The organism is Lentzea jiangxiensis (assembly GCF_900104175.1).
Taxonomy (GTDB): Bacteria; Actinomycetota; Actinomycetes; order Mycobacteriales; family Pseudonocardiaceae; genus Lentzea; species Lentzea jiangxiensis.
Genome location: NZ_FNIX01000007.1, coordinates 1 through 110,561 on the forward strand (window position 1 = coordinate 1; position 110,561 = coordinate 110,561).

At 70.6% G+C, this 110,561-nt stretch carries 110 protein-coding genes, 1 tRNA gene and 1 pseudogene (1 of these 112 running past the window's edge); 58 read left to right on the forward strand and 54 right to left on the reverse strand.

The window, feature by feature from the left end; genetic code table 11:
• On the reverse strand, window positions 1–1,261 hold a 1,261-nt coding region (gene qcrB / locus BLQ91_RS20455), incomplete at its 3' end, for a cytochrome bc1 complex cytochrome b subunit (protein WP_090098724.1).
• A gap of 210 nt (window positions 1,262–1,471) precedes the next feature.
• On the opposite strand from qcrB, the gene BLQ91_RS20460 reads away from it, so the two are divergent.
• Window positions 1,472–2,842: a cryptochrome/photolyase family protein gene (locus tag BLQ91_RS20460; protein ID WP_090099172.1), complete on the forward strand. Its 1,371-nt coding sequence runs from the start codon at window positions 1,472–1,474 to the stop codon at window positions 2,840–2,842.
• Here BLQ91_RS20460 and BLQ91_RS20465 read toward each other — a convergent pair.
• The 3 genes from BLQ91_RS20465 to BLQ91_RS41450 form a co-directional block, all read right to left on the reverse strand.
• Entirely contained in the window at window positions 2,823–3,677 is an 855-nt protein-coding gene (locus BLQ91_RS20465) for a MerR family transcriptional regulator (protein WP_090098726.1), read from the reverse strand. The two genes, BLQ91_RS20460 and BLQ91_RS20465, sit on opposite strands and share 20 nt — an antisense overlap.
• A complete protein-coding gene (locus tag BLQ91_RS20470; RefSeq protein WP_090098728.1) occupies window positions 3,677–3,964 on the reverse strand; it encodes a WhiB family transcriptional regulator in 288 nt (95 codons plus the stop codon). The genes BLQ91_RS20465 and BLQ91_RS20470 overlap by 1 nt, the downstream gene beginning before the upstream one ends.
• A 131-nt stretch (window positions 3,965–4,095) precedes the next feature.
• Window positions 4,096–4,266 (reverse strand): hypothetical protein, encoded by a 171-nt coding sequence (locus BLQ91_RS41450; protein WP_176959856.1) that lies wholly within the window; start codon window positions 4,264–4,266, stop codon window positions 4,096–4,098.
• A 98-nt stretch (window positions 4,267–4,364) separates the two neighbouring features.
• Here BLQ91_RS41450 and BLQ91_RS20475 point away from each other — a divergent pair, with 98 nt between their 5' ends.
• Together BLQ91_RS20475 and BLQ91_RS20480 are read left to right on the forward strand one after the other, a co-directional pair.
• A complete protein-coding gene (locus tag BLQ91_RS20475; protein WP_090098730.1) occupies window positions 4,365–4,676 on the forward strand; it encodes a DUF3099 domain-containing protein in 312 nt (103 codons plus the stop codon).
• A complete protein-coding gene (locus BLQ91_RS20480; RefSeq protein ID WP_090098732.1) occupies window positions 4,673–5,053 on the forward strand; it encodes an NAD(P)-binding protein in 381 nt (126 codons plus the stop codon). Before BLQ91_RS20475 ends, BLQ91_RS20480 begins: the two co-directional genes overlap by 4 nt.
• Here the strand turns inward: BLQ91_RS20480 and BLQ91_RS20485 are convergent.
• Window positions 5,045–6,793 (reverse strand): glycosyltransferase family 4 protein, encoded by a 1,749-nt coding sequence (locus tag BLQ91_RS20485; protein ID WP_090098734.1) that lies wholly within the window; start codon window positions 6,791–6,793, stop codon window positions 5,045–5,047. The genes BLQ91_RS20480 and BLQ91_RS20485 overlap by 9 nt on opposite strands.
• Window positions 6,794–6,863: 70 nt before the next feature.
• On the opposite strand from BLQ91_RS20485, the gene BLQ91_RS20490 reads away from it, so the two are divergent.
• From BLQ91_RS20490 to BLQ91_RS20505, 4 genes are all read left to right on the forward strand, one after another.
• Window positions 6,864–8,183 (forward strand): glycosyltransferase, encoded by a 1,320-nt coding sequence (locus BLQ91_RS20490; RefSeq protein ID WP_090098736.1) that lies wholly within the window; start codon window positions 6,864–6,866, stop codon window positions 8,181–8,183.
• A 224-nt stretch (window positions 8,184–8,407) separates the two neighbouring features.
• Window positions 8,408–8,626: a hypothetical protein gene (locus tag BLQ91_RS41455; protein WP_176959857.1), complete on the forward strand. Its 219-nt coding sequence runs from the start codon at window positions 8,408–8,410 to the stop codon at window positions 8,624–8,626.
• Window positions 8,627–8,972: 346 nt separating this feature from the next.
• Window positions 8,973–9,209, forward strand: a complete 237-nt coding sequence (locus BLQ91_RS20500; RefSeq protein ID WP_090098738.1) for a hypothetical protein — start codon at window positions 8,973–8,975, stop codon at window positions 9,207–9,209.
• 129 nt (window positions 9,210–9,338) lie between these two features.
• On the forward strand, window positions 9,339–9,698 hold the full coding sequence (locus tag BLQ91_RS20505; RefSeq protein ID WP_090098740.1) for a hypothetical protein: 360 nt from the start codon (window positions 9,339–9,341) through the stop codon (window positions 9,696–9,698).
• Window positions 9,699–10,004: 306 nt separating this feature from the next.
• Here BLQ91_RS20505 and BLQ91_RS20510 read toward each other — a convergent pair whose 3' ends face one another.
• Window positions 10,005–10,472, reverse strand: coding sequence for an SRPBCC family protein (locus tag BLQ91_RS20510; protein WP_090098742.1), 468 nt, complete (start codon window positions 10,470–10,472; stop codon window positions 10,005–10,007).
• A 56-nt stretch (window positions 10,473–10,528) separates the two neighbouring features.
• Window positions 10,529–10,906: a hypothetical protein gene (locus BLQ91_RS20515; protein ID WP_090098745.1), complete on the reverse strand. Its 378-nt coding sequence runs from the start codon at window positions 10,904–10,906 to the stop codon at window positions 10,529–10,531.
• A gap of 201 nt (window positions 10,907–11,107) precedes the next feature.
• Here BLQ91_RS20515 and BLQ91_RS20520 point away from each other — a divergent pair, with 201 nt between their 5' ends.
• The 4 genes from BLQ91_RS20520 to BLQ91_RS20540 all read left to right on the forward strand — a co-directional run bounded on the left by BLQ91_RS20520 (window position 11,108) and on the right by BLQ91_RS20540 (window position 15,168).
• Window positions 11,108–11,947 (forward strand): ATP-grasp domain-containing protein, encoded by an 840-nt coding sequence (locus BLQ91_RS20520; protein ID WP_090098749.1) that lies wholly within the window; start codon window positions 11,108–11,110, stop codon window positions 11,945–11,947.
• A gap of 117 nt (window positions 11,948–12,064) precedes the next feature.
• Entirely contained in the window at window positions 12,065–12,721 is a 657-nt protein-coding gene (locus BLQ91_RS20525; protein ID WP_090098750.1) for a hypothetical protein, read from the forward strand.
• Window positions 12,722–12,996: 275 nt separating this feature from the next.
• Window positions 12,997–13,779: a glycoside hydrolase family 16 protein gene (locus BLQ91_RS20535; RefSeq protein WP_143022737.1), complete on the forward strand. Its 783-nt coding sequence runs from the start codon at window positions 12,997–12,999 to the stop codon at window positions 13,777–13,779.
• A gap of 396 nt (window positions 13,780–14,175) precedes the next feature.
• On the forward strand, window positions 14,176–15,168 hold the full coding sequence (locus BLQ91_RS20540; protein WP_090099174.1) for a MerR family transcriptional regulator: 993 nt from the start codon (window positions 14,176–14,178) through the stop codon (window positions 15,166–15,168).
• A 471-nt stretch (window positions 15,169–15,639) separates the two neighbouring features.
• Here BLQ91_RS20540 and BLQ91_RS20545 read toward each other — a convergent pair whose 3' ends face one another.
• Window positions 15,640–17,739 (reverse strand): putative bifunctional diguanylate cyclase/phosphodiesterase, encoded by a 2,100-nt coding sequence (locus BLQ91_RS20545; RefSeq protein ID WP_090098754.1) that lies wholly within the window; start codon window positions 17,737–17,739, stop codon window positions 15,640–15,642.
• Window positions 17,740–18,005: 266 nt separating this feature from the next.
• On the opposite strand from BLQ91_RS20545, the gene BLQ91_RS20550 reads away from it, so the two are divergent.
• Both BLQ91_RS20550 and chvE read left to right on the forward strand, forming a co-directional pair.
• A complete protein-coding gene (locus BLQ91_RS20550; protein WP_143022738.1) occupies window positions 18,006–19,880 on the forward strand; it encodes a Stk1 family PASTA domain-containing Ser/Thr kinase in 1,875 nt (624 codons plus the stop codon).
• A 187-nt stretch (window positions 19,881–20,067) separates the two neighbouring features.
• Window positions 20,068–21,153 (forward strand): multiple monosaccharide ABC transporter substrate-binding protein, encoded by a 1,086-nt coding sequence (chvE, locus tag BLQ91_RS20555; protein ID WP_090098759.1) that lies wholly within the window; start codon window positions 20,068–20,070, stop codon window positions 21,151–21,153.
• Between the two features lie 32 nt (window positions 21,154–21,185).
• Here chvE and BLQ91_RS20560 read toward each other — a convergent pair whose 3' ends face one another.
• Window positions 21,186–21,683, reverse strand: coding sequence for a hypothetical protein (locus tag BLQ91_RS20560; protein ID WP_090098761.1), 498 nt, complete (start codon window positions 21,681–21,683; stop codon window positions 21,186–21,188).
• Between the two features lie 29 nt (window positions 21,684–21,712).
• Window positions 21,713–22,414: a GAF and ANTAR domain-containing protein gene (locus tag BLQ91_RS20565; RefSeq protein ID WP_090099176.1), complete on the reverse strand. Its 702-nt coding sequence runs from the start codon at window positions 22,412–22,414 to the stop codon at window positions 21,713–21,715.
• A gap of 334 nt (window positions 22,415–22,748) precedes the next feature.
• Between BLQ91_RS20565 and BLQ91_RS20570 the strand changes: the two genes are divergently transcribed.
• Window positions 22,749–23,270 (forward strand): hypothetical protein, encoded by a 522-nt coding sequence (locus BLQ91_RS20570; RefSeq protein WP_090098763.1) that lies wholly within the window; start codon window positions 22,749–22,751, stop codon window positions 23,268–23,270.
• Between the two features lie 242 nt (window positions 23,271–23,512).
• Window positions 23,513–24,868, forward strand: a complete 1,356-nt coding sequence (locus BLQ91_RS20575; RefSeq protein WP_176959858.1) for an AfsR/SARP family transcriptional regulator — start codon at window positions 23,513–23,515, stop codon at window positions 24,866–24,868.
• Window positions 24,869–24,995: 127 nt separating this feature from the next.
• Here the strand turns inward: BLQ91_RS20575 and BLQ91_RS20580 are convergent, their stop codons facing one another.
• Window positions 24,996–25,403, reverse strand: a complete 408-nt coding sequence (locus BLQ91_RS20580) for a peptidase inhibitor family I36 protein (RefSeq protein ID WP_090098767.1) — start codon at window positions 25,401–25,403, stop codon at window positions 24,996–24,998.
• A 133-nt stretch (window positions 25,404–25,536) separates the two neighbouring features.
• Window positions 25,537–25,839: a hypothetical protein gene (locus BLQ91_RS40390; RefSeq protein ID WP_143022739.1), complete on the reverse strand. Its 303-nt coding sequence runs from the start codon at window positions 25,837–25,839 to the stop codon at window positions 25,537–25,539.
• On the opposite strand from BLQ91_RS40390, the gene BLQ91_RS20585 reads away from it, so the two are divergent.
• From BLQ91_RS20585 to BLQ91_RS41460, 4 genes are read left to right on the forward strand one after another with little or no spacing between them, the layout of a single operon-like run.
• The gene (locus tag BLQ91_RS20585) at window positions 25,838–26,554 is read left to right on the forward strand and encodes a type VII secretion target (protein WP_090098769.1); all 717 of its coding nucleotides are present in this window, start codon (window positions 25,838–25,840) and stop codon (window positions 26,552–26,554) included. The genes BLQ91_RS40390 and BLQ91_RS20585 overlap by 2 nt on opposite strands.
• 1 nt (window position 26,555) lies before the next feature.
• Entirely contained in the window at window positions 26,556–27,575 is a 1,020-nt protein-coding gene (locus tag BLQ91_RS20590; RefSeq protein ID WP_090098771.1) for a CHAP domain-containing protein, read from the forward strand.
• A complete protein-coding gene (locus BLQ91_RS20595) occupies window positions 27,572–27,853 on the forward strand; it encodes a hypothetical protein (protein WP_090098773.1) in 282 nt (93 codons plus the stop codon). The genes BLQ91_RS20590 and BLQ91_RS20595 overlap by 4 nt, the downstream gene beginning before the upstream one ends.
• Window positions 27,850–28,158, forward strand: coding sequence for a hypothetical protein (locus BLQ91_RS41460; protein WP_090098775.1), 309 nt, complete (start codon window positions 27,850–27,852; stop codon window positions 28,156–28,158). Before BLQ91_RS20595 ends, BLQ91_RS41460 begins: the two co-directional genes overlap by 4 nt.
• Here the strand turns inward: BLQ91_RS41460 and BLQ91_RS20605 are convergent.
• Window positions 28,155–28,925 (reverse strand): ESX secretion-associated protein EspG, encoded by a 771-nt coding sequence (locus BLQ91_RS20605; protein WP_090098776.1) that lies wholly within the window; start codon window positions 28,923–28,925, stop codon window positions 28,155–28,157. The two genes, BLQ91_RS41460 and BLQ91_RS20605, sit on opposite strands and share 4 nt — an antisense overlap.
• 28 nt (window positions 28,926–28,953) lie before the next feature.
• On the opposite strand from BLQ91_RS20605, the gene BLQ91_RS20610 reads away from it, so the two are divergent.
• Window positions 28,954–29,724: a helix-turn-helix domain-containing protein gene (locus tag BLQ91_RS20610; protein ID WP_245733693.1), complete on the forward strand. Its 771-nt coding sequence runs from the start codon at window positions 28,954–28,956 to the stop codon at window positions 29,722–29,724.
• Here the strand turns inward: BLQ91_RS20610 and BLQ91_RS20615 are convergent.
• The 6 genes from BLQ91_RS20615 to BLQ91_RS20640 form a co-directional block, all read right to left on the reverse strand.
• A complete protein-coding gene (locus BLQ91_RS20615; RefSeq protein ID WP_090098779.1) occupies window positions 29,639–30,247 on the reverse strand; it encodes a hypothetical protein in 609 nt (202 codons plus the stop codon). The two genes, BLQ91_RS20610 and BLQ91_RS20615, sit on opposite strands and share 86 nt — an antisense overlap.
• Window positions 30,244–30,915, reverse strand: coding sequence for a hypothetical protein (locus BLQ91_RS20620; protein ID WP_090098781.1), 672 nt, complete (start codon window positions 30,913–30,915; stop codon window positions 30,244–30,246). Before BLQ91_RS20620 ends, BLQ91_RS20615 begins: the two co-directional genes overlap by 4 nt.
• A complete protein-coding gene (locus BLQ91_RS20625) occupies window positions 30,908–31,180 on the reverse strand; it encodes a hypothetical protein (RefSeq protein WP_090098783.1) in 273 nt (90 codons plus the stop codon). The genes BLQ91_RS20620 and BLQ91_RS20625 overlap by 8 nt, the downstream gene beginning before the upstream one ends.
• The gene (locus BLQ91_RS43370; RefSeq protein ID WP_090098785.1) at window positions 31,177–32,403 is read right to left on the reverse strand and encodes a PPE domain-containing protein; all 1,227 of its coding nucleotides are present in this window, start codon (window positions 32,401–32,403) and stop codon (window positions 31,177–31,179) included. Before BLQ91_RS43370 ends, BLQ91_RS20625 begins: the two co-directional genes overlap by 4 nt.
• Window positions 32,400–32,840, reverse strand: coding sequence for a hypothetical protein (locus BLQ91_RS20635; protein ID WP_090098788.1), 441 nt, complete (start codon window positions 32,838–32,840; stop codon window positions 32,400–32,402). The genes BLQ91_RS43370 and BLQ91_RS20635 overlap by 4 nt, the downstream gene beginning before the upstream one ends.
• Window positions 32,841–33,093: 253 nt before the next feature.
• A complete protein-coding gene (locus BLQ91_RS20640; protein ID WP_090098790.1) occupies window positions 33,094–33,465 on the reverse strand; it encodes an STAS domain-containing protein in 372 nt (123 codons plus the stop codon).
• 154 nt (window positions 33,466–33,619) lie between these two features.
• On the opposite strand from BLQ91_RS20640, the gene BLQ91_RS20645 reads away from it, so the two are divergent.
• Window positions 33,620–34,180: a redoxin domain-containing protein gene (locus tag BLQ91_RS20645; protein WP_218130342.1), complete on the forward strand. Its 561-nt coding sequence runs from the start codon at window positions 33,620–33,622 to the stop codon at window positions 34,178–34,180.
• The gene (locus BLQ91_RS20650; protein WP_090098794.1) at window positions 34,177–35,019 is read left to right on the forward strand and encodes a cytochrome c biogenesis CcdA family protein; all 843 of its coding nucleotides are present in this window, start codon (window positions 34,177–34,179) and stop codon (window positions 35,017–35,019) included. Before BLQ91_RS20645 ends, BLQ91_RS20650 begins: the two co-directional genes overlap by 4 nt.
• Before the next feature lie 96 nt (window positions 35,020–35,115).
• Here BLQ91_RS20650 and BLQ91_RS20655 read toward each other — a convergent pair whose 3' ends face one another.
• Window positions 35,116–36,504: a KamA family radical SAM protein gene (locus tag BLQ91_RS20655; protein ID WP_090098796.1), complete on the reverse strand. Its 1,389-nt coding sequence runs from the start codon at window positions 36,502–36,504 to the stop codon at window positions 35,116–35,118.
• Between the two features lie 130 nt (window positions 36,505–36,634).
• Between BLQ91_RS20655 and BLQ91_RS20660 the strand changes: the two genes are divergently transcribed.
• On the forward strand, window positions 36,635–37,099 hold the full coding sequence (locus BLQ91_RS20660) for an FxsA family protein (protein ID WP_090098799.1): 465 nt from the start codon (window positions 36,635–36,637) through the stop codon (window positions 37,097–37,099).
• Window positions 37,096–37,656 (forward strand): GNAT family N-acetyltransferase, encoded by a 561-nt coding sequence (locus tag BLQ91_RS20665; protein WP_090098801.1) that lies wholly within the window; start codon window positions 37,096–37,098, stop codon window positions 37,654–37,656. The genes BLQ91_RS20660 and BLQ91_RS20665 overlap by 4 nt, the downstream gene beginning before the upstream one ends.
• Here BLQ91_RS20665 and BLQ91_RS20670 read toward each other — a convergent pair.
• Window positions 37,653–38,048 (reverse strand): SsgA family sporulation/cell division regulator, encoded by a 396-nt coding sequence (locus BLQ91_RS20670; protein WP_090098803.1) that lies wholly within the window; start codon window positions 38,046–38,048, stop codon window positions 37,653–37,655. The two genes, BLQ91_RS20665 and BLQ91_RS20670, sit on opposite strands and share 4 nt — an antisense overlap.
• A gap of 100 nt (window positions 38,049–38,148) precedes the next feature.
• Between BLQ91_RS20670 and BLQ91_RS20675 the strand changes: the two genes are divergently transcribed.
• The 14 genes and pseudogenes from BLQ91_RS20675 to BLQ91_RS20740 all read left to right on the forward strand — a co-directional run bounded on the left by BLQ91_RS20675 (window position 38,149) and on the right by BLQ91_RS20740 (window position 53,965).
• Window positions 38,149–39,108, forward strand: a complete 960-nt coding sequence (locus tag BLQ91_RS20675) for a TIGR03885 family FMN-dependent LLM class oxidoreductase (RefSeq protein ID WP_090098805.1) — start codon at window positions 38,149–38,151, stop codon at window positions 39,106–39,108.
• Window positions 39,105–40,613, forward strand: coding sequence for an alpha-amylase family protein (locus tag BLQ91_RS20680; protein WP_090098807.1), 1,509 nt, complete (start codon window positions 39,105–39,107; stop codon window positions 40,611–40,613). The genes BLQ91_RS20675 and BLQ91_RS20680 overlap by 4 nt, the downstream gene beginning before the upstream one ends.
• Window positions 40,614–40,683: 70 nt before the next feature.
• Window positions 40,684–41,694, forward strand: coding sequence for an L-erythro-3,5-diaminohexanoate dehydrogenase (gene kdd / locus BLQ91_RS20685; RefSeq protein ID WP_090098809.1), 1,011 nt, complete (start codon window positions 40,684–40,686; stop codon window positions 41,692–41,694).
• Window positions 41,687–43,234: an amidohydrolase gene (locus BLQ91_RS20690; protein WP_218130356.1), complete on the forward strand. Its 1,548-nt coding sequence runs from the start codon at window positions 41,687–41,689 to the stop codon at window positions 43,232–43,234. Before kdd ends, BLQ91_RS20690 begins: the two co-directional genes overlap by 8 nt.
• A gap of 3 nt (window positions 43,235–43,237) precedes the next feature.
• Entirely contained in the window at window positions 43,238–44,806 is a 1,569-nt protein-coding gene (gene kamD / locus BLQ91_RS20695; protein WP_090098813.1) for a lysine 5,6-aminomutase subunit alpha, read from the forward strand.
• Window positions 44,803–45,555: a lysine 5,6-aminomutase subunit beta gene (kamE, locus tag BLQ91_RS20700; RefSeq protein WP_090098814.1), complete on the forward strand. Its 753-nt coding sequence runs from the start codon at window positions 44,803–44,805 to the stop codon at window positions 45,553–45,555. Before kamD ends, kamE begins: the two co-directional genes overlap by 4 nt.
• 26 nt (window positions 45,556–45,581) lie before the next feature.
• Complete coding sequence (kal, locus tag BLQ91_RS20705; protein WP_236224675.1) at window positions 45,582–45,950, forward strand: 3-aminobutyryl-CoA ammonia lyase; 369 nt, start codon at window positions 45,582–45,584, stop codon at window positions 45,948–45,950.
• A gap of 123 nt (window positions 45,951–46,073) precedes the next feature.
• Window positions 46,074–46,427, forward strand: a complete 354-nt coding sequence (locus BLQ91_RS20710) for a GntR family transcriptional regulator (RefSeq protein WP_245733694.1) — start codon at window positions 46,074–46,076, stop codon at window positions 46,425–46,427.
• Window positions 46,428–47,127: 700 nt separating this feature from the next.
• A complete protein-coding gene (locus BLQ91_RS20715; protein ID WP_090098819.1) occupies window positions 47,128–48,294 on the forward strand; it encodes an acyl-CoA dehydrogenase family protein in 1,167 nt (388 codons plus the stop codon).
• Window positions 48,291–50,507, forward strand: a complete 2,217-nt coding sequence (locus BLQ91_RS41465) for an acetate--CoA ligase family protein (protein ID WP_176959859.1) — start codon at window positions 48,291–48,293, stop codon at window positions 50,505–50,507. Before BLQ91_RS20715 ends, BLQ91_RS41465 begins: the two co-directional genes overlap by 4 nt.
• A gap of 31 nt (window positions 50,508–50,538) precedes the next feature.
• Window positions 50,539–51,096: a DUF4360 domain-containing protein gene (locus BLQ91_RS20725; RefSeq protein ID WP_090098821.1), complete on the forward strand. Its 558-nt coding sequence runs from the start codon at window positions 50,539–50,541 to the stop codon at window positions 51,094–51,096.
• A gap of 249 nt (window positions 51,097–51,345) precedes the next feature.
• A pseudogene (gene rho / locus BLQ91_RS20730) lies at window positions 51,346–52,362 on the forward strand (transcription termination factor Rho); the annotation flags it as partial.
• A gap of 21 nt (window positions 52,363–52,383) precedes the next feature.
• Window positions 52,384–53,517: a Glu/Leu/Phe/Val dehydrogenase dimerization domain-containing protein gene (locus tag BLQ91_RS20735; protein ID WP_090098825.1), complete on the forward strand. Its 1,134-nt coding sequence runs from the start codon at window positions 52,384–52,386 to the stop codon at window positions 53,515–53,517.
• A gap of 13 nt (window positions 53,518–53,530) precedes the next feature.
• Entirely contained in the window at window positions 53,531–53,965 is a 435-nt protein-coding gene (locus BLQ91_RS20740) for an SRPBCC family protein (RefSeq protein WP_090098827.1), read from the forward strand.
• Here the strand turns inward: BLQ91_RS20740 and BLQ91_RS20745 are convergent.
• From BLQ91_RS20745 to BLQ91_RS20765, 5 genes are read right to left on the reverse strand one after another with little or no spacing between them, the layout of a single operon-like run.
• Window positions 53,962–54,519, reverse strand: coding sequence for an EF-hand domain-containing protein (locus tag BLQ91_RS20745; protein ID WP_090098829.1), 558 nt, complete (start codon window positions 54,517–54,519; stop codon window positions 53,962–53,964). The genes BLQ91_RS20740 and BLQ91_RS20745 overlap by 4 nt on opposite strands.
• Before the next feature lie 16 nt (window positions 54,520–54,535).
• On the reverse strand, window positions 54,536–56,932 hold the full coding sequence (locus tag BLQ91_RS20750) for an ATP-binding cassette domain-containing protein (RefSeq protein WP_090098831.1): 2,397 nt from the start codon (window positions 56,930–56,932) through the stop codon (window positions 54,536–54,538).
• A complete protein-coding gene (locus tag BLQ91_RS20755; protein ID WP_090098833.1) occupies window positions 56,929–57,702 on the reverse strand; it encodes a GNAT family N-acetyltransferase in 774 nt (257 codons plus the stop codon). The genes BLQ91_RS20750 and BLQ91_RS20755 overlap by 4 nt, the downstream gene beginning before the upstream one ends.
• Before the next feature lies 1 nt (window position 57,703).
• Window positions 57,704–58,258 carry an EF-hand domain-containing protein gene (locus BLQ91_RS20760; RefSeq protein ID WP_090098835.1) on the reverse strand — a complete coding sequence of 185 codons (555 nt, stop codon included), beginning with the start codon at window positions 58,256–58,258 and terminating at the stop codon, window positions 57,704–57,706.
• Between the two features lie 21 nt (window positions 58,259–58,279).
• On the reverse strand, window positions 58,280–60,340 hold the full coding sequence (locus tag BLQ91_RS20765; protein WP_090098837.1) for a hypothetical protein: 2,061 nt from the start codon (window positions 60,338–60,340) through the stop codon (window positions 58,280–58,282).
• A gap of 296 nt (window positions 60,341–60,636) precedes the next feature.
• Between BLQ91_RS20765 and BLQ91_RS20770 the strand changes: the two genes are divergently transcribed.
• The gene (locus BLQ91_RS20770; RefSeq protein WP_218130343.1) at window positions 60,637–61,383 is read left to right on the forward strand and encodes a bestrophin-like domain; all 747 of its coding nucleotides are present in this window, start codon (window positions 60,637–60,639) and stop codon (window positions 61,381–61,383) included.
• Window positions 61,384–61,750: 367 nt separating this feature from the next.
• On the opposite strand, the gene BLQ91_RS20775 is transcribed toward BLQ91_RS20770, so the two are convergent.
• The 3 genes from BLQ91_RS20775 to BLQ91_RS20785 form a co-directional block, all read right to left on the reverse strand.
• Entirely contained in the window at window positions 61,751–61,945 is a 195-nt protein-coding gene (locus BLQ91_RS20775; RefSeq protein WP_090098842.1) for a PspC domain-containing protein, read from the reverse strand.
• A gap of 120 nt (window positions 61,946–62,065) precedes the next feature.
• A complete protein-coding gene (locus BLQ91_RS20780) occupies window positions 62,066–62,671 on the reverse strand; it encodes a TetR/AcrR family transcriptional regulator (RefSeq protein WP_090098844.1) in 606 nt (201 codons plus the stop codon).
• Between the two features lie 27 nt (window positions 62,672–62,698).
• On the reverse strand, window positions 62,699–62,902 hold the full coding sequence (locus BLQ91_RS20785) for a hypothetical protein (RefSeq protein ID WP_090098846.1): 204 nt from the start codon (window positions 62,900–62,902) through the stop codon (window positions 62,699–62,701).
• Window positions 62,903–63,329: 427 nt separating this feature from the next.
• Here BLQ91_RS20785 and lnt point away from each other — a divergent pair, with 427 nt between their 5' ends.
• The 3 genes from lnt to BLQ91_RS20800 all read left to right on the forward strand — a co-directional run bounded on the left by lnt (window position 63,330) and on the right by BLQ91_RS20800 (window position 66,228).
• Window positions 63,330–64,877, forward strand: coding sequence for an apolipoprotein N-acyltransferase (gene lnt / locus BLQ91_RS20790; RefSeq protein ID WP_245733695.1), 1,548 nt, complete (start codon window positions 63,330–63,332; stop codon window positions 64,875–64,877).
• Complete coding sequence (locus BLQ91_RS20795) at window positions 64,861–65,628, forward strand: polyprenol monophosphomannose synthase (protein WP_090098850.1); 768 nt, start codon at window positions 64,861–64,863, stop codon at window positions 65,626–65,628. The genes lnt and BLQ91_RS20795 overlap by 17 nt, the downstream gene beginning before the upstream one ends.
• Window positions 65,629–65,754: 126 nt before the next feature.
• A complete protein-coding gene (locus tag BLQ91_RS20800; protein ID WP_090099180.1) occupies window positions 65,755–66,228 on the forward strand; it encodes a TspO/MBR family protein in 474 nt (157 codons plus the stop codon).
• Window positions 66,229–66,234: 6 nt separating this feature from the next.
• On the opposite strand, the gene BLQ91_RS20805 is transcribed toward BLQ91_RS20800, so the two are convergent.
• A complete protein-coding gene (locus tag BLQ91_RS20805; protein ID WP_090098852.1) occupies window positions 66,235–66,663 on the reverse strand; it encodes a DUF4383 domain-containing protein in 429 nt (142 codons plus the stop codon).
• Here BLQ91_RS20805 and BLQ91_RS41470 point away from each other — a divergent pair.
• From BLQ91_RS41470 to BLQ91_RS20825, 6 genes are all read left to right on the forward strand, one after another.
• On the forward strand, window positions 66,662–66,802 hold the full coding sequence (locus tag BLQ91_RS41470; RefSeq protein ID WP_176959861.1) for a hypothetical protein: 141 nt from the start codon (window positions 66,662–66,664) through the stop codon (window positions 66,800–66,802). The genes BLQ91_RS20805 and BLQ91_RS41470 overlap by 2 nt on opposite strands.
• Window positions 66,803–67,016: 214 nt before the next feature.
• Window positions 67,017–67,101: transfer RNA gene (locus BLQ91_RS41475), tRNA-Tyr, on the forward strand.
• A 79-nt stretch (window positions 67,102–67,180) separates the two neighbouring features.
• A complete protein-coding gene (locus tag BLQ91_RS20810; RefSeq protein WP_090098854.1) occupies window positions 67,181–67,672 on the forward strand; it encodes a LysM peptidoglycan-binding domain-containing protein in 492 nt (163 codons plus the stop codon).
• A 217-nt stretch (window positions 67,673–67,889) separates the two neighbouring features.
• Entirely contained in the window at window positions 67,890–73,355 is a 5,466-nt protein-coding gene (locus BLQ91_RS20815; protein WP_090098856.1) for an ATP-binding protein, read from the forward strand.
• Window positions 73,356–73,742: 387 nt separating this feature from the next.
• Window positions 73,743–74,057, forward strand: a complete 315-nt coding sequence (locus BLQ91_RS20820) for a DMT family transporter (RefSeq protein ID WP_090098858.1) — start codon at window positions 73,743–73,745, stop codon at window positions 74,055–74,057.
• Entirely contained in the window at window positions 74,057–74,455 is a 399-nt protein-coding gene (locus BLQ91_RS20825) for a DMT family transporter (protein ID WP_090098859.1), read from the forward strand. Before BLQ91_RS20820 ends, BLQ91_RS20825 begins: the two co-directional genes overlap by 1 nt.
• Here the strand turns inward: BLQ91_RS20825 and BLQ91_RS42780 are convergent.
• The 3 genes from BLQ91_RS42780 to BLQ91_RS42155 all read right to left on the reverse strand — a co-directional run bounded on the left by BLQ91_RS42780 (window position 74,348) and on the right by BLQ91_RS42155 (window position 78,335).
• The gene (locus tag BLQ91_RS42780; protein ID WP_090098861.1) at window positions 74,348–75,682 is read right to left on the reverse strand and encodes a glycosyl hydrolase family 18 protein; all 1,335 of its coding nucleotides are present in this window, start codon (window positions 75,680–75,682) and stop codon (window positions 74,348–74,350) included. The two genes, BLQ91_RS20825 and BLQ91_RS42780, sit on opposite strands and share 108 nt — an antisense overlap.
• A gap of 114 nt (window positions 75,683–75,796) precedes the next feature.
• Window positions 75,797–76,534 (reverse strand): SDR family NAD(P)-dependent oxidoreductase, encoded by a 738-nt coding sequence (locus BLQ91_RS20835; protein WP_090098864.1) that lies wholly within the window; start codon window positions 76,532–76,534, stop codon window positions 75,797–75,799.
• Window positions 76,535–76,541: 7 nt separating this feature from the next.
• Entirely contained in the window at window positions 76,542–78,335 is a 1,794-nt protein-coding gene (locus BLQ91_RS42155) for a protein kinase domain-containing protein (RefSeq protein WP_218130344.1), read from the reverse strand.
• Window positions 78,336–78,428: 93 nt separating this feature from the next.
• Between BLQ91_RS42155 and BLQ91_RS20845 the strand changes: the two genes are divergently transcribed.
• Window positions 78,429–79,091: a Clp protease N-terminal domain-containing protein gene (locus BLQ91_RS20845; RefSeq protein ID WP_090098866.1), complete on the forward strand. Its 663-nt coding sequence runs from the start codon at window positions 78,429–78,431 to the stop codon at window positions 79,089–79,091.
• Here BLQ91_RS20845 and BLQ91_RS20850 read toward each other — a convergent pair.
• Window positions 79,045–80,010 (reverse strand): helix-turn-helix transcriptional regulator, encoded by a 966-nt coding sequence (locus BLQ91_RS20850; RefSeq protein WP_090098868.1) that lies wholly within the window; start codon window positions 80,008–80,010, stop codon window positions 79,045–79,047. The genes BLQ91_RS20845 and BLQ91_RS20850 overlap by 47 nt on opposite strands.
• 103 nt (window positions 80,011–80,113) lie before the next feature.
• On the opposite strand from BLQ91_RS20850, the gene BLQ91_RS20855 reads away from it, so the two are divergent.
• Window positions 80,114–80,515 carry a VOC family protein gene (locus BLQ91_RS20855; RefSeq protein ID WP_176959862.1) on the forward strand — a complete coding sequence of 134 codons (402 nt, stop codon included), beginning with the start codon at window positions 80,114–80,116 and terminating at the stop codon, window positions 80,513–80,515.
• Between the two features lie 24 nt (window positions 80,516–80,539).
• Window positions 80,540–81,022 carry a hypothetical protein gene (locus BLQ91_RS20860; RefSeq protein WP_090098871.1) on the forward strand — a complete coding sequence of 161 codons (483 nt, stop codon included), beginning with the start codon at window positions 80,540–80,542 and terminating at the stop codon, window positions 81,020–81,022.
• Between the two features lie 36 nt (window positions 81,023–81,058).
• Here BLQ91_RS20860 and BLQ91_RS20865 read toward each other — a convergent pair whose 3' ends face one another.
• The gene (locus BLQ91_RS20865; RefSeq protein WP_090098872.1) at window positions 81,059–82,045 is read right to left on the reverse strand and encodes a helix-turn-helix transcriptional regulator; all 987 of its coding nucleotides are present in this window, start codon (window positions 82,043–82,045) and stop codon (window positions 81,059–81,061) included.
• 89 nt (window positions 82,046–82,134) lie between these two features.
• Here BLQ91_RS20865 and BLQ91_RS20870 point away from each other — a divergent pair, with 89 nt between their 5' ends.
• Genes BLQ91_RS20870 through BLQ91_RS20880 form a run of 3 tightly spaced genes read left to right on the forward strand, consistent with a single transcriptional unit; the run spans window position 82,135 to window position 83,334 of the window.
• Window positions 82,135–82,524: a cupin domain-containing protein gene (locus tag BLQ91_RS20870; RefSeq protein WP_090098873.1), complete on the forward strand. Its 390-nt coding sequence runs from the start codon at window positions 82,135–82,137 to the stop codon at window positions 82,522–82,524.
• Window positions 82,521–82,910, forward strand: coding sequence for a DUF1304 family protein (locus BLQ91_RS20875; protein ID WP_090098874.1), 390 nt, complete (start codon window positions 82,521–82,523; stop codon window positions 82,908–82,910). Before BLQ91_RS20870 ends, BLQ91_RS20875 begins: the two co-directional genes overlap by 4 nt.
• A gap of 19 nt (window positions 82,911–82,929) precedes the next feature.
• Window positions 82,930–83,334, forward strand: a complete 405-nt coding sequence (locus BLQ91_RS20880) for a protein-tyrosine phosphatase family protein (protein WP_245733696.1) — start codon at window positions 82,930–82,932, stop codon at window positions 83,332–83,334.
• Between the two features lie 75 nt (window positions 83,335–83,409).
• Here the strand turns inward: BLQ91_RS20880 and BLQ91_RS20885 are convergent, their stop codons facing one another.
• The gene (locus BLQ91_RS20885; RefSeq protein ID WP_090098875.1) at window positions 83,410–84,078 is read right to left on the reverse strand and encodes an MOSC domain-containing protein; all 669 of its coding nucleotides are present in this window, start codon (window positions 84,076–84,078) and stop codon (window positions 83,410–83,412) included.
• A 9-nt stretch (window positions 84,079–84,087) separates the two neighbouring features.
• Window positions 84,088–84,477 (reverse strand): MerR family transcriptional regulator, encoded by a 390-nt coding sequence (locus BLQ91_RS20890; protein ID WP_218130345.1) that lies wholly within the window; start codon window positions 84,475–84,477, stop codon window positions 84,088–84,090.
• Between the two features lie 62 nt (window positions 84,478–84,539).
• On the opposite strand from BLQ91_RS20890, the gene BLQ91_RS20895 reads away from it, so the two are divergent.
• A complete protein-coding gene (locus BLQ91_RS20895) occupies window positions 84,540–85,574 on the forward strand; it encodes an aldo/keto reductase (protein WP_090098878.1) in 1,035 nt (344 codons plus the stop codon).
• Window positions 85,575–85,617: 43 nt separating this feature from the next.
• On the opposite strand, the gene BLQ91_RS20900 is transcribed toward BLQ91_RS20895, so the two are convergent.
• The 3 genes from BLQ91_RS20900 to BLQ91_RS20910 are packed head-to-tail and all read right to left on the reverse strand — an operon-like array spanning window position 85,618 to window position 88,807.
• Window positions 85,618–86,742, reverse strand: a complete 1,125-nt coding sequence (locus tag BLQ91_RS20900) for a hypothetical protein (protein ID WP_245733697.1) — start codon at window positions 86,740–86,742, stop codon at window positions 85,618–85,620.
• Window positions 86,739–88,253 carry an alkaline phosphatase D family protein gene (locus BLQ91_RS20905; protein WP_090099185.1) on the reverse strand — a complete coding sequence of 505 codons (1,515 nt, stop codon included), beginning with the start codon at window positions 88,251–88,253 and terminating at the stop codon, window positions 86,739–86,741. The genes BLQ91_RS20900 and BLQ91_RS20905 overlap by 4 nt, the downstream gene beginning before the upstream one ends.
• Before the next feature lie 11 nt (window positions 88,254–88,264).
• Window positions 88,265–88,807 carry an FAD-binding protein gene (locus BLQ91_RS20910; RefSeq protein ID WP_090098882.1) on the reverse strand — a complete coding sequence of 181 codons (543 nt, stop codon included), beginning with the start codon at window positions 88,805–88,807 and terminating at the stop codon, window positions 88,265–88,267.
• 66 nt (window positions 88,808–88,873) lie between these two features.
• On the opposite strand from BLQ91_RS20910, the gene BLQ91_RS20915 reads away from it, so the two are divergent.
• The gene (locus BLQ91_RS20915; protein ID WP_245733698.1) at window positions 88,874–89,341 is read left to right on the forward strand and encodes a GbsR/MarR family transcriptional regulator; all 468 of its coding nucleotides are present in this window, start codon (window positions 88,874–88,876) and stop codon (window positions 89,339–89,341) included.
• On the opposite strand, the gene BLQ91_RS43640 is transcribed toward BLQ91_RS20915, so the two are convergent.
• Window positions 89,298–89,777, reverse strand: a complete 480-nt coding sequence (locus tag BLQ91_RS43640; RefSeq protein WP_176959863.1) for a hypothetical protein — start codon at window positions 89,775–89,777, stop codon at window positions 89,298–89,300. The two genes, BLQ91_RS20915 and BLQ91_RS43640, sit on opposite strands and share 44 nt — an antisense overlap.
• Before the next feature lie 296 nt (window positions 89,778–90,073).
• On the opposite strand from BLQ91_RS43640, the gene BLQ91_RS20930 reads away from it, so the two are divergent.
• The gene (locus BLQ91_RS20930; RefSeq protein ID WP_090098886.1) at window positions 90,074–91,138 is read left to right on the forward strand and encodes a chitinase; all 1,065 of its coding nucleotides are present in this window, start codon (window positions 90,074–90,076) and stop codon (window positions 91,136–91,138) included.
• Between the two features lie 83 nt (window positions 91,139–91,221).
• Here the strand turns inward: BLQ91_RS20930 and BLQ91_RS41485 are convergent, their stop codons facing one another.
• The 9 genes from BLQ91_RS41485 to BLQ91_RS42805 all read right to left on the reverse strand — a co-directional run bounded on the left by BLQ91_RS41485 (window position 91,222) and on the right by BLQ91_RS42805 (window position 106,867).
• On the reverse strand, window positions 91,222–91,359 hold the full coding sequence (locus tag BLQ91_RS41485) for a nuclear transport factor 2 family protein (protein WP_176959864.1): 138 nt from the start codon (window positions 91,357–91,359) through the stop codon (window positions 91,222–91,224).
• Window positions 91,360–92,030: 671 nt separating this feature from the next.
• Entirely contained in the window at window positions 92,031–93,260 is a 1,230-nt protein-coding gene (locus tag BLQ91_RS20935) for a cytochrome P450 (RefSeq protein WP_090098888.1), read from the reverse strand.
• A gap of 191 nt (window positions 93,261–93,451) precedes the next feature.
• Entirely contained in the window at window positions 93,452–94,408 is a 957-nt protein-coding gene (locus BLQ91_RS20940) for an aldo/keto reductase (protein WP_342670654.1), read from the reverse strand.
• Window positions 94,409–94,897: 489 nt separating this feature from the next.
• A complete protein-coding gene (locus BLQ91_RS20950; RefSeq protein WP_176959865.1) occupies window positions 94,898–95,722 on the reverse strand; it encodes an SDR family NAD(P)-dependent oxidoreductase in 825 nt (274 codons plus the stop codon).
• 243 nt (window positions 95,723–95,965) lie between these two features.
• Window positions 95,966–100,684: an SDR family oxidoreductase gene (locus tag BLQ91_RS20955; RefSeq protein ID WP_090098897.1), complete on the reverse strand. Its 4,719-nt coding sequence runs from the start codon at window positions 100,682–100,684 to the stop codon at window positions 95,966–95,968.
• Window positions 100,681–103,584 (reverse strand): SDR family oxidoreductase, encoded by a 2,904-nt coding sequence (locus tag BLQ91_RS20960; RefSeq protein WP_090098899.1) that lies wholly within the window; start codon window positions 103,582–103,584, stop codon window positions 100,681–100,683. Before BLQ91_RS20960 ends, BLQ91_RS20955 begins: the two co-directional genes overlap by 4 nt.
• Window positions 103,581–104,879, reverse strand: a complete 1,299-nt coding sequence (locus BLQ91_RS20965) for an acyltransferase domain-containing protein (RefSeq protein ID WP_090098901.1) — start codon at window positions 104,877–104,879, stop codon at window positions 103,581–103,583. Before BLQ91_RS20965 ends, BLQ91_RS20960 begins: the two co-directional genes overlap by 4 nt.
• 224 nt (window positions 104,880–105,103) lie before the next feature.
• On the reverse strand, window positions 105,104–105,412 hold the full coding sequence (locus BLQ91_RS43790; protein WP_425412507.1) for a hypothetical protein: 309 nt from the start codon (window positions 105,410–105,412) through the stop codon (window positions 105,104–105,106).
• A 186-nt stretch (window positions 105,413–105,598) separates the two neighbouring features.
• On the reverse strand, window positions 105,599–106,867 hold the full coding sequence (locus BLQ91_RS42805) for an alpha/beta hydrolase (protein ID WP_245733699.1): 1,269 nt from the start codon (window positions 106,865–106,867) through the stop codon (window positions 105,599–105,601).
• A gap of 83 nt (window positions 106,868–106,950) precedes the next feature.
• On the opposite strand from BLQ91_RS42805, the gene BLQ91_RS20980 reads away from it, so the two are divergent.
• A complete protein-coding gene (locus tag BLQ91_RS20980) occupies window positions 106,951–107,532 on the forward strand; it encodes an acetoacetate decarboxylase family protein (RefSeq protein WP_245733700.1) in 582 nt (193 codons plus the stop codon).
• On the opposite strand, the gene BLQ91_RS20985 is transcribed toward BLQ91_RS20980, so the two are convergent.
• The 4 genes in view from BLQ91_RS20985 to exaC are tightly spaced (at most 9 nt apart) and all read right to left on the reverse strand, a layout consistent with a single transcriptional unit that may run on beyond the window.
• On the reverse strand, window positions 107,520–108,332 hold the full coding sequence (locus BLQ91_RS20985; protein WP_090098906.1) for a hypothetical protein: 813 nt from the start codon (window positions 108,330–108,332) through the stop codon (window positions 107,520–107,522). The two genes, BLQ91_RS20980 and BLQ91_RS20985, sit on opposite strands and share 13 nt — an antisense overlap.
• A complete protein-coding gene (locus BLQ91_RS20990; RefSeq protein ID WP_090098908.1) occupies window positions 108,329–109,183 on the reverse strand; it encodes a DUF2199 domain-containing protein in 855 nt (284 codons plus the stop codon). Before BLQ91_RS20990 ends, BLQ91_RS20985 begins: the two co-directional genes overlap by 4 nt.
• 9 nt (window positions 109,184–109,192) lie before the next feature.
• A complete protein-coding gene (locus tag BLQ91_RS20995) occupies window positions 109,193–109,561 on the reverse strand; it encodes a DUF779 domain-containing protein (RefSeq protein WP_090098910.1) in 369 nt (122 codons plus the stop codon).
• Window positions 109,561–110,561 carry the 3' portion of an acetaldehyde dehydrogenase ExaC gene (gene exaC / locus BLQ91_RS21000; protein WP_090098912.1) on the reverse strand. It continues 523 nt past the right edge of the window, so the window shows 1,001 of its 1,524 coding nt (coding positions 524–1,524); its start codon lies off the right edge, out of view; it ends in the stop codon at window positions 109,561–109,563. The genes BLQ91_RS20995 and exaC overlap by 1 nt, the downstream gene beginning before the upstream one ends.

Sequence of the window (110,561 nt, forward strand, 5' to 3'; positions counted from 1 at the left end):
GGCCCATCCACGTCGTCAAGTTCAACGAGATGTCGAACTGGTAGGCGAAAATGTCGTTCGCGCCCATCAGCAGCAACACCATGAAATACGTGATCGCCATCCACCCCAGCGACGTGCGCACCGGCACATCACGCGGACGCTGCAACAAGTTGTGATGCGCGTAGTCCTTGGTCATCCTGCGCTCGATCCACGGATACGCCGCCGCGATCCCCGTCAGCAGCGGCAACCCCAGGATGAACGGCAGGAACGGCGCCGGAATCGTGTAATTGCCCAGGTAGAACTCCCACGCCGGCCAGATCCGCACCAGACCGTCGGTCCAGCCCATGTACCAGTCCGGCTGCGAACCGGCCGACACCTGCGCGGGGTTGTACGGGCCGATGTTCCAGATCGGGTTGATCTGAAAGACGCCACCCATGATCGCGATGACACCGACCACGATGGCGAAGAACCCGCCACCCTTGGCCGCGAACACCGGCATGATCCGCACACCGACCACGTTGGTCTCCTTGCGGCCCACCCCCGGGAACTGCGTGTGCTTCTGGTACCAGACGAGAGCCAGGTGCGCCGCGATCAGACCCAGGATGATCGCCGGGATGATCAGGATGTGCGCGGTGTACAACATCGGGATGATGTCCGTACCCGGGAACTCCCCACCGAACATCAACCAGTTCAACCACGTACCGATCACCGGGAACGAGATCAGCAACGCCGCCATCACCCGCAGACCCGTACCCGAGAGCAAGTCATCAGGCAGCGAGTAACCCAGGAAACCCTCGATCGCGCCCAGCATGAACAACACGATGCCGATGACCCAGTTGATCTCACGCGGCTTGCGGAACGCACCGGTGAAGAAGATCCGGAACATGTGCACCACGATCGCCGCCATGAACAGCAACGCCGCCCAGTGGTGCACCTGACGCACGAACAACCCACCACGGGTCTCGAACGAGATGTCCAGCGTCGACGCGAACGCCCGCGACATCTCGATCCCGCGCAAGTTCTCGAACGCACCGTTGTAGGTGACCTCCGTCATCGACGGATCGAAGAACAGAGCGAGGTACGTACCCGACAACAACAACACGATGAAGCTGTACAACGCGATCTCACCGAGCAAAAACGACCAATGCGTCGGGAAGACCTTGTTCAACTGCTTGCGCAACCCCGAGGCCGCGTGGAACCGCTCGTCGGCAGCGTTGGCCGCCGCCCCTGCGACGCGCGCGGCCGCGTTGGCCGGCTTCGTCGGCGTGGTGATGGCACTCATGACTTCCGCTCCCAGAACGCCGGACCCACAGCCTCGACGTGGACGCCGCGGGCAACGAACCAACCGTTCTCCCGTTTCACCATAGGCACGGGCACGGCGGATCGCTCAATGGTGTGACGAAGCCAGGTGAGGGACACTGAGAGTGTTCGCGCATCGCGGGGAACCGTTCTCAGCGGGCGGAGTGGCGTGGCGCTGTGCGAGGGTGGGGAGATGGCTGTGTCCATCGCGCTGTTCACCCGCGATCTGCGGGTGCACGACAACCCCGTGCTCGTCGAGGCCTCGGCCGACGCGGACCGCGTGATTCCGTTGTACGTGCTCGACGAACGCCTCGTGGCCACGGGTTTCGCGAACCCGAACCGTGCGGCGTTCCTCGCCGACAGCTTGCACGACCTGCACGCGAGCCTGCAAGCGAGGGGAGCGGCGCTCGTCGTCCGGCGTGGTGCGCCGGAGGCCGTGGTGCCGGAGTTGCTGCGGCAGCACGAGGTAACACGTGTTCACGTCGCCGCCGATGCGAGTGCTTTCGCGCACGGCCGTGAGCAACGACTTCGCGATGTGGTGGGAGATCGGCTCGTCGTGCACCACGACGTCCACCGCGCCGTGGCGTCGTCCGCGCTGCAAAGCGATCCGGCTCACCACGACAAGGTGTTCACGCCGTACTTCCAGAAGTGGAGCCGGATTCCACCGCGACCACCCCTTCCCGCGCCGACGGGTCTGCGGCTGCCTCCGCTGGACGTGGGCGCGCTGCCGGAGGCGGAGGAGTTCTGCGCGGGAGAACCGGCAGAGAGGCTTCCGGCAGGCGGTGAGACCGCGGGACGGGAGCGGTTGCGGTCCTGGCTGGGCGAGGGGATCGTCGGCTTCGCGGAGCAAGCTGCCGGCCTGCTGACGCGGACCACCTCCCAGCTGTCGCCGTACCTGCACTTCGGGTGCCTGTCGGGGGCAGAGGTGCGGTGCGCGACGGGAGACGCCACCGAGGACGCTCGCCAGTTCGCCCGGCAACTGGCGTGGCGCGACTTCTACGACCAGGTGCTGGCCGCCCGCCCGGAGGTGGCGTGGGAGGACTACCGCGGGCAGGGAGACCGGTGGCGTGACGCGCCGGACGAGCTGCTCGCGTGGCAGGAGGGCCGGACGGGGTACCCGGTCGTCGACGCCGCTCAGCGCCAGCTCGTCGCCGAAGGCTGGTTGTCCAACCGGGCACGGCTGCTGTCCGCGAGCTTCCTGTGCAAGACCCTGTACCTCGACTGGCGCCCCGGAGCGCGGTTCTTCCTGCGGCACCTCGTCGACGGCGACCTGGCCGCCAACCAGCTCAACTGGCAGTGGATGGCCGGGACGGGCACCGACACCCGCCCCGACCGCGTCATGGACCCGTTGTGGCAGGCGGAGAACCACGATCCCAACGGCGACTACGTGCGCCGGTGCGTGCCGGAGCTGAGGTCCGTCGCGGGACCGGCGGTGCACCGGCCGTGGGACCTCGACCCGGTGGTGCGCGAAGGACTCGGCTATCCCGCGCCGGTCGTGGACCTGGAAGAGGCCCACGCCCGGTTCGCCGGCACCAGGAGGGAGCTCAGGTCCCGGCGCGGCTGAGCACGATCTGGACCGCCTCCGCCAGGTCGCCGGGCCTGCGCGCGAACGAGGGCACCGCGACGCCCGCCCACCCCGGTCCGGCCACGGCGAGCAGGGCCTCGGAACCGGTGTGGAGCTCCCACAACGGCACGAGCGCGGCCAGTTCGGCGCTGTGCGCCCAGATCACCACCACGGCCGGCCGCAGCCGTTCCACGGCATCGCACAGAGCCTCCGGCGGCACCCGGCCGCCCAGGTTGCGCCACCAGAAGCCCGCTTCGGACAACGCCGCTCCCAAAGCCTCCAACGCGAGCACGTGCTGCTCCTCCGGCGCGCACGACAGCAGCGCGGCGAGCACACCGGGCTTGCCGGGGCGTGGCACCGCGCGGAAGGTGCTCAGGATGCTGGAACTGGCCAGGTGCTCGATCTCCACGCCCCGGCCGGAGTCCGTCACGACCGTTCCGAGCTCCGTCAGGCACGGCACGAAGACCGAGTCCCACGACGGCACGACGCCGTGCTCGGTGACGAGCTTCGCGGCGAGGTCCGACATGAGCGGCTCGTCCAGCCGCCGTGCAGCGTTCAGGAAGCCCTTCCTCGCGGTGCTCGCCACGTCCTCGCTCAGCGTGGCGGGCGTCCGCGGCGCGGGGGCCTTCCGTGCCAGTTCGGCCGCGGCGGCCGGTGCCAGGCCCTGCCCGGTCAGTGCGATCATGCGGCGCAGCACGGTCACGTCGTTCTCGTCGTAGCGGCGGTGCCCGCCGTCCGTGCGCGCGGAGGGGCCGAGACCGTAGCGCTGGTCCCACGTCTTCAGGGTGCTGGGCGACACCCCGATCATGGCCGCGACCGCGCGCGGCGGGTACATCACGACTGGCGCAGGCGGCGGGAGAGCATGGCGCGCAACTCACTCTCGCCGAGTCCACCCCAGATGCCGAAGGTCTCCTGCACCTCCAAGGCGTGGGCACGGCACTTCTCCATCACGGGGCAGCGGTGGCAGATCGCCTTGGCCGCGGCCTCGCGCTTCTCCCGGGCGGCGCCGCGTTCGTTCGGGGTGTGGAAGAAGTAGGCGCTGTCCATGCCCCGGCAGAGGCCGGACAGCTGCCAGTCCCACGCTTCGGTGACCGGTTGAGGCAGGCGGGACAGTTCGGGCATGGCGCACATCCTCGGCTGGGCAACCTGGTGACCTGTCCATACTAGAATCGACTCAGAATCGACGCAATTCGGGGTGGTTGTCATGCGGGTCGGTGTGGCGACGGCGTTCTTCCGGCTGCGCCGTCCCGTGCTCAGCCGAGGTTGCCCTGGAGCACGCTGGTCCCGTGCTCCTGCTGGCCCAGTCGCTGGGCGGACACGTCCACCACCCGGTACGTCCGCAGGTCGACGCCTTCGGGCAACGGCATGTCGGCCTGACCGCCCGTGAGCACCCCCAGCGGGATCGTGGCGACGCGGTCCACCACGTGCGGATGCACCTCTCTCGAAGAGTTTGGTGTGACGTAAGGAACCCGAACCTGAACGGTGTCCGGTGCGAACCACAGAGGGAAACGGAGGTCTGCCTGTGAACACCCAACGCCACGAGGGCCCCGTGCTGATCACCTCGGCCGCGCCGTCGTACCAGGACCAGCTCGCCGCACGCCGCCGCAGGTACGCCACGATGATGAGCCTGCGCATCCCGTGCATCGTGCTGGCCGTGCTGTTCGCCGAGATCTGGTGGCTCGCACTCGTGTTCATCCTGCTGTCGGTGCCATTGCCGTGGATGGCTGTGCTCATCGCCAACGACCGGCCACCGCGCAAGGCGGAGGACGTCCAGCGCCTGCGGCCGTCGCGCCGGGCGATCCTGCCGGCCGGCACGGGGAAGGACCCGCGGTGAACGGCCGCACCGTCGTCGTCGGCTACGGAGACGCCGCGCTGGACGTGCTGCGGCACCTCCCGCTGAACTCGCGGCCGTCCGCGGTCGTTGTGCTCGACGTGGACGAGGTCGCGCTGACCGGCGCGCTGGCCAACGGCGCCGAGGTCGTCCGCGGTGACGGGCGTGACCTCTGCGTGCTGCAGCGAGCGGGAACGCCGTTCGCCGCACGCGTGGTCGTCGCCGTCGGGGACGACCGGGACGGCCTGCTCGTCACCGCGGCCGCGCGCAGCCTCAACCGCACCGCGATCATCACCGTCGCGGTGCGCGAGCCGGCCAACCAGGAGCTGTTCTCCAGGCTGGGCGCGGACGACGTGTTCGTGCATGCCCGGTCAGCCTGACAACCGGCCGTAGAGCGCCGCGAACGGCTCCGCCACGGTGTCGATGTCGAACCGCTCGCGCACCGTCCGCTGCCCGGCCGCCGCGACGGGGGCGGTGGCGGCGCCGAGACCGACGACGTGCGCGAGCCCTTCGCCCAGCGACCGGGCGGTCGACGTGTCGACCAGGAAACCGTTGCGCCCCTGGTCGACGTAGCACGACAGGCCGCCGCGCCGCGGACCTACCGCGAGCAGCCCGGCCTCCATGGCTTCGAGCACCGCGATGCCGAACTCCTCCTTCACGCTGGAGCAGGCGTACACGTGCGGTGCCCCGGAAGGCGGTGGTGCGGCCGCCAGTTCGTGCTGCAACCGTCTGACGTCGTCGTTGGACCAGGCGGGCAGAACGGCGAGCCGGCCGCGTGCCGTGGGCGTCGACCGGGCCAGTGCGAGGACCTCGTCGAGCACCGCCTGCTCGTCCGGCGTCCTGTCGGTGGACGAACCGCCCATGACCACCAGCGCCGTCCGGTGCTGCAGGCCCGCTTCCAGCCACGCCCGCACCAGCAGCGGTTGCTGCTTCATCGGGTGCAGCCGCCCCACGTTCAGCAGCACGGGCAGGCCGCGCGCACCTCCGTCCAGACGGGGAAGCGCCGAGGGGACGAACAACTCCTCCACCAGCGACCGCTCCGCCGGCGCGGGACCCGGCGTGATGCCCTCCTCCAGTGCGAGCAGCGTCCCGGTGGTGAGCCGGGGGAAGTGCGCCAGCACCTCGTCCTGCCCGCCACCGATGGTGATCACCTGGTCCGCCCGCCGGACGAGGTGGTCGGCGGCGCGGACGCGGTGCAGGTCGAACCGCATCGCCGTCAGGTCACCGGCGTCCTCGAGGTGGCGCTCGGCGAGGTGGCGGTGCGGGTCCGGGGTGACGGTGAACACGAGCTTCGCGCCGAGCAGGCGGGCGGCGTCGGCCACGGCGAGCGAGCCGTCGTCGGAGTACCGGACGTGCACCACGTCCGGTGTCAGACCGCACCGCGGCAGGAGCTTCGTGAGCCACCAGGTGATGCCGGCCCGGTGCCGTGCCATCTCCTGCTGGGCGAGCGCCACGGGTGAGTCGACCGGCACGTGCACCGTCCAGTGGTCGAGACCGGGCGTCTTGCGGACGGTCACGGTGGTCGGCTCGGGCGCGAGGACCACGGTGATCACGCGGCCGACGTCCCGCCGCTGCACCAAAGCGCCCGCCAGCGAGGACAGGAACACGGTGAGCCCGCCACTCGCCCCCTCGCCCGGCCGCGCGGTGCCGCCGATGAGCATCGACTGCGCGATCGTCGGCGCCGTCACGGGCCGTGCCAGGGGAAGCGGGACGTCATCGTGCAGGAGGTCGAGCATCAGCTTCTGGTAGGGGGAGCTGGGGCAGTCGTCGACCGGCTCGCCGAGCGCGTCCAGGTAGCGCCACAGCGGCGGTCCTCCGGCTCGGGCACGTGCCTTGTCGGCGCTCAGGGGTGCGAAGCGGTGCAACGACGCGATGTCGAGCAGGCCCGCGACGACCTCGCGGTCCTGAGTGGACGAGAGCGCCCGGCGCAGTTCGCCGGACGTCGCGCCGGCGCCGTGCTCCTCGACCGTCGCCGGAACCTGTTCGCACGTCAGGGAGAACGTGGCCGGGCACGGGTCCCGCAGGAAGGCGCCGACCAGGTCGCGGGGGCGAGCCGGCGGCAGGGTGCTCCCGGCGCTTCGGGCTCGCAGCTCGCGCTGTACTTCCGGATGTGTCCGCACCTCCGTTGTTCGAACCGGAAGGGCGTTCGGATCGAACAATTTTCAAGTCGTGCCAACGAGGAGGAGACCAGTGCCACGGTTTGTGGTTGTCAGTCCGCCGTTCCGCTCGCACGCGCAGCCGATGTCCGTGTTCGCGGCAGCGTTGAGCGCCGCAGGTGCGGAGGTGACGTTCGCCTGCGGTCCGGAGTTCGCCGACCTGGCGGGCGCTCTCCCGTTCGCCGCTGTGAAGACCACCCGCGACTCGAACAGCGGCATCGCCGAACGGACCGAACAGGACGAACGCTCCGCGCGGCAGCTCGCCGGCTTCCTCCGTGCCACCGAAGGAGGTGCGGCAGCGGCGTTGCTCGCGCAGACGCGCCGGCGCAGGGCGGAACCACTCGCCGCGCCGGGCCGGGTGCTGCGCGATCTGGCGGCGCTGCACGACGAGCTCCGGCCCGACTGGTTCGTGGTCGACCAGATCGACTACGCCACAACGCTCGCCTTGCACGCGCTCGACCTGCCGTTCGTGTCCTACGTCACCGGACACCCGACCTACCTGGTCTCGCGGGACGACCAGTTCTTCGGACTGCCCCAGGCGTGGCCGTCCGCGGTGCGCCCGTCACCCGCACAACTCGCGTTGCTGTCCGCGGAGGTGCACCTCACCGATCTCGCGCACACCGCCGCGTTTTCGCGTTTCCTGCGCGACTTCGCCCCCTCGCGGCCGGTGCCCCGCAGGGCCTTCGGCCTGACCTCCTCCTACGCGGCGGTGGTGAACTACCCGGAACTGCCCTGGCTGCCACCGCTGCCGGAACGCCAGCGGCAGATCTTCCTCGGCCACTGCGCCACGACTGACGCGCTCGACGAAGCGTGGCTGGACCGCGTGCGTGATCGGCGGGTTCTCCTGGTGGCACTGGGAACCTTCCTGTCCGCGAGGCACGACGTGCTGCGCAAGGTCGTCGAAGGCGCCCTGCGGATCCCGGACCTGGCGGTGGTGGTCGCCGCGGGCGGCCGCGTCGCCGAACTCGCCGACCTGGCCGAGAACCCGCGTGTGGTCGTGGAGTCCGTCGTTCCGCAACGCGCGCTGCTGCCGCACATCGCCGCGATGGTGCACCACGGCGGCAACAACTCGTTCACGGAATGCTTGGCGGCGGGAGTGCCCGCCGTGGTCCTGCCGTTCTCGAGCGACCAGTTCTGCATCGCTCACGACGCCGAGCGCTCTGGTGCGGGCGTGTGCCTCGATCCCAACGCCGCCACTCCCGAGGACGTGGCGAACGCGCTGAAGTCGGTGCTGCGGGACCCGGACCCGTTCGCGGACCTGCGGGACGCCGTGCGGGCCGCGGGGCCCGGCCGCGGTGCCGCGCGGTTGCTGGAGGTGCTCGGCACGGCTCGCGAGGTTCGAGGCACACCATGACTCCGTGGTTGCCCGGCGCCACGGCCCCTGCACGACGAGTCGGGCGGTCGCGCCGAAGAGGTCCGCGAGCCGGTTCAGCGACCGCTTCATCGACGCCTTGTCGCGCTGCGGAACGGGGGAAAGGTCGAACCGCAGGGAAGCCGGGCGGCCGGCCAGTCGAACGTCCGGTGACGTCCTCGCCGAGCGGGGTGAGCCGCCGGCGGTGACCGTCGCGGCGCCGCCACGTGATCAGCCGGATCTCCTCGAACTCGACCACCGTGTTCTCGACCCGGTCCGGCAGGCCGGTCCTCACGTCCATGCCGAACGCGGCCCCGGGCTCCAGCCGGCCCGGCGCGCTGGGCAGCGGCGTGCGGACGGAGCCGGACCCGTCGATCAGCGGGTGCTTCGACGGGTCGGCCAGCAGGTCGAAGATCTCCCGGCGCGCGCGTGCGCGGTGGTGGTGACGCTTCTCCGAGCACCCTTCCAGTCGGACACTGCGGCCGGGCGTGCACGACGACCGGCTCGCCGACGCCTCCGGTCGTCTGCCCGGGAGCGTGCGCCGCACTTTTTCACCCCTTAGCAGGATGTGCCCGCGGAACTCGGCGATATTGCCTGCTAGGCCGCTGAGCGAGGCCTGAAGCGGAATGGCCGAGTATCACTCCAAAGTGTGAGAAAGACGTGGTTCCCGGCCTTTCCCGCCGCTCTTCGATTTGATCACCTCCCGATTCTTTCGGTACGGTTCCGCCGGACTTGCGGACGACGTTGGTCGCCAACGCAATCTGTTGCGGAGAATCGAGCAAGGAGATTTCTGTGCTGAAGAAGGCAGGGGCGGCCGTCGCTATCGCGGGCGCCTTCCTCGGTTTTGGTTCCACGGCGCTGGCCGATGCCCCCGAGCTGGACATCACCGACCAGGTCGGCCTCGTGAACCTGAACGAGTCCGAATTGGTCAGCGACATCAACGCCTGCTTCATCGACGTCAACGTCATCGCGGTGCCGGTGCTGTCCGGCAACGACACCGGCCTCTGCGCCAACCCCGACGACGAGTGACGCGCGACGGCGGCCGCGTTGCGGTGCGCCGTCCTGTGACCGGGGAACGGGGCTCGGCGGACACCGGCGCTCCGTTCCTCCTTCGTAGCACGTGCAATTTCAACCGCTGGTTCGTGAGGAGAGATCAATATGCTGAAGAAGGCACTAGCCGTCGCCGCTATCGGTGCGGGTTTCATGATGATGGGCACGCCCGCGTTCGCGACGCAGGGCGCATGGGATGACATGGTGGCCTACTCGGCCGAGTACGAGCACACCCACCAGGTGGGCCTGGTCAACCTGAACGACTCGGAGGTGCTCAGCGACATCAACCTCTGCCACCTGGACCTGAACGTCATCGCGGTGCCGATCATCTCCGGCAACGACAGCGGATCGTGCTCGAACCCGGACGTCGAGGTCGACAACAACCACAACCACAACCACCACCACGGCCACGGCCACGGCCACCACGGCCACCACGGCCACCACGGCCACGGCCACGACAAGGGCTGATCCACGGCACACCGCGCGTCGCCGCCGACGCACCGGCACCTACCGGTTGGTCACTTCGGGGCCGGTACGGCTCGAGGACGGCGGCGGCGCGCGGTGGCTCAGGCTCTCCTGGTGCGCTCCAGGCTCTCCGCCGTGTGAAGCGGCGCAGAGCCGGTCGGGCGTGTACGACGTGAAGCGCCCGGCTGCACCTCGCAGCCGGGCGCTTCAGCGTGTTCGCGGACGCAGGGGCGCCGCGGTGTTCCGCACCGGGTACGAGGCCCCACCTGGACTCGGCCGGAACACCGCGGCGGATCGGGGGGCTACCGGTCAGAGCTGACCGGGGCGCTCGACGTCACCGCGCCAGGCGCCGGTCTCGGCACCCCCGCGGTTCTCGATGAAGTCCTTGAACCGGTCGAGGTCGCCCTGGACGCGCCGGTCGAGCACTCCGAGCTTGTCGGCGACGCTCTCGACGAACCCCTCCGGGTCGATGTCCATCTGCACCGTGACGCGGGTGTGGTCGTCGTCGAGCCGGTGCACCGTCACGACCCCGGCGTGGTCGGGGCCGGAGTCCGCGCGCCAGGCCACCCGCTCGTCCGGATGCTGTTCGGTGATCGTGGCGTCGAACTCGCGCTTCACGCCGGCGATGCTCACGGTCCAGTGGGTGTGCGTGTCGTCCAGCTGCCGGATCTCGTCGACACCCTCCATGAACCGCGGGAACTCGGTGAACTGGGTCCACTGGTTGTAGACGCTCGTCACGTCGGCGTGGACGTCGACGGACTTCGTGATCGTGCTCATGACGTGAACTCCTGACTGTCGGACAACTGGGAATCGGGATCGCGGAGATCGCCAGGTCAGCGGCGCAGCCCGGACACGCCGCACAGCGCCGCCCAGCACGGGGCGAAGGCCGCGACCTTCCGGCGTGCCGTGTGATCCGGCAGGGTGAGGCCGAACACCGCGGCGTCGGCGAGGTCCGCCGCCACTCGCGTCATGACCGCCGCCCGCAGCGACCCGCCGGGCTTGGCGAGCATCATGGCCGTGCCGATGGCGACGTCCCGTGCGCCGATAGCGGCCACCAGCGTCCGCACCGGCGCGGATACCGCGCCTCGCGAGGTGGTCAGGCGCGTCGGCTTCGCCAGCACCCGCGGCGAGACGACCGGCGCCGCGCTGTAGACGGCGGTCACCGCGCCCAGCACCCGTGTCGCCACCACACTGCGGCTCTTCTCGGACATGGTTGCTCCCTCCGCGATCCTCACCGGTAGAGCGGTACCCCAAAAATCGACTCAAAAACGATCCGCAGGAGTCGGATGTGGTGGATGCACCCGAGAGTGTGAGCGCGAGGTCCTGCCGGGCCCGACGACCGCGGCTCCAGGTGCCTCCGGGGCGTGTGCAATTCCGTGGAGATCGGGTCAAGACACAACGATGATGATCAGGTGATCCTCCTGTTCCCCTCCGACGTGCTGAGGCCCGCTCGAGTCGACGACCACTTCGCGGCTGAGGCCGCCGCCGCCCGTGCCGCCGGCATCGAGGTCTCGTACGTCGACCACGACGCGATGACACGCCCCGGCGGTGCCGAGCAGGCGGTCAGGCGGGTGTCCGGATCGGGCGACGCGCTGTACCGCGGCTGGATGGTCGGCAGCGCCCGGTACGCGGAGTTCGACGCCGCGTTGCGCCGACGTGGCGTCACGCTGCGCACGGGAGAGGCGCACTACCGCAGGGCACACGAACTGCCGGGGTGGTACGAGGCGCTGGCGGCGGTCACGCCGTTGTCCGTGTGGACCACCGAGCACGACAGGGCGGCGTTCGACCGCGCGTGCGCCGAGCTGGGCGCCGGCCCCGCGGTGGTGCGGGACCACACCAAGTCGATGAAGCACCACTGGGACGAGGCGATGTTCATCCCCGACGTCGCCGACCGGGACGGCGCCTGGGCGGTGGCCCGCCGCTTCCGGGAGCTGCGCGGTGACGACCTGCAGGGCGGGTTCGTCCTGCGGCGGTTCGAGCGGTTCGTGTCGGCCGAGGTCAGGACCTGGTGGGTGGACGGGGTCTGCCGGTTGACCGGCCCCCACCCGGACGCCCTCGACGGGAAGTGCGCCGCTGAGGTCGACCTCACCGCGGTCGAACCGCTGGTCGCCGGCCTGCGCCTCCCGTTCGTCACCGTGGACCTGGCCCTGCGCGACGACGGGGCGTGGCGGGTCGTCGAGCTGGGGGACGGGCAGGTCAGCGACCGGCCCCGTTCCCTCGGCGCCGAGACGTTCGTCGGTGCGCTGATCTGAGGGCCGGGCCGCCGCGGGGTCCACTGTGGACGTGATTCGCGCCGGGAACGGCCGGGGCCGTAACGGCGGCTCCCGTCCCGCCGATCAGTCGACGACAGTTCCCGCACAGGAGGTCGTATGCGCCGATCGTCCTCGCCTCCGCCTCGCTGGCTGCGCCGCGCGTTCGCGTTCACGCCTCTCGTGCTCGCGACGGCCGGTGCCGGAGCTGTCGTCTCGGCCCACCTGGGGTGGATCAGCGTCGCGGTCGCGGCGGTCTGCTCCTTCACGGCGGGGGCGGGGGTGTGGCTGGTGCGCGCGGAACTGCGAGCCGACCGGCACGCGACACCTCCGATGGCCGCCAGGTACCGCGTCCTCGCCGGGTTGCTCGACAACGCCGCCGACCGCGAGGTGCGCATCGACCCCGCGCGCCGGTACTCGATCCTGCTGCGGGACGAGCGCCTCGAGAACGGGTCGCTCAGGCGCGCGCTGCTGCGGTTCGACCAGGGCGAGCTCGAGCGCGCCGGACACGGCGGGATCGGCACACCCCTGGTCTTCGACCACTTCCTGCTCGACTCCGCCCGGCCCCTGGTGCGGCACCGCCTCGGCGCGGTCACGATCACCCGCGGCCCGAACGGGCGCGCTCGCATCGCCGGCATCCCCGAACCGCGGCAGGACCGCCGAGCCGCTGCCGAGACCGCACGGCTGCTGGCCACCACGGCGGCCGACATCCCGCCGGTCGCGGACCTCGACGTCCTGATAGCCCAGATCCGGGCCGGCTCCGCGCTCGCGCCGTAGCACGCCCGCGGCCGCAATCCGGACCTTCGGGCGAAGCGGCAGACGAAGAAATCTTCCTCTTGTCCTCGTGCCACGAGTACATGATCTACGAGGCGGGGGACCGGCTGGCGGGCAACATCGCCGTCGCCCGGGCCGTGATTGGAAGATCGTCGAACACCACTCGTCGGAGAAGCGCTGACCACGTCGGCGTCCCGTTCGCCCTGTTCGACTCGAAACAGCCGTCGAACCGAAGGAACCGTTGCGCCGCAGAGACTTCCTGCTCCACAGTGCGATCCATGAGAATCGCGGCGACCGCACTGGTCCTCGTGCTCACGGGCGGCCTCCCGAGTCCCGCACGGGCGGCCGCCTGGGAGGACGTGATCGGCCCGGGCTCCTTCGGCGGTTACGGGGCGCTGGAGTCGGAGTGGAACTACCGCTACCCGTGGGGTTCCGACCACAACGGCACGGCCCGCATGTACGCGAGCGCCACCGACCACAACCACGTGTCGCTGTCCGGCGGTGTGCTCACGCTGAAGGCGACGCGGATCTCGTGGAACGAGGGCAACAGCAGCGCCGACCCGCACCTGCCGATCCGGTACCACTCCGGCGCGATCCACGCGAAGGAACACGTGGTGGTGAACGACCAGTTCCCGAACTGGGAGGTCAAGGGCGAGTTCCAGGCGCCCTCCGCACGGGGCACCTGGCCCGCCTTCTGGCTCACCGGCGTGAACAGCTGGCCGCCCGAGAGCGACGTCCTGGAGTTCAAGGGGGACAACAGGAACTGGTTCAACACGTTCCGGACGTCGAGCGACGTGTCGAGCTCGGTCGTCGGCGTCTCCTCGCCGGGTTCCTGGCACACCTACCGGGCGTGGATCACCAAGGTGAACGCCACCGACGTCGACATCCACTACTACCTCGACGGCAGGTGGATCGCGAAGCACACGGGGAGGAACTTCGCCGGCAAGCCGCTGTGGCTGATCATCAACCTGCAGATGGAGGGCTCGTCGGGCAGCCCCGGTCCCACCGCGGAGACGGTCTACCGCGCGCGCAACGTCTACATCGGACGGACAAGGGCGTAGCTCTCCGGCGCACCACCGCGCAGCCGCTGATCCCCCCAACGGAGCCATGATCGACGGGCGTCGCTACGACACCCTCCGGTAACGGAGGGCTCTCGTCCCCCGAAGTGTGGTTCTCGCTCGTCGGGTACGACGGCGATGACCGCCTCGGCCGGCGCGACGAGCGTGCCGGTCCAGGCGCGGGACCAGAGGTGCACGATGCGGTAGTGCTCCGGATCGGTGAGCCGTGCGCACTCTTCCTCGCGAGCGCTCTCGCCGGCGAGCCAGGAACGTGGCTCCCTCGTGCGCGGTGCAGGCCACCACCGTCGCGATCTCCCGGCACCGCGGATCGGCCCCCTGTGGCTCGAAGCACCTCTCGGGGTTGCACCTCAAGCTGCTTGAGATCCCATAGTGGTCGACATGGACCTGAACGAGCTGTACGCCATCGGAGACGTGGCACGACGGACCGGCCTGAGCGTCAGCGCCGTCCGGTACTACGCGGAAGCCGGTGTCGTCACGCCCGCCGCGACCACCGCGGCGGGCCACCGCCTCTACGACGTGTCCGCCATCGCCCGCCTCGAACTCGTCAGGACGCTGCGGGAGCTCGACGCGGGCCTGGACGAGATCAAGCAGGTGCTGGCCGGCGAGGCGACGCTGCGTGAACTGGCCACGACGCACATGGCCCTGCTGGCGCAGCAGGAGTCACGGCTGCGCAGCCGCCGCGCGGTCCTGTCGGCCATCCTGCGCCAGGACTCCACAGCGGAGCAGGTCACGCTGATGCACAAGCTGGTGGGCATGTCGGACGAGGAGCGCGACCGGCTGATCGACGACTTCTGGACCGAGGTCACCGCCGGCTGGGAGGCGCCGGAGCGCATGGTCGAGTGGTGGCGGGCCGCGCGCCCGGAGCTCCCCGACCACCCGAGCGCCGCCCAGCTGGAGGCGTGGATCGAGCTGGCCGAACTGGTCAGCGACAGCGAGGTCCGCCAAGCCCTGCGCCGCGAGCTGCGCGAGGTGTGCACCACCGGCGCCGGCCCGATGATGTCCTCCTCGCCGATGCTGGACGCCTTCGAGGAGGCCACGCCCATCGGTCAGGCCGCGATCGACGCGGCACGCGAGCAGGTGCCGCCGGACTCGCCGCGGGGCCGGGAGATCGCCGACCAGTGGATCGGCTGGCTGACCGGCGTGTTCGCCACGCCGGACGAACCGGGGATCCCGGACACGCCGGAGTTCCGGCTCCAGACGGCCGACCACATGCTGGCAGGCGCCGAGTGGGACGCCGCGCCCCCGAACCCGGAAAGCCCGTTCGACCGGTACATGGAGCTGGTCACCGCCGTGAACGGCACCGCGCAGGAACAGTTCCCGTTCGTGTGGCTGTCCGAGGCGCTGCGCGCCTCCGCGGCACCGCCTCGCTGAGGTTCGAGGACTCAGTCCGTGCCCACCGCGAGGACGTGATCGTCGTCGTGCCCACCCCGTCGACTCGCACGCCCGGAACGGCCTGAGCGGGTGACGCCGCCGGCGCGCCTGCGCGCCGACACCCGCGCCGCTCACCGCTCACCGGAAGACGACATCGGCTTCACTGCCGGGCATGATCACGCCGTCGCGCTACGAGTCGGTGCTGTCGGCGTTCCTCGGCTTCCACGAACCGCTGGAGGAAGCCCTGACGGCCGCCATCGCGGCGCACGCGCTGCCGTGGGACCTCCGGACCGGCTGGCGACCTCGCGGGACGTCAACGACCCGAAGGCGTGGCCGCCACCGCGGGCGACGCCGAGCAGATCGCCGTCCTGGTCGTGGACCTCCGCCGAGGTTGTGCTGCACCGGGCCGAAGACCTCGTCGGCATCGTGCGCACCGAGCTGGACCGGTACGAGGGACCCGGGCTGACGCGGTCACGAGCGGACGGGTCGCGCGCCCCTGGCCGCGGGCTGGTCGTCCCAGCCGTCCGGGTGCCGGGGCCTGCCGAACAGGTACCCCTGCGCGTAGGCGCATCCCTCGCGGCGCAACCACTCCGCCTGCTCGGGTGTCTCGACACCTTCGGCGATCGCGCGGGCTCCGAGCACGTCCGCCAGGTCGATGACGCACCGCAGGACCCCCGCTGTCCGCCCCGTCTCGCCGAGCGCGGCGACGAACGACTTGTCGATCTTCACGAAGTCGAACGGGTAGCGCTGCAGGTAGCTCAGCGACGAGTAGCCCGTGCCGAAGTCGTCCAGCGCCACGCGGATCCCGCTGTCGCGCACCGCCATGAGCCCCTGCATGGCGGCGTCGTCCGCCCACACGGACTCCGTCACCTCCAGGGTCAGGTTCTCCGGCGGCATCCCGGTCACGCGCAGCGCGTGGAGCAGCGACGCCTCGAAACCGGCGGACGACAGCTGCCGCGTCGAGACGTTCACCGTGACGCCGAGAGCCCGGCCCTCGCTCGACCACCGCGCCCCCTGCGCGCAGGCCGCTTCGAGCACCTGGGCGCCGAGCGGGACGATCAGCCCCGTCTCCTCGGCGAGCCCGATGAACTCGTCCGGCCTCACCAGACCCCGGCCGGGGCGTCGCCAGCGGACCAGCGCCTCCGCCCCGGTGACGTGCGAGGTGGCCAGTTCGATGATCGGCTGGTAGTGCACGACCATCTGGCCGCCGTGCACGGCGGCGCGCAGGTCCGCCTTGTCGCGTTGCCTGGCCTGCACACGGGCGCCGATCTCGTCGTGGAACGCCTTCGCCCGCGCACCTCCCTCCTGCTTGGCGATGTACATCGCGGCATCGGCGTCGCGCAGCAGTTCCGCCGCGGTGGTCCCGGGTGCGGAGACGGCCACCCCGATGCTCGCGCGCATCTCCCGCTCCGGTCCCGTCGCGAGCGCCCGCAGCACGCGGCCGGCCAGCTCGGCGGAGCGGTCCGCGCCGGACTGCGGTGCCAGCACGGCGAACTCGTCCCCTCCCAGCCTCGCCGCGGTCGCCCCTGGCGGGACCGCCGGAGCCGTCCGCCGGGCGAACTCCCTCAGGTACTCGTCGCCGGCGTGGTGCCCGTCGGAGTCGTTGATCTCCTTGAACTGGTCCAGGTCGATGACGAGCAGGCCGACGGGCTCACCCGTGCCCAGCGCTTCCTCGAGCAGGTGCAGGAAATGCGGCCGGCTGGCCAGTCCCGTGAGATCGTCCTGTTCCGCGCGAACGCGGAGGGCGTCCTCCTGGCGGCGCCGTTCGCTGACGTCGACGGCGACCACCAGCGTCAGTTCCGGCCGCGATTCCTGCGGCACCTTCGCGGTGTGCACCTCGAGCACCGCGCCGTCGGTGTTCAGTTCGAAAGGTCCTGTGGCACCACGGCATTTTTCGCACCGCACCACGTTGTTCCGGTGAATGCACAACACCTGGCACAAACCGTTTTGCCGGCCGAACATCGAGTGAGCCCGTGCGTTGCTCAACAGCGTGGTGCCGGCGTCGTCGACGAGGAGCATGCCGACGGGACTGGCGTCGATCACGGCGTGGACTGCCTGACGTGCGTCCTGCTCGTGCCGGACCGCGCGCACGGTGGCGTGCAGGGCGGCAGATCCGATGACGAGGCCGAGGAGCGGCATCAGCCTCGGCACCAGCCCGTCGAAAGCGACGCTTCCCGCGCGGACGGCGGCCACCGCGAGGACGCCTTGACCAGCGAGGTAGCCGACCAGGGCCGGAACCGCCTTGACCAGAGCCCTGCTGCTCCCGCCACCGAGCGCTCTCCTGGTCACCACGCCGAACAGGAACGCGACGGCGGGCTGGGGCGCCGGGAGGACGAGCACCGACCCGGCGAGCACCGCCGCTTCCACGGCCGCGATCACCCACCGGTCGCGATCGGGCCACCGCCACGACCCCAGCACCACGAGCAGCAGCAGGAGCAGCACCGCTTTGGCGGCGAATGCGTTGTCCGCGAACAACAACTGCGTTGCGAGCCCGATACCGCCCAGCCACGCGAAAACGTTCGTCAGCACCCTCACGTTGCGCAAAACGCGGCCGGAGGAAGGTTCGGCCACGTGCCCGCCGACTCGTTCGCGGGAGTCCCCGGTCAACTCGCCCCAATTCGCATCATCCGAGTCCGGCGCGTGCTGCACCGGTCACACCGATCAGGACATCTTCGTACCAGGCGAAGGGAACTCAACCGCCGTTCGGGCGTCCTCGGCCGGCGGTCGACCTGGATTCGACCGCGTGATCACGGACGGCGATTGGGGAAGTGCGTCCGGTCGGCGTTCTGGCGCGAGTGCAATCCACCGGAGATTGTCCGCGGCTATCATCTGCGACTGTGCCGAAGTCCAACTCCGATCTGACAGGTTCGCTGCTCGAGCGGCGTTATCGGTTGGACACGGTGATCGAGCCCCGCACGACGTCCACCGTGTACCGGGGTGTGGACGTCCGGCTCGACCGGGCCATCGCCGTCGAGGTCCTGGACACGACGCTGCCGCCGGACCCGGCGTTCGTCGCGGAGTTCGAGCGCGGCGCGCGTTCCGCGGCACGGCTGCGGCACCCCGCCGTGGTGGCCGTCCACGACCAGTGCGTCGACGGTGATCACGTCTTCCTGGTCACGGAGTTCGTCGACGGCGGCACCCTCCGAGGCCTCTTGGCGGAGCGCGGGAAACTCGCCCCCGCCATCGCGTTGAGCGTGGTGGGCCCGGTGCTGTCCGCGCTGGGCGCCGCCCACCACGCGGGACTGGCGCACGGTGAGGTCAGGCCGGAGAACGTGCTCATCGGCAAGGGCGGCAAGGTGCGGCTCGCCGGCTTCGGCACCCTCCGCCCGAGGGCGGCGGCACCTGCCGGTGGCGACAGGGCCTACGCGTCCCCGGAGAGGGTGGGCGGAGGTGTCCGCGATGCGCGGGGCGACGTCTACTCGGTCGGGATCGTGCTCTACGAGATGCTCACGGGAGGGGTCCCCGGCCGCGGTGCGGGGGGCGTGCCGCACCCGGTCCCGGCGGTGCCGTCCATCGCGGGGGTTCCGCTCGCACTGGACAACCTGGTGCGCAGGGCGACCCGGTCGGACCCGGCGTTGCGCCCGGCGGACGCCGCGGTGTTCCTGGCGGAGCTCGAACGGGTGGGGGTCGAGCTGGGCCTGCAGCCCCAGCCGGTTCCCGAGCCCGGCACGCCACCGGAGCAGGACCGCACGATCGTGATGCGCCCGGTGCCGGCGGCCCCCCGCGAGAACACGTCGTCGGCAGCCGAGCGGACCACACCGGTGCGCAAGCCCCCGCGGCCACCCAGGCCGCGTTCGAAGAAGGTCGACCCCGTCGAGGAGAAGCGCCGCCGGCAGCGCCGCGCCGCCCTCTGGACCGGCGCGGTGGTCGTGCCGGTGCTGGTCGCCGGTTCGTTGTGGTGGTGGCTGGGCGCGGGGAGCCGCACCTCCGTGCCGCTCGTCAGCGGTCAGAGCGAAGCGAACGCGATGGCGCAGGTGCGAGACGCGTCGCTGAGCGCCCAGGTCGTCCGGGTGCCGAGCAACGACGTGCCGAACGGCAACGTGCTGCGCACCGAACCCGGCAACGGAACCGAGCTGGAGAAGGGTTCCTCGATCACGGTCTACGTCTCACGGGGCCGCCCGGTGGTGCCGTTCGTCAACGCGGGCGTCGACGTCGAGCCGGTGACGAAGGAGATCGGCGACGCCGGGTTGAAGGTGGTCACGGACGAGGCCAAAAACGTCTTCAGCGAGACCGTCCCGGCCGGCAAGGTGATCGGACTCGAACCGCGGCCCGGCACACCGCTGCAGATCGGCGCCCCCGTGACGCTGGTGCTGAGCAAGGGACCTGCGCCGAAGAAGCCCGTGCCGAACGTGGCGGGCATGACCAAGGACGAGGCGCTCGCCGAACTGCGGCGCAACGGGCTCCAGGGCGTCGAGGCACCCGCCGAGTTCTCCCCGGCGGTCGAACCGGGCCGCGTCATCAGGACCGACCCGGTGCCCGGCACGATGCTGGGCCCGGACCAGACCACGGTGTCCCTGGTGGTCGCCACCGCGGTCACCGTGCCCGAGGTGCGCGGCAAACCCGTCAAGGACGCCAGGGCAGAACTGCAGGCACTCGGTCTGCAGGTCACCGTCGCCTCGCCGAACGGTGAGGACGTGGTCTGCGCCGCCCAGTCGGTCGAACCGGGCCAGCGCGTCCCACCCGCGACCATGATCACCATCACGGGCGCCTGAGCCCGTCCGCCACCGGACCCATTGGCGCTTCCGATGGCTGGAACGCTTCTCCCGCTTGATCCCTCCACCTCCGGTTGTTAACGTTCACGCCCCTCTTACGGCGCGGATCACAACCGCTGCGCCTTCGGCCTGCCCCGGACTCCGTGGCGACCGTCAACAACGACGTTGATCTGCGCGAGGAGCCGGGATGCGATCGTCGATGCTCGTGGTCGTGCTGCTGCTGGCGGCCTGCGGCACGCCCGCGACCGGCCAGGAACCCCAGCCGCCTGAGAGCGCTCTCGTCGGCGTCACCATGCCGACGACCACGTCGCAGCGCTGGATCAGCGACGGCGAGAACATCAAGCGGGACCTCGAATCCCGAGGCCACCGCGTCGATCTGCAGTACGCGCAGAACGACGTGCCCAGCCAGGCGAAGCAGATCGAGAGCCAGATCGCCGCCGGCGCGAAACTCCTGATCATCGCCTCAGTGGACGGCTCGGCCCTCACCGCCCAGCTGCGGATGGCCGCGGAGGCGGGCATCCCGGTGATCGCCTACGACCGGCTTCTCCGCGGCAGCCCCAACGTCGACTACTACGCGACGTTCGAGAACTTCCGCGTCGGCGTCCACCAAGCCGAGTCGCTGCTGACCGGCCTGGGCCTGCGAGGCGCCGACGGCACCCCCGGCGCCGCGACCGGCCCGTTCAACGTCGAGCTGTTCGCCGGCTCCGCTGACGACAACAACGCGGCGTTCTTCTTCAACGGAGCCATGTCCGTTCTCAAGCCGTACATCGACGACGGCAGGCTGGTGGTGCGCAGCGGACAGACGGACTACCAGGCCGTCACAACCCTGCGCTGGGACGGCGAGACCGCCCGCAAACGCATGGAGGAGATCGTCACCACGTCGTACCGGCGCGCGAAGGTGAACGGCGTGCTGTCGCCCTACGACGGCATCTCCCTCGGAATCCTCACCGCGCTGAAGAACAACGGGTACGGTCCCGTCTTCCCGGTGGTGACCGGACAGGACGCCGAGCTCGGTTCGGTGAAGTCCATCATCGCCCAAGAGCAGTACTCGACCATCTACAAGGACACCCGCGAACTGGCGAAGGTCACGGCGTCGATGGCGGAGGCCGTGCTGAAGGGCCGGACACCGCCGCAGCTCAACAACCTCAACGACTACGACAACGGCGTCAAGGTGGTGCCGGCGTTCCTCCTGAACCCCGTGAGCGTCGACAAGGCCAACTACCACAAGGTTCTCGTGGAGTCCGGCTACTACACCGACGAGCAGCTCCGCTAGCCGGAAGGCAATCAGGTGGGAGCCGAAGCCGGCTACTCGTCGTCGGGCAGCTCGCCGGCGAACCACATGCGCATCCGGTACTGCTCGAAGCTGCCCTGTCGTGCGTCGAGGAGGTCTTCTTGGCGCATGGCAAGCGCTTGGTCGCGTCCCCGGTGAGCGACTTCGAGCCCGTAGACGCCCGGCCCCGTGGGCAGATCGGCGTCGAGCACCTTCCCGGTGGGAGAGCCGAGCACCAGAAGACCGCTGGGGCATTCGAGCTCGAAGACCTGCGGCGCCGACCAGCCCGGCTCGTCGGCCGGCGCAGGCCGCCCGGACCACAGGTCGAGCCGTGCCGACACGGGCACGAGGTCTTGGGCGCAGTTGATGACCAGCTCGTAACCGGTCGAGGCGACTACGGCTGTCTGCGCTCGCGCGATCGCCTCGTCGAGGCCCACACCGGCGTCGTTGTCCTGATCTCGCAAGGTGATCAGCCGATAGCCGGCGACGGCGACCAGCTCGTGATGACCGAGCGGTTCCGCCCCGGTGCCCATCCGGTCACGGCGCGAACGGCTCGCGCCGGTCACGACGACCGGGCTTCGGCCCGGTTCTCCACCAACCAGGCCGCGACCTTCTGCAGCTTCATGTTGGTCGACTGGGACGCCTCCACCAGCATCCGGAAAGCGGAGGCGTCGTCGATGTCGTGGCGCTCCATGAGGATGCCCTTGGCGGTGGCGATGACGTCGCGGCTCTCGACGGCGATCGACAGGTTCGCCTCGCGTTGCGCGCCGACCAGCGCGATGGCGGCATGGGTGGCGAAGAGCAGGCCGTCCTGCTCGGTGCGGTCGTCGAAGGCGTCGATCCGGTCCGAGTAGAGGTTCAGCGCGCCGAGCGTCCTGTCGGTCACGAACAAGCGGTAGGACAGCAGGGAGTGGATGCCGTTCTCCGCCGCCGCCGGGCCGAAGGACGGCCATCGGGCTTCGCGGCCGACGTCGCCGACGCGGAGGGTCTCGTGTTCGGCGATCGCGTCGATGCACGGTCCCTCGCGCAGCTCGTACTGGAGCTGGTCGATGATCTCGACGGTGGGAGTGGTCGGCTCGACGGTGCGGATCCTTCCCTGTTCGAGCAGGGAGATCCCGGCGTGCGTGGCCGCCGGGACGTAGTCGACGGCGGCTTTGACGATCGCCCGCAGAGTCGCGTCGACGTCGGGCTCTGCTTGCAGCGTTCTTGCGATATCGCTGAGCGTTCTAGCGAGTTCGTTGAGGCCGCCACCAGCCGCGCTCATGATGTCCTCCAGCACCAAATATCGAAGCGAAATCGTTTATACCCGTTCAAGGCGTTGTGTAAACATGAACTGGCGAGCCGGCGTGTGGTTCCGCTCGTCACTCCCGCAGATCACTCCATCGTGTGACTGCGGCTACTGCTGTTCACACATGGTCGCCCTGAGTGTCCCCGAGCCTCGTTCGTGCTGCTCTACGAGTGGGGGATCGCCCCGTCGGCCGGGCCCGGCCGCTACCGAGCGCTGCCCCGATGGGGAAACCGAGCGTCCGCGCCGATGACGTCACGCCGCCAAGACCTACCATCGGCAACCCGCACGAACGGGAAAGGCGCGACCGCACATGATCTCGGACCGGGACGACCTGCCGACCGGCACGACCTCGCCGGGTGCCGCCACGACCGTCGTCGCCGGGGGAGAGCCGGACGGGGCGACCTGGGCGCGAGCGGCCATCGGCGCGATCAACCGCCGGGACCACGCGAACGCGATCGTCGCCGTGCGGATGGCGCTGCGGGACGAGGCTTCACGGCTGGCGGCGGTGGACTTGCTCACCTCGATCTTGGTGCACGGCCTGCCGATGGGAGGCATCAAGCCCGACGCGCGCGTTCCCATCAGGATGGCGGTGCTGCGCGGGGAACCCCACTGCGCGAAGGCGGTCGAGCACGCCGCGAACCTCGTCACCGCCGTGGTCAACAGCGACGTCGGTCTCGCCGCACCCGTGCTTCGAGCGCTCGCGGGCGACCACGGCTTCGACATCCTCATCGTTCTGGTGCGAGAGGCGGCGGCACGTCTCGAGCACTTCGTGGGCATCGACGGCGACACGGCCGATGCCTACTACCTCGTGACCGGAGACGGACAGGACTGATCCTTTCGCGCACGAATCGTGAAAGGGCTTTCAGAATTGACGCTGTGAACCGGAATTGCAGATCCACATTCCACACGGGCGCTCACGCGTGAGGTTTTGGATGTGAGCGAACAACCAGCGTTCGCCCCGGCCGTGTGCCACCCTGAGCGGCGGGGAGGTACTGGGGGATGTGGCTTTTCCGATTGCTCGGACCGTTTCGGGTGGAATGCGATGGTGCCGAGATCGCCACGGGCACACCGCAAATGCGCAAGGTTCTCGCGTTGCTCGTGTGGAACGCGAACGAGGTCGTGCCGGTCGGCCGGATGTTCGACGAGCTGTGGGGTGAAGCGCCACCGGCGTCGGCGAAAGTGCAGCTGCAAGGCATCATCTCGCGGCTGCGGCGGCTGCTCGGCAAGGAGAGGATCGCGACAGCGGCGACCGGGTACGTGTTGCGCGCCGAGGCGGTGGAGCTCGACGTCGAGCTGGTGCGGCAGGGCTTGGCGGCCGCGCGCGAGCTGATCGCGGGCGGTGACGTGGCGTTGGGGGCCACGAGGTTGCGCGAGGCGCTCGGGCGCTGGCGTGGTCCCGCCGACCCGCACTTCGGCGAGCCGATCGCCGCACAGCTGGACGAGCTGCGGACGACGGTGCTCGAGGAACGCGTCGACGCCGACCTCCTGCTCGGCGGCACCGCCGACCTGATCGGCGAGTTGACCGTCGCCGTCGCCGAGCACCCGCTGCGCGAACGGTTGCGTGCGCAGCTGATGACCGTGCTGGCGCGGCGTGGCCGGGTCTCCGAGGCGCTCGACGTGTTCCTCGCGTTCCGCCGCACCTTGGTGGACGAGCTGGGCGTCGAACCGTCGGCTCGGCTGTGCGCGCTGCACGGCCGCATCCTCCGCGGCGAACCGGGTGTGCGGCCCACGTTCCCGCTGCCGTGCGGGGCACGTCCGCCGCGCCGGTTGCCGCCGGTCCTGCCCGACTTCGTCGGTCGCGGGGAGTGGCTCACCGAGATGGCGGACGTGCTCACCGCGTCGCGCCGGGTTTGCCCGCCGCTCGTCGCCGTCTCGGGCGCCGCGGGGCTGGGCAAGACGTCGTTCGTCGTGCAGCTCGCTCATCAGGTGCGTGAGCGATTTCCGGACGGCCAGCTCTTCGCGACGTTGCACGGCGACGACACGATGGCGGCGCTGCACCAGTTCCTGCGTGCGCTCGGGACACCTGCCGACCTCGTGCCGGTTTCCGAGGACGAGTGCTCGGCGCTGCTGCGCGACCTGCTGGCCGGGCGGGAGGTGCTGCTGGTCGTCGACAACGCTGTCGACGCACGCCAGGTGCGGCCGTTCGTGCCGGCCGAACCCGGTTGTGCGGTGCTGGTGACGAGCAGGCGGACGCTCGGTGAGCTGGAGGGCGCGCGACTGGTGCGGATGGGACTGCTCGACGCCCGCGAGGCGGCGGAGCTGCTGACCAGGATCGTCGGAGTGCCCCCGGGCGACGCACTGGTGGCATGCTGCGGCGGGTTGCCGCTGGCGTTGCGGATCGCGGGAGCGTTGTTGCTGGACCATCCGCGGTGGACGGGTGAAGACCTGGTCGCCTGGCTCGCGGAGGAACGCGCGGTGGGGACCGGCTGAGGTGTGCGACCCGCACTTCGGCCACTGTGGACGGAACGGCACCTGGTCGCGCTGGGTGGCCGGCGGCGATCGAGCAGGACCTGCCTGCTCGATCGCCGGGACCGGTGACACCTCACCGCGTCACCGGTCAGGGGCAGACCCGCAACGAGGTGATCCGGTTGCGGAACTCGGGCAGCATGTTCGCTCCTCCACCGGGTCCGCCGGCCGCCATCAGGGCCGTGTAGTTGGCCCCGTCGTAGTGGCACCAGCGCTGGCTGGTGCGGTTGTACATGCTCTCGGCGTTGTTGTTGAGCCCGCTGGGGCCGGGAGCCGCACCGAGGTCGGCGTCACCGACGCGGAAGATGCCGATCACACCGGTGCCGTTGAGACCCGTCCAGATGCACAGCCGGGCCGGCGGACAGTCGCTGTAGGCGGTGGCCGACAGGTCGCCGCCCGGCTCGGTGATCTCCGGGACGGAGGACGCGCTCGCGGGCGTGGACATCAGCGACGCCGCGAACGCGGCGCCGGCCAGGACCGTCAAAGTCTTGCGGATCAAGAGAATTCCCCCTTCTCAGGAAGAGGCGGTCTCGCCTCCGGTACCGAGACTGGGCAACCGCGCTAACCATCTGCTAACCGCGGCTAACCACCGCGCCGCCTCAAGTCCGCCACGGACGGGAAGTCCGCCACGCTCACATCGCGGCACGGTCTTCCACCGGACGACGACGCGGACCCGGACGGGTGAGCGCGTCCGGCACAGGGGCGACGTCGACCGCGCCGAGGTCCGTGCCGGGCGGTAGAACCTCGTCGATCCGGTCCAGGACCTCGTCGGCGAGGCAGAACGGTGGTCGTTCGGCTCGTTGTGGCGGCCACGGTCCAAGCAGCAGGTGCCGGGGGAACGTCCGCTTCTGCCGATGGTCCCTCCGCGCAACGCTGCTGCCCCAGCGCGCAACACCGATGTCGCCGGCGTCGGTGAGCGGCCAAGCTGACCGCATGAGCAGGTTGAGCCCCGAGCAGATCGCACAGCACGCCCGTGCCGCCGGGTTCGAAGGCCAGGGCCTCACGATCGCGATCGCCGTCGCCCTCGCGGAGTCCAACGGGGACGCACGAGCGCACAACGCCAGGCCGCCGGACGACTCCTACGGCCTGTGGCAGATCAACATGCTGGGCGCGATGGGGCCCGAGCGGCGCAGGCAGCACGGGCTCGACTCGAACCGCGACCTGTTCGACCCGCGCGTCAACGCCAAGGTGGCGAACGCGCTGTCCGACGACGGCAAGTCGTGGACGCCTTGGTCGACCTACACCAACGGCGCCTACCGCAAGTACCTCGACGTCGCCCGCAAAGCGGCACGGGACTCCAGGACGCCGTCGCGACCCGGCGGCGGTGGGGGAGGGGGACGCGACGGGTTCGCGGTGGACCCGGCCGCGCTCGACCGCTACGTCAAGCAGGGCAGGGACATCGCGGACGACCTGGCGTCGATCGGCACCAGGCACGTGCGGCAGGTGCGGGAGATCGCCGACAGCAGTTTCGGGCGGATCGGCAAGGAGACCGGCTTCGCCTCGGCGCTCGAGGCGTTCGGAGCCGCGCTGCACCGGCAGGTGAACGGCGTCGGCCGCAACGCCGACCGCCTGGCGCGCTCGACCGGGCGCATGGCACACAGCTACCGCGCCCAGGACGACGCGGTCGCCGACGGCTTCAAGCGGGGATGACGTGGACACACGAGCGGTCGCGCGCGAGTTCGCCGGCAGGATCATCGGGCACCGCAACGCGTTGTCGGGCAAGGCCGACGACGCGCTGCGCGTGCAGTTCGCGTTGCACCAGGCGGGCAGCGCGCTGGACGACCAGCAGGACGCCGTGCGCAAGGCGGCCGGGAACGCGCTCGGGCACTGGGAGGGCGCGAACTCGGAGCAGTTCGAACGCCGCTCCGACCGGCTGGCCCGGCAGGTCCGGATGACCGCGTCCGTCAGCGCCCAGGCCGAGAAGGTGGTGGCTGGGGCGAGCAGCGCGCTGGTCACCGGGCACGCGGCCGCCCAGCGCCTGGTCGACGAGTACGTCACCAAGGCCGTCGCGGTGCTCGACGCGGGGGTCGCGAGCGGATCGCAGGCCGCGCTGATGAAGGCCGTCGCCGCCGCGGCGGACCTGGAGCCGCGCTACACGCGGGAGTCCGTGCGCAACGTGCGGCAGGTCAAGGCCGAGCTCGACGAGGCCCAGCGGCAGCTGAAGGCGCTCGAGAAGGAGATCGAGGCCGACGGGATCGCCGGTCCTCGCGCCGCACGGCGTGGTGGGGGCGTCACCAAGCCGTCCGGTGCGAAGGCCCGCGAGATCGTGTCCGCCGCCCGCGGTGAGATCGGCACGCGGGAGAGCCCGCCCGGCAGCAACCGGAACCCGTACGGGCCGACGACCTTCTGGTGCTCGTCGTTCGCCACGGCGATGTGGCGCAAGGCCGGTGTGGACATCCCGGTCCTGCCCTTCACCGGCGACGTGTACCGCTGGGGGCAGCGCCACGGCAAGGCGTACGGCAACGGCAACCTGAAGGACAACGTGCGGCCCGGCGACGTGCTGTTGTTCGGCACCGGCCCGCAAAGCCCCGCCACGAGCAAGCACATCGGCATCGTGGAGAAGGTCGACGGCGACACCGTCACGCTGATCGAGGGCAACTCCGGGGACCAGGTGCGCCGCAACACCCACCAGCTCAGCGGCACGAAGTTCTACGGAGGGGTGCACCCGTGATCACCGGACGAGCGCACCACGCCACGGGCATCGCGATCGAGGTCGGTGTGGGCGGCGGGATGCGCGCCATCACGCTGACCGAGCGGTCGATGCGCCTCGGGCGTGCCGCACTGGCGGACGAGATCCTCACCCTGGTGCGGATCGCGACCGCGCGGGCCAACGAACGGGCTCGGCACACGCTCGGCGAGGAACACCTGGAGGCGCTCGGCCTCCACGTCGACACCGAGCTCACCGAGGAGATCGAGTCCACCACACCGGAAAGCTGGATGGTCCGATGACGCACGAGCCGCGGTCGCTCGAGGACGAACTGGCCGAGGACGAACAACGCGAACCGCTCGGCCTGCGCGCCGCGCTGGACGCGATCACCGCCTCCGCCCGGGAGGACGACGTGGTGGTGACGGTGGACCTGCACGGCAAGCTCGTCGGGCTCGAGCTCGGCCCGCGCGCGGTGGAGCTGAGGCCCGTCGCGCTGGCCGCCTGCCTGCAGCGGCTCACCGCCCACGCCGCCGAAGCCGCGCTGGCCGCGGGCGCCGAGGTGCTCGCGGCCGTGCTGGACGAGCCGGTGGAGCTCCCGGTGTCCTAAGAGGACTCTTCCACCAGGTCGGTGAGGCGCCGGGTGATCCAGGCCAGGTCGGCGGGGACCACCCGGACCCACTGCTCGCCGCGGACGTCCTCGGTCGTGACGACGTACCGGCCCGCGGTCGTGTCGGACCAGGCGAGCACCGGCGAACGGCCTCGGGCACCGTTCACGGCCAGCTGCCCCGCACCGAGCCGGCCCGACTCCGCGATGGTGATCAGCGGACGCATCGCGCCGCCCCGCACGCCCGCGTCGGCCAACGCCCGTTCCAAACCGCCGTAGCCGCTCTCCGCGTACCCCCGCAGTGCCGCCGAGTAGGCCGCCCGCGGCAGCCGCACCTGGTCACCCGGCCCGGCCGGGCGGTCGCCGAGCACCTTCGCCACCGCGCGCACCAGGCCGTCCCCCGCGAAGGGTTCGAGCGCGAGTTCCTCGGTGTTGAGCACGGCGAGCACGCCGCGGCTGCCCCGCACCGCGGCGAGCACCCGCCAGGGCTGCTCGCCGAACACCAGCGCGTCGACGGACGTCGTGTGGTGGCGCAGCATCCCGAGCAGCTCCTCGAGTTCGGGATCGACCTCGTCGTCGCGGATCAGCCCGGCGCTCGCCAGCGACGCGAACACCTCGGTGCCCAGCTGGTCACGGTCGGCCTCGGTGGCGCCGTGCGACGGCACGTCGAGCGCGAGGGGCGGGTCACCGAAGCCGAGGTCCTCCCACACCAGGTCGAACTCCAGGTGGGACAGGACGACCGCGCCGGTCGCCGGTGAACGCCGTGCCATCAGGACTCCCGTGGTTAATCTTGTCCGCGTGCATCAGGACGCGGAGGTCGCGAGCGGAGTGCTGGTCGTGCGCGCGTCCGGGGCCGCGGCGGCGAGGGCCGCCCTGACCGGCTCGCCGTCCACGCCCCAGTCGGTCCAGTTGCTGATGCGGTGCCCGGTCCACCGCTCGGTGCCCGAGAACGCCCACGTGTTCGGCGACTGCTCGCTGCACGTGCTGCCCGTCGGCACGATCGTGCTGACCGTGCCGGAGACCAAGCTGTCGACCGGGTTCACCGACCTGCGCCGGCTGATGTTCCAGCCCGTCGAGGTCGGCGAAGGCCTGCGCACCGCGTTCTCCAGCGCGGTCGGGCACGTCCTCGCCGCACGGGACGTCCTGGACCCGGTCGGCGTGGCGCACCACCTCGTCGGGCTGGCGGAGATGGTGCTGCGCAGCGCGTTGCGCGACGAGCTGGAGCGCGCCGACATCGCCACCGGGCACCGGCGCGCCGCGCTCGAGCACATCCGCGCGCACCTCGCCGACCCGTCCCTGACGCCCGGCGAGGTCGCGAAGGCGCTGAACATCTCCCTGCGCCGCCTGTACCAGGTGTTCGAGGGCGAGCCGAACGTCGCCGAACGGATCAAGATGCTGCGCATCGACCGCGCGAAGGCGTTGCTGGCCGACCCGGCGAAGGCCGACCGCGGCGTCGGCGAGATCTCCCGCGACTGCGGGTTCGTCAGTGCGACGCACTTCTCCCGTGCCTTCCGCGCGCTGGTGGGGCAGCCGCCGACGGAGTACCGCCGCCACGCCCTGCCGAGGTGAACTCCACGCCGTTGACGAACCGCCCGGCGATGCCAGCCAGCTCCAGCCATCCGCGTCCGGTGGGGGAGTGCAGGGTGAACACGGCGATCCTCGGGCGGGCGGGATCGGGCACGACGATCTGCAGCTGCGCCCCGACACCGGTCGCCGGAACCCGCTCGACGATCACCGCCGGATAGCCGTTCGCGGTCTGGGCGCTGGTCAGCTCGGTGATGCCGGGGCCACCGGCGTCGGCGAGGTGGAAGCACAGCTCCCGCGCGGCCTCCGGCGTCAGCACGCGTTCGACCGCGACCAGACCCGCCACCAGGACCGCGGGGTCGGCGTCGTGGTGCTCGACGACCGCGACGACACCGGCGTCGTGCCGCTGGGCCAGCTCGGCGGCCTGCGCGGCCGCGATCTCCAGGCCGGGGTCGCGCGCCCGGTCGGGCCCGCGCAACCGCTGGAGGAGGGACAACAACTCGGCGGACGTCGCCTCGGCCGAGCTCGTGGACACCGGGATGACGCCCCGTACCGGCGTGAGTCTCACCGCTCACCGAGTGCCGAGACGAAGGCGGCCGCTCCGCCGCCGGGTGTGCCGGAGGTGCGTGGTGAAGTGAACAGCATCCCGGCGAGTTCACTGCCCAACGCCGAGTAGGAGTTCAACGCGCGCACGACACCGCCGAACAGCTCCTCCCGGCTCGGCACGTCTCCGGCCGCTTCGACGCCGCCCGTGACGAGGCGGCGCAACCGCTCCGCGACGCGCCGTGCGGCGCTGTGGTGGTCCGCTTCGAGGTCCCGTGCGGCCGCCAGCACGTCGTCCAGCTCGCGGCGCAGCTCCTCCAGCCGCGCCGAGGCCGCCCCGTGCGCCGGACCGCCGCGGAAGGACGCGAGGACCACGTCGTTGTCCGCATCCTCGATCGCACGCCGCAGCTCCCGTGCGCGTCTGTCGAGATCTTCCGCCCTGCGCTGGTTCGCCAGCACCGTCCCCGCCCACTCGTCCAGCACGTCGGCGGCCGCACCCAGGGTGCGCCGCGCGGTCTCCAGGTCATCGCGCATCCCGGCCAGCCGCGCCGCGAACGCCTCGGCCGCGGCGCCTTCCCACCCGGCCGGTGGTGCCGGGACCTCGACCGCGTGCCGGCACCGCTCACCCGCCGAGGCGACGGCTCCCGCGTCGCCCGGCACCGGGTCGAAGCCGAGGCCGCGGTACTCAGTCATGACGCAGCTCGTCGGCGTCGCGGTAGGCCGCCCCGGCCGACCGGAGCTCGGTGGCGGTGTCCGCGAGAGCGGTGCGGAGCACGGTCATCCTGTCCTCCCACGACCGCATCAGCTCGTCCACGGCCTCCGTGACGCCCGGCCCCAGGTCGCCGCCTGGTCCGAGTCCGAGCGCGTCGACCACCTCGGTCACCGCGTCGCCCGCGTCGTCCAGCCGCTGCGCCGTCACGTGGACGGCGGCGACGTCGACGACGTACCCGTCGTTCATTCGCCCAGCACGGGCGGCGCGGCCGGCGGGATGTCGTCCAGGAAGTCCATCGGCTCCGCGTACCGGTTGGAGTGCTGCCGGTCCTCGTCGCCGTTGGCCCCGGCCGCCGGCGGCATCATGCCGTAGCCACCCGCCCCGGGCACGGCCGCGGAACCGCGGCCGCCCATGCCCGCCACGGCGCCGCTCCCGGCCTGGCGGCCCAGCACCCCGGTGGCGCCGCCCGGCACCCCAGGGCCGGTGCCGGCCGGTGATCCCGGCGCGAACCCTCCCGGCATCCCCATCGTCGTGCCGTGGACGCCGCCGGCCGGTACGCCGAACGCCGTCGTGCCGTGCGGACCCCCGGTGCCGTGCGCAGCCCCGGTGGGACCGAACGCGGCGACCGCCGTGCTGTCGTCGTTCGCCGGCGGGCGGATGCCCGGCACCGGCTCCGGTGGCAGCGGCGTCACCACCGGCGGCGGGGTGACGGGCGGCAGGGTGACGGGCGGCGGGGCGACGGGCGGCGGGGTGATGGGCGGCGGGGTGACGGGTGGCGAGACGGGTGTCGGCGGCTGCGCGACCTCCGGTGCCGTGTCGAACACCGGCAGAGTGCTGCGGGTGTTCCTGCTCTCGCTCTCGTAGACCTGCATGACGGCCACCGCTTGCGCCTTGGCGTCGCGTGCCTCGGCCTTCGACGGCGTGTGGTCGTCGATCAGCTGGTCGAGCAGGTTCGCGCCCTGCGGGCCGTCGGGGACCTTGACGTCGTAGCCCTCCCGGAGGCGCCGCTCGGCCCAGTAGTGCACGGGCTCCGGCATCCGCCGCTTCGTCTCCTGCAGCACCGTCGTGTAGGTCTCGAGCCCGCGCGCCACCCGTTCGGAGGAGTCGGCGACCGTCTCGCCCCACGACGTCAGCGCCGAGGCCGCCTGAGTCGCCAGCTCCGCCGACGGCCCGCGCCAGGACGACATGAGCTTGCCGACGATGTTCTGCACCGACCGGGACGTGTCGCGCAGCTGGGGCGCCAGCTCCTGCCACTGCGCGCTCCGCACGGACATCCCCGGCACGTCAGCCGCGTGCACCATGTCCCACATCTGCTGGTGCGTGTACGCCTCCCAGCGGATGGTGCCGGAGTCGAACGCGTCCTCGCGCAGGTTCCTGCGGCGCTGCGCCCGAAGCCGCTTCTCGCGCCGGATCTGCCGCGCGGTCGGCTTGTGCTCTTCGGAGTAGTAGCCCTTGTCCCGCCTGCTCATGCCTGCCTCTTGAACGTCGCGGCGGCGTTCTCGTCCACGGCCACGTGCGTCTTCTTCACGGTCTCCAGCGCGTCGATCACCAGGTCGAGCTGCCGCACGTACGACGTCAACGCGGCCCGAACACCACCTTCGGCGTCCCTGGCCCGCAACCCGAACGCCTTGCGCATCTGCACCGCGACCGGCCCCTTGCCGTCCGGCAGCGGCGTGGCGAGCACTTCGCTGCCGGCCAGGTGGCCCGCCAGTTCGTCGCGGCGCTGGTGCAGCAGCCGGATCGCCTGGTCGAAGTCGCCGGGGTCGATCTCGATGCTGTCCGCGCCCGTCGTGGGAATGCCCACCAAGCCGATACCGGACACCGGCCCGACGACCTCCAGGACCCCCTCGTCCCGAAGCGATTTCCTCAAGCGCTCGGCCTCGTCCACGCTGTCCACCCTGACCACGGGCGCACACTCCCCTTGTTCGTGTTTCGACGGCTCAGCGCACCATACTGACCGGGCGCGGCCGCGAGATCCAGTCCCCGATGCACGGATCGGCACGAACGTTGCGCCCCTGGGCAAGGGCTTCCGGCGGTCGGATTTCGTTCAACGGTGCTCGAACGGCCTCGGTAGCCGGTGCAGGCGCATCGGCTACCGAGGTGGAGCTACCGCACCCGAGTTCGGCTGACCGCTCAAGGCGGTGGTGCGTCGCGGCAGGTCAGGCGTGCGAGTCGGCGGCCAGCGCCTGCTCGACGTCCGGGTACAGCCCCAGCACCCGGTCGACGCCGGTCATCCCGAGCGGGCGCAGCACGATCTTGTGCGCTGCCGCGACCCTCAGCTGAACGCCCTTCGCGACCGTCTCGCGCCGCAGTTCGAGCAGCGCGTTGAGACCGGCGGAACCGAAGAACTCGACCTCTGCCAGGTCGATCACGAGCGAGTGGGGTGGTGTCGCCGCGGCAAGGGCGGTCTGCAGGTTGGCGCGCAGCGCGGGGGCCGTGACCTGGTCCAGCTCACCGGCGACGCGCAAGACGACTGAAAGGCCGTGCATTTCCTGCTGCACGAGCAGCGGTGAAAGGGAACTGTCCAGCATGGCAGCACTCTCCTGGCCCTGATGGGTGGCTCTTGGGAAGAGGGCAGCTGGCGTTTCAACCGCTCACGTATGCAGCATACAGTCCCGCGGCGGTGAAAAGCGCCGTCAGAGGTTCGTAACAATTTGCGAACCGGTCATGCGGCAGGATTTGCTCATGCCGGTACCCAGAGTCATGGCCGGGTCACTCGTTCTGCTCGCCGCGCTGGCGGCGTGCGGTGGCGCTCCGGCGGGTGCGCCGCAACCGGCCCCCACCACACCGCAGGCCACCTCCCAGACGAGCGCCGCCACGCCGGCGAGCAGCACTCCCGCGGTACCGGACCAGTTGAAGTTCACCGCCAAGACCGTCGACGGCAAAGAGCTGAACGGCGCGGACCTGGCAGGAAAACCGATCGTCCTGTGGTTCTGGGCGCCGTGGTGCCCGAAGTGCCAGCGCGAGGCGCCCGGCATGGCCGCCGCCGCGAAGGAACACGCCGGCAAGGTCACGTTCCTGGGCGTCGCCGCGCTCGACAAGGTCCCGGCGATGCAGCAGTTCGTGCAGAAGCACGGCCTGCAGTCGTTCCAGCACATCGCGGACGAGGACAGCGCGGTGTGGAAGCGTTTCGGCGTGACCGCGCAGCCCGCCTACGCGTTCGTCGGAGCGGACGGCAAGGTCGACGTCGTGACGAGCCAACTGTCCGAAGAGGACTTGAAGCAGCGGCTGAGCAAGATCGCATGACGCAGACGCTGCTGGTGGCCGTGGTGGCCGGGATGGTCGCCACGGTCAACCCGTGCGGGTTCGCGATGCTGCCCGCCTACCTGGCGCTGGTCGCGACCTGCGCGAGCGAGCAGTCCCGCGCCCGGTTGCTGACCAGGGCCGTGGTCTCCAGCGCGATGATGACCCTCGGGTTCGTCACCGTCTTCGGCCTGTTCGGCCTGGCGTTCTCCGTGATCGCCTTGTCGGTGCAGCGCTACCTGCCGTTCGTGACGGTGGCGATCGGCCTGGCGCTCGTCGTGGTGGGAACACTGCTGCTGATGGGCCGGGAGATCACGCTGCTGATCCCGAAACCGAGCAGGGGAGCGCCGAACCGGCACGTGGGGTCGATGTTCGGCTACGGCGTGGCGTACGCGATCGCGTCGCTGTCGTGCACCATCGGCCCGTTCCTGGCCGTCGCCGGCTCGACGCTGCGCGGCGGCGACCTGCTGGAGGGAGTCACGGCGTTCCTCGCCTACGCGCTGGGCATGGGCCTGGTGGTGACGGTCCTCGCGATCGGCACCGCGCTGGCCAGCGACGTGATGACCCGGCGGGCCCGCTCGCTGCTGCCGCACGCGTCCCGGCTCGGCGGCGTGCTGCTGGTGCTCGTCGGTCTGTACGTGGCGTACTACGGCGTCTACGAACTGCGGCTGTTCTTCGACGACGCGGATCCGTCCGACCCGGTGGTCGACGCGGCGGGACGGCTCCAGGGGCTGCTGGTGGAGTGGTTCACCGCGATCGGGCCGGTCCCGTTCGTCGTCGTGCTGGTGCTGCTCGTGGTGGGCGGGGTGCTGCTGGTCCGGCGGCGCGTGCGGACTCGCTGATCAGCGCTTGCCCTGAACCGGGGCGCTGACGGCTGAGCTGGAAATGCCGATGGGGCCGCCTCCGGAGATGTCCCGGAAACGGCCCCACCGCGCCCGTCAGCCCTGGTCGGTCCACCACTTCTGACCGGCCTCACCGAGCGTGGAGATCGGGTCGTAGTAGGGGTGGCGCCGGTCCAACGCCTCGGGGTCCTCGAGCTCGATCCCGGTCCGGTAGTTCTTGGTCCAGTAGGAGATCCCGAGCTCCCGGTCGTACTCCGCGAGCTGGTGCACCCACCGCTTCCCGACGTACGGCACGTCGCACACGATGCGAGGAGTCGCATACCCGGGCAGGTAGCCCATGATCGCGTGCTGCAGCTCCTGCGCCTCCCACACCGCCACCCGCCAGTGCTCGGCGTTGGGGATCATGTCGCACATGTAGAAGTAGTACGGCAGGATGTTCGCTTCGCCTTGCAGCGCGAAGCAGAGGTCCAGCAGGTCGTCCGAGGTGGCGTTGACGCCCTTCATCAGGACGCCCTGGTTGCGGACGTCGCGGACGCCGACCTCCAGAGCAGTCCGGGCGGCCTCGGCGACGAGAGGCGTCACGGACTGGGCGTGGTTCACGTGTGTGTGGATCGCGAGGTTGACGCCACGGCGTGAGGCGGTGCGGGCCACGCGCTCCAGGCCCTCGACGACGCGGGGCTGCAGCCAGTGTTGCGGCAGACCGGCCAGCGCTTTGGTGGCCAGGCGGACGTCGCGGACCGTTTCGATGTCCAGCAGGCGCATCAGGAACGACTCGAGCTGCGGCCACGGGACGTTGGCCACGTCGCCGCCGGAGACGACGACGTCGCGGACACCCGGGGTCTTCTTCAGGTACTCGATCATCTGGTCCTGGCGGTCGACCGGCTTGAGCGAGAGCTTGTGCTTGTCGATCAACGGCGTGGAGTTGCCGACCAGGTCCATGCGGGTGCAGTGGCCGCAGTACTGGGGACAGGTCGACACCATCTCGGCGAGGACCTTGGTGGGGTAGCGGTGGGTCAGGCCTTCGACGACCCACATCTCCGCCTCGTGCAGCGAGTCGCGCTGGGAGTGCGGGTGCGACGGCCAGTTCGGGTCGCGGTCGGAGGCGACCGGGAGCATGTAGCGGCGCACCGGGTCGTTCAGGAACGCCTCGGTGAAGGCGTCGGGGTTCAGGTCCGCGTCGACCGCCATCGTGTTGAACATCTGCGGCGGGATCAGCATCGACATCGTGGCGAACGCCGACTGGTCCGCGGCGAGGTCGTCGTAGAACTCGTCGGTGAGCAGGTCGCCCGCGACCTTGCGGAGCTGCTTCACGTTCTTCACGCAGTTCACGCGCTGCCACTGGGCGTCGCGCCACTGCGCCTCGGTCACGTGTGACCAGCCGGGGAAGCGTCGCCAGTCCGGTTCGACCAGCTCACGGCGGACATACGTGTACGGCTGGCGGTCCAGCCGCTCCAGCGCCGTGGGGGCGTCGTGCAGCGCGGTCATCCGTACTCCTCAGCGTCGAGGTCGCGTAAAGATATCCTGTCACACCGCCAGCTTGCCGTAAATATTTCAGATCAAGGACTGGTGGAGACGGGGTCGGGAGCAATTGGCGGCTCTCGTGCGTTCACCAGGCATGCCCCTTCTCGCGCTGCTGCTGCTCGGCTTCTTCGCCGAGGTCGCGGTCATGGTCGCCGTCGGCAACGCCATCGGCGGGCTCTGGATGATCGCCCTGCTCCTGGTCGGCACCCTCGTCGGCCTGTCGCTGGTGCGCCGCCAGGGCGCGCAGACGCTGGCCGCGTTCCGCGAGTCGGTGTTCCAGCGCCAGCAGCCGCACCAGGAGATGGCCGACGGCGTGCTCATCGCGGCGGCCGGTGCGTTGATCATGGTGCCGGGCTTCATCAGCGACGTGGTGGCGTTGTTCCTGCTGTTCCCGCCCACGCGCAAGCTCGTGAGCAGGCGGGTCGCGCGCAAGGCGGAGGCGGCGGCGCTCAAGTTCGAGCACCAGCGCCGCTTCGGAGCCGGTCAGGTCGTCGAGGGCGAGGTGCTCGACGTCGACGCCGGCCCGGTGGTCATCACGGAGCGGCGCGAGCTGACGTGATCCGGGCGTACGACCCGTCCGACCTGGACGCGCTCTACGACATCTGCCTCGACACGGGCGACGGTGGCCGGGGTGCGCGGCACCTGTTCGACGACCCGCGCCTGCTGGGGCACGCCTACGTCGGGCCGTACGTGGCGTTCGAGCCTGATCTGGCGTTCGTGGCGGAGGACGACCTCGGCGTCTGCGGGTACGCGCTGGCGACGGCCGACACGGAGGCGTTCGAAGACCGCTGTGACCGTGACTGGTGGCCTGACCTGCGCGTTCGCTATCCGCTGAGGCCGAACGCGAACCGGGTCGTGGAGCTGGTCCACCGGCCGACGCGGGTCGACCCGATCATGGTGCGCGCCTACCCGGCGCACCTGCACGCGAACCTGCTGCCGCGTGCGCAGGGCCGGGGATTCGGCGGCGCGCTCGTTCGGAGCGTCCTCGAATACCTGGAGAAGGGCGTGCATGTGCACGTGCGGCACCACAACACACACGCGATCGGCTTCTGGGAGCACCTCGGCTTCCGCGTGATCGACTCCGCGGACGAGCTCGTACTCGGTCTGCGCCTCTAGCCGAGCAGGTCCTTCATCAGCAGGTCCCAGTCGAAGACCTCCTGCCCGGCGGGCACGGCGGCGTAGGTGGACTTCAGGAACCGGCGCAGCTCCTCGGCCGACAGGTGGAAGACCGCGTGCGAGTCCTCGGTGAGCAGTTCCAGCACGAGCACGTCGCCGTCGGCCGGACGCAGCCGCACGTCGCCGAGACCGGCGGGCGACAGCAGGCCCTCGGAGAGCAGCGCGCGCCCGACCAGCCAGACCGACTCCTGGTCCTTCGTGTGAAAACGCATGGTCACGGCATGCGGATCGTCCGACCGGTACTGGAGGTCGACGTCCATGGGCTCGGCCGAGCCGTCCGGCCGGATGAACTCGACGACGGTGGCGGTGCCGAGCCTGGTCTCGTTGAACATCGCCGTTCCTCCTCCGCGGTGAGGGTGCCTCACCCAACACGGGCGCCGTCGGGGATCGGTTCAAAGCTTCTCCGAAGTTCTCTTTGGGTATTGAAGTCGCATGACCGTCTACGGCATCCACGCATCCCACGAGCAGATACACCCCACAGACCTGCTCACCGCCGTGCGCAGGGCCGAGGAGGCCGGGTTCGGCGCCGCGATGTGCTCCGACCACTTCTCGCCGTGGAGCGCGCGCCAGGGCCAGTCCGGGTACGCCTGGACCTGGCTCGGCGCGGCGCTGCAGGCCACGAACCTCCCGTTCGGCGTGGTCACGGCGCCGGGCCAGCGCTACCACCCGGCGATCACCGCCCAGGCGATCGGCACGCTCGCCGCGATGTACCCCGGCCGGTTCTGGGCCGCGCTCGGCACCGGCGAGGCGAGCAACGAGCACATCACCGGTGACGGCTGGCCCCGCAAGGACATCCGGACGGCACGCCTGCGCGAGTGCGTCGACGTCATCCGCGCGCTGCTGTCCGGCGAGGAGGTCAGCCACGACGGCCTGATCACGGTCGACCGCGCCAAGCTCTGGACGTTGCCCGACGAGGTGCCGCTGCTGATCGGCGCCGCGGTGAGCCCGGAGACCGCGCGGTGGTGCGCCTCGTGGGCGGACGGCCTGATCACCGTCAACGCGTCCCCGGAGAGGCTGCGCACCGTGGCCGACGCCTACCGTGACGCCGGCGGCAGGGGCAAGCTCCACCTGCAGGTGCACCTGAGCTGGGCCGAGAACGACGACGCCGCGTCCGCGATCGCGCACGACCAGTGGCGCAGCAACATCTTCCGCCCGCCGGTCTGCTGGGACCTCGAGCTGGCCGAGCACTTCGACGTCGTCTCCGAGAAGGTCACGCCCGAGCAGGTCGCGGAGGTCGTCAACATCTCCGCGGACCTGAAGTGGCACGCCGAGCAGCTGCGGACGTACGCCTCGCTCGGGTTCGAGGAGATCTACCTGCACCACGTCGGCCAGGACCTGCTGCCGTTCGTGGACGCGTTCGGCGAGCACGTGCTGCCGGAGGTGACGCGGTGATCCGCACCTCGGACGTCTGGTGGAAGAACGCCGTCCTCTACTGCCTCGACGTGGAGACCTTCTCCGACGAGGGTTTCCGCGGCGCCACGGAACACCTCGACCACCTGCACGCCTTGGGCGTCACGTGTGTGTGGCTGATGCCGTTCTACCCAACGGCGGAACGCGACGACGGCTACGACATCACCGACTTCTACAACGTCGACCCGCGGCTGGGCTCGCTCGGCGACTTCGTCGAGTTCGTGCGCGCCTGCCGTGACCGGGGCCTGCGCGTGATCGCCGACCTGGTCGTCAACCACACGTCCGACCAGCACCCGTGGTTCCACGACCCGTCCAAACGGGACTGGTACGTCTGGGAGGACGAGCCGCAGGAGGACGGTCCGCAGGGCGTCACGTTCCCCGACAAGGAGAACAGCCTCTGGGAGTACTCGGAGGAGGTCGGGAAGTACTACCTGCACCGCTTCTACAAGCACCAGCCCGACCTGAACGTCGCGAACCCCGAGGTGCGCGACGAGATCGCCCGGATCATGGGCTTCTGGATGGAGCTGGGCCTGAGCGGCTTCCGCGTGGACGCCGTGCCGTTCCTGCTGGAGCACAACGACGCGAAGGACGCACTCGAGCTGCCCGACCCGCACGACTACCTCACCGACCTGCGCGCGTTCCTCAACCGCCGCAACGGCGAGGGCGTGCTGCTGGGCGAGGTGAACCTGCCGTACAAGGACACGATGCCGTTCTACGGCCAAGGCGTCGGCGACGAGCTGGCCATGTGCTTCGACTTCGTGGGCATGCAGGCGATGTACCTCGCGCTCGCCCGCAAGTCGTGCGGGCCGCTGACCAAGGCCCTGCAGGAACGGCCGAAGCCGCCGCGCGACGCCCATTGGGCGACGTTCGTCCGCAACCACGACGAGCTGACCCTGGACAAGCTGCCCGTCGACGAACGCCAGGAGGTCTTCGACGCGTTCGGCCCCGATCCGGCGATGCAGCTCTACGGCCGTGGGCTGCGGCGGAGGCTTCCCGGCATGCTCGACGGCGACCAGCGCCGCATCCGGATGGTCTACAGCCTGCTGTTCACGCTGCCGGGCACGCCCGTGCTGTTCTACGGCGAGGAGGTCGGGCTGGAGGAGGACCTGTCGCTGGAGGGCAGGCTGGCGGTGCGCGTGCCGATGGACTGGGAGGAGGCGGGACGCCAGCGCCACGACGAGGACTCGCTGCTGAACTGGATGCGGCGGCTCGTCGAGTGCTACCGCGAGTGCCCCGAGCTGGCCTGGGGCGAGGTCCAGGTGCTCGACGTGGGCGACCCGGCCGTGTTCGCCCATCGCGCGGACTGCGACGGCGGGGCGGTGATCGTCGTGCACAACTTCGCGGACCAGGAGATCACGGTGCGGGTGCCCGCCGAGGGCGTGCTCACGAACGTGATGACGGGGGAGACGGTCAAGCCGGCGAAGATCGGCGCCAAGGTGGACCTCGCGCCCTACGACTGCCGCTGGTACCGCGTGACCACCGAGTGATACTTGCGCAATCTTGACGGCTCACGTGAAGATATCTTCGAGACAGCGTCGTCGACCGAAGGATTTTCGCGTGAGCGCGTACGGATTGCACCGCGTCCTGGAGCCTGCCGGTGTTCTGCCGCAGCAGGCGTGGCGGCTCGACGCGGAACCCGTGCCCGCCGCCGACGAGGTGATCGTCGCTGTCGAGCGCCTCAACCTGGACGCGGCCTCCTTCCGGCAGCTCAGGGAGGAGCACGGCAGCGGCGAGGAAGTGCGTCAGGCCGTGCTCGACATCGTCGCCGAGCGCGGCAAGATGCAGAACCCCGTCACCGGATCGGGCGGCATGCTGCTCGGCACCGTGCTCGAGGTGGGCCCGGAGTCGCCGCTCGGGCTGCGGGCGGGCGACCGGATCGCGACGCTGGTGAGCCTCACGCTCACGCCGTTGAGGATCAACGACGGGCTGCAGGACTGGGACGGCGAGGACGAGCAGGTGCCGTGCCGGGGGACCGCGGTGCTGTTCGGTCGGTCGATCGCGGCCGTGCTGCCGGACGACATGCCCCACGAACTGGCGCTGTCCGTGCTCGACGTGTGCGGTGCACCGGCACTGACCGACCGTGTGGTGCGCAAGCACCCTGGTGGGTCCGTGCTGGTGCTCGGCGGTGGCGGTAAGTCCGGGTCGCTCTCTCTCGCGGCGGCACGCCAGGCCGGTGCGCAACGTCTCGTCGCCCTGGTGCCGACCGAACGCGAGGCCGAACAGGTCCGCAAGTCCGGTCTCGCGGACGAGGTCGTGATCGCGGACGCGCGCAACCCGGTCGCCGTCGCCGAGGCCGTGGGCAAGCAGGTCGACGTCACGGTCGTGTGCGTGGACGTGCCCGGATGCGAGCACGGCGCCATCCTCGCGACCGCGGACGGCGGCACGGTGATCTTCTTCTCGATGGCGACCTCGTTCAGCGCCGCCGCTCTGGGAGCGGAGGGTCTCGCGGCCGACGTGGAGATGATCGTCGGCAACGGCTATGTGCCCGGTCACGCCGAGTTCGCGTTGGACCTGGTCCGGACGCAGGCGGGTGTGCGGGCGCTGTTCGAGCAACGGCAGACTGCGTGACGTGAGTACGCAACTTTTGGTCGGTGGCCGCATCTACGCACCGGATGCGACGGCCATGGCCGTCACGGACGGCGTCGTCGTGTGGATCGGACAGGACTCGGTCGGGCGCGCGCTGCACCCGGACGCCGAGGTCATCGAGCTGAACGGCGCGTTCGTCGCGCCCGCGTTCGTCGACGCGCACGTGCACGCCACGTCCGCCGGCCTGCTGCTGACCGGCCTCGACCTGACCAAGACGTCCTCTGCGGACGAACTGCTCGACGCGGTCCGCGCCGCCGGGGGACCCCTCGTGTGGGGGCACGGCTGGGACGAGACGCGCTGGCCGGACAACCGTCCGCCCACGCGCGCCGAGATCGACGAGGCCGCGCAGGGCAAGACCGTGTACCTGTCGCGCATCGACGTGCACTCGGCGCTGGTCTCCTCGAACCTGGTCACCGACGAGGCCCGGAACGCCGACGGCTATTCGTCCGACGGCCCTCTCTCGCGCGCTGCCCACCACCACGTGCGCGGCACGGCCAAGGCAGCCATCACGTCCGAACAGCGCCAAGCAGCGCAACGCGCGTTCCTCGACCACGCCGCGTCGAAGGGCATCGCGTCGGTGCACGAGTGCGCCGGCCCGGACATCTCCGGCGAGGACGACCTGCGCGAACTCCTCGCCCACGGCGGCGGACCGGAGGTCGTGGCCTACTGGGGTGGCCACGACCTGCCGGGCGTCGCGGTGCGCGGCCTCGCCGGCGACCACTTCGTCGACGGCGCGCTGGGCTCGCGCACGGCGGCGCTGACCGAGCCCTACGCCGACGCGGACACGTCCGGCGCGCTCTACCTCGACGCCCGGCAGATCGCCGGCCACCTGATCAAGTGCGCCGAGCTCGGGGTGCAGGCCGGGTTCCACGTCATCGGCGACGCCGCCATGGCGGCCGTGGTCGAGGGCTTCGAGATTGCGGAGAAGGCGCTCGGCACCCCGGAGCTGGCCTCCGCCCGCCACCGCCTCGAACACGTCGAGATGGTCTCCCGCGAGCAGGCGGAGAGGCTGGCCGGGTGGGGCGTCATCGCCTCCGTGCAGCCGCTCTTCGACGCCGAATGGGGCGGCCCGACCGGCATGTACGCCCAGCGGCTCGGCGCTGAGCGCGGAGTGGGGCTCAACCCCTTTTCGCGTCTCGCGGCCGCGGGAGTCGTGCTCGCGTTCGGCTCGGACACCCCGGTGACGGCCATCGACCCGTGGGCTGCCGTGCGCGCCGCGGTGCACCACAAGACCGAGGGCTTCGGCGTGTCGCCGCGCGCCGCGTTCACCGCGCACACCCGTGGCGGCTGGCGTGCGGCGGGCGTGGACGACGGCCTGACCGGCACGCTGCAACCCGGCGCCCCCGCGACGTACGCCGTGTGGGAGACCGGCGACCTCGTCGTGGCCGGCTCGGACGCGCGGGTGCAGCGCTGGTCGACCGACCCGCGTTCGGGTGTGCCGGGACTGCCCGACCTGACCGGTCCGGCGCCCGTCTGCGTGCGGACCGTGCTGAACGGCCGGACTATCTACGAAAGGAAGTGACTCATGGCGTTGCTCGACCTCGATCCGAACGTGGTCGCCACCGCGCGGGAACTCGCCGCGCGGGCGGCCGAACCGGTGGTGTCGCTCGCGAAGGCGCACACCACGGTCGCCGTCGAGCGCGCCACACTCCGCCTGGCCGGCATCACCGGCGCGGACTCCACCCACCGCGCCGGTGACGTGCCGTGGGTCAACCGCGTGGTCGACACGGTCCGCGAGCAGTGCGGGCTGGAGCACGGCGTGGTGCTGCCGGCGTTCCACGCCCTCAAGGAGCACAACCTCGGCAGCCTCACGGAACTCGCCGAGGCGACGGCGGCGGGCCAGGTCCAGTTCAAGATCCCCGCGGGCAAGGACCTGACGGCGGCCAGGAAGGCGTCGACGTCCGCCGTCGCCAAGGGGCTCAAGACGGTGGACCGCAACAAGGTCCAGCGCGACAAGCTCGTCGCGAAGCTCGGCGACCCCGCACAGCGCCCGTGGATCTACCTGATCGTCGCGACCGGCGACATCGACGAGGACGTCGTCCAGGCGCAGAACGCGGCCCGCGCGGGCGCCGACGTCATCGCGGTGATCCGCTCGACGGGGCAGTCGCTGCTCGACTACGTGCCGGAAGGCGCCACGCACCACGGGTTCGCGGGCACGTACGCCACGCAGGAGAACTTCCGGATCATGCGGGCGGCGCTCGACGACGTGTCGAAGGAGGTCGGCCGGTACGTGCGGCTGACCAACTACGCGTCCGGGCTGTGCATGCCCGAGATCGCCGTCCTGGCCGGGCTCCAGCGGCTCGACATGATGTTGAACGACTCCATGTACGGCATCCTGTTCCGCGACATCAACCCGATCCGCACGTTCGTCGACCAGCGCTTCTCCCGCCAGGTCCACGCCCGCGCGGGCATCATCATCAACACCGGCGAGGACAACTACCTCACCACCGCGGACGCCGTCGACGCCGCCCACACCGTCACCGTGAGCCAGCTCCTCAACGAGCACTTCGCCCACGAGGCGGGACTGCCCGACCACCTGCTGGGCCTCGGGCACGCGTTCGAGATCAACCCGAAGGTGCCCGACTCGTTCCGGCTCGAGCTCGCCCACGCCCTGCTGGCGCGCGAGCTCTTCCCGGACGCGCCGCTCAAGTGGATGCCGCCGACCAAGCACATGACCGGCGACGTGTTCAACGGCTACCTGCTGGACGGGTTCTTCAACCTCGCGGGTGTCCTCACCGGACAGTCCATCCTGCTCGTCGGCATGATGACCGAGGCGGTCGTGACGCCGTTCCTGTCCGACCGCGACCTCGCGCTGCAGAACGTGCGGTACGTGCTGAACGCGGCGGGCAGCCTCGCCGAGGACTTCCGGCCGGCGCCGGACGGGCTCATCGTCAAGCGTGCGCACCAGGTTCTCGGCGAGGCCGTCGACCTGCTCGAGCGGATCGTCGACGACGGGCTGCTCATCGCGATCGCGGACGGCACGTTCGGCCTGATGAAGCGGCCCGCGGACAAGGGCAAGGGCGCGGACGGCGTCGTCGAGAAGGCCGGCGCGTACTTCAACCCCGCGAGCGAGATGCTGGAGGCGGCGCAGTGACCGATCCCAAGAGGTACGTGCGGCCGTACGGCGACACCACCGGCGATGGCATGATCCAGACGTCGTTCACGCTGCCAGTTCCGTTCGGCCCGAAGGCGGACGGCGCGGCGCAGCAGCTCGCGAACAAGATGGGCATGGACCCCGCGATGGTGGTCCACTCCAGCCCCATCGGCGACGACTTCACGTTCTTCGTCGTCTACGGCTCGGTGAAGCACCTCGTGGACCTGGACGAGGTGAAGGTCGTCGAGCGCGAGTACCCGTTGCTCAGCCCGGCCGAGGTCAACTCGACGCTCAAGAAGGTGTTGCGGCGCAAGCTCGTCGTCGTCGGCGGCTGCATCGGCACGGACGCGCACACCGTCGGCATCGACGCGATCCTCAACATCAAGGGCTTCGCGGGCGAGAAGGGCCTGGAGTACTACCGCGAGCTGAAGGTCGTGAACCTCGGCGCGCAGGTGAGCGTTCCGGAGCTGGTGCGCAGCGCCCGCGCGGAGAAGGCCGACGCCGTGCTGATCTCCCAGGTCGTGACCCAGCGGGACGCGCACATCCTGAACACGCAGGAGATGTCCGCGGCCTTCCGCGAGGCGATGGGGGACAGGCGGCCGCTGCTCGTCGCCGGCGGTCCCCGGTTCGACCCGCTGATGGCGGGCGAGCTCGGGGTTGATCGAGTTTTCTCCCGGGGTACCACGCCGGGTGAGGTCGCGAGCTACCTGGTGCACGCGATGCAGGCAAAGAAGGGGGTCGCCGCGTGAGCGGGGCTTTGGTCGAAGGTTTCTCGGTGACTCACCGCCGGTACGTGCCGCACTCCCACGCCCACTACGGGGGCAACCTCGTCGACGGCGCCTACGGGCTCGGCATGTTCGGCGACGTCGCCACGGAGATGCTCATCCACACCGACTCGGACGAGGGGCTGTTCGCGGGCTACAGCTCCGTCGAGTTCGCGGCGCCGATCCAGGCGGGCGACGTCGTCGAGGCGACGGCGACGCTGGTGCGCATCGGGAAGCGGTCGCGCGAGATCGAGTTCGAGGCTCGCGTGGTGTGCCGTTCGGCGCCCGAACGCGGACCCTCGGCGGCCGGCGTGCTGGCTGAACCGATCGTCGTGACGCGCGCGCGTGGCACCGTCGTGGCGCCGAAAGCCGCGGAATGACGACACGGCGCGCCCCGAGCCGACGGGAACGGACCAGACCAATGTGAGGTGAATCGACCGCAACCTTCGCCGCCTTCTTCCGTTGGTCAATACAGAAGTAGCTACATGCGGGGAGGACGCGGCGTGGTGAAGATCGATCACCAGGGGGAAACACCTCCGTACGAGCAGGTCCGGGTGCACTACGCACACGCGATCTCGAACCGGGAGCTGCCGGTGGGGGCGAAGCTGCCCACGGTGCGCGCCCTGGCCAAGGACCTGGGCCTGGCGGTCAACACGGTGGCGCGCGCCTACCGCGAGCTGGAGGAAGCGGGCCTCGTGGAGACACGCGGCCGCGCCGGCACCGTGGTCAGCGCGAACGGCGACAGCAACCGGGAACGGGTCCGCGCGGCGGCGGCCCAGTACGCGGCGATGTCCGTCGAACTGGGCCTCACGCGCCAGGAGGCGCTGGAGATCGTCCGAGCCGCCCTGCACATCTGAGGCGTCACCCACCCGAGTGCATTGCGGCACCACCTGCACCTGGCCTCCGGCAAGGCCGCGTACCTCACCCGTGTGCGGCGCCGGGTCCGGGGCGAGCGCGGTGCGCGGTCAGCGGGGTTGCTCCGGGCGGGTGGTCATCGTCGGCGGGCTGCTCACTGAGCGTCAGCCAGGCGGATGTTCAGCTGTACCCGCCACGTCGTCTTCCTGCGCTCGGTTCTCGGGTCGGTGAGGAACGCTTCGTAGCGGCAGCCGAGGTCGTGGCGTGCGGACCCGTCGGGTGCCATCTGCCGGGTGGCAGCGCCGCCCGCCTCACAGCGGCTGTACGAACGTCGCCGAGTAGCTGAGCGCTGGCGTGCGGCCGGCACGCCGCCTCGCCGCCTCGCCGCAAGACGACCGAGCGCCCGCTGCCGGCCCGGCCAGAGGCCCCCCGAAGCGGCCGAGCAACGGACGCGGGAGAGGCCCCGCCCACCCAGGGGGCTGACCACCAACCTCCACCCCAACATAACGCCCGAACGCGCGTGTCAACCCACCGTTGGGCGATCTGTGGACAACTCCGCGTGGGTCTCCCCGCCCCCGGTGTCGCACCCCCGGCGACCAGCGCGTTCATCACCCGTTCGCGCTCTTCTCAGGCTCGGATCCGGAGCTAGGCTGCCCCCTGGACCGCGAGTAACTGACTCGTCAGTCAATCTAGGAGTGCGAGATGGGGCGGACCGTCCGAGACGGCCTGCGGCTCACCACCGAACAGGAACAGTTCGTCGCGCTCGCGAAGGAGTTCGCGGCCGAGGAGATCCGCCCGCGCGCCCGCGCCGTTGACGAGGCGGACACCGAGTCGCCGCTCGACGTCTGGGACAAGGCCTCGAAGCTCGGGCTGACGAGTTGCATGATCGGCGAGAGGTTCGGCGGGGGCGGCGTCACCGACCTGCTCACCCAGGTGCTGGTCCAGCAGGAGCTCTGCCACGGCGACATCGGCATCGGCAACCTGATCACGTCCAACGGTTTCTTCAGCGCGCCGGTCGAGAACCTCGGCACGCCCGAGCAGCAGGAGCGGTTCCTCGGTCCGCTGGGGACGGAGCGGCCGCCGCTCACGGCCGTCGCGGTCACCGAGCCCGGCAGCGGTTCGGACGCCGCGAGCATCCGGACGTCCGCGCGGAGGCAAGGCGACGAGTACGTCCTCAACGGACAGAAGACCTGGATCTCCAACGCCCCGTACGCTGAGATGTTCGTCATTTTCGCGACGGTCGACCCGGCGAAGCGTGCGCGTGGAGTGACCGCGTTCGTGGTGCCGCGGGACACGCCCGGGCTGTCGGTCGGACCGCCGTTCAGGAAGATGGGGCAGCGGGCGATCGTGAACGCGGAGGTGTTCCTCGACGACGTGCGCGTGCCCGTCGGCAACCGGCTGGGCGAGGAGGGGCAGGGGTTCGCCGGGCTGATGCGGACGTTCGACGCCTCGCGCATCCTCATCGGCGCCGCCACGACCGGCCTCGCCCGCGCGGCGCTCGACTTCGCGAGCGGCTATGCGCGGGAACGCGAGCAGTTCGGGGTGCCGATCATCCGGCACCAGGCGGTGGCGTTCCGGCTCGCGGACATGGCGACCCGCGTCGACACCTCGCACCTGCTGGCCGTGCGGGCGGCGACGTTGTACGACGAGGGGCACGACGTGGCGCAGGAGTCGGCGATGGCGAAGCTCGTCGGTTCCGAGAACGCCATGTGGTGCACGCATGCGGCCGTGCAGACGTTGGGCGGCAACGGGTACAGCCGCGAGTACCCCGTCGAGCGGTGGATGCGCGACGCCAAGCTCGAGGAGATCGAGGAAGGCACCTCGGACATCCAGCGGCTCATCATCTCCCGCGGCCTCGGTGCCAGATGATCTTCTCCGATCCCGCGTCCGTCGCCGTGGTCGGTGCCAGCGACGACCCCGCCAAGTGGGGTCACTGGCTCGCTCGCGGCGCTCTCGTCGGTCACGATCGCCGCGCTGTGCACCTCGTGAACCGGGGTGGGGGTGCCGTGCTGGGGCGGCCCACGGTGCGGTCGCTCTCCGAACTGGACGAGGCTCCCGAACTCGTCGTGCTCGCCGTGCCCGCGGCGCACGTGCCGGCGGTGGTGGACGAGGCGTTGGCCGTGGGGGTGCGTGGGTTCGTCGGCATCCCCTCGGGAATCGACGACCGGGTGATCGGCCGGATCCGCGAGTCGGGGGCGCGGCTGCTCGGGCCGAACTGCCTGGGGGTGTTCGACGCGGCGACGTCGTTGCACCTCGCGTGGGGTGAGTTCCAGGCTGGCTCGCTGGGTGTGGTGTCGCAGAGCGGGCAGGTGGGGCTGGAGATCGCCGGGTTCGCGGCGGCGTCGGGGATCGGGATCTCGCGGTTCGTGTCGGTCGGCAACCAGGCCGACGTGACGGCGACGGAGGCGTTGCTGGACCTGGTGTCCCACGACCTGACCACTGTCGTGGGCGTGTACCTGGAGAGTTTCGGTCCGGGGATCGTGGCGGCGATGTCGGCGCTGCGGGCGGCGGGCAAACCGGTGGTGCTGCTGACGGTCGGGTCGTCGGTCGCGGCTCAGGAAGCGGCCTTGACGCACACGGGTGCGTTGACGTCCTCTTTGGACGTCGTTGACGCCGCTTGCCGTCGTGCTTGTGCTCGCAGGGTTTCCACGCCGGCCGCTCTGGTCGACCTCGCGGCGGTGCTCACGTCCGGGGTGCCGCGCGGGGTGAGGGTCGGGGTCATCTCGGACTCCGGTGGGCAGGGTGCAATCGCGGCGGACCTCGCGGTGGCGGCCGGGCTGGTGGTCCCGACGCTGACCGCGGTGGACGGGCTGCCGGAGGGAGCGTCGCGGCGCAACCCGATCGACCTCGCGGGGGCGGGGGAACGGGATCTGGTGAACTACGCCCGTGCCGTGGAAGTGCTGGTTCGCGGGGGAGAAGTCGACTCGGTCGTGTTGTCCGGGTACTTCGGCAGCTACGGAGAGGACACGCCCTCGCTGGAGTCGGCCGAGGTCGAGGTCGCCGGGCGGATTTGTGCGCTGGCAAGGGAGACAGGCGTGCCGGTCGTGGTGCACAGCATGCGGGAGGGATCAGCGGCGGTGCGGGCGCTCAGGGCCGGCGGAGTGCCGGTGCAGCACACGATCGAGCGAGTGGTGGCTGCGCTCGGTGACGCGGCGCGGTTCGGCGTGCTTGATCAACGGTCCGGTCGTGCGGCCAGCGGCCCGGAACTGTCGGTGCCGGCTGGAAGAATGGAAGCAGGGGGACCCCCTGGAGGGGACGCCTGCGTGAGCCTGCCCGGGGCGACGGGGCCCCGCCGGGCCGGACCACAGGCCGAGCGAGCCGCTCGTGAGGCCGGGGAGGTCGAACATCAGGCCGGGCGAGCCGCTCGAAGAGCCGACCAAGCCGAGCAAGCCGCTCGACAAGCCGACCAAGCCGTGCCCTGCGAACCAGGCTATCTGGCGGCCCGCGACCTGCTGACCTTCGTCAACTTCCCGAGAGCCCACGCCGTCACGACAGCGGCCGATCTCGAGGCGACGAAGCTCCAGCCGCCGTTCGCGCTCAAAGCCGACTGGCTCGCCCACAAGAGCGAGCACGGCGGAGTGGAACTCGACCTCACCGATCCCGTCCCGGCTTTCGAAAGGATGCGGGCACGGCTGGGACCGGGCACGTACGTCCTGGAAGAGATGGACAGCAGGAGAAACACCGTCGAACTGATCATCGGTGCGCGAAGAGACCGCTCGTTCGGCCCGGTCGTGCTGGTGGGCGTAGGTGGCATCCACGCCGAACTGTTCAGGGACACCACCGTCGAGCTGGCACCCGTCACTACCGCCACGGCACGGGAGATGCTCGAACGCCTCACCTCGGCGCCGCTGCTGTCAGGCAGACGCGGTGAGCCGGAAGCAGATGTGGCCCAGCTGGCCGACGTGATCGCCAAGATGTCGGAGACGCTCGCGGCGAGGCCGGACCTGGAAGAGATCGAACTGAACCCCGTGCGGGTCGGCCCGGACGGGGTGATCGCGGTCGACGCGCTGATCATCCCCACCCGAGTCCCCGAACCACAGCAGGACGTGCTGCTCCGATTGCGTGATTGCGCGGCTCGATAGGTTTCTCCTGCGGCGACGTGAGGAGGCCCGGATGTTGGCCGTGGTGGCACTGCTGGCGTCGCTGGTACCTCCTCCCGGGCCGGTGGCGATCGAGGTGACGAGCGTCGCGGGCACGGGGTGCCCGGCCGGCACGACCACGGTGGCGATGTCCGAGGACAACCAGGCCTTCACGGTCACCTACAGCGACTTCCTGGTGCAGGGCAACGGCAGCGAGGCCAAGAAGAGCTGCACCATCGAGCTCGAGCTCCACCACGCGGCGGGTTACACGTACGGCATCGCGGCGACCGACTACCGGGGGTTCGCGCACCTCACGGACAAAGCGCGCGGCGTGGTGCGCAACAGCTACCGCTTCCCGGGGTTCCCGACGCGGCACAGCAGCCGCGAGTTCCAGGCGATGAGCGACAACTGGCACGTCACGGACACGCCGAGCGGGATCGCGCACGGGCCGTGCAAGGACCGCAAACCGTTGACCGTCGAGACCGAGCTGAAGGTCACCGGCAAGGGTCCGGGCAGCTTCCTGACGATGGACTCGACGGACTCCAGCGTGAGCAGCACCTTCCGGCTCTCGTGGAAGAAGTGCGCGGAATAGCGGGCACGCTGCGGGCGTTGTCTGCTACAGTCCGCTGGTAACGGCAGTGCGCGACCAGTCGCACATAAGCTCCGACCAGCTGCTGGACCATCTCCGGTTCGCAGCGGACAGCCCCCCGGTTTCGACAGGACCGGTGGACCCACACCTCAGATGCGGCTGCATCTGCGAGCGCTCTCCTCCCGCGTCGGAACGCGCGGAGTCGATGAAGCGCGACTTCACCCTCCTGAAAGGACAGACCCGATGCACATCGGTGTACTCGACATGCACAACAACAAGGCGTTTCTCGTTGACGGGCCGCAGGTCCCGCAGAGCCTCGTCCGGCAGCACGACCTGCGCCGCGGTGACCGGCTCAGCGGTGAGGCCGAGAACGACAAGCTCGTCAGCGTCGACACGGTCAACGGGCTCAAGCCGCACCGCCGGCCGAGGTTCGAGGACCTGACCCCGCTCTACCCCAACGAAAGGCTGCGGCTCGAGCACGACGCGGACGAGCTGACCAGCCGGACGATCGACCTGGTCATGCCGGTCGGCAAGGGGCAGAGGGCGCTGATCGTCGCACCACCCAAAGCAGGCAAGACCGTTGTGCTGCAACAGATCGCGCACGCAATGGCGAAGAACCACCCGGACGTCCACCTCATCGTCGCGCTCGTCGGCGAACGGCCGGAAGAGGTCACCGACATGCGCACGACGATCCCGGGCGAGATGTTCGCCTCCACCTTCGACGAGCACCCCGACGAGCACATCCGGATCGCCGAGCTCGCGGTGGAGCGCGCGAAGAGGCTCGTCGAGGACGGTCAGGACGTCGTCATCCTGCTCGACTCGCTGACGAGGCTGGGACGGGCCTACAACCTCGCGCAACCGAACGGCGGGCGCATCCTCAGCGGTGGCATCGACGCCAGGGCGCTGACGCCGCCCAAGCGGTTCCTCGGAGCCGCGCGCAACATCGAGAACGGCGGCAGCCTCACGATCTTCGCCACCGCGCTCGTCGAGACGGGGTCGCTGGCCGACACCGCGATCTTCGAGGAGCTCAAGAGCACCGGCAACGCCGAGTTGAAGCTCGACCGCAAGGCCGCGCAGCGCCGGGTCTACCCCGCGGTGGACCTGCACCAGTCCAGCACGCGCAAGGCGGAGCTGCTGGTGTCGCAGCAGGAGATGGCCATCACGGACACCCTGCGCCGTGCGATGGCCGAGCGCGACGTCGACGTGCTCCTCGACGGGCTGCGCAAGACGCAGAGCAACGCGGAGTTCCTCCTCCAGATGGCGAAGTGAGCACGGCATACGCTGTGCCGCATGACTTATCTCGAGGTCACGTGGAACGACCCGGCCACCGGGGCGCGTGGCTACCTCGTCATCGACCGGCTCGTGCGCGGGGTCAGCAGCGGCGGGCTGCGCATGCGTGCGGGGTGCTCGCTCGACGAGGTGCGCGGTCTCGCTGAGGGGATGACCGCCAAGGAAGCCCTCAACTACGACCCCGGGGCGCGCTACGTCCCGCTCGGCGGCGCCAAGGGCGGCATCGACTTCAACCCCTACGACGCCAGGGCGACCGACGTCCTCACGGCCTACCTGTTCGCCATGTCGCCGTACATCGAACGGTTCTGGACCATGGGGGAGGACCTCGGGCTCAGGCAGTCCACGATCGACGCGGCCATCGAGAAGATCGGGCTGCAGTCGTCCATCCAGGCGGTCTACCCGTTGCTCGACGACGAACACGAAGCGCGCCGACGACTTGCGGACGCCTTCGACGTCACCGTCGACGGCATCGGCCTGGACGAGCTCGTCGGTGGCTACGGAGTGGCCCAAGCAGCTCTCCGAGGCGTCGAACACCTCCGGATCGAGAACCCCACGGCGTTCGTGCAGGGCTTCGGCTCGATGGGCGGCGCCACGGCCCGCTACCTCGCCCGCGCGGGCGTCCGGGTCGTCGGGCTCGCCGACGTCCACGGCGTGGTGTCCAATCCGGACGGACTCGACGTGGAAACCCTCCTGCTGTCCCGGGACGCGCACGGCGGCATCGACCGGGCGCGGCTCAGGCCGGAGGACCGGCAACTCGACGGCGACCGGTGGCTGAGCGTCGAGGCGGACGTCCTCGTCCCCGCCGCCACCAGCTACGCCATCCACGAGGACAACGCCCGCGCCGTCCAGGCGAAGCTGGTCGTCGAGGCCGCCAACATGCCGGTCACGCCCGGGGCGGAGGCCAGGATCAGCGCGTTGGTCATCCCCGACGTCGTCGCCAACTCCGCCACGAACTCCTGGTGGTGGTGGACGCTCTTCGGCGACGTCGAGCCCACCGCGGAGTCGGCGTTCGCGAAGATCGGCACGACCATGCGCCGGCTCGTCGCCCGGGTCCTCGACGACGAAGCGTCACCGCGCGAGGCGGCGAGACGGATCGCGGCAGAGGCGATCGAAGAGGTCGAACGGCGGTTCTGAGTACACTCGCGCCATGCCTGGCCTGCAGCGCACAGTCACCGTCGCGGCCCCTCCCGAGCGGGTCTGGGCGGTGCTCACCGACGTCGAGCGCTGGCCCGAGCGCATCCCCACGGTCGAGTCCTTGCAGAAGCTCGACGGCGGACCGCTGGCCGTCGGTTCGCGGGCCAGGATCAAGCAGCCGAAGCTGGCCGAGGCGGTGCTGACGGTCACCGAGCTGACCGACGGCCGGTCCTTCACCTGGGAGTCGAGGTCCGGTGGCGTCACGGTCACGGCGGGGCACGTCGTCGACCCGCACCCCGGCGGCAGCCGCCTCACCCTCGCCCTGACCCTCGGCGGGCTGATGTCCGGGCTCGGCTGGCTGATGACGAGGTCGACGATCACGCGGTACGTCGAGACCGAGGCCGCCTCGATCAAGGAGGTCGCGGAGGCCCAGGCGGAGACCGCCTAGGGCAGCGGCCCGAGCAGCCACGCACCCGGCCCGTCCGGGTCCTCCGAGAAGTAGTACCCCCGCCACGCCGCCAGCAGGTCTTCGGTGCCGATGAGACCGTCGCCGTCGTGGTCCAGCCGGGCGTGCACGGCGCGTGCGTCGGCCTCGGAGACGTCCATCATCGCCTGCGACCAGCGCACGTGCTCCTCCAGGCCGAGCTGGCCGTCACCGTCGTGGTCGGCGACGGCCAGCAGCGCGTCGAGGTAGGGCACGTAGACGTCGTCGAACGCCTCGGGGCGGCCCAGCAGGCCGCGGACGAACGCCGACTTGTACTCCGCCAGGCTGATCTGCCCGTCGTCGTTCACGTCGGTCATGGCGGCCAAGTGCTCCCACACACCCAGCAACTGCTCGTACAGCCGCTTGGCGCGCTCGTCGCCGGCGTCCAGGCCGAACGCTGACGTCAGTCTCGTACACGCCAGCTCGAAGTCCGAGCGCTGCACGTGGCCGTCCTGGTCCGTGTCATACGTGGAGAACCTGTGGCTCAGCCTGCGGTCCAGGAACGGCGTGATCTTCATGTCTCTTGTCTACCCTTCACTGCTTTTTGCGACGCGCGGGGGCGCCCACGTAGTCGGCGAGGTGCTCGCCGGTCAGCGTGGAGCGGTCGGCGACGAGATCGGCGGGCGTGCCCTCGAACACCACCTTGCCACCGTCGTGACCTGCGCCGGGACCGAGGTCGATGATCCAGTCGGCGTGGGCCATCACGGCCTGGTGGTGCTCGATCACGATCACCGACTTGCCCGCCTCGACCAGGCGGTCGAGCAGCCCGAGCAGCTGTTCGACGTCGGCGAGGTGCAGACCCGTCGTCGGCTCGTCCAGGACGTAGACGCCGCCCTTGTCCGCCATGTGCGTGGCCAGCTTCAGGCGCTGCCGCTCACCGCCGGACAGCGTGGTCAGGGGCTGGCCGAGCGACAGGTAGCCGAGGCCGACGTCGTCGAGCCGTTGCAGGATCGCGTGGGCCGCGGGCGTGCGGGCGTCACCCGAGCCGAAGAACTCGACGGCCTCGGCGACGGGCATCGCGAGCACCTCGGAGATGTCGCGGCCGCCGAACTTGAACTCCAGCACGGCCCGGTCGAACCGCTTGCCCTCGCAGACGTCGCACGGGGACTCGATCGTCGCCATGATGCCGAGGTCGGTGAACACCACGCCGGCGCCGTTGCAGTTCGGGCAGGCACCCTCGGAGTTCGCGCTGAACAGCGCGGGCTTCACGCCGTTGGCCTTGGCGAACGCCTTGCGGATCGGCTCCAGCAGGCCGGTGTAGGTGGCCGGGTTCGAGCGCCGCGACCCCTTGATCGGCGTCTGGTCGACCACGATCGCGCCCGAGTCGCGCGGCATCGACTGGTGGATCAGCGACGACTTGCCCGAGCCCGCGACGCCGGTGACCACGGTCAGCACGCCGAGCGGGATGTCGACGTCCACGTCGCGCAGGTTGTTCGCCGACGCCCCGCGGATCTGGAGGACACCGGTCCGCTCCCGCACCGACGGCTTCAGCGACGCCCGGTCGTCCAGGTGGCGCCCGGTCACCGTGCCGCTGGACCGCAGCCCCTCCAGCGTCCCCTCGAAGCAGATCGTGCCGCCGCCCCGGCCCGCACCCGGACCGAGGTCGACGACGTGGTCCGCGATCGCGATCGTCTCCGGCTTGTGCTCGACGACCAGGACCGTGTTCCCCTTGTCCCGCAACCGGAGCAGGAGGTTGTTCATGCGCTGGATGTCGTGCGGGTGCAGGCCGATCGTCGGCTCGTCGAACACGTACGTCACGTCGGTCAGCGCCGACCCGAGGTGCCGGATCATCTTGACGCGCTGCGCCTCACCGCCCGACAGCGTGCCCGCGGGCCGGTTCAGCGACAGGTAGCCGAGACCGATCTCGACGAACGAGTCGAGCGTGTGCGCGAGCTTGTCGATCAGCGGGGCGACGGAGGAGTCCTCCACCCCGCGGACCCACTCCGCCAGGTCGGTGATCTGCATCTCGCACAGGTCCGCGATGGACTGGCCCTCGACCTTCGACGACCGCGCCGCCTCGGTCAGGCGGGTGCCGGCGCATTCCGGGCACGTCCCGAACGTCGCCGCGCGGTCCACGAACGCGCGGATGTGCGGTTGCAGCGCCTCGCGGTCCTTCGACAGCATCGACTTCTGCAGCTTCGGGATCAGGCCCTCGTAGGTCAGGTTGATGCCGTTGACCTTGATCTTGACCGGGTCCCGGTACAGGAAGTCGTGCAGCTCCTTCTTCGTGTACTTGCGGATCGGCTTGGCCGGGTCGACGAACCCGGACTGCGTGAACGTCTGCACCGTCCACTGGTTGTCGACGTTGTAGCCGGGCACTTTGATCGCGCCCTCAAGGATCGACTTCGACTCGTCGTAGACCTCGGTCAGGTCGATGTCGGAGACCTGGCCGCGGCCCTCGCAGCGCGGGCACATGCCGCCGGTGATGGAGAACTCGCGGCGCTCCTTGACCTTCTGCCCGCCCTTCTCGATCGTCACGGCACCCGCGCCGGAGATCGAGGCGACGTTGAACGAGAACGCCTGCGGACCGCCGATGTGCGGGGTGCCGAGGCGGCTGAACAGGATGCGCAGCATCGCGTTGACGTCGGTCGCGGTGCCGACGGTCGAGCGCGGGTCGGCGCCCATCCGCTGCTGGTCGACCAGGATCGCCGTGGTGATGCCCTCCAGCAGGTACACCTCGGGACGCGGCAGCGTCGGCATGAAGCCCTGGATGAACGCGCTGTAGGTCTCGTTGATCAGCCGCTGCGACTCCGCGGCGATCGTGCCGAACACCAGCGAGCTCTTGCCGGAACCGGAGACACCGGTGAAGACGGTCAGGCGGCGCTTCGGGATCTCGACGTCGACGTCGCGCAGGTTGTTCACGCGTGCGCCCTGCACGCGGATCAGGTCGTGGGTGTCGGCATCGTGCGGCACCGGTGCTGTCCTGCTCATGGCGCAGAACCTAACCCGCGCACTCCGCTCCCGCCTTCTTGATTGCTGATCGGATGTGGACGGATCCGGTAGTGGTAGGCGGACACCTCGCGGAATCCCGTCCTCTCGTAGAGCCGGAACGCCGTGGCGTTCTCCCTTTGCATCTGCAGGTACATGTGGTTCGCCTCCTGCGTGGCCGCCCACGTGGCCAAGGCGGCGAGCACGGACCGCGCGGCGCCTCGGCCCCGTGCGTGCCGCAGCGTCGCCATGCCGAACACGCCTGCCCACCCCTCTTCCGCGACCGCACGGCCCACGGCCACCACCTGGCCCTCGACCTGCGCGTACGCGTACGCGCTCGGGTGTTCGACCCGGCTGAGCAGGTCGCGTTCGGCGCCGACGTCCCGCGTGGTCACCGCCTGCCACGCCGTCAGCCACGCGTCGGTCGGCCGGGTGACGACCTCACCGGCGTCGGAGTGGGCCTGGCGCAGCAACTCCGCCGTCGAGGCGATCTGCAGGGACATGTCCCTGCCCCGCTCGTAGCCCCGGTCGCCCAGCCTCGCGTCCAGGTCGGCCGCGCACACGCCCGGCGTGATCTGGATCCGCACCGGTGCCCCGCGTTCGGCGCAGAACTCCTCCGCGAGCGCCACCCGGTCCTCCCGGTCGTGGGGCAGCGCGGCGCTCACCCACCAGGCGTCGCCGGGGGAGTGCCGCAGCCACCAGCCGCCCGCCTCCTCGACGTGCGCGGCCGGCTGGGCCCGCGCCGCGTGCTCCTGCAGCGTCTTGAGCAGCACGTCAGTCCAACGACCCCAGCAGCCAGTTGCCGGCCTCGGCCGGGTCCTCCGAGAAGTAGAACTCCCGGATCGCCTCCAGCAGCGCCTTGGTGGCCAGCAACCCGTCCTCGTCGGACAGCAGGTCGTGGATCCCGCGCGCGTCGCGTTCGGAGAGGTTCATGAGCGCGCCCGTCCACCGCACGTGCTCCTCGAGGGTCAGCCCGCCGTCGCCGTCGGAGTCCGCGATCGCCATCACCGCGTCCAGGAACGGCACGTAGTGCTCGTCGAACGACGTGGGCGTCTCCAGCAGCCCGTTCGCGAACGCCGTCTTGTACTCCTCGACGCTGATCCGCCCGTCGCCGTCGGTGTCGGCGACCGACGAGAGCAGCTCCCACAACCCGGCCAGCTGCGCGTGGAACCGGACCGCTTTCGGGTCGTCGGCCGCCAGCCCGAACGCCTCCGTGGTGCGCTCGCCCGCCTGTGTGAAGTCCTCGCGCTCGATGAAACCGTCGCCGTCGGTGTCGTACGTGCGGAACCGGCGGGCCAGCTTGCGCTCCAGGAAGGCGGTGATCTCCATGAGGTCCTTCTACCTCATTTGTCAGCGGCGGCCCAGCCCGGACAGCGCGGCCGCGACGACCAGCATGCCGACCACGCCGAGCAGGGCGGCCAGACCGCCGACCGCCGGTTTCGACACCGGCTGCGCGTGCGCGACCGGACGGGGAGGCGCCGGTTCGCCGGGTGGCGTGGGTCGTTCCGGCTCGGACGGCGGCGGCGCGGTCACCGAGGCGATCCGCACGACGGTGCTCTCGCTGATCGCGGTACCCGCTCCCGCGCCGGACACCGTCAGCCGGGAGTTCACCGGCGCGATGACCTGGCACGTGTAGGTGATGCGCTGGCGCGGTAGCAGCACCGGGAACACCCGGCGGCACGCGGCGGGCTCGCCCTCGACGCGGACGTCGGTGATCGGCAGGTCCGACAGGTTCGTGATCGTGATGGTCACGGTGACGACCTCGCCGTCCCGGGCGCGGTCCTTCGACCACAGCGCGCTGATCGTCAGCCGCGGGTAGACGACCTCGACCCGCGTGGACGCCGTCGCCTCGACCTTGCCGCCGATCTTGTCCGACGCCGTGACGGTGGCGGTCAGCGTGCCGCTCTCGTCGCCCGCGGGCGCCGTGCAGTCGACAGCGGAGATCGCGCCGGGGTCGAGCTGGCCCTGCATGCGCTCGCACCCCGACGCCGCGCGGGCGCTGAGGTCGTAGAGCGGGGTGTCGCCGGTGTTCGTGACGGTCGTCGTGAACTTCACGGCCTGGCCCGGCAGCGCGGTCATCGCCTCGGTCGTGGCCATCGCGCGCAACGCCGGGTGCAGCACGTCGACCGCCGACGCCTTCCGCACCGCGAGCTGGTCACCGGCGAGGCTGCTCCCGCTCACCGCGACGATGGCCTGGTAGTCGTCGTCCGCCGCCGTGGACGAGCAGGTGCGGGTCACCGTGGTGTGCGACTCGACCGTGCCGACCTGCTGGCCGCACACCGACACCCCGGCCGCGGGCGCGTCACCGGTGTTGGTGATCGTCGCGGTCTGCGTGACGGTGGTCCCGGGGTGCGCCGCGGGCTGCTCGGGCGTCACCTCCAGCGTGAGCTCGGGCAGCGGGAACGACCAGGCGACGTTCTGCACCAGGAACGCGTCGTCGGCTCTCCTGAACTCCAGTTCGGCGCTCTTGCTGCCGGGTTTGAGGACGTTCTCGCCGAGGGTGAATGTGCGCGCGTCGACGCTCATGTTGTTGAGGTGCGGTGCGCCCTGCGCGGATGACATGAACGCGTTGCGCTCGCCGACGGGGGTGCCGTTGACCAGCAGTTGGTCGCCGTCCGTGGCCCAGTCGCCCTCGTAGGCGGTCAACCCCACCCGGATCGCTCCTCCGGCGGGGTGCGTGGGCGCGATCGGGGTGGTCAGCGCCGCCTTCTTCGTGGGGAGCCGGACGTGGCCGCCGTGCACCGCGACGTGGCGCCGGGCCGGTGCCGCCGCGGTGGGGCCTTCGAACTTCCACACGACCGTCAGCGACCAGCCGCCGAAGCAGTCGAACCCCTGCGGTGCCCAGACGTTGCCCACGGTCACGGTGCCGCTGGTCAGTGCGCGGGTGACGTCGGCTTCGGCGCTGTAGAAGGCGTTGTCGGTGTGCGAGAGGTCGTCGGGGGAGTCCTGGACGAACCGGCCGGGGCTGACCCGCGTGCCGTTGAGGACGACCGGGTCGCGGGGCGAGCCGGGAGGTGCGACCGCGTCGCGGCAGGCGGCGCTGCCCGCCCAGCCGAGCTTCGCGTGGGCGACGGTGGCGCCGGGCGGGATCGCCAGCTGGGCCCCGGAGGAGTTGAACGTCGCCGGGTCGTCGTCGACGTCGGTCCAGGACATGCGGTGGCTGTTGTTCAGCGCTGACGGGCCCTGGCCCTTGCGCTCCAGCGCGTCCACGCAGGACTTCGGCGGGTACTTCGGGTTGGGCCCGGCCTGCTCGGGCGTCGGACAGCTCAGGACGGAGTTGCCGATGACCGTGACGTCCCCGTACACCGCCGCGTCGAACTGCGTGCGCCACACCTCGTCCGCGGCCACCGGCGGGCCGGGTGCCAGCAGGGGAACCAGCAGTACGACGGCGAGGAGGATCGGTGCACGCATGCCACGCCTTTCCGGGTCGGGATCGGCCCAGGTTGGCACGCTCCGCCCCGGTTGTCACCGGGCGTGGATCATGATGTCCTCACTCTCCGTCGAGGACGGACGGCCTCGGTTCTCCTGTTCGTGTCAACGCCTTCGGCATCTGGGATCCGATGTGGACGGAACGTGCCCATGATCAACGCCCGTTGCCCCCGTCGAGCGCACAACAGTGCCGGGAAGCGTGGTGTTGGTGGTCAAACGGTGTCCGCTGTGGGGAGATGGAGGTCATGTGGACCGGGCTGGTAGTCATTCTCGCTTCGGTGGTCGTCACGGCGGCAGCCCTCCTGCTCTTCGGGCGGTCACGGGCCCACGAGCAGGCCGACGACCGGGACGCGGACTCGCGCGGCTTCCTCGGCGCGGTGATCAGCGGCCTGTTCATCGTCGCGCTGGCCTTCTACATGGTGATCGTCTGGGAGGAGGGCGGCGTCGCCGAGGGCAACGCCGCGAGGGAGGCCGCCGCCGTCGCCGACGTCTACTGGCAGACGGCCGCCATGCCGCAACCCCAGCGCGATCACATCCGCTCGCTGCTGGCCGAGTACCCGAAGCTGGTGGCCTACCGGGAGTGGCCGAAGCTCGAGGTGGGGGAGTCGGACGGCAAGACCACCGAGACGCTCCACGCGCTGCACGTCGAGATCCTCGGCCTGCCCTCCACCCCGGAGGAGGTGAGGAGCGCGCGGGAACGCTCGCTCGAACGGATGAGGGAGATCACCGACCTGCGGCGCGACCGGCTCGACTCGGCGAGCGGCATCGGCAACACCGGCAGGATCATGCTGGTCGGGACGATCGTCGGGGCCGTCGCGATGGTCATCTACCCGATGCTGATCGGTTTCACCGCGCGCAAGCGGCACTTCTTGCAGATGAGCCTCACCTCGGCCGTGCTGGCGCTTGTGTGCGTGTTGTGCGTGGGGATGACACAGCCGTTCGACGGATGGTTCCGAGTGCAACCGGAGGCGTTCACGAGCCTGATGGAGGAGCTGGCGGGCATACCTTCCGAGCAAAGCCGGTAACCGCCGGAGGTTCCTGGCGACAGCACGGCTACCACTCGGAGGAGGGCAGCCCCGAAGACGGTGCTCCGTCTGCTGCCGGCGGGTGCCCGGACCACATCGGGATCGACGCGGTGCGGGAAGTGTGGCGACGACTGTCGTGTCGATCATCGTCGAACTCGACGATGATCGACACCCGTGGCCACGCCGCCCGCACCCCGGCGGCAGGAGGAATCGCAGCTGCCGCGGCTCGCCTTCACCGGATCAGTTCCAGGACAACAGGACTCGTGCGACTGGGCGTGGGGACGCGACGGCGCCTTGCGCGAGTGGCTCGGTGGCGGTGGAACGTGCTGATCCCCGTGCCGGTGAGCGGCACGGGGCAGCGGGCTGATCAGTAGTTGCGGCTGGGCATGATCACCCAGAGCACGATGTAGACGACGAACTGCGGTCCGGGCAGAAGGCAGGACAGCAGGAACAGAAGGCGCACGGTGCTCGCCTTCATCCCCCAGCGCTGGGCGAGCCCCGCGCAGACACCCGCGATCATCCGGTTGGTCCTGGGCCTGCTCAAAGCAACTGTCGTGGTCATGTACCCAGGATGCCCAGGATCCGCGGTTTGTTGCATCGGGACCAACCCTGATTTGACCCGGATGAGCCACGTCACCCGATACCGGGGGTCCGGACCGCAACAGCACCGGCCCGCGAAGCGTCAGCCGACGGACACGGTGGTGAGCTGGTCCACGAACCTCAGGCACGTGGTGCGCATCGTGTCGACCGTCATGGCCTTCGACCCGGCCAGCACCTGCAGGGCGAGGCCGTCGAGCATGCTCACCATCATGTTCGCCAGCTCGACCGGGTCACCGGGCGCCACGATCTCGCCGGAGGCCTGGCCGTCGCGGAAGATGCCCGCCACGATGTCGCGCCACTCGCCGTAGAAGCGCTCGTTGAGCTCCTGCAGTTCGGGGCTGCGGATGGCCTCGACCCACAGTTCGGCCCAGACCTTCCACGCCTCGACGGTCTCGGCGCCCTCGGGGAGGTACGACTCGACCACCATGCGCAGGCGGGACAGCGGGGGCTCGTCGGACTCGAGGATCCAGCGGCGGCGCTTGACCGACAGCTCGAAGCAGTGCTCGAACGCGGCGTCGGTGAGCTCGCGCTTGGTCTCGAAGTAGTAGTGGACCGTGCCACCGGAGACGCCCGCGTCCTTGGCGACGTCGGACACCCGGAGGTGGCGGAAGCCCTCGGCCGCGATCACCTTGCAGGTGGACGCGAGGATCTGCGCCTTGCGTTCGGCTTCCACGCTTGGACGGGGCATCCGTCACCTCCTGATTTACGTGGAACCTTACCGAAACTTCCGGCGGAGCTTGCGCTTGTCCGCCTTTCCGGCTTTCGCCGGCGGCACTTCCGGGACGGCCGTGACGCCCGGCAGCCGGTAGAGCTCGCTCAATTCGTCGGCCACCGGGTCTCGAATGCCGATGGCGTCGGCATCCGGTCCGCCGGTGACCGGGAACAGGTGCACGACCTGGTCGAGTGCCTCGTCAGGCACTCGGCGGCCACCGCGTGCCGGACGCCGGGATGCGTGACGACGAAGCCGTCGAGGAGTCGCGAGTAAACGTTGTCAGAAGTCCTGCCGGTCACGATGACGTCTTTGCCGCGTTCGTTCAAGTGCGGGTGGCCATCGTTGTCGAAATAGTCCACGTGGCAGGTGTCGAACCAGCTGTCCGCCATTTCGCTCAACGGCGGTTCACCCCAATAGTCGTCGACGGCCAATGCGCCACGCACCCGAATGTCCCCGTCCCGGAACTCGGCCTCGGCGAACGGGGCGGGCTTGCCGGCCGCGCGCAGGGGACCGGGCGGGGCGGTGCGCCGCGAGCTCCGGCAGGCCGATGTTCGTCGTCTGTGGACAGTCGTGCCGGCACGGGATCGACGTGGGTCACACGTCCCGCCCACTTCCGGCCTCGTAGGCTGGCCGGGTGGTCGCACCCCCCGTCGCGCCGGAATCGCCGCACTCACCCGCCCGCCGGCGGAAGGTGAGCTTTCCGCTGCTCGCGCGCATGGCGCTCGCCGTCGCGGGCGGAGTGCTCGTCTACCTCAGCTTCCCGCCGCGCCCCCTGTGGTTCCTGGCGCCGGTCGGCTTCGCGGTGCTCGCGCATGTGATCCACGGCAAGCGTGCGCGCGCCGGCTTCGGATACGGGCTGTTGTTCGGGCTCGGGTTCATGGTGCCGTTGCTGCAGTGGACCGGTGAGTTCGTCGGGCTGGTCGCCTCGCTGCCGCTGTCGCTGGCGTGCGCGTTGATGATCTCGCTCGGCACGACGGCGATGGCACTCGTCTCGCGGGTGCCCGGCTGGCCGCTGTGGGCGGCGTGCCTGTGGGTGGCGGACGAGGCGTTGCGCGGGGTGTTCCCGTTCGGCGGCTTCACCTGGGGCAAGATCGCGTTCGGGCAGCCGGAGGGCTGGTTCCTGCCCCTCGCGTCGCTGGGCGGTGCGCCGCTCGTGACGTTCGCGGTGGTGCTGTCCGGGTTCGGGCTGTTCTGGCTCGTGAGGAACTGGAAGCTCGGCCTGCCGCTGGTCGCGGTGCCGGTGGTGGCGGGACTGGTCGTGCCCGTCGGCGTGGACCCGTCCGCCGGGACGGTCACGGTCGCCGCGATCCAGGGCAACGTGCCGCGCGCCGGGCTCGACTTCAACGCCCAGCGCCGGGCGGTGCTCGACAACCACGCCAAGCGGACGACGCAGCTCGCGGCCGACGTCGCCGCGGGCAGGGCCGAGCAGCCCGACGTCGTGATCTGGCCGGAGAACTCCTCCGACATCGACCCGTTCCGCAACGCCGACGCCGCCGCGGTGATCGACGCGGCCGCGAAGGCGATCAAGGCACCGGTCGCGGTCGGTGCGGTGGTGCTCGACCGCACCGACGGGCTGCCGCGCAACCAGGTGGTGCTCTGGGACCCCGAGAAGGGGCCGACGGACACCTACACGAAGCGCAAGCTGCAGCCCTTCGGCGAGACGATGCCCATGCGGTCGTTCTTCCGGCTGTTCGCGTCCGAGGTCGACCGGGCGGGCGTCTTCCAGCCCGGCACGGACCCGGAGGGTTTCGTCATGGGACCCGCGAAGGTCGCGATCGACACGTGTTACGAAGTGGCGTTCGACTCAGTGGTCCGCGACTCCGTGACGGCCGGCGCGACGCTCATCGCCATCCCGACGAACAACGCCACGTTCGGCTACACGGAGATGACCTACCAGCAGCTTTCCATGTCCAGGGTCCGCGCCGTCGAGCACGGCAGGGCGGTCGTGGTGGCCGCCACCTCGGGCGTCAGCGCGATCGTCGAACCCGACGGTTCCGTCACTCGGAAGACAGGGCTGTTCGAGCCGGACGCCTTGGTCGCGACACTGCCGCTGAGGTCACAGACTACGCTGGCGACTCGGCTAGGAGCCTGGCCCGAGTGGGTGATCACCGCTGCGGGCCTTGTGGCGTTGGCGCTGGGCTTCACACGACGACGGAAGGACTCGAATGGCGCAGCAGCCTGACCAGGAACTCGGGCAGGTGCTGGTGGTGATCCCGACCTACAACGAGCGGGACAACATCGGAAAGATCGTCAAGAGGCTGCACACGGCACTGCCCGACGTGCACGTGCTGGTGGTCGACGACGGCAGCCCCGATGGCACCGGGCAGCTCGCCGACGAGATGGCGGCCGCGGACGACCGGGTCCACGTGATGCACCGCACCGTGAAGGCCGGTCTGGGCGCCGCGTACGTCGCGGGCTTCCAGTGGGCGCTGGAGCGGGACTACGGCGTCGTGTGCGAGATGGACGCCGACGGGTCGCACGCCCCCGAACAGCTGCACCGGCTGCTCGACGCCCTGCCCCAGGCCGACCTGGTGCTCGGTTCGCGCTGGGTGCCGGGCGGCGAGGTCGTGAACTGGCCGGCGCAGCGCAAGCTGCTCTCGCTGGGCGGCTCGCTGTACTCGCGGCTCGCCCTGGGCGCGAACATCCGCGACATGACGGGCGGCTACCGGGCGTTCCGCGCGGACACCCTGCGCAAGCTCAACCTCGCCTCGGTCGCCTCCGCGGGCTACTGCTTCCAGATCGACCTGCTGTGGCGGACGCTCGAGCTGGGCTTCCGGGTCCGCGAGGTGCCGATCACGTTCCAGGAGCGCGAGTTCGGCGAGTCGAAGATGAGCGGCAACATCGTCCGCGAGGCGCTGATCCGCGTGACGAAGTGGGGCCTGCGGCGGCGCGGCAACCAGGTCAAGGACCTGTTCAGCGGCAAGAGGAAGTAGCGCGGCGCGGGCGTCCGGCGGGGAGTCCTACCGCCGGACGCCCGCCGAGCGCGCCAGGCCGAGCCGGGCGGCCGAACTCGGGATCGTGTGAGCTTCGCCGGGACGGTGAACGGGTACCTGCGTCGCATGACGCTCGCATCCGAACGGCACCCGGTCCGCGCGCTCGCCCTGTTCGCGGGGGCGGTGCTGGTCACCGCCGTGGTGGGCTCGCTGTTCTCCGTCTCCGCCGGCTCGGCCTACACGGCGCTGGAGCAGCCGTCCTGGGCGCCGCCCGCGTGGTTGTTCGGCCCGGTGTGGACGACGCTCTACGTGATGATCGCCGTCTCGGGCTGGCTCGCCTGGCGGTCCGGTGCCACGCGCGGCGAGCTGGCGTTGTTCGGCGGGCAGCTCGTGCTCAACGCGGCGTGGACGCCGTTGTTCTTCGGTCTCGGCTGGTTCTGGGTGGCGTTCGCCGAGATCGTCGTCCTGTGGCTCGCGATCGCCGCGCTGGTCGTGGCGTTCCGGCGGCGGAACAGGGCCGCCGCTCTGCTCCTCGTGCCCTACCTGGCCTGGGTGAGCTTCGCGGCGGCGCTGAACCTGTCGATCGCCCTGCTCAACTGACCCGGTTCAGTTGACGGGCGACTTGCTGCGGGCGCGTTCGACCGCGGTGGTCACCACGCCGAGCAGGAGCATTCCGGCGCCGAGGCCCAGGTGCAGCCAGTTGTCGGCGGTGTTGACCGGCAGGAAGTTCGAGTCGGTGTGCTCACCGATCGCCGAGCCGTAGACCCACAGGAACACGTAGAGGCCGCCGCCGACCATCAGGAACGCGCGGGCGGCCTGGGCCCTCTTCGCGGCGAGCAGGCCGAGCACGCCGAAGAGCAGGTGCACGAGGTTGTGCAGCACGGACACGGCGAAGATGCCGAACAGGAGGGCACCGGAGTGGCCGGCGAAGGCCAGCTCGTCGTAGCGCGAGGTGATCCCGGGGATGAACCCGAGCACCCCGACGAGCAGGAACGCCGCGCCGACCGCTGCGGAGGCCTTTTGAACTGGTCGCATGCGACGTGGCTACCCGGCGCTGGCCGGAATGAACTCCCGCGACGCCTCCATCCCGGTGATCGCGGACGCGCCGGACGGCTCCACCGGAGTCGGTGAGGTGCTCGTCCGCGCCGCGATTTCCGCCGCGGACACCGCCTGAGGCCGGAACCGCGTTTTCCGGACGTCCGCGAGAAATGGCTGGCGCCGCCGCGAGTGGTCCGGCAAACTGATCCGCATGCGCCGTTATCACAGCTATCCGCCCAGCTCAGGCTCTCCGTCGTGACGCCGTAACGCCTCACCGACGTCGAGAGCCGCCCACCCGCGCACAGCGAGTCGGGCGGCTTTTTCGTGCATTCGAAGAATGAACGAACAATGGTGGAGAAGGGGCTGTGGAGCCCCGCCCGTCCGTAAAACGGGAGCCCTCGCGCAGAGTCGGTTCGACTCCGACCTCCACCACCAGCCGTTGCGCCACCGGGGTGAACCCCGGCAACGACCCTCTTGCTTCCCGCGACCTCATCAGCGGGAGGAAGGGGAAGTCATGTCCATCGACATCCAGCAGCCCCGGCCGCTCGGCCTGGTCGGGAGCCGCGTCCAGGTCGCGGGTACCGCGGGCGGGGCGTTCGAGGCGCAGTTCGGCTACCGGATCCACGAAGGCCACGACGAGGTCGTGGGCGGCTTCACGGCAGGCGACGGGGGCGGCGGCCACGGCCAGTTCCAGATCGAGGTCGACGTCTCGGGTGCGTCGTTCGCGCTCGACCGGCTCTTCGTCGAGGTGTTCTGGCAGTCGCCGAAGGACGGCGCGGAGCTCGACAAGGTCATCGTGCCGGTCGTGTACGGGCCGCGGATCGTGCCCGGCTACCGCGTCTACCAGGAGTACGAGGTCAAGCCCGGCGACACGCTGTGGGGGATCGCCACGCACTTCTACGGCGCCGGCAACCTCTACCCGCGGCTGGTGCGGGCGAACCCGCACGTCATCACCGACCCCGACACCATCACCCCGGGGAGCGTGATCCGCGTCCCACGGTCCTGACGACAACGGCGCCACCGCTCGTGGCCGCGGCGGTGAGTTGGGACACGGGCTCAAGTGAAGCTGTGCCGAGGACCTGGCGCCTTGTTGATTTCATACAAAGCACGCTGCTCAACTCGTTCCCCTCCAGCGGTTTTGTTACCGGGTAGTAGACGAGAGTGTGTACATCGATTGGGCGGCGACTGCCGCTGAGGTTGTCTGTCCGCGAGGAGAGAAGTCGTTGTTCAGTCGTGTAGCGATCGTCAACCGCGGGGAAGCCGCAATGCGGCTGATCCACGCCGTCCGTGAACTCGCCGCCGAGTCAGGGGAACGGATCGAGACCGTTGCCCTGTACACCGATGTCGACAAGTCGGCGCCCTTCGTGAGGGAAGCCGACCTCGCCTACAACCTCGGTTTGGCGGCCGACCGCCCGTACCTGAACCTCCAGGTGCTGGAGAAGGCCCTCGTCGAGACGAAGGCCGACGCCGCGTGGGTCGGCTGGGGCTTCGTCGCCGAGATCCCCGAGTTCGCCGAGCTGTGCGAGAAGGTCGGGGTCACCTTCGTCGGGCCGTCCGCCGAGGCCATGCGCAAGCTCGGTGACAAGATCGGCTCGAAGCTGATCGCCGAGGAGGTCGGCGTGCCCGTCGCGCCGTGGAGCCGCGGCGCCGTCGAGAACCTCGAGCACGCGCTCAAGGTGGCCGAGGAGGTCACCTACCCGCTGATGCTGAAGGCGACCGCCGGTGGTGGTGGCCGCGGCATCCGCAAGATCACCTGTCCCGAGGAGATGGAGGAGAACTTCGAGCGCACCAGCCTGGAGGCCGAACGCGCGTTCGGCTCCGGCGTGATGTTCCTGGAGCGCCTCGTCACCGGCGCCCGGCACGTCGAGGTGCAGGTCATCGCCGACGGCCAGGGCACGGCGTGGGCGCTCGGCGTCCGCGACTGCTCGGTGCAGCGGCGCAACCAGAAGATCATCGAGGAGTCGGCTTCCTGCGTGCTGGAGCAGCACCAGGTCGACGAGCTCAAGGCCTCGGCCGAGCGGCTCGCGAACGCGGTGGGCTACCGCGGCGCGTGCACCGTCGAGTTCCTCTACCACCCCGGGGAGAAGCTCTTCGCGTTCCTCGAGGTCAACACCCGCCTGCAGGTCGAGCACCCGATCACCGAGATCACCACGGGCTTCGACCTCGTCAAGGCGCAGCTGCACGTCGCCGGTGGCGGCAAGCTCGAAGGCGCCAAGCCCGTCGAGCAGGGCCACGCCGTCGAGGCGCGCCTGAACGCCGAGGACCCGGACCGCGACTTCGCGCCGTGCCCCGGCACGATCGTTCGCCTGGAGCTGCCCGCCGGGCCCGGCATCCGCGTCGACACCGGTGTCGCCGAGGGCTCGCAGATCCCCGCCGACTTCGACTCGATGATCGCCAAGATCATCGCGTACGGCCGCGACCGCGACGAGGCGCTCGGCAAGCTGCGCCGCGCGATGGCCGAGACCACGGTCATCATCGAGGGCGGCACGACCAACAAGAGCTTCGTGCTCGACCTGCTCGACGAGCCCGCCGTGGTCGACGGCTCCGCCGACACCTCGTGGATCGACCGCGTCCGCGCCGACGGCGGCCTGGTCTCGCACCGCCACTCCGCGATCGCGCTGGCCGCGGCCGGCATCGAGGTCTACGAGGACGAGGAGCAGATCAACCGCTCCGAGCTGCTGGCGTCCGCCCGCGGCGGCCAGCCGCGCACGAACCACGAGGGCGCGCGCAAGCTGGAGTTCGTGCTGCGCGGCCAGCCCTACATCGTGAACGTCGCCCGCGTCGGTCCCGCGAAGTACCGCGTCGGCGTGTGCGCGGCGGACTCCGACGCGGTGCTGACCGGGGACGTCGACGTCGAGCGCTTCGACCACCACGTCGGCCAGATCACCGTCAACGGCACGCGGTTCCGCGTCGTCACCGGCACGCACGGCCCGGTCCACCAGGTCGAGGTCGACGGCGTCACGCACCGCGTCACCCGCGACGAGGGCGGCGTCCTGCGCTCGCCCATGCCCGCGCTGGTCGTCGCCACGCCGCTCGCGGTCGGTGCCGAGGTCGAGGCCGGTGCCCCGGTCCTGGTGCTCGAGGCGATGAAGATGGAGACGGTGCTGCGCGCGCCGTTCCGCGCCCGCCTGAAGGAGCTCAACGTCGTCGTCGGCACGCAGGTGCCCGCCGGTGGCGCGTTGCTGAAGCTCGAGGAGGTCGAGGACTCCTCCGGCGCCGCCGACGTGGCGAAGCCCGAGTCGTCGGTCGAGCTGGAGCTGCCGGCCCCGCGCACGGACGTCCGCCCCGAGGAGCTCGCCGCACGCGGTCAGGACGACCTGCGGGCGTTGCTGCTGGGCTTCGACACCACCGCCGCGGACACCGACCGCGTGCTGACCGACTACCTGCGCGCACGGCAGGACCTGAAGGAACGGCCGCTCGTCGCGGAGGCGCAGCTGCTCGGCATCTTCGCCGACCTGTGCGACCTCTCGCGCAACCGTCCCGCGGGCGAGGAGAGCAAGCCCGAGAACCACATCCACTCCCCGCGCGAGCACTTCCACACCTACCTGAAGACGCTCGACGCGGACCGCGCGGCGCTGCCGGAGAGCTTCCGCGCCAAGCTGGCGAACGTGATGGGCCACTACGGCATCACCGAGCTGGATCGCACGCCGCAGCTGGAGCAGGCGGTCTTCCGCATCTTCGTGGCGCAGCGCCGCGGTGTGTTCGACGCGGCCGTCGCGACGGCCCTGCTGCGCCTGTGGGTCGAGGAGGCGCCGCCGGTCGAGTCCGAGCGGGTGCGCGTCGGCCTGGTGCTGGAGCGCATCGTCGCCGCGACGCAGGTCCGCTACCCGGCGGTCGCCGACCTCGCGCGCAGCGTCGTGTTCACGTGGTTCGCGCAGCCGCTGGTGCGCCGCAACCGCGCCCGCGTGCACAGCGAGGTCCGCAAGCACCTGATCCACCTCGACGCGCACCCGCGGGCCGCCGACCGCGAGGACCGGATCGTCGCGATGGTCGCGTCGGCCGAACCGCTGGTGCGTCTGCTCGGCCAGCGCATCGGCAAGCCCGGCGCGGACAACACCCCGCTGCTGGAGGTGCTGGCCCGCCGCTACTACACCAAGAAGGCGCTGGAGAACCCGCGCGTCAGCGGTTCGTTCTTCATCGCGGAGAACGAGCCGGAGCAGACCCGGCTCATCTCGACCGCGGTGGAGTTCCCGTCGCTGACCGACGCCATCGGTGACGTCGTCAAGCACGGTGAGGGCAGCGCCGTCGTCGCCGATCTCTACGTGAACTGGGCCGACGGTCCGTCCGACCAGGACGAGATGGCCGCCGGGCTCGGTGCCGCCCTGGCCGCGCACCAGCTGCCGCCGACGATCACCCGCATCACCACCACGGTCGCGGGCCGCCGCGGCGAGTCGATGCACCACCACTTCACGTTCCGCCCGTCGTCCGGCGGGTTCGCGGAGGAGAGGCTGGTGCGCGGGCTCCACCCGCGCATCGCCGAACGCATGCAGCTCGAGCGCCTGCGCGAGTTCGACCTCACCCGTCTGTCCTCCGTGGACGAGGACGTGTACCTGTTCCGCGCGGTGGCCAAGGCGAACAAGTCCGACGAGCGCCTCGTCGCGCTCGGCCAGGTCCGCGACCTGACGCCGCTGCGCGACGACGAGGGCCGGATCGTCGCCCTGCCCGCCGCGGAGGACGTGCTGGCCACGTGCCTCGACGGCATCCGCCGCGCCCGTGCGCAGTCCGGTGGCCGCACCCGTCTCGCGACGAACCGCGTGGTGCTCTACGCGTGGCCGCCCACCGACCTGTCGTCGAAGGACCTGGACGCGATCGGCCAGCGCGTGCTGCCGACGACCACGGGCCTCGACCTCGAGGAGGTGCTGTTCCTGGCGCGCCGCAAGGACCCCGTGACCGGCGAGCTCAGCGACGTCGGCGTGCGGATCGCCCAGGACGCCGGCTCGGGCGTGCGGTTCTCGTTCGTGCAGCCGCAGACCGACCCGATCCAGCCGCTCGACGACTACCGGCAGAACGTCCTGCGCGCCCAGTCGCGCGGCACGATCTACCCGTACGAGCTGGTCGACATGCTCGTCGGCGACGGCGGCTCGTTCGTCGAGCACGACCTCGTCGACGGCGCGCTGGTGCCGGTCGACCGCCCGCGCGGTGGCAACAAGGCCGGCATCGTCGTCGGTGTGGTGACCACGCCGACGCCCGCGTACCCCGAGGGCATGAAGCGCGTGGTGCTGCTGGGCGACCCGACCAAGTCGCTGGGCGCGCTGGCCGAGCCCGAGTGCTCGCGGGTGATCCACGCCCTCGACCTGGCGTCGGAGCTCTCCGTTCCGCTGGAGTGGTTCTCGCTGTCGTCCGGCGCGAAGATCTCGATGAGCTCCGGTGTCGAGAACATGGACTGGGTGGCCGCGGCGCTCAAGCGGATCGTCGAGTTCACGCAGGACGGCGGCGAGATCAACGTCGTCGTCAACGGCATCAACGTCGGCGCCCAGCCGTACTGGAACGCCGAGGCCACGATGCTCATGCACACCAAGGGCATCCTGGTCATGACGCCGGACTCGGCGATGGTGCTGACCGGCAAGCAGGCGCTCGACTTCTCCGGCGGCGTCTCGGCCGAGGACAACTACGGCATCGGCGGCTACGACCGCGTCATGGGCCCGAACGGCCAGGCGCAGTACTGGGCCCCGGACCTGCGGTCGGCGTTCGACGTGCTGCTGGCCCACTACGAGCACAGCTACATCGCCCCCGGTGAGGCCGGCCCGCGCCGCGTCGCCACGTCGGACCCCGCGTCCCGGGACGTCTCGTCGTACCCGCACGTCGTCGGCGACAGCCCGTTCACCACGGTCGGCGAGATCTTCTCGACCGAGGCGAACCCGGACCGCAAGAAGCCGTTCGACATCCGCACGGTGATGCGCGCCCTGTCCGACCAGGACCACGAGGTGCTGGAGCGGTGGGCGGGCATGGCCGACGCCGACACCGCCGTCGTGCAGGACGTGCACCTCGGCGGCATCCCGGTGACGCTGCTGGGCGTCGAGTCGCGCGGCGTGGCCCGCACCGGCTTCCCGCCCACCGACGGCCCGGACACCTACACCGCCGGCACGTTGTTCCCGAAGTCGTCGAAGAAGGCGGCCCGCGCCATCAACGCGGCCTCGGGCAACCGCCCGCTGGTGGTGCTCGCGAACCTGTCCGGCTTCGACGGCTCACCGGAGTCGATGCGGGAGCTGCAGCTCGAGTACGGCGCCGAGATCGGCCGCGCGATCGTCAACTTCCGCGGCCCGATCGTCTTCACCGTGATCTCGCGCTACCACGGCGGCGCGTTCGTGGTCTTCTCGAAGGCCCTGAACCCGTCCATGACGGTGCTCGCGGTCGAGGGCTCCTTCGCCTCGGTCATCGGCGGCGCACCCGCCGCGGCCGTGGTGTTCGCCCGCGAGGTCGACGGCCGCACGGCCAACGACCCGCGCGTGAAGAAGCTGGAGTCCGACGTGGCCGAGGCCTCCGGTGCCGAGCGCGCCGCGCTGACCGCCGAGCTGTCGTCCACGCGGCAGTCGGTGCGGACGGAGAAGCTCAACGAGATGGCCGCCGAGTTCGACCGCGTGCACAGCGTGCAGCGCGCGGTGGAGGTCGGTGCGGTCGACGCGATCATCACGGCCGCGGAGCTGCGGCCGGCGATCATCAAGGCGATCGAGGACGGTCTCGCGAGGTAGTCCCGCTCAGGATCGGGCCCGGTCGTCCGCTGTGGACGACCGGGCTCTTTCGTCGGGGAGAAGTGCGGAACATCGCCGAGCTGGTGGAAGTCGACGATCCGGGGTGGCCGGTCGTCGTGGAGGCCGTCGCCGGTGGTCCGACCCGCTGCCGCACGAGGACTTGAGGACCTGCCCCGCGGGCGTGCCGGCAGCGTCGCTTTCCGGACGTCGTTCTCGTTGGGACAGGAACAGCGACATCGTCAGCGCCGGCATGAACGCGACGCTCGGCGCGAACGGGTCGTCCAGGGCGCTCGACGTGACGCCTGCGACCAGCAGGTTCTCCAGGCTGGGAGCCACATCACGGGATCGTAGCGGCCATGGCGGGACGTTTCCGGTACGGTCGTACCAATGTACTGGGTGGTGCTGGTGGCCTCCGGCGTGCTGGAGGCGGTGTGGGCGACGGCGCTCGCGGCGTCGCGCGGGTTCCGCAGGCCTGGGCCGGTGGTGGTGTTCGCCGTGTCGATGACGCTGAGCGTCGTCGGTCTCGCGTGGGCGATGCGGGGGATCCCGGTCGGCACGGCGTACGCGGTGTGGGTCGGCGTGGGGGCCGTGCTCACGGTGCTCGTCGCGGTGCTGCGCGGCGAGGAGAAGCTCGGGGTGGCGCGGGCGCTGCTGCTGGTCGCGCTGATCGGCTGCGTCGCGGGCCTGAAGGTGGTGAGCTGATGCACTGGGCCGTGTTGCTGGTGAGCGCCGTGCTCGAAGCCGTGTGGGCGACGGCGCTGTCCCAGGGGGCCTACGTGCTCTTCGTGGTGGCCGCCACGCTGAGCATGGTCGGGCTTTCCGTGGGCATGAAACGGATTCCGGTCGGCACCGCGTACGCCGTGTGGGTCGGCGTCGGTGCGGCCCTGACGGTGACGTGGGCGATGATCACCGGTGGGGAACCGGTCTCCGCGTGGAAGATCGTGTTCCTCGCCGGGATCATCGCCTGCGTCATCGGCCTGAAGTTCCTGGGGTCAGGCGTTGATCGTCCACCGCTGGTTGGCGGTGCCGGCGCAGTCCCAGAGCTGGAGCCGGGTGCCGTCGGCGGAGCTGTTCCCGGTGGCGTCGAGACACCTTCCTGACGCCGCGTTGCGCAGCTGGCCGTTCGACTCGAGGCTCCACTGCTGGTTGCCCGCACCCGTGCAGTCCCACAGCTGCGTCACGGAGCCGTTGGCGGTACCGGACGCGTCCAGGCACTTGCCCAGGGCGCGCAGGGTGTTGCCGTTGCGCGTCCACTGCTGCGCGTTGGTGCCGTTGCAGGTGTAGAGCTGCACCGCGCTGCCGTTGGCGGAGCTCGCCGCGGCCACGTCCACGCACTTGCCGCCGAAACCGGTGATGGTGCCGCCGGTGGGCTGCTGGGTGCCGCCGCTCGCGGTCTCCCAGATGGCGTTGAGCAGGCTGGTGCTGCCGGTGGTGTCCTGGGAGAGCTCCCAGTTCATGATGCCGCCCGCGTTGGCCATCGCCCACTGGGTCTTGCGCCGGATCGTCGGCAGGCCGTTGTAGGAGTTGCCGTTGTAGGTGTCGCGGTGGGCGTTGGCCGGGTCCTGCGCGACGAGGTCGCGGTAGGAGATGTAGGTCGGCCGGCTGTAGAACGGCACGCCGAGGACGGCCTTGCTCGCGGGCAGCCCCCGGTTCTTCCAGAAGTTGACCGACGCGATCGACCAGTCGTAGTTCGCGTGCGGGCTGCCTCCGTCGTAGGCCATGATGTTCAGCCAGTCGACGACGCCGAACACCGCGGGCTGCACGCCGTTCGCCGTGCCGCCCTCGGAGATGACGGCCGCGGTCAGCAGCTTGCCCCGGCTGTGCAGCTGGTCGCCGAGCTGGCGCATCAGCAGCGTGTAGTTGTCGCCCTCGACGCCCGGATCCGGGTACTCCCAGTCCATGTCGACGCCGTCGAGGTTGTACTGGTTGACGAGGTTGATCAACGCGTTGACGAACGTCGTGCGGCCGTTGGCGCTGGCCGCGAGGGCCTCGAAGTTGTCGTCGTTGCCGTCGTTCCAGCCGCCGACGGCGATCGAGACCTTGACGCCGTTCTGGTGGCCGAGGCTCACCAGCTGCTGCAGCTTGGCGGGGTCCGGCACGCCCTGGAGCGTGCCGTTGGCGTTCGGCAGCACGAACGAGTAGTTGATGTGCGTCAGCTTGTTGTAGGGGAGTGTGCTGACGTTGCCGGACCACGACGGCATGTAGCCGACGCTCTTGAACCCGGCGGGGTAGGCGGCCTGCGCGGCAGGCGCCATGACGGTCAGGGTCGCCGCGGCGGCGGCCAGCGCGAGGCCGGCGGCACCGAGGCGGGAGCGGAGTGAACGCATTGCAGGGGTGGCCTTCCACTTCGTCGAGCGCCCACCGCGGACGTTAGTGGTCTAGACCGGTTGCGGGAAGATCAACTCGCGACCGGAACTCGTTCCGGTCGGACCTGCGAGACGTCACCGCAGGTAGGAGGCCCCGTTCACATCCATGATCGTGCCGCTGGCCCAGACCGCGTGCTCGGTGGCGAGCCACGCGACGGCCGCGGCGACCTCCTCGGGTTCGGCGACGCGCCCGAACGGGCTCTGCGCGCGGATCTCGTCGCCCGCCGGGCTGTCGAGCAGGTCGGTGACCATCTCGGTGCGCACGAACCCCGGTGCGACGCCCGCGACCGCGATGCCCTTCGGGGCGAGGGACTGGGCCAGCGACTGGGTCATCGCGTGCAGACCGGCCTTCGCCGCGCCGTACGCCGGGGCCTCCGGTTCGCCGCGGAAGGCACCCCGGGAGCCGACGTTGATGATCCGGCCACCGGGCGGCATGTGCCGCACGGCGTGCCAGGCGAGGTCGGCCGGTCCGTACAGGTTGAGCTCGACCGTGCGACGCCAGGCCTGCTGCCACTCCTCGAAGCTCGTGGTGCCGATGGGGTGGTGGAAGTAGATGCCCGCGTTGTTGACCAGGACGTCGAGACCGCCGAGCTTCTCGACGGTCTCGGCCACGACCTGCCCCGCCTGGTCCGCGCCCAGGTCGCCCTGGACGGTGACGTGGCCGTCTCCGTCCAGCGCTTCCGCCACCGCCCGCGCCTCGTCCGCGCCGGAGCGGTAGTGGACGGCGACGCGGTGGCCACCGCTCGCGAGGGCGGTGGCGATGGCGGCGCCGATGCCGCGGGAGGCTCCGGTGACGAGTGCGCGTCGGGTCATGGGGAGATCATGCCTGAACGTCGATCAGCCACTTTCCGTTCTGCTGCACGAACGTGTACGTGTGCGTCTCGGTGCTGAAGACGTTCGACCCCTGCATGTACTGCAGCGTCACCGTCACCACGTTGTCGCCCTGGGGGACGAAGTTCGACAGCTGCACCGCGGTGTACTGGCTCCAGAAGCCCTGGTAGGCCTGGAAAGACGGTGCCCGGGCGGCCTTCATCCGGTCGGACAGCGACGCGTACCCGGCTTCCAGGTTGCCGGGAACCAGCGCGTAGTAGGCGGTGATCGCCTCCTGGGCGTTCCTCGGCCCTGCGGGCGGCTGCGGGGGCTGGCTCGGGGTGTTCTGCGGCGGGGGCGTCTGCGATCCGGCCGATGGCGTCTGGCTGCCCTCCGTCGGCTGCTGCGACTGCGACTGCGGCTGGGTCTCCCCGGTCGTCGGCTGGGCCTGCGTTCCCGTCGGCTGCGGGCCGCTCGTCGGCGCCTGGGCGTTCTGGCCGCCGTCGCCCTTGGGCCACAACAGGAACGAGCCGACGCCGACCGCGATCACGAGCAGGACGACCGCGATGGGGACGAGCGGGAACTTGCGGCGGTTCCCGTCCTCGGCGGGAGGCGCGGGCGGTGGCGTCTCGGCAGCCGGGCTGGTCGCGGGTGCGGCGCTCGGCACGGCGGCCTGGACGACGGTGGGCTTCGGCGCGGGTTCGGGCGCGGGCTGCGGTGCCGCCTGCGGCGCGGGCTCCGGTGCCGGCCGGGGCTCGGGTTCCGGTACCGCTTCCGGCTCCGGCTCGGGGGTCGCCTCGGGGGTCGTCTCGGCGGGCTCGGGCTTGGAGGTCGTCAGTCCGGCCGCTTCGCTCGCCGCCGCACCCGCGACCAGCCCGGCCGCCGCGGCACCGGCCTCCTGCTTCGCCTTCTGCTCGGGCTGGGCCTCGACCGGCAGCTGCACGGTCGACGGGATGACCACCGTCGCCTCGGAGGCCTGCGGCGTCTCGTTGACGACCGCGGCCAGCAGGTGGACGGCCTCCTGCATGGTCGGCCGGCGCTCGGGTTCGTTGGCCATCAGCCGGAACAGCACGGGCGCGAGCAGCGGACCGGCGTTGGCGGGCGGCATGATCGCGCCGCCGGCGACGCGGTGCAGCATCGCGAGGTGGTTGTCCGCGGTGCCGAACGGCGGGTTGCCCTCGACGGCGTTGTAGAGCGTCGCGCCGAGCGAGAAGACGTCGGAGGCCAGACCCGCGTCCTCGCCGCGGGCGACCTCGGGGGAGAAGAACGCGGGGGTGCCGACGGTGCCGGTCGCGGTGGCCGTGGCGTCCTCGCCGGTGGCGCGCGAGATGCCGAAGTCCGTGATCTTGACCTCCTGGTCGCCGATCAGGACGTTGCCGGGCTTCACGTCGCGGTGCTGGATGCCGTGGCGGTGCGCGGCGGCCAGCGCGGCGGCGGTGTAGCAGCCGATGCGGGCCACCTCGCGCGGCGGCAGGGTGCCCTGCTCGGCGATGACGGCGGCGAGGCTGCGCGACGGCAGGTACTCCATGATCAGCCAGGGGCGTCCGTCGTCCTCCACGACGTCGTAGACGCGGATGGCGTTCGGGTGCTCCAGTCGTGCCGCCAGCCGGGCCTCGCGCATCGCCCTGACCTTCGAGCGCTCGACCTTGACGTCGTCGACACCGTCCAGCGCGAGCAGTTCCTTCGCCGCGACCACGCGCTGGAGTTGCTCGTCATAGGCCTGCCAGACGACTCCCATCGCGCCCTGGCCGATCTTCTTCTTCACCTGGTAGCGGCTACCGATGAGCCTGCTGCTCTCCTCCACGCGGGTGCTCCCGTCCCCTCTGATCACTCACAAGTGTGACGGTTGCCGCGTTCGTCGTTGACCATAACCCCACATGGGGGTATTAATGGGGGTATGCCAAAGATCAACGTGTACCTCCCTGATGACCTGGCCGAATCCGTGAAGGACATGAACATTCCCGTGTCGGCGATCTGCCAACGGGCACTCGAAGGCTCGGTCAAGCGGATCACCGCGATCCGCGCACTCACGTTCGAGGATCTCGCAAGCGACAGACCCCCGCAGTTCACCGAGCGGGCGTGGAAGGCGCTCGAGAACGCCGCCGGCAGCGCCCAGGGCTCGAAGATCGGTACGGCGCACCTGCTGACCGGCATGGTTTCCGAAGGCGCGAACCTCGCCCTGGAAGTGCTGCGGGCGCTGGACATCGACCCCGGCTCGCTGTCGTCCGCCCCCGCGAGCACCGGCGACGGGCCGGGGTTCGCCGACGACGGGGCGTCCGCGCTGGAGCTCGCGGTCGTCGAGTCGATCGCGTTGGGGCACAACTACGTGGGCTGCGAGCACCTGCTGCTCGGCATCGTCGCCGAACCGGACGGCCGGGGCGGCGAGGAGCTGCGGCAGCTGGGCGCGGACATCAAGAGCGCGCGCCGCGCGGTGCAGACGGCGCTCGCGGGCATCGCGCACCTGCAAAAGCAGCGCAAGGAGGCCCCGGACCCCGCCCAGGTCCTGGAGATGATCATGACCCGGCTGGCCCGGCTGGAGCGGCACGCGGGTATCGGCTGACCAGTTCGGCGCCGATGCGGGCCAGGTGCTCCTCGACCTCGGGCGACTCGACCGCGATCAGGCCGCCCCAACCCGCGACGTTGCGCGCGATGTCCAGTGGGCGTGGCGCCGTCAGCTCGACCTTGGTGTGCTCGCCCCGTTCCTCGACGACGGTGCAGTGGCGGCCGTGCTGGTTCCGGAAGATCTCCAGGAACCGCGTGGGCACCAGCACGACCGCCGTCGTCTCGGACCGTTTGCGCTCCACGGCCGTCACCACCTCGTCCCAGGCGCCCGCCAGTTCGAAGTCGGCGGGCCGGGACGCGGGCGTGCCGGTCAGGGAGGCGCCCAGGACCCGGTCGAGCCGGAACGTGCGTTGCCCGTCGTCCGTGCCGGCGACGAGGTACCACGTGCCGTCCTTGTCGACGAGCCCCCAAGGGTCGACCACGCGGCCTCGGGGTGCCTCGCCCCGCTTGCGGTAGGTCAGCCGGACCCGCACCTGCCGCACCACTGCCTCCTGCAGCACCGCCACCAGGCCGGGCCGGTCCCTCGTGTCCTCGCCCCACGCCGCCGTGTCCACGACCGTCGCCCCGGCGGCGGCCTGGGCGTCGGCGCGGAAGGTCTGCGGCAACGCCCGCACGAGCTTGCGCAGAGCTGACCTGATCTCCGGCGCGACGGATGCCGCAGGTCCGGCGACCAGGAACAACGCCCGCGCCTCCGCCGAGGTGAGCCCGCTGAGGTCCGTGCGGGCGCCTCCGACCAGCGACCAGCCGCCGCCCCGGCCGGGTTGGGGGTACACGGGCACCCCCGCCGCGGACAGCGCCTCCAGGTCGCGGCGCGCGGTGGCGCGGGAGACCTCCAGCTCCTCGGCGAGTTCGGCGGCGGTCACCCGGCCGCGGGCCTGCATCAGCAGAAGGGTGGCGACGAGACGGTCTGCGCGCATGGCTCCAGATTCCCGCGGAAAGTGCTCAGTGGATGAGCACTTTACGGCCGAAGCTCACAACGAACAGACCGAAAACTTCTGGGAGGCAGTTGTGTTGCGAGGAATGTCGACCGTGTCCTACTTCGCCGACGACGTGGCCGAGGCCCGCGACTGGTACGCGGAGTTCCTCGGGGCCGACGCGTACTTCGAACGGAGCACCCCCGACGGCGTTCTGGGCTACGTCGAGTTCCGGATCGGCGACTACCAGGCCGAGCTCGGCATCGTGAACCGGAAGTTCGCGGTGACGCCGTCGGACGCCCCCGGCGGCCAGGTCCTCTACTGGGCGGTCGACGACCTGGGGGCGACGCTGGAGCGGCTTCGCGAGCTCGGGGCGGAGCCGCACGACGAACCGCGCGTGCGGGGCGAGGGGTTCGTGACGGCGTCGGTGGTCGACCCGTTCGGCAACGTCCTCGGCGTCATGACCAACGTCCACTACCTGGCCGTCGCGGAACAGAACCGCCGCTGACGCCGCTCCGCATATCCTTCACCGGTGACGACTCGGCTCGCCATCACCGGACATCGCGGCCTCTCCAGCGAACTGGAGGAGGAGGTCGGCCGGATGATCCGCGCCGTCGTCGCGCGCGACGGCGCGGACACCGCCGTGGTGGGTGTGTCGTGCCTGGCCGACGGCGCGGACGCGGTGTTCGCGCAGGCCGTGCTGGACGCCGGCGGTGAGCTCGTCGCCGTGCTGCCGGCCGCGCGCTACCGCGAGGTGCTGCCGGAGGGGTACCGGCCCGTGTACGACGGCCTGCTCGCCCGTGCGGGCCGGGTGGTCCAGCTCCCGCACGTCACGCCGGACCCGGAGGCCTACAGGGAGGCGGGCCGGCGGATGGTCGACGAGTCCGACTCGCTGCTCGCGGTGTGGGACGGCCGGCCGGGACGCGGCCCCGGCGGCACGGCCGACGTGGTGGCCTACGCGCGGTCGCGGGGTGTGCCGGTCACGGTTCTGTGGCCGCAGGGCGCCGTTCGCTGAACCTCGTGCCCGGCAGCACCCTCGGCGGGTGGCCGGTCAGGACAGCTTGGCGACGAGCTCCGCGCGGCTGCGGACGCCGAACTTCGCGAACAGGGACTTGAGGTGGTCCTGCACGGTGTACGGCGAGATGGTGAGGTGTGCCGCGATCCCCGACGTCGGCTGCCCGGCCAGCACCTCGTGGCAGACGTCCTGCTCGCGGCTGGTCACGCCGTGCGCCTTGAGCAGCAGCCCCAGCAGGTCCGCGCCGGACGCCCGGCTGATCGTCACGGCCGCGTCGAAGTCGTCGTCGCCCACGAGCCTGCTCGCCTCCAGCAGGATCCAGCCGCCGTGGGCGTCGCGGACCCGCGCCTTGAACGTGCCCGAGCGCGCTCCCGCGGCCGCCGCCCGCAGCATCACCGCGAACCGGCCCGGCGCGACCTCCTCCAGTTCGTCGTGCCACTGCGCCGTGGAGGCGGTCGACGCGCGGATCGTCCCGTCGCCGGTGACGACGACGATGGCGGGCGTTCCCGTCCGCCGGGCCGCCGTCCGTGCCGCGACTCGGGTGGCGGCGCCGAGAGCGGGAGCCACGGAGGCCATGAACTCCAGTTCGCGCTCGCTGAAGTCGCCGGCGCGCACCATTCCCGCGCCGCCCCAGCACGTCTCGTCGGCGCGGAACAACGCCCGCAGTTCGTGCCGCAGTCCCAAAGGCCGCCACACCTCGTTGAGCCGGGTCGACCGCTTGTCCTCGAGCCGCGCCACCGTGTCGCCGCGTTGCGCCAGTGCCGCGAACGTGTGCGGTTCGCCGGGCGTGTACTCGCACGTCGCGAGAACGGGTTCGTACTGCCGCGGGATGCGGTTGGGACCGCTCATCATGGTGCTGAACGCTCCGGAGTCCGGGTCCATCGACGCCCAGCAGGTGAGCTCGCACGGGACGATGCGGTCCACCAGCGCGATGGCCGCCGCGTGCAGTTCCGCGACGTCGAGCCCCGCGCTCGCCAGCGCTGTGACGTCACGTCGCACGCCCTGCGCCCGACCCTCCCACATGCTTCGCAGTATGCGCCCGGGGCGGCCCGTCCGGGGATCCCAGTTTTCCGGGATACAGCCCCTCCCGCCGCGAGCGGACTCTTGCGGGCATGACGACCACAGCCGGCGAGGGCGAAGAGCTGTCCGTGCCCGACGCGAAGATCACCGTCCGCATCTCCGGCAAGGACACCGGGGGTGCCTGCGAACTGTTCGAGGTGGACGCACCGCGCGACGAGGCCGCGCCACCGCACCGGACCCCGTGGCCGAAGGTGTACTACGTGCTGCACGGGCGCATGACCGTGTTCCTCGAGGGAGAGCTGCACGACCTGTCACCCGGTGACGCCATCGCCATCCCGCCCGACGCCCTGCACACCTTCACCGTGCACACGCCGTCGGTGCAGTTCCTGGCGTTCGCCGTGGGGGAGCGGATGGGCGCGTTCTTCCGCGACCTGTCGTCGAACGGCCTCGATGCGCTGCCCCGGCACGGGGTGTCGCAGTGAGCGTCGTCGCCCAAGTCGCCGCCGGAATCGCCGCCCTGGTCCACGTGGTCGTGTGGGTCTGCGAGGCGTTCCTGATCGGGCGGGTGCACCGGTCGATGTTCGGCCAGCCCGCCTCGGACGTGCCGGCGATCCGGCTGTGGGCGTTCGGGGTGGGGTTCTACAACCTGTTCCTGGCCGGCGGTCTGGTCGTGGGGCTTTTCGCGTTGCACAGCGGGCAGGAGCTCGTCGGTCGTACGCTGGTCTTCTACGTGTCGTGGTTCATGCTGCTGGGCAGCGTGGTGCTGGCCGTGGCCGACCAGCTGCAGCTGAGCCGTCCCCGCAACCAGGCGTGGGGAGGCGTTGCGGCCGAAGGGGTTCCGCCGCTGGTGGTGCTGGTCTTCGCTTGACAGACCTCTGGGGAGTGGTGTGAAGAAGGTCCGACTGCCGGACGGCGCGGTGATCACGGGCCGTGGCCTGCGCGACGGCAAGATCGTGGAACCGCACCCGCGGTACGGGGTGTACCTGCAGCCCAAGCCCGTCGACGTGCCGTGGGAGCACGACTGGATCGACTGGCCGGACTTCCGGCTGCCGCGCGACCACGAGTCCGCGATCAGGCTGATCCGCTCGCTGCACGCCCGCGCCCTGGCGGGCGAGGACGTCGAGGTGGCGTGCAGCGGGGGCGTGGGACGCACCGGGACGGTGATCTCGTGCCTCGCCGTGCTCGCCGGGGTGCCCGCCGACGACGCCGTGGCGTGGACGCGCGCGAACTACCACCGCCGCGCCGTCGAGACGCCGTGGCAGAAGCGCTGGGTCAGGCGTTTCCCGGTCTAGTGGCACGTCGGCGGCGCGATCCGCGCCCAGCGGGCCGTCTCACTCGGACCCGCCGGCAACGTCTGTGCCGCACCACTAGGAGTCGAGTTCGACGACCGAACGCTTGTGCACCAGCTCGATCACCTCGGGCGGCACCGAGTCGCCGGCTTCCAGGAGCCGGGGCAGCAGGTCGGCCTCGGTCGTCACGGCGCGGAAGAACAGCTCGACCGTCACGTCGTGGCCGGGCCGGTGCACCACGCTGATCTCGTCACCCGGTCCGACGAGGCCCGGCTCCAGCACGCGGAAGTAAGCGCCGGGCCGCGCGACCTGCGTGAACCGCTTCACCCAGCCGCGCTGCCCGAGGAACTCGGCGAACGTGCGGCACGGGATCCGCGGCCCGGTGACCTCCAGCAGCGCCGTGCCGATCCGCCAGCGCTCGCCGACCAGCGCCGTCGTGTGGTCGACGCCCTGCGTGGTGATGTTCTCGCCGAACTGGCCGTTGCCGAGCTCGACGCCGAGCTCGGACTCCCACCAGTCGAGGTCCTCGCGCGCATAGCCGTACACGGCCTGGTAGTCGCCGCCGTGCACCGACCGGTCACCGATCGAGTCACCCGCGACACCGCTGCCGGCCGTCCCCTTGGGACCGGGTGCGGTGACCTCCAGCGGCCCGTCGACCGGGTGCTTGCCGATTCCGGTCACGCCCGTGCGGGCGTAGTCGACGGGCACCGTCTTGCGGGCGACGTTCAGCGAGAGCACGACAGGCATGCCCGCACCTTATTGCCCGACCGCGCGGGCGGCGATCGAATTGACGTAGTCCTCGTACTTCCCGACCTTGTAGGTGATCAGATCCATGCACTCCTGCAGCTGCACCATCTGCTGCCGCACGCGTTCCTGGTGCTCCTTGAGGATGTCGAGGCGCTGCGGCTCGTTGCCGTCGCCCTGGCGGACCAGCTCGGTGTAGCGGCGGATCTCCGGCACCGGCATCCCGGACATGCGCAGCATGATGCACATGCGCAGCCAGTCCACGTCCTGCTGCGTGTAGATCCTGCGGCCACCCGGTCCTCTGTGGACCTGGTGCGCGAGGATGCCTTCCTTCTCGTAGAACCGCAGCGCGTGCACGCTCAGCCCGGTGCGTTCGGCGACCTGTCCGATGCTCAAGCCCATGCGTCCGAGCATAGGTACTTGACCTGGAGCCGACTCCAGTTCGTAGGTTTTCCGGCATGACTATGCGTTATCGCGTGCTCGGGGGAACCGGCATCGAGGTCAGCCACCACTGCCTCGGCGCCATGATGTTCGGCTCGGTCGCCAACAACGACCACGAGGAGGGCGTGCGGATCATCCACCGCGCCCTCGAGGCGGGCGTCAACTTCGTCGACACCGCCGACATGTACTCGGCCGGCGAGTCGGAGGAGATCGTCGGCAAGGCCCTGGAGGGCCGCCGAGACGACGTCGTGCTGGCCACGAAGGTGCACTTCCCGCTGGGGGAGGGCCGCAACCGCGGCGGCAACTCGCGGCGGTACGTCGTGCGCGCCGTCGAGGACAGCCTGCGGCGGCTGCGGACCGACTGGATCGACGTCTACCAGGTGCACCGGCCGGACTACTCCACCGACGTGGAGGAGACGTTGTCGGTGCTCACGGACCTGGTGCGAGCGGGCAAGATCCGGGCGTTCGGCTGCTCGACGTTCCCGGCGGAGGAGATCGTCGAGGCGCACCACGTGGCGCTGAACCGCGGGCTGATGCGGTTCCGGACCGAGCAGCCGCCCTACTCGCTGCTGGCGCGCGGGGTGGAGCGGTCGGTGCTGCCGACGGCGCGGAGGCTCGGGATGGGTGTGCTGGTGTGGAGCCCGCTGGCCAGCGGGTTCCTGTCCGGGAAGCACCGGCGCGGCGGGGCGGCCGAGGCGTTCCGGGCGACGCTCACCCCGGAGCGGTTCGACGAGTCGCTGCCGGGCAACACGGCCAAGTTCGACGCCGTGGAGAAGTTCGCGGAGCTCGCCGACGAGATGGGGGTGTCGCTGCCGGCGCTGGCCGTCGCGTTCGTGACGACGCACCCGGCCGTGACCTCGGCGATCACCGGTCCGCGCACGATGGAGCACCTGGAGTCGTTGCTGGAGGGCGCCTCGCTGGTGCTGACCGACGACGTGCTCGACCGCATTGACGCGATCGTGCCGCCCGGCGTCGACACCTACGACGTGAGCGGGGGCTGGAAGCCCGCGTCGCTGCTGGATCCCCACCAGCGACGCAGGCCGCTCGATCAGCGCTGAATCACCGGCGCTGACTCACCAGCGCTGACTCACCACCGCTGACTCACCACCGCTGGGTGCTCAGACCGGTGCCCAGGTAGATCTGGTCGTAGGAGTTGCCGTCGTTGTCGTCGGTGTAGACGACGGTGATGCGGCCCCACGGGTCGACGCCCACGGCCGGCTCGTCCTGCCTGCCGGTGGCGTTGGAGACCGTGAGCTGCCGCTCCGGCCGGCCGGTCGTGGTGCCGTCGGGGTTGTAGACGCTCGTGTGCACGTCCTGCGCCTCCGCCGTGGTCACCGCGACGCCGAGCTGGTCGTCGATGCCGACCTGCGGGTCGGCGCCGGTGGTCACGGCGTTGGCGGTGCCCCGTGCGGCGCCGGCCGCGGTGAACGACCGCGACCGCACCCCGGCCTGCTCCCAGGCGACGGCGAAGTCGCCGGTGAAGTTGGCCGCCACGGCGGGGCGTTTCCCCTGCCCCGTCGTGGTCTGCGCCTGCTTGACGCCACCGGCCGGGGTGACGATCTTGCGGGCGACGTCCGCGTCCGCCTCCCACACGATCACCGCGTTGCCCGCCGCTCCCATCGCGACCTGCGGCTTGGCGTGGGTGCCGCCGGCGTTGTTGACCTGCGCCTCGTAGGACTTGGAGCTGATCGACGCGAACATGCTCACGCGGGTGGTGGATGCGTTCGTGCCCTGCTTGTCCTCCCACGTGACCGCGAAGCCGGCGCTGTCCGGGTCGGCCGCGACGCTCGGGAAGTACTGCTGGCCGTCGGAGTTCGCGTTGGCCGTGCCGGAACCGGACACGCTGCCGCTCGCGCTGACGGAGCGGACGGCGATGTTGTAGTAGCCGTTGCCGTCCGGGTCCTCGGACCAGACGACGACCGCGCTGCCGTCCTCGCGCACCGACACGTCCGGCTGCCAGTGCCGCCACGTGCCGGTGCCGCCGGTGCTCAGCTTCTTCTCGTAGACCGACGTCCCCTCCCGGTAGAGGCGGATCCAGACGTCGGAGTGGACCGGGTCCTCCGGGGCGGAGGTGTCGCGGTCGTCCTCCCACACGACAGCGGTGTACCCGTTGCGGGAGGAGGAGGCGGACGCGTTGTCCTGGTCGCCGGTCGAGTCGCTGTTGACCGTCGACCACGTCATCGGGGCGGGGGCGAGCAGCAGGCTCGCGATCAGCAGTGTCTTCACGGCGCCTGCAATCCGGGGTTGGTGGACTCGACGACGTAGCTGCCGACCGTCTTCACCGGGTAGTCGCGCACGGTGACCTTGTCGACGGCGCGGAAGTCGACCCGCATCTGAGCCGAGGTGGTGCGGGTCCTCACGTACCCGCGCAGGTTCTTGAAGTACTTCACGTGCGGGTTCAGCGTCGGGTTGAGGCTGTTGTCGGCCGCGTTGCCGTCACCGCCGGACGTGACCGACGTGGTGACGAGCTCGGTGCCGATGATCCGGTTCTGGGTGCCGTAGTTCTGCATGAGGTTCGCGGCCCAACTGCGGTGCACGTCGCCCGTGAGCACGACGGTGCCCTTGTTGCCGTTGGTGTCCCACGCGTTCTGGATGCGGGTGCGGTTGGCCGTGTAGCCGTCCCAGGCGTCCATGCTCTTCGAACCGTCCGCCGCGGCGAGCCGTTGCGCGAAGAACACCTGCTGGCCGAGGAAGTCCCACGTGCCGAGCTTCTGCCGCAGGCCGTCGATCAGCCATGTCTCCTGCGACGTGCCGGTGAGCGTGCGCGCGGGGTCGTCGGCGGCCGGGCAGACCTTCGTGCCGTCACCACAGGCCTGGTCGTTGCGGTACTGGCGGGTGTCGAGCATGTGGAACGTGGCGAGGCTGCCCCAGCGGACCCTGCGGTGCAGCAGCATGTTCTCGGCCGTGGGCGCCTGGGCGCTGCGCAACGGCATGTGCTCGTAGTACGCCTTGTAGGCGGCCGCGCGGCGGGCCTTGAAGTCGCCGGCGGGGTTGGTGTCGTTGCGGATCAGGTTCGCGTAGTTGTTCTCGACCTCGTGGTCGTCCCAGACGACCAGCCAGGGCGCCGCGGCGTGCGCGGCCTGCAGGTCCGGGTCGGTCTTGTACTGGGCGTGGCGGACCCGGTAGTTCGCCAGCGTGCTGATCTCCGCGGAGGGCGCGAACTGGCGGACCTTCGTGGTGGTGGCGCCGCCTTCGTAGATGTAGTCGCCGAGGTGCAGGACCAGGTCGGGGTGCTCCTCGGCCATGCGGCGGTAGGCCGTGAAGTAGCCCTCCTCGTAGTGCGAGCACGACGCGAAGAGCATCGTCAGCTCGGGCTGGGTGCCCACGGCCGGTGCGGTGAGGGTGCGGCCGACGGGCGAGATGTGACCGCCGGTGCGGAAGCGGTACCAGTACTCGCGGCCCGGTTCCAGGCCGGTGAGGGTGACGTGGACGGCGTGCCCGCCCGCCTGGGTGGTGGTGAAGGTGCCGGTGCGGGCGATGGCGGTGAAGCGCTCGTCGGTGGCGACCTGCCACTCGACGGCGGTGCTGGTGTTGGGCATGCCGCCGAGACCGTCGGCGTTCAGGGGGTTCGGGGCGAGGCGGGTCCAGATCACGAACCCGTCGGCCGCCGGTTCGCCGGACGCGACGCCCAGGGTGAACGGGTAGCCGATCGCGTTGGCCAGCGCGGGAAGCAGAACTCCGGCGCTCGCTCCCGCGAGCCCGCCCACGATGAAGGTACGTCTCCGTAACGTGGTCATGACCCGCACAGTTACCGGACGCGGGTAAAGGCCCGCCTAATTGCGTGTGGCCGCAGGGTGGTTTCCCACCAGGCGAAAGCCGCCTGCTCGTCGGTGTGCACGTCGAACGCGTCGGCGAGCAGCTCGGCCGCGCTCAGCGGGAGGCCCGTGTCGCGGACGGCGCGGTGCAGCAGGGCCACGTGGTCGCGGGACCAGGCGTCGACGCCCAGGCCGGGTAATCGTTCCGCCCGGCAGCACGGCTGGGCGCACACCACGACGTCGAACCACTCGTCGTCGTGGTCGTTGAACGCGACCGTGACGCCGAAGCGGTCGGGGCGCAGGGCCGTCACGGTGCTGTGCCGCGTCTCGAAGCGCAGGTCGTGGGGAAGCGCGGCGAGCCGTCGCGCGGCGTGGCGGTCCGGGCCGGTGATCGGCACGGGGTCGTGGTGGGTGCCGTGGTCCAGCACGACCACCTGCCACGCGTTGTGCGTGAGCCGGAGCGCGGCGGCGAGGCCGGCGATCCCGGTGCCCACGACGAGCGCGGTGCGCGCGAAAGCTGTGAGATCTGTGGCCATGCCAGCCCCTTCCCCCTTAGGATCGAGGCTAGCGAACGTTCAGAAATTTCTGAAGACAGGGTGGCTGTGACGGGCGAGACAGGACGCAGGCACGCGGCGGAGCACCTGGCGTTGACGCTGAGCGGTGCGGGGATGCAGCGGATGGCGGCGCGGGTGCTGGCGGCGTTCCTGTTCACCGACGAACCGTCGCTGACCGCCGGGGACCTGGCCGAGGAGCTCGGGGCGAGCGCGGGATCGGTGTCCGGCGCGATCAAGATGGTGCTGCAGATGGGGCTGGTCGAGCGGGCGCCCGCGCCCGGCAGCCGGCGTGAGCACTACCGGATGCGCGACCGGGCGTGGACGACGTTGTACGGCAGGCAGCACGCCCCGATCGACGACATCCTCGCCGCCGTCTCGGCCGGGGTGGAGACCGTCGGGCCGGGGCCCGCCCGCGAACGGCTGGAGTACATGCGGGACTTCTACGAGTTCCTGCTCGGCGAGGTGCCCTCGATCATCGAGCGGTTCGAGCAGCGCCGTGGAGGATCCCGGCCATGACGAGGTCGAGCAGCCGCTTCGCCTGATCGGCGTCCTGGTTCTGGGCGACCGCGACCAGCAGCGCCATCACGTCCAGCGGGGTCAGCAGCCGTGTGATGGCCTCGGTCGGCTTGGCGCGGCTGTGCTCGAACGGGTTGACGCCCAGGGCGATCACGGCCTGCAGCGCGTCCTTGAGGTCGCGCTTGGTCGTGAGGTGGGCGATGAAGCGGTTCATCCACTCCCGCAGCGCCGCCTCGGGGTCGTTGCTCTCCAGCAGTTCGGGCACCGCGTCGCAGACGCTGGGCCTGTTCGCCGCTTTGCGCGCCGAGGGCGCCCGCGTCGTGAACGTCAGCTCGACCGGCCACCTGGCGAGCCCCGTGGTGTTCGACGACATCCACTTCGAGCGCCGCGAGTGCGACCGCCGGCAGGCCTGCGGCCAGTCGAAGACGGCGAACATCCTCTTCCGGCGCGGAGGTGCGCTGCCCACTCCGTACCCGGAAGCGGTGCCGCAGGCGGCCGGTGGGGCCGATGGGTGGCGGCTTCGCGGTCTCGTATCGCGTCGCCGGTTCCGTCGCACGGCTCGGAGGAGTTCGCCCGCGGGTGGCGAGTCAACATTGCCGCCCGTCTTCATGCAGCCATGGCCCGCCGTCACCGTTCAGCGACCGCACCCTCCGCACGCCCACGCGCTAGAGGTCTGGACCATTTCGTGCTTCACTGGCAGAGGGTCGCCGCCTGCAAGCGAAAGGTGAGCGAATGTCAGCCCGCACGTTCCCCAGGGCACTGACAGCCCTGCTTCTGCTCCTGAGCACCCTCATCCCCGCTCGAGCACAGGCCCAGGCCGAACCGCAACTCCGGGCAGCCGACACCTGCGCCCTCAAATCCCGCCCTGCCGGCAAAGTCCTCCACGGCTACTGGGAGAACTGGGACGGCGCGGCGAACGGCGTGCACCCGCCGTTCGGCTGGACCCCGATCACCGACGCCCGCATCAGGCAGCACGGCTACAACGTGATCAACGCCGCCTTCCCGGTCATCCGCTCCGACGGCACGGTGCTGTGGGAGGACGGCATGGACGCGGGCGTCAAGGTCGCAACGCCGGCCGAGATGTGCGCGGCGAAGGCCGCCGGGGCCACGATCCTGCTGTCGATCGGGGGCGCCACCGCGGGCATCGACCTGAGCTCGACGGCCGTGGCGAACCGGTTCATCGCGACCGTGGTGCCGATCCTCAAGAGGTACAACTTCGACGGGATCGACATCGACATCGAGACCGGGCTGGTGGGCAGCGGCAACATCAACCAGCTGTCGGCGTCGCAGGCGAACCTCGTCCGCATCATCGACGGGGTGCTGGCGGCGATGCCCGCGGGGTTCGGGCTCACCATGGCACCGGAGACCGCGTACGTGACGGGCGGCAGCGTCGTGTACGGCTCGATCTGGGGCGCCTATCTGCCGATCATCAAGAAGTACGCGGACAACGGGCGTCTGTGGTGGCTGAACATGCAGTACTACAACGGGTCCATGTACGGGTGTTCCGGCGACAGCTACCAGGCCGGGACGGTGCAGGGGTTCGTGGCGCAGACGCAGTGCCTCGACAAGGGGCTGGTCGTGCAGGGCACCACGATCAAGGTGCCCTACGACAAGCAGGTTCCCGGGTTGCCCGCGCAGCCGGGTGCCGGTGGCGGGTACATGAGCCCTTCGCTGGTGGGGCAGGCGTGGAACAGCTTCGGTGGCCGGCTCAAGGGGGTGATGACCTGGTCGATCAACTGGGACGGTTCACGGGGCTGGACGTTCGGTGACAACGTGAAGGCGTTGCAGGGCCGGTAGGAACGCAGAAGAAGCCCTCGCGCGGCTGCCCCTCGTCGGCGCGTACCGGGAGGCCGTCCGCCCCTCCGGCTCGCGAGCAGGCCTCAGAGCACGATGGTGTTCTGGCCCGCGGCGATCCGCCACTCGTCGTCCTCTTTGGACAGGACGTAGAGCGGCGAGCGCTCGTTCTGGTCCGGCAGCGGTGTGCCGTTGGAGCGGATCGGGCGCTGGCGGATCTTCACGGCCGTCACGTCCGGCGGATGAACAGCACGTGCGCCACCTCGTAGGTGGCGGTCGCCTCCTTCGTCGCGCCTGGCCAGACCCGGCGGGTGAAGGAGGCGATCTCGTCGCGGCCGGTGAGCCGCTTGCCGTGGGCGGTCGTCCGGATCGCGTCGGCGCGGAAGAGGTCGAGGAACTCCTACCACCGCCATCTGTCACAACCGCGCCACCGGCCAACCCCATCACACACGCGTTTTTCGATCTTGAGCTGACTGTCCACACTGGTCTGTATTGGTCTGTGGCCCGCTGTGGGGAGGATTTTGGCAGAATTGATCTGCTCGGCGCGAAATGGGGGTCGCGTTGGCTGCGGCGAATCGCGTCTTTCATCCGGGTCCACCACCCGGCCAAGGTCGCGTGACGCACCACTGCTGAGGGTCTCCCCGTCCACGCGCCAAAGGGCACCTATCTGTCCAAGCTGAGAAGCAGGCGCCAAGTCCGGGTTGGCCGGCCATCCTGCCCGAGCTCATCGATCGCCGGCTCTTCATCCCTTCCCCCGGCATCCGCCGGGCGATTGTTCAAGATCGCCGGGTCCGCCGGGGAATCCACGGTGATGTCCGCGAAGCTTCTCGACTCCACCTGCGACATCATCTACGTGCGCTGACTCCAGTGTTGTCAGCTATTGCGCGCTGGGATCTCAGTGGCAGACGACGGGAAAAGTGTCTGCTCGTCGCATGAACATACCTGGACGCCAGACGATCTGGTCGGGGGAGATGGCCAGCCTGATATCTGTGAAACGGTCCAGGAGCGCAGCGATCGCAATTCTGGTCTCCAGCTTGCCCAGCTCGATCCCCAGGCACCGGTGAGGGCCATGACCAAATGACATGGCGCCGTGCGAACGGCGCGCTATGTCGCAGACGTCAGGGTTGGGGAACAGATCCGGGTCACGATTCGCGATGGCGGGCGAGGGTACGATGAACTCTCGCGGAGGAATCACGATGTCGCCAAGCTCGAAAGGTTCATCACTGAAGCGCGGTGGAAGCATGCGGAATGGTGATTCCAGCCGGATGCCTTCATCAACGGCTGACGCCAGCAACGACCTGTTCTCGCGTAGCCGCATCAGCTGGTCGGGGTTGCGCAACAGGACCAGCAGCGTGTGGACCATGGCGTTGATCGGCTCGCAAGAGCCCACGAGCAGCACCATGAAGGTCGAGGCCAACTCATCCTCGTCGAACTTGCCTTCCTCGTCGCACTGCCGGATCAGCCGGGTGAACAGATCATCTCCGGGCTCGCGACGCTTGCGTGCCACCACCCGCTCGGCGAACCGGAACAGGTGCAAGCTCGACTCTTCGATCTGAGCGACCGAGTTGCCGGTGACCATCAGATTGGCCCACGTGGGGAATTCGTCGAGTTCGCCGTCGACGAGTCCGACGATCCGAGCGATCGTGCGTACGACCAGCGGCCGGGCAAAGGAGGTGACCAGGTCGAACGGTTCGCCGGTGGGAAGTGCGCCGGTCAGCTCCCGTGCTGTCGCGATGATCTCCTGCTCGTGCTGCGCAATCGTCGCCTCAGACATCTCGGGGTCCAGCACCGCGCGCATCCGCCGGTGATCGGCCCCGTCGCGTTCAAGCACGCTGCGGCGAGAAGAGTGCAGCATCCGTGCGGTCTTGCCGGGGAGCAAGACGGTTTGAGCCGAAAGTTCTTTGCGTCTGGGCAGGAGATCTTTGTAGAAGCCACGCCCGATCAGCACTCGTTTGATCTCTTGATAGTGGGTGATCACCCACATTCGGTAGCCGTTCGCCTCCACCGGTACTGCGGGCGCGGTCTCGCGCAGCGCTCGCAGCATGGGGTACGGTTCCTGTACAAACCGTCTGGTGAGTAGATGCATGGGGCATCGAGGATCGGTGGTCGGAACATCGTCGGCCATCGCGCACCACCTTGGGGTCGACAAGCCTCACTTCGGCTTGAATTCATCGATCGACTTGCGAACACGGATGACCACATGGGCGAATCCGTTTGTGAAGAATTTACGATCATCCGCAGTCGAGGCGCGCCAGGCTGATCCCGCTGCCGTTCCCACGTGGCGCCCCGAGAACCTGCGAGCCGCGCAGCAAATCGTCAGCCTAGTCCTCGCTCGGGATAACCCATGCGCATCGCAGACACCTTGTTGAGCCGTTCGGTGATCTCGGGAGGAAGTTCCAACGCCTCCGAGGACAGCGATGCGGAAAGCTGTTGCACCGTTCGTGCTCCCACCAGCGGTGCGCACACGCCAGGTCGGTCACGCACCCATGACAACGACACCTCGATCGGACTTGCGCCGAGCTCGCGTGCGCACTCGACGACCTCCGTGACGATTCTCGCCACGCGTGGGCTTTCCGCGTAGTCCTGCACGTACCACCGGTAGAAGCCGCTATCGCGCTTGCCTTCCGGAACACCGTTCAGGTACTTGCCCGTGAGCACGCCTCTGCCGAGCGGTGCCCAGGGAAGCAGGCCGATGCCGAGACTTCTCGTGGCGGGCCGCACCTCGCGATCGATTCCGCGCTGCACGAGCGAGTACTCGAGTTCGACGACCGACAGAGGAGTGGCGCCGCGAAGCTCCTGGATCGTCGCCGCTCGCGCGGTCTGCCAGCCCGAGTAGTTGCAGGCGCCCGTCGCCCGCACCTTGCCCGCCGCGACCGCGTCGTCCATCGCTGCGAGCGTCTCCTCGATCGGAATCTTCCGATCCCAGGTGTGCACCAGCCAGAGGTCGATGTGGTCGACCCGCAGGTTGCGCAGTGACTGCTCCAGCTCCGCGAGCATCCGCGTCTTCGACGCGTCGACGGTCGGTGGTCTTCCCATGACCATCCCCGCCTTGGTGGCGATCACGAAGTCCTCGCGGCGGAAGTGGCGTGCGAGCGCTCGGCCGATGAGCCGCTCGCTTTCACCGTTTCCGTAGATGTTGGCGGTTTCGATCAACGTGCCACCCGCGTCGGCGAAGCTCCGCAGCTGTGCCACTGAATCGGTGTCGTCAGCGTCGAAGCCCCAAGTGGCGGTACCCAAACCGAGGCGGGACACCGAGATGTCGCTGTTGGGCACCGCTCGCTTTCGCATTTCGCTCCCATCGTCCCAGCCGAATCGAGGCCAGGATGCCGGACGGCAAGCGTTGACGGTGGTGTCGTTCCGGACTGCGGAACGCGTGGTGCGTCTGCGGCGGGCACCTCGTCATCGCTTGTCCGCGAAACGTGGAGCGGTGGAGTGATGTCCGACCGAGTGCCCGGAAGCACCCATGGGTGTGCCCGCACCTGCAGGGCGGCCTGATTGCGGAGTTTCTTTCGACGCGACTGGCTTGTGGTGTGGGTGTTGCAGCACTTCGAGGCTGATGTCGTACTGCGGGTGATGATCGTGCATACGTCCCTTGGCCGCCAGGCGGGCACGACAGTGCTGAGGCTGTTCCACGTTCAGCCTTCCCGAGGGGTCACCACCGGCTTCGCCGGCGACCCGGCGGAGGAGCCGGCCTCCGCCGGGTGAAGGTGTGCCTCCGGTTCGCGACGCGATCACGGAGACGTCCGGCGGCGACGCCCCTGATCACACGTGTTCCTGAGTGATCACACCCCCGGACAGGTCGTCGAACTCACCCTCCGCGATGCGGGCCAGCAGGGCGGCCGATTGCTTGACCGGGGTGAACTTCCCCTGATCTCGCAGGGACTGTGCCCACCGCGAGAGCCGAGGCCAAACCGGATCGTCCGCATTGCGCGGGTCAGCGCTCCGCTCGATGCCACGGCGCATGAGGCCGATGTCGAGCAGGCCGGGGTCGTAGCACAGCACCGCGACCGGCCTGTCCTTCACCTCGATCGCGAGGTTCTCGGTCAGCTTGATCACGGCCGCCTTCGACACCGAGTAGGCCGTGAGGTAAGGCCACCTCTGCACACCGGCGTTGCTGATCACGTTGATGATCCGGCCCCGCGTCATCCTGCGAATCGCCGCGTTGGTGGCGAACGCGGTGCCTCGGAGGTTCACCTCGAACGTGTGCCACCACTCGTCTTCGTCGAGCTGCCACGTCGGCCCGACAGGTCCACCGAGCGCGCCGTTGTTGACCAGCACGTCGATCCCGTCCAAGCTCTCGATCAGCTTCGGCGTCGCGAGCGGGTCGCCCAGGTCCGCGACGTGGGTCTCGACCCGCACCCCTGCGGCGTTCAGATCGGCTTCGACCGCGTCCAGGGCTTTTCTGTCGCGGCCGGTGATGACGAGTTCATGGCCTCGGGCACCGAGCTCTTCGCTGAACGCCCTGCCCAACTCCTTGGCGCCGCCGGTCACCAGAATTTTCACGTGGTCGCTCCTTTCCCCGCCGCCGAACGACCTCGCAGGCAACGGGTTGAAAATATCATCCGCCTGATGGATCTGACACGGCATCGCCGGCGACCACATTCATCGCCACGACGAACATCGGTGCACCCGCCGCCGTCCGATTGGGTGGCTTTCTGTTCACCTCGTATCTCCCTTTCCGGCACGGCCAGGAATCCGCGAGGACAACGGACGGGCCATCTCCTCGGCCTGGCCGAGAAGACGAGGAGCTCAAGTTCTCATTCCACCGATCATTGCCGTCCTCGGAGGGGGAAATCCCTGTGCGTCCCGTGAGGTGATCAAACCGGCGGTTCAGGTCACGGCCACCCCGGTCAGGCGCAGAACCGCACGCCCGCCCGCGACGGCGAAGCCCTCCTCCGCCGTGCCACCGACCGCGTCGGCCGACCGGCAGTCCGGGGCGGCGGCAAGACCGCGCACGGTCAACCGCTTCGCCGTTTCCGGGAGCGCCAGCAGCGCGTGCAGTGCCGGGTGGGGCAGGCAGGCGACCGGGGCGGGCGCGCCGCACCACAGGTCGGCATCGGTGTGCGCGCGCACCGCCCGGGTGGCGCCCGGTGGCCGCGCAGGCAGGTCAGGGGGCTGGTCGCGGTAACGCAGTACCGCCGTGGCCACCTCGCCCTCGGTGCCGGTGACGGCTACGCGGACCTGCCAGGTGTCCTCGTGCCACTGGCCGGTGGCCGTGAAGTCCAGCACCAGGTCGCCGTCGAGCCGGAGACCGGCCAGCGTTATGTCCACTGTGGACATAACGGTGAGGTGTTGGCGGGGGTGCCCTTCCGGCCGTACCCAGTCCCCGGCAGCCAGCAGGTGCTCCAGCAGCACGGGTACGGACAGCGCGCCTCCGGCCAGGTGCGGTTCCCCTGCCGGGGACCAGTGGTGCCGGGTGACGAACCGCTGGTGTTCGGTGAACTGGAGCACCTCGCCCAGCAGCAACCGGGTGGTGCGGATCCTGGGCCAGTCCGGGCTGCCCTCGGGCCACGGCCAGGCGCGGACGAGGTGCGGCCGGGCCATCACCCCGAGCCTGCCGAAGTAGCTCACCGTGCTGGTGCCCTCGGCCAGCTCGGCGAGCCAGTGGGTGGTGGCCTCCTCCGGACGTACCGTGCTGCCGTAGCGCACCGCGCCGTGGTAGCTGACGATGTTGCCGGTGCGTTCCCAGGTCGGCCAGCGCACGACGTGCACCGGTACGCCCGTGTGGCCGGCCGTCCACCGGCCGAGCCTGCTCAGCGCCCCGCTGCCCGCCGCGTAGGCGGTGTGGCCGATCATGCCGCCGAGTTCGGAGATCGACCCGGCGCAGCTGATCTGGCGCAGCGGCCGGTCCTGGCTCGCCCGTGCGGTCAGCGCGGAGACCAGGGTGGTGAAGCCGGTGACCCGGACGGCGACCGCGTCGATCACCTCCTGCGGGGTGAGGCGGGCGAAGCGGACCCCCCGGTAGGTGGCGGCGTTGTGCACCAGGACGGTCGGGGAGCGCGGGAGTGCGGCGAGCATCTCGTCCACCTGCGCGCGGTCTGTGACGTCACAGGGCAGGTAGCGGATGGGCAGGCCGGCGGCGAGGTTGTTCCGGGTCTGCCGGATGAACTCCTGGGCGGCCACCGTTTCCCGGCCCCTGGCCAGTCCGCCCGGAGTGCGCGCTGCCGCGATCAGGGTCTGGGTGCGCCAGGCGGCGAAGGCTTCCTCGTCCAGGTCCGCCCCGGGGCCGCACAGCTCCCGCCGCCCGGTCACCACCACGTCCGCGCCGGTCGCCGCGAGCGCCTTGGCCAGCTCGAAGCCCACGCCCCGGCCGCCACCGGAGATCAGCACGCAGTCGCCGGGACCGACCGGTGGGGCGTCCACGGCAGGTGGTGCGATCCGGGCGTGCGGCACGTAGCGGCCACCCTGCCGGTAGCCGACTTCCAGGCAGTCCCATTCGGTGGTCTCCGCGTCCACCGCGTCCGCGATCAGTGCCGCGTCCACCCGGTCCAGGTCGACGGTTTTGGCACGTAGCCCGGGCAGCTCGACCATCAGGTTCTTGGCCAGTCCCGCCCAGGCCCCGCTCAACGGCTGCGGCACCGCCTCCCCGGAGCTGCCGAACAGGCCGTCGCCGTGGCTGATCGTCAGGTAGAAGTGCCGGTCGGCCTCCGGGGTGGCCAGCCAGCGGTCGTAGACGGTGTGCAGGGCGGCCGTGGTGGTCAGCAGCGCCGCCCGCCAGGCCTCTTCGCCCAGCTGGTAGTCCGGTGCGCCGGTGAGGGTGAGGTCGACGATGCCGTCCCAGTCCGCCGCGGTGGTCTCCGCAGCGGTGCGGGCGACGGTGACGTGCGCGCCGCGTGTGCTCAGCAACCCCGCGACGGCGGTGGTGAGCGGTGTGTCCAGGCCGAGCAGCAGCACGTTCCGCCCGCGCAGCCCGCCCACCCCCTTGAGCCGGGGTACCGGTACCGGCTCCTCCACCCAGCGCTGTACCGGGCGGGCGAAGTCCAGCTCGTCGTAGGCCAGCAGCTGCGGCCGCAGCGCGGGTTCCTCCGCCGGCCACCGCACGGGTGGTGCGGTGGCCGGCCGGGGGTGTTCGTCGACGGTGCGGAACTCCCCGGTGTGCTGGTGGACGTACCCGATCATCTCGCCGGTGACGTCCAGCATCCGCACCAGCAGCCTGCCGTCGGCGCCGAGCACCCCGCCCCAGGCCCCGTCCCGGGTGCCGAGCACGGTCAGTTCACCACCAGCGTGCGCGAGATCGTTGCCGCCGCCGTAGAAGTCGATCCGCCCGATCGATCGCGGTACCACCACCGGGCTCCACTCCGCGGGCGAGACCGCGCACACCTGGGCGAGCGTGTCGCACAGCACGGCGGGCAGCAGCGCCCCACCGAACCAGCGCCCCAGCACGGGACCGTCCAGCACCACCCGCGCCCGGTTCGCGTGCGCCCCCGTGTCCACCTCCGAGTAGCTCGCGAAGATCCCGGACAGCGCCGCGACCGGGTTGGGCAGCTGGTAGGGACTGCGCCGCGGGACCGGTTCGGTGACCACGGGCAGCCGGTCCGGCACCGGACAGTCCGGGGCCCGGTCCCGCAGCACCACCGACAGGCGGAAGTGCTCCCGGTCCCGGACCAGCACCGTCCCGTCCGGCGCGACCACATCGGTGAGGATGCGCACCAGCACCACGGACTCGTCCTCGGTGCCGGCCGTCAGCTCCGCGACGATCTTCTTGCGCGCGGGTCGGCCGGCGTGCACCCGCAGGAAGTGGCTGAACGACACCTCGCGCACGGCGACCGGTACGCGTCCGGGCACCAGGGCGGTCGCGGCCTGTGCGGCGATCTCCACGGCCAGCAGGCCGGGCAGCGTCGGATGGCCACCGATCAGGTGCTCGCTCAGGTAGCCGTCACGGTCCAGGTCGAAGACCCGGTGGGCCACCAGCCCGGCTTCGGTGCGTTCGGTGATCTCGTCCAGGAAGAACGGCCGCTCCCGGGGCGCCCAGACCGCGGTGCGCCGGGGCAACTGGGCCGCGGTGACCCGGCGTTCGACCTCGCCGAGGTAGGCGAGCGTGGGCTCGGTCCGGGCCTGGGCCAGCTCGGTGAGGAAGTGCGCGAAGCCCTCCTCGGCGGGCATCAGGGACAGGTGCCGGGTCAGCGCCTGGGCCACCAGGGGATCGGCCGCGCGGGGCGTGCCGTCCCACAGGCCCCAGCCGAAGGTGGTCTCCTCGGTACCGGTGGCCCGGGCGGCGGCGGTGAACAGGAAGTCGTTGGCCGAGCTGTAGTCGGTCTCGCCGTGGATGCCGAGCAGCCCGGCCAGCGAGCCCGCGTTGACCCAGCGGCGCGGCGGCTGCCCGGCGAAGGCGAGCTTGAGCGCGCGGTAGGTGTGCACCTTGACATCGCGCACGAGCTGGAAGTCGGCCAACGACTTGGCGGGCAGCTCCGCGGTGCGGTTGAGGCCGGAGAAGTTCAGCAGCAGGTCCACCGGCCCGGCGATCGCGGCCCGTACCCGTCGTACCGCGTCGGCGTCGCGGGTGTCGCACACGTGGTAGTGCACTCTGCCCTCGCCGCAGATCTCGGTGAGCCGCGCCAGGTTGGCGTGCACCTCCCGGGCCTGGGCGAGCCGTTCCAGGCGTTGCCTGGCCGCGGCGAGCCCGCCCGTCGCGGTGAGCAGGACCTGCCGCCGCCGGGCCTGGTGCGCGGCGTGGTCCTCGGTCAGCGCGGTGTGGTCGTGTGCGGCGAGATCGGTGGTACCGAGCACGTGCAGCACGGGGCGGGCGTGCGCGGCCAAGCCGAGCAGGGTGGTCATGCCGATGCCCCGGCCGGCTCCCGCGCCGACCACCACGGCGTTCTCGGCGAGCACCGGCCGCGCCGGGGCCAGCGGGACCGCCTCCGCGCGCTGGGTCAGCCGCAGCCCGCCCGCGCGGACCACCCCGGGCAGCACGTGCCGCGCGGCGGTTTCCTCGGCCAGTTCGGCCGTGGCCCGCGCGGGGCCGGCCGAGGTGAGCAGCACCCGGCAGTGTGCTCCGGCGAGCACGGGTTCCACTTCCATGGCCTTGACCAGCCCGGTGAACAGCCCGGCGTGGGGGTGCACGCGGCCCTGTTCGTCGGCCCCGCCGCAGAGCACGACGTGGAAGCTCAGCAGCCCGGCCGCCGACTTGGCCGCCAGGAAACAGGCGTCGTGCAACCGCAGCACGGCCTCGGGTGAGGAGGCCGGCCACTCGCCGGCCGGGGGCAGGCAGGCGAGTACCCGCACATGCCGGTGGCCACCGGGAACCTCGGTGCCCGGTCGCAGCACGGTGGTGTCCGGCAACGGGTCGAGCAGTCCGTCCGGCACACCCTCGCCGAGCACGATCAGGGTGTGCTCGGGGACCAGTGGCCAGGGCGCGGGCTCGGCCACCCGGGGATCGGGCCGCCAGCACACCACGTGCCGCTGGAGCACGGTGGCCCGTCCGGGTGCGGCGGCCCGCAGCCGGGATGTCCGTCCGCCGGGCAGGGCGGGCCGGGTGACGACCTGTCCTTCGGACTTCCCGGTCAGCACCTCGAGCAGTTCGCGGGCACCCTCGGCACCGGACAGCCTCATCTCGCCTCCGCTCGGTCGAGCTCGGCGAGCACCGGGACGTGCCAGGCCCGCGCCAGCTCCGGGGTGGTGACCGCGAACAGGTAGGCCCCCTCGGCGCCCGCCCGGTACGGGTTGGCGCTGACCCCGCCGACCAGCGCCAGCGTCAGCTCGCCGCCGTCGAGGTAGCAGCCCGCGCTCTCGAACGCCTGGAGCAGCGAGGCCTCTCCGCCGTCCACGACGAGGTTGAGACCGTGCAGGTCGGCGAGGTTGGCCACCCGCGAGGCGATGACGTTGGGCATCACGCCGGGCTGGGTGTCCGCGTTGATCTCCGGCCAGGTGCGGTCGAGCTCGGCCCGCAGCCCGGCCAGGAACACCTCGTCGCGCACGGTGTCGCGGAGGTCGTCGAAGTGCACGCGCAGCTGGGCTCCTTGCATCGCGCCGGTCTGCCCGAGCTGGCCGAACAGCACGCCGGTGGTGTCCCGGTGGGTCCGGCACAGCGCGCGCACGGGTTCGGGCAGCAGCCGCCAGCACTCGATGGCCAGCACCTGGGCCCGGTCGATCCGCCGCAGCACGGGCTTGGGCAACGGGACCCCGGGCAGGTCCGGGATCGGGTACACCGGGCCGAAACCCGCCGCGCCGTCCGCCGGTTCCCGCGCCGCCCACCCGACGACGGCCAGCCGTTGCCGGGGGACCGGTTCCCGGGCCTGGACCTGCCACTGGTCCGGGAGGTACTCCGAGACCACGGCGGTCGCGTTGGTGCCGCCGAAACCGAAGGCGGAGACCGCGCCGGTCCGCGCCCGGCCGGTGGGCAGCCAGTCGACGGGCTGCCGGGGCACGCGCACCATGGGCGCGTGTTCGACGAGGTGTGCGGGCAGCCGGGTGAACCGGTGCTGCGGCGGGATCTCGTGGTGGCGCAGGCACAGCAGCAGATGGATCAGTGAGACGACACCCGCGGGCCAGCCGGTGTGGCCGATCACCGACTTGTTGGACACCACCGTCAGCGGCCGGTCCGCCGGGTAGACCTCGGCGATGCCCAGCAGTTCGGCGCTGTCCCCGGCGGGGGTCGCGGTGGCGTGCGCGATGACCACGTCCACCTCGCCCGGTTCGGTACCGGCTTTGGCCAGGGCGCGGCGGGCCGCCAGGACCTGGCCTCGGCTGGCCGGGGCGTTGATCGCCTTGCCCTTGCCGTCAGCGGACAGGCCAACGCCTCGGAGCACGCCGAGCACGGTGTCCCCGTCGGCTTGGGCGCGGGAGAGCTTCTTGAGCACCACCAGGGCCGCGCCGTCGGCGAACAGCACTCCGTCGGCGTCCTCGTCCAGCGAGCGGACCTGGCCGGTCGGGGACAGTCCGCCCATCTTGGCGAAGGCCACCATGTAGGTGACCTGCATGGCCGCCGCGCCACCGCAGACGGCGACCTCGCAGCGCCCGGCCCGCAGCTCGCGGACACCCCGGTCCAGGGCGTACAGCGAGGAGGAGCACGCGGTGTCCACCACGTGCACGGCCGAGTCCTCGGGCAGGATGCCCCGGATCGCCCCGGCCGCGATGGCCGGTGGCAGCGAGTCCGCCGTCTCGCCCGTGCCCCGGCGGAACCGGGTCCGGGTCCGGGCCCGGATCGCAGCTTTGTCCTCTGCGGACAGGTGCTGACCGAGCGGACCGTCCAGGGCATCGGACAGCGCGGCCAGGACCTGGGCCTCGGAGTGGTGCTGGCTGCCGTCGGCGGTCAGGCCGACGCAGAAGGCGAAGCGGTCGGTCGCCCTGGTGGTGGTCTGTTCCAGGGCCTGGTGGAGGCTGTGCCGCAGCCACAGCAGGCCGAAGTCGGTGGCCGGGTTGTCAGCGAGGCCTTCGGCGGCGAGCTCGGGGTGTGGCTGGAAACCGGTGATCAGGCCGCAGGCCGGCTGGCTGCCCTTGTCCGGGACGTCGCCCCGGCCCGGGGTGAACGCGGCGGTGACCCAGCGCTCGGGCGGCGCCTCGGTGAACAGTTCCGGGCCGTCGTTGAGCACCTGCCAGAACTCGTCGGGGCTCGACGCGCCCGGGACGGCGAGGCCCATGCCGACCACCACGATCGGGTCGCCGATCTCGGGCTCGGGCAGGGGGACGGGCACGGGCTCGAGCACGGGTGCGGGCTCGGGCAAGAGGGCGGGCTCGGGCTCGGACACCGAGCCGCACATCAGCCGCACCCCGCCGTCGGCGTCGATGGTCTGCCCGGTGATCCACCGGGAGCGGGGCGAGGCCAGGAACGCGACCAGTTCGGCGAACTCGTCCGGCTCGCCGATGCGGTGGCCCAGCGGGGTCCTGTCCACGATGCTGCGCGCGAAGGACTCGTGGCCGGGGAACATCCGGCCGCCCGGGGTGTCCAGCAGACCGCCCGAGGCCGTGTTCACCCGCACGCCCGCCGGCCCCAGCTCCACCGCCAGATACCGGGTCATCGCCTCCAGGGCCGCCTTGGTGACCCCGATCGCCAGGTAGTCCGGGAGCACCATCCGGGCGCCGGTGGAGGAGATGTTGACCACGCTCGCCGAGCCGCTGGCCAGCAGCAGGGACCGGGCCGTCCGCACACACCGCAGTGGCGCCAGGAAGTTGACCGCCAGCACCCGGTCCAGGTCCTCCTCGGCGAGGTCGAGTCCCGGTGCGAACAGGCCCAGCGCGGCGTTGTTGACGAGGATGTCCAGCTTGCCGTGCTCCCGGCCGATGGTCGCCATGATCGACTCGACGTGCTCGGGCTTGGTGACCGAACCACGGGCCAGCCGCACGTCCAGGCCCTCGGCGGTGAGCCGGGCCGCGATCTCCTTGCCCTGCGGGTAGGAGTGGAAGCAGTTGAGGTAGACCACCGCGCCCCGGCGGGCCAGCAGCTCGACCACCGCGCTGCCCACCCCGCCCGCGCCCCCGGTGACCAGGGCGATCCGGCCGTCGAGTTCGGTCATGGCCGCGCGGCCGTGATGTAGTCGGCGATCTTGCCGAGCGTGTCCAGCTCGGTGCCGCGGAAGCCGGGCGGCGGGGCGGGCAGGTCGAACAGGGTGCGGATCCGGGTCATCAGCTCGGTCTGGCGCAGGGAGTCCACGCCGAGATCGGCCTCCAGGGAGGCGTCCTCGGTGAGGACCTCCACCGGGTATTCCAGGGTGTCGGCGTACAGCTCCCGCAGCCGGGCGAGCGCCGCCGTGCGATCCGGTGCCGGTGCCGCTGTCGGTGCCGCTGTCGGCTCGGGTGCCGCAGGCACCACCGGCCGGGGTGCCTCCGCGCGCGGCACCGGGACACCCGCGAGGTGCGCGGCCACCGCGTCCAGGTCCGACATGGGCCCGGGGGCGGCGAAGGTGGGTACCACCGAGGCCAGGGGCAGGGCCCCGCGCACCAGCTTGGTGAGCACCTCGCCCGCGCCCAGTTCGACGAACACGCGTGCGCCGTCGGCGGACAGCCGGGCCAGCGTCTCGCGGAAGCCGACCGGTTGGGACAGCTGGAGCCCCAGCAGCGCGGCCAGGTCGTCGCCGTCCCGGTAGCGCCTGCCGAGGATGGGGGAGTGCACCGGCACGGCGAACGGGTGCCGCCGGTAGCCGGCCACCCGCCGGGTGAGCTCCCGTCCGGCGGGGACCAGTGCCGGGTGGTGGAAGCCGTACGGGGAGCCGAGCGGGCCGGCAGCGATCCCCAGGGCCCGCGCCACCTCGGCCGCGGCGGCGAGGTCCTCGGCCGGGCCGGACAGCACGCTCTGCTCCTCGGCGTTGTCCACCGCCAGGACCAGGCCGGGTGCGGCGAGGAGGGTCACCAGGAGCTCGGCCCGGTCACGTCCGCAGCGCAGCGCCAGCATGCCGCCTTCAGGGGCGTGCGCGCGCAGCACCTCATTGCGGTCACACACGATCGCCGCGCCGTCCGCTACCGAGAAGACCCCTGCCGCGACCAGTGCGGAGATCTCCCCGAGACTGTGTCCCAGCAGCAGATCCGGGGTGGCGCCCCTGGCGGCCAGTGCCCGGTGCGCGACCACCGCGGTGGCGTAGATCGTCAGCTGGAGCTCGTCGGCGTGGTGCGCCACCAGGTCTTCGAGGGAGGGCGCGGGGTCGGCGAACACCAAGGCACTGACCGTGCGACCCGTGCGGGCGCGGTGGGCCTCGTCCACGGCGGCGAAGACCTCGCGGACCACCTCGTCCCCGCCCGCCCACGCCTGGCTGAGCACGCCCGGCCGGTACGCGCCCTGGCCGGGGCACAATCCGACGATCGGCTCTCCGCACATCAGATGTCACGCACCCCGTCGTTCTCGGTGATCGTCGGCGAAAACCAGCGCTTCCGCTCCCGGTTCGACGTTCTAACACGAGAACGACCGTCAGGATGAGGACAGATTCCGATCCGTGGAACAGCCATCTGCGCACTGCCTCAACGATGGTGGACCTCGTGCGCAGAAGACCTGGCTCGGTCCATGACTGCGTGATCAGGCAGGCGGCTGTCGTCTGCGGCCGGTCAGTCGACGGGAAGGATTTTCTTGCGCAGCGGGCTGAAGCTGGCGGCGAACTCGCGCACCTCCGAGCAGCGAGTGATCATCTCCGGGCGGGCAGCGATCAGGTCGGGGGCGCCTTGACCCAGGCCCTGGGCGGAAATGCCGAGGCGGACGCCCCTGACGCCGGTTGGCGAGGTTCCGTTCAAGGCGATGATCCCCGAGCACACGGACCAGCTCGCTCGCCGCAAGGCCAAGGGCTCGGCCGGCGGCAGGCCACCGGCCTTCGACCCCGAACTCTCCCAGGCACGCAACATGGTCGAGCGCTGCTTCAACCGGCTCCAGCAGTTCCGCAGCCTGGCAACCAGGTTCGCGGAACGAGCCGCCTACCACCGAGCCGAGATCATCCTGGTCCGCATCGGCCTTCACCTCAGGCGAAGACTCGCAGGACAGGCTGGTGGATCAGGCGATGACCGGGAGGCAAGCCCGGCCGCGGGACACCGCGGCCGGGCCGGCGGGGGTCAGCGGGGCGCGACCCGCGACTCGTACGGCGCGGGCTTGTACCAGGGGTTGAAGAAGCAGCCCGTGCCGTATTCCCGGTCGTGGCCGGCGCAGGAGGCGGCAATCTGGAACGGGGTGGAGCGCAGGCCGCGTTTCTCCCAGGTGGCAAGGGACTGCATGGCCGCGGCGTACTCGGAGTCGCTCAACGAGCTGTGCGTCGCTTCGGTCGTGAAGGTCTGCACGAGGTTGTACCAGCGGCCAGCCTTCCGCACGGTGTCGCGGTAGGCCGACTCGTGTTCGACGAACGCCGTCGGGTCGCCGATCGCGTGCAGGGACAGGACCGGGATGTCGATCTTGCCCGTGAGGTCGCTGTCGTACGCCAGTTCGGCGCGGGCCGCAGGGTCGGCGGCGAAGCGTTCGACGCCTGCGTTCAAGGCCTTGTCGTCGTGCGAGCCCTTGTAGACCACGCCGGCGTTGGTCCACGGGTTCCGGTCGCCCAGTCGGTTGTGGACGATGTCGCGGAACGTGAACGTCGCGAAGTTCAGGTGCGAGTTCAGGGTCTCCTCGGGGATCTTGGTGACGGCGAGGACGTCGGTGAGCTTCTGCTGCTGCTCGGGGGTGCGGCTGCCCGCCACGCCGAGGCATTCCTCGACGCGGCCGCGCAGGCCGGCGGCCGTCATCGTCGAGCCGGGCCGCAGGCCCTGCCACAGCGGGTACTGCACCTCGGACGGGCGCGGGTGGTTGCCGCAGTAGTACTGGTAGACCACGCGCAGGTCGACGCGGTAGTCGTAGCCGCGCGAGCCGCCCGCCATCACGCCGTTGGTGAGCAGCGCCGCGTCGTAGCCCCGGTAGAGCTCGACGGTCTTGGCCGCGACGTTGCCGCCCCACGACTGCCCGTGCAGGAACACCTTGTGCGGCTTGAGCATCCCGCTGACCATGCGGCGCAGGTTGTCCGTGTCCTCCGCCGCCATCCGGGTGCCGTAGCCGCCACGGCGGTACGACGTGCCGGCCCAGGCGTAGCCCTCCTTGACCATGACGGCCCAGCGGTTCAGGTCGTCGCGGGTGCGCTCGGGCGTGGGGTCGCCGAGGTCGGGACCGCCGTGCGAGTGCACGACCAGCGTCTTGTTCCACTTCTTCGGCACGGCGACCGTGTAGTAAGCGCCGTTGGCGTCCCGGCCCTCGTAGCAGGTGGTGCCGGCGGGGACGTTCTCCGGGCATGGTGCGGTCGGGGGCAGGTGCATCGGCGACGTGAGACTCGCGGTGAGTGCGAATGCCAGCAGGACGTTCATGGCGGGAATCGTCGGTCCGCTGCGGCAAGTGGTCCAGGTCACTCGTCCGAACTTGGGACTTCCCTGACGTTACGATCGGGGACGTGCGGTACCCACCTGAGCCCTGGCACATGAGGGGATCCGCCGTGATCTCCGTGTTCCGCGTACCGCGCGACGAGGTGCCGCGGGAGCACCTGCCGCGCGGCGCGAGACCGATCACGCTGGCGGGCAGCGCCTTCGTCGCCGTCGCGTTCGTGTCGTACGAACCGGGCAGCGTGCTCACCTACGAAGAGCTGCTCGTCGCGGTGCCGGTCCTGGACCGCGGGGCGGTGGCCGTGTCCGTGCCGCAGATCTGGGTCGACAGCGAGGCGTCGCGGCAGGGCGGCCGTGAGCTGTGGGCCATCCCGAAGCAGCTCGCCCGTTTCGGCGCTGGCTCGTCGATCGCGGCGGTCGCGGTCAAGAGCCTTCTGCCGCTGCCGGGCAGGTGGCGGTTCGCGGGTCCGATCGCCCAGCACCTCGACGGCAGGGACGTGCGCGCCCGAGCCGTCATGTCCGGCCGCTACCGCCTGGCCGAGGCCGCGTGGCTGGTGCCGGCCGGCGGGCCGCTGGGCTACCTGACCGGACGCACGCCGCTGGTGAGCGTCGCGATGGACGACATGCGGCTGACGTTCGGTCAGGGCTCGTAACGGACGCTGTTCAGCACGTGGCGCGCCCAGGCGTGGTCGGCCGGGTCGTCGTAGAGGCACGTCACGAGCAGCAGTTCGCCGAACCGCGCGACGTGGCCGTAGAACTCGTGCCGGTGCGTGGTGAGCCACAGCGCGTGCCGCAGCTCGACGCCGTCCCGCACCAGGAACCGCTGGCCGGCGGGCACGTCCGGCGCGTTCTCCAGAGCCATCTCGAGGAACCGGTCGGCGGGCATGCCCTGCAGCTTGCGGGTGTCGACGAACACCGCGCGGCCGGGTGCGGCGAACCGCAGGCCGTCCGGGAGCAGGCGCGGTGTCAGCCCGGCGGTGCGCTCGACGCTCCACGGGCCGCGCACCTCCTGCTGGAACGAGATCGGCAGGGCGACCGGGAACGCGCTGAGCACCCGGTCGCGGTCCCAGGTCGTGCCGAGCAACGGGTGCTCGACGAGCTCGGGCGGCGTGCCGGGTTCGACGACCTCCGCGACGACCTCGGCGCCGTGCAGGTCGTCCCACGGCTTGATGTCGTGCGCGAACGTCCCCGTCAGCCGCAGCGACGGGTCGCCCCACGCCTCGGCGGCGCGCCGGGCTGCCGCGGCGGTGACCCGCATCCACGCGTCGAACCACAGCTCCAGGTCACCGGTCAGCTCGACGGGGAGCGCGCACCGGACGTACGCCTGCTCGCCCAGCAGCACGTTGCCGTCCGCGAGGCGTTCGGCTCCCGCCGCGCCGGCGGGCAGGCCGAGGTCCAGGTCCAGGGCGCCCGGCTCGTCGACCTCCGCGCCGCAGCACGCGCAGGCCGTCATCCGATGTACCGCACGCTGTTGAGCACGTGCTGTGCCCACGCGCTGTCTGCCGGATAGCGGTACACGCAGCGCACGGAGATCATCGTGCCGGGACGGACGACGTGCCCGTGGAAGACCTGTTCCTCGTGGCCGTCGATGACCTCGCTGAGCCAGAACGCGTGCCGCAGCTCGGGGCCGTCGTGGGAGACGGAGTGCTCGGCGGTCGCGGGGTAGCCGTCGAGGACCGCGCCGAGGAAGTCGCTGACGCTGCCGCCGGTGAGGTCGGCGTAGACGTCGAGCGCGACGCGGCGGCCGGGGCTCGTGAACCTGACCGTGCGGCCCTCGACCGCGCACCGCATGCCCTCGGTGCGTTCGACGGACCAGACCTCGCCGAGCGTCTCGCGCACGGGAACGGGCAGCGGGTGCCGGATGCGGCACAGCACCTCGTCGCGGTCCCATTCCCGCTCCAGCAACGGGTGCGAGGTGAAGTAGGGGAGCTCGTCGGTGTTGAGCACGGCCGCCTCGACCGGCACGCCGAAGACGTCCCACGGCTTGATGACGTTCGCGAACCTGCCGGCGACGCGCAGGTTCGCGTACTGCTCGTCGTTGTCCCACACGGCGTGCGCGTACATCGCGTCGACTTTGCTGATCTGCGTCCACGCCCCGAACACGAGCTCCGTTCCGCCGGTCAGCCGAACCGGGAGCAGACAACGGATGTAGGAGTCACCGTCCGGTCCGACGAGCAGTCCGCCCGTCGGCGCTCCCAGCTGCCCGCCGGGTACGCCGATCAGCTGCTCCGGACGGTTCAGCCGGTAGTCGATGCGGTCGGTGGACGTGATCTCGGCTCCGCAGCATCCGCATTGGACGGTCATGCGCGCATGTTAGAGCTCCTCGTCCAAGAGCAGACGCGAACGCACCAAGAAGCGCACTCCCAGTGGTGCCTCCAGGGAGAAACCGCTCCCACGGCCCTTCACGACGTCGATCGTCAGGTGCGTGTGGCTCCAGTGCTCGAACTGCGCCGCGGACATCCAGACGGGAACCGTGAAGGCCTCCGCGGGCGGCTCCGGGGCCACGTCGAGGTCGCCGAGGTGCACGTCCGACGAGCCGGTGCGGAACTCCCCGAGCGGGTAGCACATCGGGGCGGAGCCGTCGCAGCACCCGCCGGACTGGTGGAACATCAGCTCGCCGTGCTCAGCCCGGAGGCGGCGCAGGAGAGTCGCCGCCTCCGGGGTCAGGGCCACGCGGGGCATCAGAAGAAGCCCTGGGCGTTCCGCGAGTAGCTGACGAGCAGGTTCTTGGTCTGCTGGTAGTGGTCGAGCATCACGCGGTGGTTCTCGCGGCCGATGCCGGACTGCTTGTAGCCGCCGAACGCCGCGTGCGCCGGGTAGGAGTGGTAGTTGTTCACCCACACCCGGCCCGCCTGGATGTCGCGGCCGGCGCGGTAGGCCACCGAGCCGTCGCGCGACCAGACGCCGGCACCCAGGCCGTAGAGCGTGTCGTTGGCGATCTTCATGGCGTCGTCGTAGTCGGAGAACCGCGCGACGGAGACGACCGGGCCGAAGATCTCCTCCTGGAAGATCCGCATCTTGTTGTCGCCCTCGAACACCGTCGGCGTCACGTAGTAGCCGCCGGACAGCTCGCCGCCGAGGTCGGCGCGCTCGCCGCCGGTCAGCACGCGGGCGCCCTCCTGCCTGCCGATGTCGATGTACGACAGGATCTTCTCCAACTGGTCGTTGGACGCCTGCGCGCCGATCATCGTCTCGGTGTCGAGGGGGTTGCCCTGCTTGACGGCCTTGGTGCGCTCGACGGCGTCACCGAGGAACTGGTCGTAGATCTCGCTCTGGATCAACGCCCGCGACGGGCAGGTGCAGACCTCGCCCTGGTTCAGCGCGAACATCGTGAAGCCCTCGAGAGCCTTGTCGTAGAAGGCGTCCCGCTGCGCGGCCACGTCGTTGAAGAACACGTTCGGCGACTTGCCGCCGAGCTCCAGCGTGACCGGGATGATGTTCTCGCTGGCGTACTGCATGATCAGCCGGCCGGTGGTCGTCTCGCCGGTGAACGCCACCTTCGCCACGCGGCGCGAGGACGCGAGCGGCTTGCCCGCCTCGACGCCGAAACCGTTGACGACGTTGAGCACGCCCGGCGGGATCAGGTCGGCGATCAGCTCCATGAGCACGTGGATCGACGCCGGGGTCTGCTCGGCCGGCTTGAGCACCACCGCGTTTCCCGCCGCCAGGGCGGGGGCGAGCT

Excerpts from the sequence above, each read along its gene's own strand:
- BLQ91_RS20460 (WP_090099172.1), top strand. The coding sequence starts at position 1,472 with ATGGCTGTGTCCATCGCGCTGTTCACCCGCGATCTGCGGGTGCACGAC.
- BLQ91_RS20465 (WP_090098726.1), bottom strand. The coding sequence starts at position 3,677 with ATGTACCCGCCGCGCGCGGTCGCGGCCATGATCGGGGTGTCGCCCAGC.
- BLQ91_RS20470 (WP_090098728.1), bottom strand. The coding sequence starts at position 3,964 with ATGCCCGAACTGTCCCGCCTGCCTCAACCGGTCACCGAAGCGTGGGAC.
- BLQ91_RS20505 (WP_090098740.1), top strand. The coding sequence starts at position 9,339 with ATGCTGAAGAAGGCACTAGCCGTCGCCGCTATCGGTGCGGGTTTCATG.
- BLQ91_RS20510 (WP_090098742.1), bottom strand. The coding sequence starts at position 10,472 with ATGAGCACGATCACGAAGTCCGTCGACGTCCACGCCGACGTGACGAGC.
- BLQ91_RS20515 (WP_090098745.1), bottom strand. The coding sequence starts at position 10,906 with ATGTCCGAGAAGAGCCGCAGTGTGGTGGCGACACGGGTGCTGGGCGCG.
- BLQ91_RS20525 (WP_090098750.1), top strand. The coding sequence starts at position 12,065 with ATGCGCCGATCGTCCTCGCCTCCGCCTCGCTGGCTGCGCCGCGCGTTC.
- BLQ91_RS20535 (WP_143022737.1), top strand. The coding sequence starts at position 12,997 with ATGAGAATCGCGGCGACCGCACTGGTCCTCGTGCTCACGGGCGGCCTC.
- BLQ91_RS20540 (WP_090099174.1), top strand. The coding sequence starts at position 14,176 with ATGGACCTGAACGAGCTGTACGCCATCGGAGACGTGGCACGACGGACC.
- chvE (WP_090098759.1), top strand. The coding sequence starts at position 20,068 with ATGCGATCGTCGATGCTCGTGGTCGTGCTGCTGCTGGCGGCCTGCGGC.
- BLQ91_RS20560 (WP_090098761.1), bottom strand. The coding sequence starts at position 21,683 with ATGGGCACCGGGGCGGAACCGCTCGGTCATCACGAGCTGGTCGCCGTC.
- BLQ91_RS20565 (WP_090099176.1), bottom strand. The coding sequence starts at position 22,414 with ATGAGCGCGGCTGGTGGCGGCCTCAACGAACTCGCTAGAACGCTCAGC.
- BLQ91_RS20570 (WP_090098763.1), top strand. The coding sequence starts at position 22,749 with ATGATCTCGGACCGGGACGACCTGCCGACCGGCACGACCTCGCCGGGT.
- BLQ91_RS20575 (WP_176959858.1), top strand. The coding sequence starts at position 23,513 with ATGCGCAAGGTTCTCGCGTTGCTCGTGTGGAACGCGAACGAGGTCGTG.
- BLQ91_RS20585 (WP_090098769.1), top strand. The coding sequence starts at position 25,838 with ATGAGCAGGTTGAGCCCCGAGCAGATCGCACAGCACGCCCGTGCCGCC.
- BLQ91_RS40390 (WP_143022739.1), bottom strand. The coding sequence starts at position 25,839 with ATGCGGTCAGCTTGGCCGCTCACCGACGCCGGCGACATCGGTGTTGCG.
- BLQ91_RS41460 (WP_090098775.1), top strand. The coding sequence starts at position 27,850 with ATGACGCACGAGCCGCGGTCGCTCGAGGACGAACTGGCCGAGGACGAA.
- BLQ91_RS20605 (WP_090098776.1), bottom strand. The coding sequence starts at position 28,925 with ATGGCACGGCGTTCACCGGCGACCGGCGCGGTCGTCCTGTCCCACCTG.
- BLQ91_RS20620 (WP_090098781.1), bottom strand. The coding sequence starts at position 30,915 with ATGACTGAGTACCGCGGCCTCGGCTTCGACCCGGTGCCGGGCGACGCG.
- BLQ91_RS20625 (WP_090098783.1), bottom strand. The coding sequence starts at position 31,180 with ATGAACGACGGGTACGTCGTCGACGTCGCCGCCGTCCACGTGACGGCG.
- BLQ91_RS43370 (WP_090098785.1), bottom strand. The coding sequence starts at position 32,403 with ATGAGCAGGCGGGACAAGGGCTACTACTCCGAAGAGCACAAGCCGACC.
- BLQ91_RS20640 (WP_090098790.1), bottom strand. The coding sequence starts at position 33,465 with ATGCTGGACAGTTCCCTTTCACCGCTGCTCGTGCAGCAGGAAATGCAC.
- BLQ91_RS20645 (WP_218130342.1), top strand. The coding sequence starts at position 33,620 with ATGCCGGTACCCAGAGTCATGGCCGGGTCACTCGTTCTGCTCGCCGCG.
- BLQ91_RS20650 (WP_090098794.1), top strand. The coding sequence starts at position 34,177 with ATGACGCAGACGCTGCTGGTGGCCGTGGTGGCCGGGATGGTCGCCACG.
- BLQ91_RS20655 (WP_090098796.1), bottom strand. The coding sequence starts at position 36,504 with ATGACCGCGCTGCACGACGCCCCCACGGCGCTGGAGCGGCTGGACCGC.
- BLQ91_RS20660 (WP_090098799.1), top strand. The coding sequence starts at position 36,635 with ATGCCCCTTCTCGCGCTGCTGCTGCTCGGCTTCTTCGCCGAGGTCGCG.
- BLQ91_RS20670 (WP_090098803.1), bottom strand. The coding sequence starts at position 38,048 with ATGTTCAACGAGACCAGGCTCGGCACCGCCACCGTCGTCGAGTTCATC.
- BLQ91_RS20675 (WP_090098805.1), top strand. The coding sequence starts at position 38,149 with ATGACCGTCTACGGCATCCACGCATCCCACGAGCAGATACACCCCACA.
- kamD (WP_090098813.1), top strand. The coding sequence starts at position 43,238 with ATGGCGTTGCTCGACCTCGATCCGAACGTGGTCGCCACCGCGCGGGAA.
- BLQ91_RS20715 (WP_090098819.1), top strand. The coding sequence starts at position 47,128 with ATGGGGCGGACCGTCCGAGACGGCCTGCGGCTCACCACCGAACAGGAA.
- BLQ91_RS41465 (WP_176959859.1), top strand. The coding sequence starts at position 48,291 with ATGATCTTCTCCGATCCCGCGTCCGTCGCCGTGGTCGGTGCCAGCGAC.
- BLQ91_RS20725 (WP_090098821.1), top strand. The coding sequence starts at position 50,539 with ATGTTGGCCGTGGTGGCACTGCTGGCGTCGCTGGTACCTCCTCCCGGG.
- BLQ91_RS20735 (WP_090098825.1), top strand. The coding sequence starts at position 52,384 with ATGACTTATCTCGAGGTCACGTGGAACGACCCGGCCACCGGGGCGCGT.
- BLQ91_RS20740 (WP_090098827.1), top strand. The coding sequence starts at position 53,531 with ATGCCTGGCCTGCAGCGCACAGTCACCGTCGCGGCCCCTCCCGAGCGG.
- BLQ91_RS20745 (WP_090098829.1), bottom strand. The coding sequence starts at position 54,519 with ATGAAGATCACGCCGTTCCTGGACCGCAGGCTGAGCCACAGGTTCTCC.
- BLQ91_RS20750 (WP_090098831.1), bottom strand. The coding sequence starts at position 56,932 with ATGAGCAGGACAGCACCGGTGCCGCACGATGCCGACACCCACGACCTG.
- BLQ91_RS20760 (WP_090098835.1), bottom strand. The coding sequence starts at position 58,258 with ATGGAGATCACCGCCTTCCTGGAGCGCAAGCTGGCCCGCCGGTTCCGC.
- BLQ91_RS20765 (WP_090098837.1), bottom strand. The coding sequence starts at position 60,340 with ATGCGTGCACCGATCCTCCTCGCCGTCGTACTGCTGGTTCCCCTGCTG.
- BLQ91_RS20775 (WP_090098842.1), bottom strand. The coding sequence starts at position 61,945 with ATGACCACGACAGTTGCTTTGAGCAGGCCCAGGACCAACCGGATGATC.
- BLQ91_RS20780 (WP_090098844.1), bottom strand. The coding sequence starts at position 62,671 with ATGCCCCGTCCAAGCGTGGAAGCCGAACGCAAGGCGCAGATCCTCGCG.
- BLQ91_RS20795 (WP_090098850.1), top strand. The coding sequence starts at position 64,861 with ATGGCGCAGCAGCCTGACCAGGAACTCGGGCAGGTGCTGGTGGTGATC.
- BLQ91_RS20800 (WP_090099180.1), top strand. The coding sequence starts at position 65,755 with ATGACGCTCGCATCCGAACGGCACCCGGTCCGCGCGCTCGCCCTGTTC.
- BLQ91_RS41470 (WP_176959861.1), top strand. The coding sequence starts at position 66,662 with ATGCGACGTGGCTACCCGGCGCTGGCCGGAATGAACTCCCGCGACGCC.
- BLQ91_RS20805 (WP_090098852.1), bottom strand. The coding sequence starts at position 66,663 with ATGCGACCAGTTCAAAAGGCCTCCGCAGCGGTCGGCGCGGCGTTCCTG.
- BLQ91_RS20810 (WP_090098854.1), top strand. The coding sequence starts at position 67,181 with ATGTCCATCGACATCCAGCAGCCCCGGCCGCTCGGCCTGGTCGGGAGC.
- BLQ91_RS20820 (WP_090098858.1), top strand. The coding sequence starts at position 73,743 with ATGTACTGGGTGGTGCTGGTGGCCTCCGGCGTGCTGGAGGCGGTGTGG.
- BLQ91_RS20825 (WP_090098859.1), top strand. The coding sequence starts at position 74,057 with ATGCACTGGGCCGTGTTGCTGGTGAGCGCCGTGCTCGAAGCCGTGTGG.
- BLQ91_RS42780 (WP_090098861.1), bottom strand. The coding sequence starts at position 75,682 with ATGCGTTCACTCCGCTCCCGCCTCGGTGCCGCCGGCCTCGCGCTGGCC.
- BLQ91_RS20835 (WP_090098864.1), bottom strand. The coding sequence starts at position 76,534 with ATGACCCGACGCGCACTCGTCACCGGAGCCTCCCGCGGCATCGGCGCC.
- BLQ91_RS20845 (WP_090098866.1), top strand. The coding sequence starts at position 78,429 with ATGCCAAAGATCAACGTGTACCTCCCTGATGACCTGGCCGAATCCGTG.
- BLQ91_RS20850 (WP_090098868.1), bottom strand. The coding sequence starts at position 80,010 with ATGCGCGCAGACCGTCTCGTCGCCACCCTTCTGCTGATGCAGGCCCGC.
- BLQ91_RS20855 (WP_176959862.1), top strand. The coding sequence starts at position 80,114 with ATGTCGACCGTGTCCTACTTCGCCGACGACGTGGCCGAGGCCCGCGAC.
- BLQ91_RS20865 (WP_090098872.1), bottom strand. The coding sequence starts at position 82,045 with ATGTGGGAGGGTCGGGCGCAGGGCGTGCGACGTGACGTCACAGCGCTG.
- BLQ91_RS20870 (WP_090098873.1), top strand. The coding sequence starts at position 82,135 with ATGACGACCACAGCCGGCGAGGGCGAAGAGCTGTCCGTGCCCGACGCG.
- BLQ91_RS20885 (WP_090098875.1), bottom strand. The coding sequence starts at position 84,078 with ATGCCTGTCGTGCTCTCGCTGAACGTCGCCCGCAAGACGGTGCCCGTC.
- BLQ91_RS20890 (WP_218130345.1), bottom strand. The coding sequence starts at position 84,477 with ATGGGCTTGAGCATCGGACAGGTCGCCGAACGCACCGGGCTGAGCGTG.
- BLQ91_RS20895 (WP_090098878.1), top strand. The coding sequence starts at position 84,540 with ATGCGTTATCGCGTGCTCGGGGGAACCGGCATCGAGGTCAGCCACCAC.
- BLQ91_RS20905 (WP_090099185.1), bottom strand. The coding sequence starts at position 88,253 with ATGACCACGTTACGGAGACGTACCTTCATCGTGGGCGGGCTCGCGGGA.
- BLQ91_RS20910 (WP_090098882.1), bottom strand. The coding sequence starts at position 88,807 with ATGGCCACAGATCTCACAGCTTTCGCGCGCACCGCGCTCGTCGTGGGC.
- BLQ91_RS43640 (WP_176959863.1), bottom strand. The coding sequence starts at position 89,777 with ATGTTCGCCGTCTTCGACTGGCCGCAGGCCTGCCGGCGGTCGCACTCG.
- BLQ91_RS20930 (WP_090098886.1), top strand. The coding sequence starts at position 90,074 with ATGTCAGCCCGCACGTTCCCCAGGGCACTGACAGCCCTGCTTCTGCTC.
- BLQ91_RS20935 (WP_090098888.1), bottom strand. The coding sequence starts at position 93,260 with ATGGCCGACGATGTTCCGACCACCGATCCTCGATGCCCCATGCATCTA.
- BLQ91_RS20950 (WP_176959865.1), bottom strand. The coding sequence starts at position 95,722 with ATGCCGTGTCAGATCCATCAGGCGGATGATATTTTCAACCCGTTGCCT.
- BLQ91_RS20955 (WP_090098897.1), bottom strand. The coding sequence starts at position 100,684 with ATGAGGCTGTCCGGTGCCGAGGGTGCCCGCGAACTGCTCGAGGTGCTG.
- BLQ91_RS20960 (WP_090098899.1), bottom strand. The coding sequence starts at position 103,584 with ATGACCGAACTCGACGGCCGGATCGCCCTGGTCACCGGGGGCGCGGGC.
- BLQ91_RS20965 (WP_090098901.1), bottom strand. The coding sequence starts at position 104,879 with ATGTGCGGAGAGCCGATCGTCGGATTGTGCCCCGGCCAGGGCGCGTAC.
- BLQ91_RS42805 (WP_245733699.1), bottom strand. The coding sequence starts at position 106,867 with ATGAACGTCCTGCTGGCATTCGCACTCACCGCGAGTCTCACGTCGCCG.
- BLQ91_RS20985 (WP_090098906.1), bottom strand. The coding sequence starts at position 108,332 with ATGACGGCCTGCGCGTGCTGCGGCGCGGAGGTCGACGAGCCGGGCGCC.
- BLQ91_RS20990 (WP_090098908.1), bottom strand. The coding sequence starts at position 109,183 with ATGACCGTCCAATGCGGATGCTGCGGAGCCGAGATCACGTCCACCGAC.
- BLQ91_RS20995 (WP_090098910.1), bottom strand. The coding sequence starts at position 109,561 with ATGCCCCGCGTGGCCCTGACCCCGGAGGCGGCGACTCTCCTGCGCCGC.